This is a genomic window from Serratia bockelmannii (assembly GCF_008011855.1).
Taxonomy (GTDB): Bacteria; Pseudomonadota; Gammaproteobacteria; order Enterobacterales; family Enterobacteriaceae; genus Serratia; species Serratia bockelmannii.
The window spans coordinates 57,463-172,805 of the sequence record NZ_VOUX01000004.1; the positions used below are offsets into that span (position 1 = coordinate 57,463).

The 115,343-nt window shown below is 58.0% G+C and carries 101 protein-coding genes and 2 tRNA genes (2 of these 103 only partly in view); 53 read left to right on the plus strand and 50 right to left on the minus strand.

Annotated features, from left to right (window positions below; all coding sequences use genetic code 11):
- The 4 genes from pflA to ycaO form a co-directional block, all read right to left on the minus strand.
- Window positions 1-300: the beginning of a pyruvate formate lyase 1-activating protein gene (gene pflA, locus FOT55_RS07665; protein ID WP_016928325.1), read on the minus strand. It extends 441 nt beyond the left edge of the window; the window shows 300 of its 741 coding nt (coding positions 1-300); it begins with the start codon at window positions 298-300; its stop codon lies beyond the left edge, outside the window.
- A 280-nt stretch (window positions 301-580) separates the two neighbouring features.
- Complete coding sequence (pflB, locus tag FOT55_RS07670) at window positions 581-2,863, minus strand: formate C-acetyltransferase (protein WP_004928286.1); 2,283 nt, start codon at window positions 2,861-2,863, stop codon at window positions 581-583.
- Window positions 2,864-2,917: 54 nt separating this feature from the next.
- Window positions 2,918-3,778, minus strand: a complete 861-nt coding sequence (gene focA / locus FOT55_RS07675; RefSeq protein WP_060432816.1) for a formate transporter FocA — start codon at window positions 3,776-3,778, stop codon at window positions 2,918-2,920.
- A gap of 460 nt (window positions 3,779-4,238) precedes the next feature.
- A complete protein-coding gene (gene ycaO, locus FOT55_RS07680) occupies window positions 4,239-6,002 on the minus strand; it encodes a 30S ribosomal protein S12 methylthiotransferase accessory factor YcaO (protein WP_147823328.1) in 1,764 nt (587 codons plus the stop codon).
- A gap of 148 nt (window positions 6,003-6,150) precedes the next feature.
- On the opposite strand from ycaO, the gene ansB reads away from it, so the two are divergent.
- From ansB to lpxK, 9 genes are all read left to right on the plus strand, one after another.
- A complete protein-coding gene (gene ansB / locus FOT55_RS07685; protein ID WP_043137688.1) occupies window positions 6,151-7,197 on the plus strand; it encodes an L-asparaginase 2 in 1,047 nt (348 codons plus the stop codon).
- 302 nt (window positions 7,198-7,499) lie between these two features.
- Window positions 7,500-8,585 carry a 3-phosphoserine/phosphohydroxythreonine transaminase gene (gene serC, locus FOT55_RS07690; RefSeq protein WP_043137684.1) on the plus strand — a complete coding sequence of 362 codons (1,086 nt, stop codon included), beginning with the start codon at window positions 7,500-7,502 and terminating at the stop codon, window positions 8,583-8,585.
- A gap of 114 nt (window positions 8,586-8,699) precedes the next feature.
- Window positions 8,700-9,986 (plus strand): 3-phosphoshikimate 1-carboxyvinyltransferase, encoded by a 1,287-nt coding sequence (gene aroA / locus FOT55_RS07695; protein ID WP_043137680.1) that lies wholly within the window; start codon window positions 8,700-8,702, stop codon window positions 9,984-9,986.
- A gap of 262 nt (window positions 9,987-10,248) precedes the next feature.
- The gene (gene cmk, locus FOT55_RS07700) at window positions 10,249-10,938 is read left to right on the plus strand and encodes a (d)CMP kinase (protein WP_147823329.1); all 690 of its coding nucleotides are present in this window, start codon (window positions 10,249-10,251) and stop codon (window positions 10,936-10,938) included.
- 184 nt (window positions 10,939-11,122) lie between these two features.
- Window positions 11,123-12,796 (plus strand): 30S ribosomal protein S1, encoded by a 1,674-nt coding sequence (gene rpsA, locus FOT55_RS07705; RefSeq protein ID WP_004928267.1) that lies wholly within the window; start codon window positions 11,123-11,125, stop codon window positions 12,794-12,796.
- Window positions 12,797-12,858: 62 nt separating this feature from the next.
- The gene (gene ihfB, locus FOT55_RS07710) at window positions 12,859-13,143 is read left to right on the plus strand and encodes an integration host factor subunit beta (RefSeq protein ID WP_004928264.1); all 285 of its coding nucleotides are present in this window, start codon (window positions 12,859-12,861) and stop codon (window positions 13,141-13,143) included.
- A 282-nt stretch (window positions 13,144-13,425) separates the two neighbouring features.
- Window positions 13,426-15,690, plus strand: coding sequence for a ComEC family protein (locus FOT55_RS07715; RefSeq protein ID WP_187181935.1), 2,265 nt, complete (start codon window positions 13,426-13,428; stop codon window positions 15,688-15,690).
- A 35-nt stretch (window positions 15,691-15,725) separates the two neighbouring features.
- Window positions 15,726-17,474 carry a lipid A ABC transporter ATP-binding protein/permease MsbA gene (gene msbA / locus FOT55_RS07720; protein ID WP_025302279.1) on the plus strand — a complete coding sequence of 583 codons (1,749 nt, stop codon included), beginning with the start codon at window positions 15,726-15,728 and terminating at the stop codon, window positions 17,472-17,474.
- On the plus strand, window positions 17,474-18,454 hold the full coding sequence (gene lpxK / locus FOT55_RS07725; RefSeq protein ID WP_147823331.1) for a tetraacyldisaccharide 4'-kinase: 981 nt from the start codon (window positions 17,474-17,476) through the stop codon (window positions 18,452-18,454). Before msbA ends, lpxK begins: the two co-directional genes overlap by 1 nt.
- A 2-nt stretch (window positions 18,455-18,456) precedes the next feature.
- Here lpxK and hglS read toward each other — a convergent pair whose 3' ends face one another.
- Window positions 18,457-19,863: a 2-oxoadipate dioxygenase/decarboxylase HglS gene (hglS, locus tag FOT55_RS07730; protein WP_025302281.1), complete on the minus strand. Its 1,407-nt coding sequence runs from the start codon at window positions 19,861-19,863 to the stop codon at window positions 18,457-18,459.
- Between the two features lie 525 nt (window positions 19,864-20,388).
- Here hglS and cspE point away from each other — a divergent pair.
- The 6 genes from cspE (at window position 20,389) to FOT55_RS07760 (ending at window position 24,654) form a co-directional block, all read left to right on the plus strand.
- The gene (gene cspE, locus FOT55_RS07735; RefSeq protein ID WP_004928244.1) at window positions 20,389-20,598 is read left to right on the plus strand and encodes a transcription antiterminator/RNA stability regulator CspE; all 210 of its coding nucleotides are present in this window, start codon (window positions 20,389-20,391) and stop codon (window positions 20,596-20,598) included.
- Between the two features lie 222 nt (window positions 20,599-20,820).
- A complete protein-coding gene (locus FOT55_RS07740) occupies window positions 20,821-21,042 on the plus strand; it encodes a cold-shock protein (RefSeq protein ID WP_004928241.1) in 222 nt (73 codons plus the stop codon).
- Window positions 21,043-21,155: 113 nt separating this feature from the next.
- The gene (locus FOT55_RS07745) at window positions 21,156-22,382 is read left to right on the plus strand and encodes a winged helix-turn-helix domain-containing protein (protein WP_147823332.1); all 1,227 of its coding nucleotides are present in this window, start codon (window positions 21,156-21,158) and stop codon (window positions 22,380-22,382) included.
- A 296-nt stretch (window positions 22,383-22,678) separates the two neighbouring features.
- Window positions 22,679-22,861: a Trm112 family protein gene (locus FOT55_RS07750; RefSeq protein ID WP_004928237.1), complete on the plus strand. Its 183-nt coding sequence runs from the start codon at window positions 22,679-22,681 to the stop codon at window positions 22,859-22,861.
- Window positions 22,858-23,607: a 3-deoxy-manno-octulosonate cytidylyltransferase gene (gene kdsB / locus FOT55_RS07755; RefSeq protein WP_004928235.1), complete on the plus strand. Its 750-nt coding sequence runs from the start codon at window positions 22,858-22,860 to the stop codon at window positions 23,605-23,607. The genes FOT55_RS07750 and kdsB overlap by 4 nt, the downstream gene beginning before the upstream one ends.
- Window positions 23,608-23,757: 150 nt before the next feature.
- The gene (locus tag FOT55_RS07760) at window positions 23,758-24,654 is read left to right on the plus strand and encodes a YcbJ family phosphotransferase (RefSeq protein WP_025302284.1); all 897 of its coding nucleotides are present in this window, start codon (window positions 23,758-23,760) and stop codon (window positions 24,652-24,654) included.
- 7 nt (window positions 24,655-24,661) lie between these two features.
- Here the strand turns inward: FOT55_RS07760 and elyC are convergent, their stop codons facing one another.
- Entirely contained in the window at window positions 24,662-25,435 is a 774-nt protein-coding gene (gene elyC, locus FOT55_RS07765) for an envelope biogenesis factor ElyC (RefSeq protein ID WP_025302285.1), read from the minus strand.
- Between the two features lie 151 nt (window positions 25,436-25,586).
- On the opposite strand from elyC, the gene cmoM reads away from it, so the two are divergent.
- From cmoM to FOT55_RS07800, 7 genes are all read left to right on the plus strand, one after another.
- Window positions 25,587-26,372, plus strand: coding sequence for a tRNA uridine 5-oxyacetic acid(34) methyltransferase CmoM (gene cmoM / locus FOT55_RS07770; protein WP_025302286.1), 786 nt, complete (start codon window positions 25,587-25,589; stop codon window positions 26,370-26,372).
- Window positions 26,369-27,691, plus strand: a complete 1,323-nt coding sequence (gene mukF / locus FOT55_RS07775) for a chromosome partition protein MukF (RefSeq protein ID WP_004928228.1) — start codon at window positions 26,369-26,371, stop codon at window positions 27,689-27,691. Before cmoM ends, mukF begins: the two co-directional genes overlap by 4 nt.
- Window positions 27,672-28,400, plus strand: a complete 729-nt coding sequence (mukE, locus tag FOT55_RS07780; protein ID WP_004928226.1) for a chromosome partition protein MukE — start codon at window positions 27,672-27,674, stop codon at window positions 28,398-28,400. The genes mukF and mukE overlap by 20 nt, the downstream gene beginning before the upstream one ends.
- The gene (gene mukB / locus FOT55_RS07785) at window positions 28,397-32,845 is read left to right on the plus strand and encodes a chromosome partition protein MukB (protein WP_043137650.1); all 4,449 of its coding nucleotides are present in this window, start codon (window positions 28,397-28,399) and stop codon (window positions 32,843-32,845) included. The genes mukE and mukB overlap by 4 nt, the downstream gene beginning before the upstream one ends.
- Window positions 32,846-33,064: 219 nt before the next feature.
- Window positions 33,065-34,873 (plus strand): L,D-transpeptidase, encoded by a 1,809-nt coding sequence (ldtD, locus tag FOT55_RS07790; protein ID WP_147823333.1) that lies wholly within the window; start codon window positions 33,065-33,067, stop codon window positions 34,871-34,873.
- Window positions 34,874-35,053: 180 nt separating this feature from the next.
- On the plus strand, window positions 35,054-35,602 hold the full coding sequence (locus FOT55_RS07795; protein WP_025302289.1) for a YcbK family protein: 549 nt from the start codon (window positions 35,054-35,056) through the stop codon (window positions 35,600-35,602).
- 64 nt (window positions 35,603-35,666) lie between these two features.
- Window positions 35,667-36,314: an MBL fold metallo-hydrolase gene (locus FOT55_RS07800; RefSeq protein ID WP_025302290.1), complete on the plus strand. Its 648-nt coding sequence runs from the start codon at window positions 35,667-35,669 to the stop codon at window positions 36,312-36,314.
- A 77-nt stretch (window positions 36,315-36,391) separates the two neighbouring features.
- Here the strand turns inward: FOT55_RS07800 and FOT55_RS07805 are convergent, their stop codons facing one another.
- The 5 genes from FOT55_RS07805 to FOT55_RS07825 all read right to left on the minus strand — a co-directional run bounded on the left by FOT55_RS07805 (window position 36,392) and on the right by FOT55_RS07825 (window position 44,032).
- Window positions 36,392-37,582 carry an amino acid aminotransferase gene (locus FOT55_RS07805; RefSeq protein WP_049208028.1) on the minus strand — a complete coding sequence of 397 codons (1,191 nt, stop codon included), beginning with the start codon at window positions 37,580-37,582 and terminating at the stop codon, window positions 36,392-36,394.
- 245 nt (window positions 37,583-37,827) lie between these two features.
- Window positions 37,828-38,955, minus strand: a complete 1,128-nt coding sequence (gene ompC, locus FOT55_RS07810) for a porin OmpC (RefSeq protein ID WP_025302292.1) — start codon at window positions 38,953-38,955, stop codon at window positions 37,828-37,830.
- Between the two features lie 301 nt (window positions 38,956-39,256).
- A complete protein-coding gene (asnS, locus tag FOT55_RS07815) occupies window positions 39,257-40,657 on the minus strand; it encodes an asparagine--tRNA ligase (protein WP_004928205.1) in 1,401 nt (466 codons plus the stop codon).
- Window positions 40,658-40,870: 213 nt separating this feature from the next.
- Window positions 40,871-42,076, minus strand: coding sequence for a nicotinate phosphoribosyltransferase (pncB, locus tag FOT55_RS07820; protein WP_025302293.1), 1,206 nt, complete (start codon window positions 42,074-42,076; stop codon window positions 40,871-40,873).
- Window positions 42,077-42,331: 255 nt separating this feature from the next.
- Window positions 42,332-44,032: a GGDEF domain-containing protein gene (locus tag FOT55_RS07825; protein WP_025302294.1), complete on the minus strand. Its 1,701-nt coding sequence runs from the start codon at window positions 44,030-44,032 to the stop codon at window positions 42,332-42,334.
- 337 nt (window positions 44,033-44,369) lie between these two features.
- On the opposite strand from FOT55_RS07825, the gene pepN reads away from it, so the two are divergent.
- Window positions 44,370-46,988 (plus strand): aminopeptidase N, encoded by a 2,619-nt coding sequence (gene pepN, locus FOT55_RS07830; RefSeq protein ID WP_147823334.1) that lies wholly within the window; start codon window positions 44,370-44,372, stop codon window positions 46,986-46,988.
- A 56-nt stretch (window positions 46,989-47,044) separates the two neighbouring features.
- Here the strand turns inward: pepN and ssuB are convergent, their stop codons facing one another.
- From ssuB to ssuE, 5 genes are read right to left on the minus strand one after another with little or no spacing between them, the layout of a single operon-like run.
- Complete coding sequence (gene ssuB, locus FOT55_RS07835; protein ID WP_147823335.1) at window positions 47,045-47,818, minus strand: aliphatic sulfonates ABC transporter ATP-binding protein; 774 nt, start codon at window positions 47,816-47,818, stop codon at window positions 47,045-47,047.
- Complete coding sequence (ssuC, locus tag FOT55_RS07840) at window positions 47,815-48,609, minus strand: aliphatic sulfonate ABC transporter permease SsuC (protein ID WP_049204257.1); 795 nt, start codon at window positions 48,607-48,609, stop codon at window positions 47,815-47,817. Before ssuC ends, ssuB begins: the two co-directional genes overlap by 4 nt.
- A gap of 11 nt (window positions 48,610-48,620) precedes the next feature.
- Window positions 48,621-49,769: an FMNH2-dependent alkanesulfonate monooxygenase gene (gene ssuD, locus FOT55_RS07845; RefSeq protein WP_147823336.1), complete on the minus strand. Its 1,149-nt coding sequence runs from the start codon at window positions 49,767-49,769 to the stop codon at window positions 48,621-48,623.
- A 19-nt stretch (window positions 49,770-49,788) separates the two neighbouring features.
- Window positions 49,789-50,754, minus strand: a complete 966-nt coding sequence (locus FOT55_RS07850; protein WP_147823337.1) for a sulfonate ABC transporter substrate-binding protein — start codon at window positions 50,752-50,754, stop codon at window positions 49,789-49,791.
- Between the two features lie 24 nt (window positions 50,755-50,778).
- Window positions 50,779-51,357 carry an NADPH-dependent FMN reductase gene (gene ssuE / locus FOT55_RS07855; protein ID WP_043137622.1) on the minus strand — a complete coding sequence of 193 codons (579 nt, stop codon included), beginning with the start codon at window positions 51,355-51,357 and terminating at the stop codon, window positions 50,779-50,781.
- Window positions 51,358-51,615: 258 nt separating this feature from the next.
- Between ssuE and pyrD the strand changes: the two genes are divergently transcribed.
- Together pyrD and FOT55_RS07865 are read left to right on the plus strand one after the other, a co-directional pair.
- Complete coding sequence (gene pyrD / locus FOT55_RS07860) at window positions 51,616-52,626, plus strand: quinone-dependent dihydroorotate dehydrogenase (RefSeq protein ID WP_019454516.1); 1,011 nt, start codon at window positions 51,616-51,618, stop codon at window positions 52,624-52,626.
- A gap of 176 nt (window positions 52,627-52,802) precedes the next feature.
- Complete coding sequence (locus FOT55_RS07865; RefSeq protein WP_004928171.1) at window positions 52,803-53,351, plus strand: cell division protein ZapC; 549 nt, start codon at window positions 52,803-52,805, stop codon at window positions 53,349-53,351.
- 6 nt (window positions 53,352-53,357) lie between these two features.
- Here FOT55_RS07865 and FOT55_RS07870 read toward each other — a convergent pair whose 3' ends face one another.
- Complete coding sequence (locus FOT55_RS07870; RefSeq protein WP_016928298.1) at window positions 53,358-54,461, minus strand: YcbX family protein; 1,104 nt, start codon at window positions 54,459-54,461, stop codon at window positions 53,358-53,360.
- A gap of 103 nt (window positions 54,462-54,564) precedes the next feature.
- Between FOT55_RS07870 and rlmKL the strand changes: the two genes are divergently transcribed.
- The 6 genes from rlmKL to rmf all read left to right on the plus strand — a co-directional run bounded on the left by rlmKL (window position 54,565) and on the right by rmf (window position 62,622).
- The gene (rlmKL, locus tag FOT55_RS07875; protein ID WP_025302302.1) at window positions 54,565-56,691 is read left to right on the plus strand and encodes a bifunctional 23S rRNA (guanine(2069)-N(7))-methyltransferase RlmK/23S rRNA (guanine(2445)-N(2))-methyltransferase RlmL; all 2,127 of its coding nucleotides are present in this window, start codon (window positions 54,565-54,567) and stop codon (window positions 56,689-56,691) included.
- Between the two features lie 5 nt (window positions 56,692-56,696).
- The gene (locus FOT55_RS07880; RefSeq protein ID WP_147823338.1) at window positions 56,697-58,601 is read left to right on the plus strand and encodes an ABC transporter ATP-binding protein; all 1,905 of its coding nucleotides are present in this window, start codon (window positions 56,697-56,699) and stop codon (window positions 58,599-58,601) included.
- Window positions 58,602-58,674: 73 nt separating this feature from the next.
- On the plus strand, window positions 58,675-59,991 hold the full coding sequence (gene pqiA / locus FOT55_RS07885; protein ID WP_071826107.1) for a membrane integrity-associated transporter subunit PqiA: 1,317 nt from the start codon (window positions 58,675-58,677) through the stop codon (window positions 59,989-59,991).
- Complete coding sequence (pqiB, locus tag FOT55_RS07890) at window positions 59,978-61,624, plus strand: intermembrane transport protein PqiB (protein ID WP_025302305.1); 1,647 nt, start codon at window positions 59,978-59,980, stop codon at window positions 61,622-61,624. The genes pqiA and pqiB overlap by 14 nt, the downstream gene beginning before the upstream one ends.
- Entirely contained in the window at window positions 61,621-62,181 is a 561-nt protein-coding gene (gene pqiC, locus FOT55_RS07895) for a membrane integrity-associated transporter subunit PqiC (protein WP_043137613.1), read from the plus strand. The genes pqiB and pqiC overlap by 4 nt, the downstream gene beginning before the upstream one ends.
- A gap of 270 nt (window positions 62,182-62,451) precedes the next feature.
- A complete protein-coding gene (gene rmf, locus FOT55_RS07900; protein WP_004928150.1) occupies window positions 62,452-62,622 on the plus strand; it encodes a ribosome modulation factor in 171 nt (56 codons plus the stop codon).
- 64 nt (window positions 62,623-62,686) lie between these two features.
- Here the strand turns inward: rmf and fabF are convergent, their stop codons facing one another.
- The 4 genes from fabF to FOT55_RS07920 form a co-directional block, all read right to left on the minus strand.
- Window positions 62,687-63,964 carry a beta-ketoacyl-ACP synthase II gene (gene fabF, locus FOT55_RS07905; RefSeq protein WP_043137608.1) on the minus strand — a complete coding sequence of 426 codons (1,278 nt, stop codon included), beginning with the start codon at window positions 63,962-63,964 and terminating at the stop codon, window positions 62,687-62,689.
- On the minus strand, window positions 63,961-64,488 hold the full coding sequence (locus tag FOT55_RS07910) for a winged helix-turn-helix transcriptional regulator (protein ID WP_025302308.1): 528 nt from the start codon (window positions 64,486-64,488) through the stop codon (window positions 63,961-63,963). Before FOT55_RS07910 ends, fabF begins: the two co-directional genes overlap by 4 nt.
- A 400-nt stretch (window positions 64,489-64,888) precedes the next feature.
- The gene (gene fabA, locus FOT55_RS07915; protein ID WP_004928144.1) at window positions 64,889-65,407 is read right to left on the minus strand and encodes a bifunctional 3-hydroxydecanoyl-ACP dehydratase/trans-2-decenoyl-ACP isomerase; all 519 of its coding nucleotides are present in this window, start codon (window positions 65,405-65,407) and stop codon (window positions 64,889-64,891) included.
- Between the two features lie 68 nt (window positions 65,408-65,475).
- Window positions 65,476-67,224, minus strand: a complete 1,749-nt coding sequence (locus FOT55_RS07920; protein ID WP_025302309.1) for an AAA family ATPase — start codon at window positions 67,222-67,224, stop codon at window positions 65,476-65,478.
- Window positions 67,225-67,434: 210 nt separating this feature from the next.
- On the opposite strand from FOT55_RS07920, the gene matP reads away from it, so the two are divergent.
- On the plus strand, window positions 67,435-67,893 hold the full coding sequence (gene matP, locus FOT55_RS07925; RefSeq protein ID WP_004928138.1) for a macrodomain Ter protein MatP: 459 nt from the start codon (window positions 67,435-67,437) through the stop codon (window positions 67,891-67,893).
- 105 nt (window positions 67,894-67,998) lie between these two features.
- On the opposite strand, the gene ompA is transcribed toward matP, so the two are convergent.
- Window positions 67,999-69,078, minus strand: a complete 1,080-nt coding sequence (gene ompA, locus FOT55_RS07930) for a porin OmpA (RefSeq protein ID WP_015377358.1) — start codon at window positions 69,076-69,078, stop codon at window positions 67,999-68,001.
- Between the two features lie 356 nt (window positions 69,079-69,434).
- Window positions 69,435-69,941, minus strand: coding sequence for an SOS-induced cell division inhibitor SulA (gene sulA, locus FOT55_RS07935; protein WP_025302310.1), 507 nt, complete (start codon window positions 69,939-69,941; stop codon window positions 69,435-69,437).
- A 229-nt stretch (window positions 69,942-70,170) separates the two neighbouring features.
- Here sulA and FOT55_RS07940 point away from each other — a divergent pair, with 229 nt between their 5' ends.
- Window positions 70,171-70,827: a TfoX/Sxy family DNA transformation protein gene (locus FOT55_RS07940; protein ID WP_025302311.1), complete on the plus strand. Its 657-nt coding sequence runs from the start codon at window positions 70,171-70,173 to the stop codon at window positions 70,825-70,827.
- Between the two features lie 4 nt (window positions 70,828-70,831).
- Here the strand turns inward: FOT55_RS07940 and yccS are convergent, their stop codons facing one another.
- The gene (gene yccS / locus FOT55_RS07945; RefSeq protein WP_060432830.1) at window positions 70,832-72,967 is read right to left on the minus strand and encodes a YccS family putative transporter; all 2,136 of its coding nucleotides are present in this window, start codon (window positions 72,965-72,967) and stop codon (window positions 70,832-70,834) included.
- A gap of 26 nt (window positions 72,968-72,993) precedes the next feature.
- The gene (locus FOT55_RS07950; protein WP_049204263.1) at window positions 72,994-73,446 is read right to left on the minus strand and encodes a YccF domain-containing protein; all 453 of its coding nucleotides are present in this window, start codon (window positions 73,444-73,446) and stop codon (window positions 72,994-72,996) included.
- A 166-nt stretch (window positions 73,447-73,612) separates the two neighbouring features.
- Here FOT55_RS07950 and helD point away from each other — a divergent pair, with 166 nt between their 5' ends.
- Complete coding sequence (helD, locus tag FOT55_RS07955) at window positions 73,613-75,667, plus strand: DNA helicase IV (RefSeq protein ID WP_025302314.1); 2,055 nt, start codon at window positions 73,613-73,615, stop codon at window positions 75,665-75,667.
- A 33-nt stretch (window positions 75,668-75,700) separates the two neighbouring features.
- Here the strand turns inward: helD and FOT55_RS07960 are convergent, their stop codons facing one another.
- Window positions 75,701-76,159: a methylglyoxal synthase gene (locus tag FOT55_RS07960; RefSeq protein WP_016928284.1), complete on the minus strand. Its 459-nt coding sequence runs from the start codon at window positions 76,157-76,159 to the stop codon at window positions 75,701-75,703.
- A gap of 123 nt (window positions 76,160-76,282) precedes the next feature.
- The gene (locus tag FOT55_RS07965; protein WP_060432832.1) at window positions 76,283-76,948 is read right to left on the minus strand and encodes a DUF2057 family protein; all 666 of its coding nucleotides are present in this window, start codon (window positions 76,946-76,948) and stop codon (window positions 76,283-76,285) included.
- Between the two features lie 256 nt (window positions 76,949-77,204).
- Between FOT55_RS07965 and FOT55_RS07970 the strand changes: the two genes are divergently transcribed.
- On the plus strand, window positions 77,205-77,618 hold the full coding sequence (locus FOT55_RS07970) for a CoA-binding protein (protein WP_060432833.1): 414 nt from the start codon (window positions 77,205-77,207) through the stop codon (window positions 77,616-77,618).
- Between the two features lie 60 nt (window positions 77,619-77,678).
- Here the strand turns inward: FOT55_RS07970 and hspQ are convergent, their stop codons facing one another.
- Together hspQ and rlmI are read right to left on the minus strand one after the other, a co-directional pair.
- Window positions 77,679-77,996, minus strand: a complete 318-nt coding sequence (gene hspQ, locus FOT55_RS07975; protein WP_004928104.1) for a heat shock protein HspQ — start codon at window positions 77,994-77,996, stop codon at window positions 77,679-77,681.
- A 60-nt stretch (window positions 77,997-78,056) separates the two neighbouring features.
- Window positions 78,057-79,247 (minus strand): 23S rRNA (cytosine(1962)-C(5))-methyltransferase RlmI, encoded by a 1,191-nt coding sequence (rlmI, locus tag FOT55_RS07980; protein ID WP_060432834.1) that lies wholly within the window; start codon window positions 79,245-79,247, stop codon window positions 78,057-78,059.
- Between the two features lie 93 nt (window positions 79,248-79,340).
- Between rlmI and yccX the strand changes: the two genes are divergently transcribed.
- The gene (gene yccX, locus FOT55_RS07985; protein ID WP_025302318.1) at window positions 79,341-79,619 is read left to right on the plus strand and encodes an acylphosphatase; all 279 of its coding nucleotides are present in this window, start codon (window positions 79,341-79,343) and stop codon (window positions 79,617-79,619) included.
- 34 nt (window positions 79,620-79,653) lie between these two features.
- Here yccX and tusE read toward each other — a convergent pair whose 3' ends face one another.
- Together tusE and yccA are read right to left on the minus strand one after the other, a co-directional pair.
- A complete protein-coding gene (gene tusE, locus FOT55_RS07990) occupies window positions 79,654-79,983 on the minus strand; it encodes a sulfurtransferase TusE (RefSeq protein WP_004928095.1) in 330 nt (109 codons plus the stop codon).
- Window positions 79,984-80,094: 111 nt separating this feature from the next.
- Window positions 80,095-80,754 carry an FtsH protease modulator YccA gene (gene yccA, locus FOT55_RS07995; protein ID WP_004928091.1) on the minus strand — a complete coding sequence of 220 codons (660 nt, stop codon included), beginning with the start codon at window positions 80,752-80,754 and terminating at the stop codon, window positions 80,095-80,097.
- A gap of 228 nt (window positions 80,755-80,982) precedes the next feature.
- Here yccA and FOT55_RS08000 point away from each other — a divergent pair.
- From FOT55_RS08000 to FOT55_RS08035, 8 genes are all read left to right on the plus strand, one after another.
- A tRNA-Ser gene (locus FOT55_RS08000) sits at window positions 80,983-81,070 on the plus strand.
- Between the two features lie 216 nt (window positions 81,071-81,286).
- On the plus strand, window positions 81,287-81,499 hold the full coding sequence (locus FOT55_RS08005) for a hypothetical protein (RefSeq protein WP_025302319.1): 213 nt from the start codon (window positions 81,287-81,289) through the stop codon (window positions 81,497-81,499).
- Window positions 81,500-82,316: 817 nt separating this feature from the next.
- Window positions 82,317-82,913: a fimbrial protein gene (locus FOT55_RS08010; protein ID WP_406882978.1), complete on the plus strand. Its 597-nt coding sequence runs from the start codon at window positions 82,317-82,319 to the stop codon at window positions 82,911-82,913.
- Between the two features lie 54 nt (window positions 82,914-82,967).
- On the plus strand, window positions 82,968-83,663 hold the full coding sequence (locus FOT55_RS08015) for a fimbrial biogenesis chaperone (RefSeq protein WP_025302321.1): 696 nt from the start codon (window positions 82,968-82,970) through the stop codon (window positions 83,661-83,663).
- Between the two features lie 14 nt (window positions 83,664-83,677).
- Entirely contained in the window at window positions 83,678-86,173 is a 2,496-nt protein-coding gene (locus tag FOT55_RS08020) for a fimbria/pilus outer membrane usher protein (RefSeq protein ID WP_147823340.1), read from the plus strand.
- Between the two features lie 14 nt (window positions 86,174-86,187).
- The gene (locus FOT55_RS08025) at window positions 86,188-87,252 is read left to right on the plus strand and encodes a fimbrial protein (RefSeq protein ID WP_025302323.1); all 1,065 of its coding nucleotides are present in this window, start codon (window positions 86,188-86,190) and stop codon (window positions 87,250-87,252) included.
- 136 nt (window positions 87,253-87,388) lie between these two features.
- On the plus strand, window positions 87,389-87,913 hold the full coding sequence (locus FOT55_RS08030) for a hypothetical protein (protein WP_049204270.1): 525 nt from the start codon (window positions 87,389-87,391) through the stop codon (window positions 87,911-87,913).
- Window positions 87,914-88,004: 91 nt separating this feature from the next.
- A complete protein-coding gene (locus FOT55_RS08035) occupies window positions 88,005-88,520 on the plus strand; it encodes a response regulator transcription factor (protein WP_197538605.1) in 516 nt (171 codons plus the stop codon).
- Window positions 88,521-88,567: 47 nt separating this feature from the next.
- Here FOT55_RS08035 and soxR read toward each other — a convergent pair whose 3' ends face one another.
- Entirely contained in the window at window positions 88,568-89,041 is a 474-nt protein-coding gene (soxR, locus tag FOT55_RS08040) for a redox-sensitive transcriptional activator SoxR (RefSeq protein ID WP_025302326.1), read from the minus strand.
- A 145-nt stretch (window positions 89,042-89,186) separates the two neighbouring features.
- Between soxR and FOT55_RS08045 the strand changes: the two genes are divergently transcribed.
- Window positions 89,187-90,272 (plus strand): efflux RND transporter periplasmic adaptor subunit, encoded by a 1,086-nt coding sequence (locus FOT55_RS08045; protein ID WP_147823341.1) that lies wholly within the window; start codon window positions 89,187-89,189, stop codon window positions 90,270-90,272.
- Window positions 90,273-90,282: 10 nt separating this feature from the next.
- The gene (locus tag FOT55_RS08050; RefSeq protein ID WP_049295354.1) at window positions 90,283-93,363 is read left to right on the plus strand and encodes a MexW/MexI family multidrug efflux RND transporter permease subunit; all 3,081 of its coding nucleotides are present in this window, start codon (window positions 90,283-90,285) and stop codon (window positions 93,361-93,363) included.
- 49 nt (window positions 93,364-93,412) lie between these two features.
- Here FOT55_RS08050 and FOT55_RS08055 read toward each other — a convergent pair whose 3' ends face one another.
- The 4 genes from FOT55_RS08055 to FOT55_RS08070 all read right to left on the minus strand — a co-directional run bounded on the left by FOT55_RS08055 (window position 93,413) and on the right by FOT55_RS08070 (window position 96,251).
- The gene (locus tag FOT55_RS08055; RefSeq protein ID WP_015377376.1) at window positions 93,413-94,213 is read right to left on the minus strand and encodes a DNA/RNA non-specific endonuclease; all 801 of its coding nucleotides are present in this window, start codon (window positions 94,211-94,213) and stop codon (window positions 93,413-93,415) included.
- Window positions 94,214-94,404: 191 nt separating this feature from the next.
- Window positions 94,405-94,719 (minus strand): hypothetical protein, encoded by a 315-nt coding sequence (locus FOT55_RS08060; protein ID WP_016928271.1) that lies wholly within the window; start codon window positions 94,717-94,719, stop codon window positions 94,405-94,407.
- A gap of 236 nt (window positions 94,720-94,955) precedes the next feature.
- A complete protein-coding gene (gene wrbA / locus FOT55_RS08065) occupies window positions 94,956-95,555 on the minus strand; it encodes an NAD(P)H:quinone oxidoreductase (protein ID WP_025302329.1) in 600 nt (199 codons plus the stop codon).
- Between the two features lie 78 nt (window positions 95,556-95,633).
- Entirely contained in the window at window positions 95,634-96,251 is a 618-nt protein-coding gene (locus FOT55_RS08070) for a LysE family translocator (protein WP_043141841.1), read from the minus strand.
- A 68-nt stretch (window positions 96,252-96,319) separates the two neighbouring features.
- Here FOT55_RS08070 and FOT55_RS08075 point away from each other — a divergent pair, with 68 nt between their 5' ends.
- Window positions 96,320-97,243 (plus strand): LysR family transcriptional regulator, encoded by a 924-nt coding sequence (locus FOT55_RS08075; RefSeq protein ID WP_147823342.1) that lies wholly within the window; start codon window positions 96,320-96,322, stop codon window positions 97,241-97,243.
- On the opposite strand, the gene FOT55_RS08080 is transcribed toward FOT55_RS08075, so the two are convergent.
- Together FOT55_RS08080 and FOT55_RS08085 are read right to left on the minus strand one after the other, a co-directional pair.
- A complete protein-coding gene (locus FOT55_RS08080) occupies window positions 97,227-97,697 on the minus strand; it encodes a helix-turn-helix domain-containing protein (protein WP_147823343.1) in 471 nt (156 codons plus the stop codon). The genes FOT55_RS08075 and FOT55_RS08080 overlap by 17 nt on opposite strands.
- 117 nt (window positions 97,698-97,814) lie before the next feature.
- A complete protein-coding gene (locus FOT55_RS08085; protein WP_141969664.1) occupies window positions 97,815-98,390 on the minus strand; it encodes a helix-turn-helix domain-containing protein in 576 nt (191 codons plus the stop codon).
- A gap of 67 nt (window positions 98,391-98,457) precedes the next feature.
- Between FOT55_RS08085 and FOT55_RS08090 the strand changes: the two genes are divergently transcribed.
- Window positions 98,458-99,381 carry a DMT family transporter gene (locus tag FOT55_RS08090; protein ID WP_147823344.1) on the plus strand — a complete coding sequence of 308 codons (924 nt, stop codon included), beginning with the start codon at window positions 98,458-98,460 and terminating at the stop codon, window positions 99,379-99,381.
- 48 nt (window positions 99,382-99,429) lie between these two features.
- Here FOT55_RS08090 and cycA read toward each other — a convergent pair whose 3' ends face one another.
- Complete coding sequence (gene cycA / locus FOT55_RS08095) at window positions 99,430-100,830, minus strand: D-serine/D-alanine/glycine transporter (protein ID WP_043141829.1); 1,401 nt, start codon at window positions 100,828-100,830, stop codon at window positions 99,430-99,432.
- A 349-nt stretch (window positions 100,831-101,179) separates the two neighbouring features.
- On the opposite strand from cycA, the gene FOT55_RS08100 reads away from it, so the two are divergent.
- A tRNA-Lys gene (locus tag FOT55_RS08100) sits at window positions 101,180-101,255 on the plus strand.
- Between the two features lie 220 nt (window positions 101,256-101,475).
- Here FOT55_RS08100 and FOT55_RS08105 read toward each other — a convergent pair.
- Both FOT55_RS08105 and FOT55_RS08110 read right to left on the minus strand, forming a co-directional pair.
- Entirely contained in the window at window positions 101,476-101,979 is a 504-nt protein-coding gene (locus FOT55_RS08105; RefSeq protein ID WP_025302336.1) for a DedA family protein, read from the minus strand.
- A 74-nt stretch (window positions 101,980-102,053) separates the two neighbouring features.
- Window positions 102,054-103,367 carry an MFS transporter gene (locus FOT55_RS08110; protein ID WP_025302337.1) on the minus strand — a complete coding sequence of 438 codons (1,314 nt, stop codon included), beginning with the start codon at window positions 103,365-103,367 and terminating at the stop codon, window positions 102,054-102,056.
- Between the two features lie 384 nt (window positions 103,368-103,751).
- Here FOT55_RS08110 and FOT55_RS08115 point away from each other — a divergent pair, with 384 nt between their 5' ends.
- Entirely contained in the window at window positions 103,752-104,054 is a 303-nt protein-coding gene (locus FOT55_RS08115; RefSeq protein WP_147823345.1) for a putative quinol monooxygenase, read from the plus strand.
- A 111-nt stretch (window positions 104,055-104,165) separates the two neighbouring features.
- On the opposite strand, the gene FOT55_RS08120 is transcribed toward FOT55_RS08115, so the two are convergent.
- The 7 genes from FOT55_RS08120 to FOT55_RS08150 all read right to left on the minus strand — a co-directional run bounded on the left by FOT55_RS08120 (window position 104,166) and on the right by FOT55_RS08150 (window position 111,258).
- A complete protein-coding gene (locus tag FOT55_RS08120) occupies window positions 104,166-104,726 on the minus strand; it encodes a hypothetical protein (protein WP_147823346.1) in 561 nt (186 codons plus the stop codon).
- Window positions 104,710-105,276 (minus strand): GNAT family N-acetyltransferase, encoded by a 567-nt coding sequence (locus tag FOT55_RS08125; protein WP_043141821.1) that lies wholly within the window; start codon window positions 105,274-105,276, stop codon window positions 104,710-104,712. Before FOT55_RS08125 ends, FOT55_RS08120 begins: the two co-directional genes overlap by 17 nt.
- A 123-nt stretch (window positions 105,277-105,399) precedes the next feature.
- Window positions 105,400-106,119 (minus strand): enoyl-CoA hydratase-related protein, encoded by a 720-nt coding sequence (locus tag FOT55_RS08130; RefSeq protein ID WP_147823347.1) that lies wholly within the window; start codon window positions 106,117-106,119, stop codon window positions 105,400-105,402.
- A complete protein-coding gene (locus tag FOT55_RS08135) occupies window positions 106,112-107,284 on the minus strand; it encodes an MFS transporter (RefSeq protein ID WP_147823348.1) in 1,173 nt (390 codons plus the stop codon). The genes FOT55_RS08130 and FOT55_RS08135 overlap by 8 nt, the downstream gene beginning before the upstream one ends.
- Window positions 107,281-108,492, minus strand: coding sequence for a 5-aminolevulinate synthase (hemA, locus tag FOT55_RS08140; RefSeq protein WP_025302343.1), 1,212 nt, complete (start codon window positions 108,490-108,492; stop codon window positions 107,281-107,283). Before hemA ends, FOT55_RS08135 begins: the two co-directional genes overlap by 4 nt.
- Before the next feature lie 15 nt (window positions 108,493-108,507).
- Window positions 108,508-109,719 carry an acetyl-CoA C-acyltransferase gene (locus FOT55_RS08145; RefSeq protein ID WP_060432848.1) on the minus strand — a complete coding sequence of 404 codons (1,212 nt, stop codon included), beginning with the start codon at window positions 109,717-109,719 and terminating at the stop codon, window positions 108,508-108,510.
- Between the two features lie 9 nt (window positions 109,720-109,728).
- On the minus strand, window positions 109,729-111,258 hold the full coding sequence (locus tag FOT55_RS08150) for a 3-hydroxyacyl-CoA dehydrogenase NAD-binding domain-containing protein (protein ID WP_147823349.1): 1,530 nt from the start codon (window positions 111,256-111,258) through the stop codon (window positions 109,729-109,731).
- 334 nt (window positions 111,259-111,592) lie between these two features.
- Here FOT55_RS08150 and FOT55_RS08155 point away from each other — a divergent pair, with 334 nt between their 5' ends.
- From FOT55_RS08155 to FOT55_RS08165, 3 genes are all read left to right on the plus strand, one after another.
- Entirely contained in the window at window positions 111,593-112,309 is a 717-nt protein-coding gene (locus FOT55_RS08155) for a LuxR family transcriptional regulator (protein WP_025302346.1), read from the plus strand.
- A 180-nt stretch (window positions 112,310-112,489) separates the two neighbouring features.
- Entirely contained in the window at window positions 112,490-112,918 is a 429-nt protein-coding gene (locus FOT55_RS08160) for a universal stress protein (RefSeq protein ID WP_147823350.1), read from the plus strand.
- A 177-nt stretch (window positions 112,919-113,095) separates the two neighbouring features.
- Window positions 113,096-113,776, plus strand: coding sequence for a hypothetical protein (locus tag FOT55_RS08165; RefSeq protein ID WP_025302348.1), 681 nt, complete (start codon window positions 113,096-113,098; stop codon window positions 113,774-113,776).
- A 45-nt stretch (window positions 113,777-113,821) separates the two neighbouring features.
- Here the strand turns inward: FOT55_RS08165 and FOT55_RS08170 are convergent, their stop codons facing one another.
- Window positions 113,822-114,835 carry an Ldh family oxidoreductase gene (locus tag FOT55_RS08170; protein ID WP_089180756.1) on the minus strand — a complete coding sequence of 338 codons (1,014 nt, stop codon included), beginning with the start codon at window positions 114,833-114,835 and terminating at the stop codon, window positions 113,822-113,824.
- A gap of 20 nt (window positions 114,836-114,855) precedes the next feature.
- On the minus strand, window positions 114,856-115,343 hold the final stretch of the coding sequence (locus FOT55_RS08175) for an APC family permease (protein WP_025302350.1). Its footprint extends 1,078 nt past the window's final position; only the last 488 of its 1,566 coding nucleotides appear in the window; its start codon lies off the right edge, out of view — the gene reads right to left on this strand; its stop codon occupies window positions 114,856-114,858.

A 115,343-nucleotide genomic window follows, 5' to 3' on the forward strand; every position in this document is an offset into this window, starting at 1 on the left:
GATGCCTTCGGCATGGCAGGCGCGGAACCAGTCGCGCACGAATTCAGCCTGCAGGATCGCCTCGCCGCCGGACGCGGTCACGCCGCCACCGGAAGCGTTCATGAAGTGGCGGTAGGCCACCGCGTCTTTCATCAGCTCTTCGACGGTCACTTCTTTGCCGCCGTGGGTGTCCCAGGTGTCGCGGTTATGGCAATAGAGGCAGCGCATCAGGCAGCCCTGGAAGAAGACGATAAAGCGGATCCCGGGCCCATCGACGGTGCCGCAGGATTCGAAGGAGTGGATGCGACCAGTTACTGACATTGCGGGGTTTTCTCCAATATTGACTGTCAAACGCAGTCTAAAAATAGGCGCGTGGCCGCCGGCCAGGTATCTGCGATGCAGCAGCGGGTGGAGCCGCCACCGGGGGTAATGATGCCTGTCGGCCGGTCAGTTGCCGGATAACTGTTTTGCCGGCTATCCATTCAGTATAGATGTCCGGCAAAACAGACTCGCACAGAGTCAGGGGAGAGCGGTGGGAGAAAAGGGCCGGCAGAACCGGCCCTGTCGTTGGCACCGGGCGGTTTCCCGCCCGGTTGGCGTATTACATCGTTTGAGTGAAGGTACGAGTAATGACGTCCTGCTGTTGCTCTTTGGTCAGCGAGTTGAAGCGCACGGCGTAACCGGAGACGCGGATGGTCAGCTGAGGGTATTTCTCAGGGTTTTCCATCGCGTCCAGCAGCATTTCACGGTTCATTACGTTGACGTTCAGGTGCTGACCGCCTTCGATGGAGGCTTCATGATGGAAGTAACCATCCATCAGGCCCGCCAGGTTGGCTTTCCGCACATCGTCGTCTTTACCCAGCGCGTTAGGCACGATAGAGAAGGTGTAGGAGATCCCGTCTTTCGCGTAGGCAAACGGCAGTTTGGCTACCGAGGTCAGGGAGGCTACTGCGCCTTTCTGGTCACGGCCGTGCATCGGGTTGGCACCTGGGCCGAACGGTGCGCCGGCGCGGCGGCCATCCGGGGTGTTACCGGTTTTCTTACCGTATACCACGTTGGAGGTGATGGTCAGTACGGACTGGGTCGGTACCGCATTGCGGTAGGTGCGCAGTTTCTGAATTTTCTTCATGAAACGTTCCACCAGGTCGCAAGCGATGTCATCGACGCGGGCGTCGTTGTTACCGAACTGCGGATACTCGCCTTCCACTTTGAAGTCGATGGCCAGGCCGTCTTCGTCGCGAATGGTGGTGACTTTCGCGTACTTGATGGCAGACAGGGAGTCGGCCGCCACGGACAGACCGGCGATGCCGCAAGCCATGGTGCGATAAACGTCACGGTCATGCAGCGCCATCAGCGCAGCTTCGTAGCTGTACTTGTCGTGCATGTAGTGAATGATGTTCAGCGCGGTCACGTATTGCTTGGCCAGCCAATCCATAAAGTGGTCCATGCGCGCCATGACTTTGTCATAGTCCAGCACTTCGTCCATCATCGGCGCTTCTTTCGGGCCGACCTGCATTTTCAGTTTTTCGTCAACGCCGCCGTTGATGGCGTACAGCATGGTTTTCGCCAGGTTGGCGCGGGCGCCGAAGAACTGCATTTGTTTGCCGACGATCATTGGGCTGACGCAGCAAGCGATGGCGTAGTCATCGTTGTTGAAGTCAGGACGCATCAGGTCGTCGTTTTCGTACTGAACGGAAGAGGTGTCGATGGACACTTTCGCCGCGAATTTCTTGAAGTTCAGCGGCAGCTTCTCAGACCACAGGATGGTCATGTTCGGCTCCGGAGACGGCCCCATGGTGTACAGGGTGTTCAGGAAGCGGAAGCTGTTTTTGGTGACCAGGGTACGGCCGTCTACGCCCATACCGGCCAGGGATTCCGTTGCCCAGATTGGGTCGCCGGAGAACAGCTCATCGTACTCAGGGGTACGCAGGAAGCGCACCATACGCAGTTTCATCACCAGGTGGTCGATCAGTTCCTGCGCTTGTTCTTCGGTCAGTTTGCCCGCCTTGATGTCGCGCTCGATAAACACGTCGAGGAAGGTGGACACGCGGCCGAAGGACATGGCGGCGCCGTTCTGGGATTTCACCGCGGCCAGGTAGCCAAAGTAGGTCCACTGCACCGCTTCTTGCGCGCTGGTGGCCGGGCCGGAGATGTCGTAACCGTATTTGGCGGCCATCTCTTTGATCTGAGCCAGAGCGCGGTGCTGTTCAGCGATCTCTTCGCGCAGCTGGATGGTCATTTCCAGATCTTCGCCGTTTTCCAGTTTTTCCTGCAGCGATTTGAACTGGTTCAGCTTGTCGGCCATCAGGAAGTCGATACCGTACAGCGCCACGCGGCGGTAGTCGCCGATGATGCGGCCACGGCCGTAGGCATCTGGCAGACCGGTCAGCACGCCGGATTTACGGCAGTTCAGGATGTCTTTGGTGTAAACGTCGAATACGCCCTGGTTGTGGGTTTTACGGTATTCGGTGAACACTTTTTTCAGCTGCGGATCCAGTTCGCGGCCGTACACTTTGCACGAACCCTCGACCATTTTGATACCGCCGAACGGGATCAGCGCGCGTTTCAGAGGGGCGTCGGTCTGCAGCCCCACGATGGTTTCCAGCTCTTTGGCGATGTAACCCGCGTCGTGAGAAACGATGGTTGAAGCAACGTTGGTGTCGAAATCAACCGGCGCGTGAGTGCGGTTTTCCAGTTTGATCCCTTCCATAACCTTGTCCCACAAGGTGGTGGTGGCTTGAGTAGCGCCAGCCAGGAAGGATTCGTCACCCTCATAAGGCGTGTAGTTTTTCTGGATGAAGTCACGAACGTTGACTTCATTCTGCCAGTCACCCTTGCTGAAACCTTCCCAAGCGTTGGCTAATTTCTCGTTAAGTTCGGTCATTGTACACCTACCTTTGATTGTGGATTTCTAACTCTGCGCGTGGTAACTCACAGCTTAGTGCTGCTCGCGGCCCCCGCGCAGATAAATTACCCAGTAAGTCAACCCAACCAACAGGCCGCCGCCGATGATGTTGCCGATGGTGACCGGAATCAGGTTGTCGATGATGAAGTTGCTTACTGTCAGATGAGCGAATTGCTCAGGTACCGCCCCTACGGCTTGCCAGAACTCCGGCGTGGCGAAGTGTTTGACCACGATGCCCATAGGGATCATAAACATGTTGGCGATGCTGTGTTCGAAGCCGCTGGCGACAAACATACCGACCGGCAGCACCATGGCGAGCATCTTGTCTGTCAGGGTACGGCCGGAGTAGCTCATCCAGACCGCCAGGCAGACCATCAGGTTGGCCAGAATGCCGAGGCACACGGCTTCGATAAAGGTGTGATGCAGCTTATGGTCTGCGGTTTGCAGGACATTCAGGCCCCACTGGCCGTTGGCGACCATATACTCGCCGGAGAACCAGATCAGCGCCACGAAGAACAGCGCGCCGATCAGATTGCCGAGATAAACGTTCAGCCAGTTGGCGCCCAGCTGGCCCCAGCTGATACGGCCGCTGGCCTTGGCGATGACGATGAGCACGGTAGAGGTGAACAGGTCGGCGCCCGACACCACCACCAGCATTAACCCGAGAGAGAAGCAGATGCCACCAACCAGTTTCGCCAGCCCGAAAGGCACGCCGGCGGTACCGGTGGTCGCCGTGATGTAGAAGACGAAGGCGATGGAAATGAAGACACCGGCGGTGATCGCCAAATAAAACGTTTTCAGCGGATGTTTGGTGGCTTTATACACGCCGGCATCTTCAGCGATTTTCGCCGTGGCCGCAGGTAAAATCAGATCGAAGGGGCTGTCAGTTTTCAAACTAACTCTCGCTCTTAAGGGTTAAAACAACGCAATGAGATACTAGCAAAGCAGTATAGGGGAAAATTTGATTTGGATCATAAGGCGGGGAAGTAGAGCGGCAAAATGACGTGTTTTTTGTGTGGTTTTTATGGTTAATTTATTGATTTTTAAATGAAAACATTTTTTTAATGTTTGCAATTTTTTTTGAATTCACCGGATGGACGGCGTAGGGTAAAGTTAAATTTTTAGGCGTTTTGTCGCCGCGCAGCGCTGAAAGTTTAATTATCGGTTAATTATTATTTCACCGTCCGGCAACAATTGACGGTTTATTTATTTTTATGGTCGTTTAACCGCCAATTTTCCCGCGAGAAAATAAAAGCGAATGCGTTGAAATACACCGCAAAAATGAAAACGCCGCAGCGAAGTGCGGCGTTTGGCAGCAGGGGTACTCCCAAAGTGGCAGTACCCCTGATGATGCTTAGGCCTTGGCCCAGTGGCGGCGTTTGGCCGCCTGCAGCTTCTCGTAGGCCGCCAGCAGCGCCTGGTGGGCCGGCAGCGCCTTCAGATCGGCATCGACGGCGAACAGCCCGTTGAAGCGCGCTTCACCGCTGATGGCGGCGGAGGCGGCGTCGACCGCTTCCTGGCCGTACATCTTCACGAACGCGGTGTAGTACTGCGCCGCTTCGCGTTCAGGCTCCTGCGCCAGCAGCAGCAGCGTTTGCAGGCAGCGGTAGTAGTTGCTGCGCGCCGGGCTCAGCACCGAGGCATTGAAGTCCTGCGTCCATTCGGTCCAGATCAGCGCCTGATCCAGATCGCCGCCCGCCAGCGCCAGCATCGACTTCAGCTCGCCCACGCGCAGGGTATGCCAGGCATTGTCTTTGCCGCTGGCAATGCCCAGCAGTTCGCGTACGCGGGTGAAGTCGTCCAGCCCTTCGTCGTCCAACTGCTCGATCAGCGCCAGGTACTCTTCCGGCTCCCACTCGCTGCCCGGCAGCGCCAGCAGCGTATCGCGCAGGTGCGCGCCCATGCTGTTGTTGGCCAGCAGCAGGTCTTCTGCCGGGTAGATATCGGACATGCCCGGCACGATGATGCGGCAAGCGTAGACGCCCAGGTGCTCGTAGTCGGCGATGTACACTTCCGCGTCTTCTTTGTCGAAGATGCTCATCAGGGTGGCGAACTCTTCCTGCGTGCTGCCGCTGAAGCTCCAGTCAACGAACGGATAGTCCGCATCCTGCTTGAACAGATCCCAGGAGATCAGGCCGCTGGAGTCGATGAAGTGCGTTTCCAGGTTGGTGTGTTCCGCCACTTCTTCGTCATCGAAGGTCGGTGCGGTGAACACGTCGAGATCTTTCAGGCTGCGGCCCTGCAGCAGCTCGGTTACCGTGCGCTCCAGCGCCACGCCGAAGTCCGGGTGCGCGCCGAACGAGGCGAAGCAGGTGCCGTTGGTCGGGTTGAACAGCACCACGCAGATTACCGGGTAGTTGCCGCCCAGCGAGGCATCATAGGAGAGGATCGGGAAACCTTCCTCTTCCAGTTTGGCGATGGCTTCCACCACGCCCGGATAGCGATTCAGCACTTCGTCCGGGATCGCCGGCAGGCTGATGGATTCGGCGATGATGCGGTTTTTCACATAGCGCTCGAACACTTCCGACAGGCCCTGCACCCGCGCTTCGTTGGCGGTGTTGCCGGCGGACATGCCGTTGGAAACATACAGGTTGCCGATGATATTCATCGGGATGTACACGGTTTGCTGGTCGGACTGACGGGTAAACGGCAGCGCACACACGCCGCGATCGGCGTTACCGGATTGCAGATCGACAAGATCGCTGGCGCTCAGCTCTTGCTGCGGATCGTAGAAGGCGTGCAGACGCTCGTCGAGGATGCCGGCCGGTAGCGTATCGTCCGCCGGGATCGGGAACCATTTCTCATTCGGGTAGTGCACGAAGTCGCCTTCGGCGATCTGCCGGCCCAGATAGAAATCGGCGAAGAAGTAGTTGGTGGACAGGCGCTCGAAATATTCACCCAGCGCGGAGGCCAGCGCGGCTTTTTTGCTGGCGCCTTTGCCGTTGGTGAAGCACAGCGGGCAATCGCGATCGCGAATGTGCACCGACCACACGTGCGGCACTGGATTCAGCCAGGAGGCTTCTTCGATGTTGAAACCGAGGTCGCTCAGTTTCTGCTGGAAACGGGCGATGGAGTCTTCCAGAGCGGCGTCTTTACCGGGGATAAAAGTTTGCGTCATTGTCTTCACTTTTTGCGCGTACTAAAAACGCGCAATGATACGGGGTTTTACGCTGGAGCTCCACGTATTCCTAAAGCGGTGGCAAAGTCACAGTTTTTTTAAGGATAAAGGCCATAATTCAGCGAGTTATCTGTCACGGAGAAATCTAATGAAATCAGTGAAACTCAGCGTGTTAACCCTCTTGTTGACCGGCGTCAGCGCCTCGGCGCTGGCGCTGCCCAACATCACCCTGCTGGCGACAGGCGGCACCATCGCCGGTGGCGGCGATTCGGCGACGAAATCTAACTATACCGCGGGCAAGCTGGGTGTCGAGGCGCTGGTCGATGCGGTGCCGGCGCTGAAAGATATCGCCAACGTGCAGGGGGAGCAGGTGGTGAACATCGGCTCGCAGGACATGAACGATCAGGTCTGGCTGACGCTGGTGAAGAAAATTGACGCCGACTGCGGCAAAACCGACGGCTTCGTCATCACCCACGGCACCGATACGCTGGAAGAGACGGCCTATTTCCTCGATCTGACGGTGAAGTGCGACAAGCCGGTGGTGCTTGTCGGGGCGATGCGGCCGGCGACGGCGATGAGCGCCGATGGCCCGTTCAACCTGTATAATGCGGTGGTGACGGCGGCAGATCCGCAATCGGCCAACCGCGGGGTGCTGGTGGCGATGAACGACACCGTGCTGGACGCGCGCGACGTCACCAAGACCAATACCACCGCCGTGCAGACCTTCCAGTCGCCGAACTTTGGCCCGCTCGGGTATATCCACAACGGCAAGGTCGATTACCAGCGCTCACCGCAGCGCAAGCATACCCGTGATACGCCGTTCGACGTCAGCAAGCTGAACGAACTGCCGAAGGTCGGCATCGTCTACAACTACGCCAACGCCTCCGATGCGCCGGTCAAGGCGCTGATCGCCGAAGGGTATCAGGGCATCGTCAGCGCCGGGGTCGGCAACGGCAACCTGTATAAAACGGTGTTCGACACACTGGCGACGGCGGCACACAACGGCGTGGCGGTGGTGCGTTCTTCGCGCGTACCGACCGGCGCCACTACCGAAGATGCGGAAGTGGACGACGCCAAGTACGGCTTCGTGGCCGCCGGCACGCTGAATCCGCAAAAAGCGCGCATTTTGCTGCAGCTCGCGCTGACGCAAGCCAAAGACGCGAAGCAAATCCAGCAGATGTTCAATCAGTACTGATCGTTTTCTCTCCTGCGGGGGCCGACCGGGTTCCCGCAGCCATCTCGGCTGAATACAGCATAAAGCACCGCGTTAACCCGCTGAATTTCCCCATGTCGCAGGGTTTTATCGTCCAAACAATCGCGATGGCCGCAGAGCCTGTCATCACCCGGCGCGACCGTTTGCCGCCGGCGGGCGAATAAGCGTTGCAGCCATGGGGCGTGAGTGATAAAACCGATGGGTTGGTTAACGCGAGCGTTAACTTCGGGCATCTTTTCGACAGGTCGCTTTTCTGCGGCGAACAGTGAATGTGGTGAGGGGAAATGACTCAGGTTTATAATTTTAGCTCTGGCCCGGCGATGCTGCCGGTGGAAGTGTTGCGTCGTGCGGAACAGGAACTGTGCAACTGGCACGGCCTGGGCACGTCAGTGATGGAGATCAGTCACCGCAGCAAAGAATTCATCGCCGTTGCCGAGCAGGCGGAACAGGATCTGCGCGATCTGCTGAAAGTCCCCTCCAACTATAAGGTGCTGTTTTGCCACGGCGGCGCCCGCGCACAATTTGCCGCGCTGCCGCTGAACCTGCTGGGCGACAAGGCCTCCGCCGACTATATCGACGGCGGCTATTGGGCGCACAGCGCCATCAAGGAAGCGGAAAAGTATTGCACCCCGAACGTCATCGACGTGAAAACCCGCATCGACGGCCTGAGCGGCATCAAGCCGATGAAAGAGTGGCAACTCAGCGCCGACGCGGCTTATGTGCACTATTGCCCGAATGAGACCATCGACGGCGTGGCCATCGATGAAACGCCGGACTTCGGCGACAAAGTGGTGATCGGCGATTACTCCTCGACCATCCTGTCCCGCCCGCTCGACGTCAGCCGCTTCGGCGTGATTTACGCCGGCGCGCAGAAAAATATCGGCCCGGCCGGCCTGACGCTGGTGATCGTGCGTGACGATCTGCTGGGCAAGGCGCGCAAAGAAGTGCCGTCGATCCTCGACTACACCGTGCTGGCCGAGAACGATTCGATGTTCAACACCCCGCCGACCTTCGCCTGGTACCTGTCCGGGCTGGTGTTCAAATGGCTGAAAGAGCAGGGCGGCCTGGTGGAGATGCAAAAACGCAATCAGGCCAAGGCCGAGCTGCTGTACGCGACCATCGATAAATCCGACTTCTACCGCAGCCAGGTGGCCATCGCCAACCGCTCGTGGATGAACGTGCCGTTCCAACTGGCCGATGCGGCGCTGGACAAAGTGTTCCTCAGCGAAGCCGAGGCCATCGGCCTGCAGGCGCTGAAAGGCCACCGGGTAGTTGGCGGCATGCGCGCTTCTATTTACAATGCGATGCCGCTGGCCGGCGTGCAGGCGCTGACCGACTTCATGGCCGACTTCGAACGTCGTCACGGTTGATTCCGTCAGCCCGCCAGGCGCGGGCTGGCTCAGGCTGTTGTCCTTTTGCATTAAAGCGGCTCCGGCATTATTCCGGAGCCGTTTCGTTTATCAGAATTGGAGAGTTTTGTTCACATGGTGGATTCCCTGACGTTACAACCGGTCGCCCTGGTCAATGGCACCGTCAACTTACCCGGCTCGAAGAGCGTTTCTAACCGCGCTCTGCTGCTGGCGGCGCTGGCGAAAGGCACGACCCGGCTGACTAACCTGCTGGACAGCGACGACGTGCGTCATATGCTGAACGCGTTGCAGGCGTTGGGTGTAAACTATCAACTTTCCGCCGATCGCACCGTGTGCGAAGTGACCGGCGTGGCCGGGCCGCTGGTGGCCGGCCAGCCGCTGGAACTGTTCCTCGGCAACGCCGGTACGGCGATGCGCCCATTGGCGGCGGCGCTGTGCCTCGGCGAAGGCGACGTGGTGTTGACCGGTGAACCGCGCATGAAAGAGCGCCCGATCGGCCATCTGGTGGACGCGTTGCGCCAGGGCGGGGCGCAGATTGATTATCTCGAGCAGACCGATTACCCGCCGATTCGCCTGCGCGGCGGCTTCCTGGGCGGCGACGTCACCGTTGACGGCAGCGTCTCCAGCCAGTTCCTGACCGCGTTGCTGATGACCGCGCCGCTGGCGCCGCAGGATACGCAGATCCACATCAAGGGCGAGTTGGTTTCCAAGCCGTACATCGACATCACGCTGCATCTGATGCGTACCTTCGGCGTATCGGTGAGCCACGACAACTACCGGGTGTTCCATATCCAGGGGCGCCAGACGTATATCGCGCCGGGCGATTATCTGGTTGAGGGCGACGCTTCTTCCGCCTCCTACTTCCTGGCGGCGGCGGCGATCAAAGGCGGCACCGTGCGCGTGACCGGCATCGGCCGCAAAAGCGTGCAGGGCGACACCAAGTTCGCCGATGTTCTGGAGAAAATGGGCGCGCGCATCACCTGGGGCGACGATTTCATCGAGTGCAGCCGCGGTGAACTGCACGGCATCGACATGGACATGAACCACATTCCGGACGCGGCGATGACTATCGCCACCGCGGCGTTGTTCGCCGAGGGGCCGACCACCATCCGCAATATCTACAACTGGCGGGTGAAGGAGACCGACCGTCTGGCGGCGATGGCCACCGAGCTGCGTAAAGTGGGGGCGGAAGTGGACGAGGGCGAAGACTACATTCACGTCGTGCCGCCGGCCAAACTGCAGTTTGCCGAGATCGGTACCTACAACGATCACCGCATGGCGATGTGCTTCTCGCTGGTGGCGCTGTCGGATACCCCGGTCACCATTCTCGATCCGAAATGCACCGCGAAAACCTTCCCGGATTATTTCGAGCAGTTGGCGCGCATCAGCCAGCCGGCGTAGTAACCCGTCAAATCGTTTATTTTAAGGCCCCTTTGTGGGCCTTTATCGTTTTTAACCTTCGGCGACCGGCGTTTCTTCTATACTTTTTCGCGGTTGTGCGCTTATTTTCAACAACCGGACAGTTCCAGGGTAACAGATTGCCGTAGGGCAGCGTATAATACGCCACCGTATTTGCCCCTGATTGGGCAGGTGGCAGAGCGCACGGGCTTCGAGTCGAAGCGCGCCGTGTCTCTGTGAGGTTTTCTACCTGAAGGAGAGAGAAATGACGGCTACAGCCCCGGTGATAACCGTTGATGGACCAAGTGGCGCAGGTAAAGGCACGCTGTGTAAAGCGTTGGCCGAGTCCCTTGGTTGGCATTTGCTGGATTCCGGCGCGATCTATCGCGTGCTGGCGCTGGCGGCGTTGCATCATCAGGTGGATATCACTTCTGAGGAAGCGCTGGTTCCGCTGGCCGCACATCTCGATGTTCGCTTCGTTGCCCAGGACGGCAAGCTGCAGGTGATTTTGGAAGGTGAGGATGTCAGCAATGAGATCCGCACCGAAACCGTCGGCAACACCGCGTCGCAAGCGGCGGCGTTTCCTCGCGTGCGCGAGGCGTTGCTGCGCCGCCAGCGCGCATTCCGCGAAGCGCCCGGCCTGATTGCCGACGGTCGCGACATGGGCACGGTGGTGTTCCCGGACGCGCCGGTCAAGATTTTCCTCGACGCCAGCTCGGAGGAGCGCGCACACCGCCGCATGCTGCAGTTGCAGGAGAAGGGCTTTAATGTTAACTTTGAACGTCTTTTAGCCGAGATAAAGGAGCGGGACGACCGTGACCGTAATCGGCCTATCGCGCCTCTGGTGCCTGCTTCTGACGCCCTCGTGCTGGATTCTACCAGCATGTCGATCGAAGAAGTGATCCAGCAGGCGTTGACGTATGCACAGAAAGTGTTGGCGTTGCCGCAGCAATAAGCGCGGCGGCGCTATTGGCTTTTTGTCATATTTGTCATAGCGGTATCGCAATATATCGGGTAAAATTTTACCCCTGTAACCTTAAACCCTGTCGGCATGGAGCCAATGGCGGGGTATGTGAAACAACCCCATTCGGCGGGACGCTAAATGGACGTTAAACTAAAGAACCCTGAAGATTAACAACATGACTGAATCTTTCGCTCAACTCTTTGAAGAATCCTTAAAAGAAATCGAAACCCGCCCGGGTTCCATCGTTCGTGGCGTCGTTGTTGCTATTGACAAAGATATCGTACTGGTTGACGCCGGTCTGAAATCTGAGTCTGCCATCCCGGCTGAGCAATTCAAAAACGCCCAGGGCGAGCTGGAAATCCAGGTTGGTGACGAAGTTGACGTTGCTCTGGATGCTGTTGAAGACGGCTTCGGTGAAACCCTGCTGTCCCGTGAGAAAGCTAAGCGTCACGAAGCTTGGATCACGCTGGAAAAAGCCTACGAAGAAGCTGAGACTGTAACCGGTGTTATCAACGGCAAAGTGAAGGGTGGCTTCACCGTCGAGCTGAACGGCATCCGCGCGTTCCTGCCAGGTTCCCTGGTTGACGTGCGTCCGGTACGTGACACTCTGCACCTGGAAGGCAAAGAGCTTGAGTTCAAAGTCATCAAGCTGGATCAGAAGCGCAACAACGTTGTCGTTTCTCGCCGTGCGGTTATCGAATCCGAGAACAGCGCTGAGCGCGATCAACTGCTGGAAAACCTGCAGGAAGGCATGGAAGTCAAAGGTATCGTTAAGAACCTCACTGACTACGGTGCATTCGTTGATCTGGGCGGCGTAGACGGCCTGCTGCACATCACTGACATGGCTTGGAAACGCGTTAAGCACCCAAGCGAAATCGTCAACGTTGGCGATGAAATCACTGTTAAAGTGCTGAAGTTCGACCGCGAGCGTACTCGTGTCTCCCTGGGCCTGAAACAGCTGGGCGAAGATCCATGGGTTGCTATCGCGAAACGTTACCCAGAAGGCACCAAGCTGACTGGTCGTGTAACCAACCTGACTGATTACGGCTGCTTCGTAGAAATCGAAGAAGGCGTTGAAGGTCTGGTACACGTTTCTGAAATGGATTGGACCAACAAAAACATCCATCCGTCCAAAGTTGTTAACGTGGGCGACGTAGTGGAAGTGATGGTTCTGGACATCGATGAAGAACGTCGTCGTATCTCCCTGGGCCTGAAGCAGTGCAAATCCAACCCATGGCAGCAGTTCGCAGAGACCCACAACAAGGGCGACCGCGTTGAAGGTAAAATCAAGTCTATCACTGACTTCGGTATCTTCATCGGCCTGGACGGCGGCATCGACGGCCTGGTTCACCTGTCTGACATCTCCTGGAACGTTGCAGGCGAAGAAGCAGTACGTGAATACAAGAAAGGCGACGAAATCGCTGCGGTTGTTCTGCAAGTTGACGCAGAGCGCGAGCGTATCTCCCTGGGCGTGAAGCAGCTGGCTGAAGACCCGTTCAATAACTACCTGTCTATGAACAAGAAAGGTGCTATTGTTACTGGTAAAGTCACTGCAGTTGACGCCAAAGGTGCTACAGTTGAATTGGCAGGCGGCGTAGAAGGTTACCTGCGTGCATCTGAAGCCTCTCGCGACCGCATTGAAGATGCAACTCTGGTTCTGAACGTAGGTGACGAAGTTGAAGCTAAATTCACCGGCGTTGACCGTAAGAACCGCGTTGTAAGCCTGTCCGTACGTGCTAAGGACGAAGCTGACGAGAAAGACGCCATCGCAACTGTTAACAACAAACAGGAAGAAGGCAACTTCTCTAACGCAATGGCTGAAGCTTTCAAAGCGGCTAAAGGCGAGTAATGACGGGGGGCGGTTTCTGACCGCCCCGATACGGTAGTTTAGCTGCAAAGCTTGGAGGTACTATGACCAAGTCTGAACTTATTGAAAGACTTGCTGGCCAGCAATCTCATATTCCGGCGAAGGCCGTTGAGGATGCAGTGAAAGAGATGCTTGAGCACATGGCCGCTACGCTGGCCGAGGGCGAACGCATTGAGATCCGCGGATTCGGCAGTTTTTCTCTTCACTACCGTGCCCCGCGTGTAGGTCGCAACCCGAAAACCGGTGACAAAGTTGAGCTGGACGGCAAGTACGTTCCTCACTTCAAACCAGGTAAAGAGTTGCGTGACCGCGCCAATATCTATGGCTAGTCGCTGACTGCTCATAGCGTTGTTGCTTGAAAAGAATATAAAACGGTGCCTTTAAGGCGCCGTTTTTTTTCGCCTGCGGTTCTCCCTGCTCCGCTTAGGAATTGCGCACCGCGCCGCATTTACGATGTGGCTCCTGCATAGATCTCTCTTATCCTGCCATGTTCACCGCATCTTCATTAAAGCCCGCTGGCGGTGACATGTCGGCTGAATGATCCTGCTTGCTTGCCATGACGCGCTTTTGCTCATGGCGGAGCCGATGGGAGAAGAGCGATCAAAATTTCGCTGGATCTGGCGATATTCGCCGTTATCTGCGGCATCCTGCCGCTGCTGGTTTTACCGCAGTTGCCTGAGCAATGGCAGCTGTGGCCGATGCTGCTTGTTGCCGGTTTACTGCTGCGCATCCGTTGGCCGTTTTGCCGTTATTTGGCCTGCCTGGGATTGGGGTTCGCGTGGGCGGTTTTCAACGCCGGAAGCCTGATTGGGCAAGTGGAGCGCTTAAGCCGCGGATCGGATGTGACGGCGGTGGTGCAGGTTAGCAGCATCGCGCTGAAGCCCGCCGCCAGTAAACAGGCGCTGATGCGCATCGAGCGGATAGATGGTCATTGGTTGGTACCTGCATTGACGTTTACCACGCTATGGGCCCCTGAGCAGCAGCGCCTGTGCGCCGGGCAGCGTTGGCAATTGAAACTGCGTTTGCGGCCGGTGCATGGCAAACTCAATGAAGGCGGCTTCGACAGCCAACGTTGGGCGATCGCGCAGCGCCAGCCGTTAACTGGCCAGGTCAGGCAGGCTCGTTTGCTGGATGGCGATTGCGGCCTACGCCAGCGCATAATCAGCCATGCGGAAACCAATATCGGCGAGCTGCGTTACAAGGCAGTATTGCTGGCGTTAGCATTTGGGGAGCGAACCGCACTGGAGCAGGCTTTACGCATGCTGATGTTGAAAACCGGCATCGCGCACTTGATGGCAATCTCAGGGTTGCATGTGGCGATGGTCGCCATCTTGTTCTGGGTTACATTGCGTGCGCTGCAGCTTTTTCTTCCTTCTCATCTAATTGGCTATCGCTTTCCGCTGGTCGCGGGCTGGGTGGCGACGCTGATCTATGTCTGGTTGGTAGGCGCCCAGCCGCCGGCGGTGCGCACCGCGTTGGCGATGACGCTTTGGATGCTGCTGCGCTTGCGCGGCGTCCATTGTTCTTCTTGGCAAGTGTGGCTGTGGTGTGTCGGGCTTATTTTACTGTGCGATCCGCTGGCGGTCTTGTCAGACAGTTTCTGGCTGTCGGTACTGGCGGTGGGGTGCCTGATTTTTTGGTTCGAATGGGCACCGCTCGGCGAGCGATTCCGATCGGCCTGGTATTGGGCACCGGTGCGTTGGCTGCATATTCAGCTCGGTATGACGTTGCTGCTGGTGCCGATGCAGGCCGCGTTGTTTCTGGGCCTGACGCTGACCTCGCTGCCGGCCAATTTGTGGGCGGTACCGATTGTCTCATTGGTGACGGTGCCGCTGATTTTGCTGGCGGTGATGTTTGGCTTCTTTCCCTCGTTAAGCTACGGGCTATGGTGGCTGGCGGACTTCACGCTGCAGTGGGTATTTGTACCTCTGAATTACCTGCAACGTGGTTGGGTGGATTTGGGGGCGGCTTCGCTGTTGGCCAGCGCGGCGGGATGGCTCATCGTCGTCTGTTGGCGCTTTCATTGGTGGTGGCGTTATGCGTCGGGACTGGCGACGATAGCGATATGCTGCGTGCTGTGGCGGGAAAAAGAACCGACTTACCGCTGGCGAGTCGATATGCTTGATGTCGGGCACGGTTTGGCGGTGGTCATTGAACAAAACGGTAAGGGAGTACTGTATGATACCGGCGATCGTTGGCCGGGTGGCAGTGCCGCCGAGCGGCATATTTTGCCAATGCTGAACTGGCGGGGTATTGAACTGGAACAGATCATTATCAGCCATGACCACCTCGATCATACCGGTGGGGTGCCTGCTGTGCGGCGGGTGTTTCCACAGGCTATGGTGCGCAGCCCGATGCGCGGGGAGGGGCACTTGCCCTGCGTCGCCGGTGAGCGCTGGCGCTGGCAGGCGTTGCAATTCGAGGTGCTATGGCCGCCGAAAACGCGTAAAAAGCCGGGCAATGACGACTCTTGCGTGATCCGTATCGACGACGGGAAATACAGCCTGTTGCTCACCGGCGATGCGGAAAAAAAAGCGGAGGCGCAGCTGCTCCGGTTACGGCGCGATCGCTTGGCGGCGACGGTGTTGCAGGTGGGGCACCATGGCAGCAGAACCTCCTCCACGCCGCCGTTTCTGCGCGCGATCAATCCTCAGGCGGCATTGGCGTCAGCATCTCGTTACAACAAATGGCGTTTGCCGGCGCGCAAAGTGGTCGCCAGATACCGGGCAAATGGCATTATATGGCGCGATACGACGCGCTCCGGCCAGTTATCGGTACTTTTTTTCGACAATGATTGGCAAATTAAAGGCTTTCGCGAACAATTAATGCCCCGTTGGTACCATCAGCGGTTTGGCGTAGAGGGTGATAATGAGTAAAATAGGCCGCTATTTCTTCCGATGCTGGTATTTGCATGATGAATGATAAAGATCTCTCGACCTGGCAGACATTCCGTCGACTCTGGCCGATGATCACTCCTTTTAAGACCGGGCTGATTGTGGCCGCCATTGCGTTGATTATGAACGCAGCGGGGGACACGCTGATGCTGTCTCTGCTTAAACCGCTATTGGACGATGGGTTTGGAAAAACCGACAGCAGCGTGCTGGTGTGGATGCCGTTGGCCGTCATCGCGCTGATGCTGATGCGCGGCGTAACCAGCTTTGTTTCAAGCTACTGCATTTCCTGGGTTTCCGGCATGGTGGTGATGCAGATGCGCCGCCGCCTGTTTGGCCACATGATGAGAATGCCGGTGGCCTTCTTCGATCAGCAGTCCACCGGGACTTTGCTGTCGCGCATTACCTATGATTCTGAGCAGGTGGCTTCCTCCTCGTCCAGCGCGCTGGTGACCGTGGTGCGTGAAGGGGCTTCGATCATTGGCCTGTTCATCATGATGTTCTACTACAGCTGGCAGCTGTCGGTGATCCTGATCGTGCTGGCGCCGATCGTCTCCATCGCTATTCGCCTGGTCTCCAAGCGTTTCCGCAACATCAGCAAGAACATGCAGAACACGATGGGGCAGGTGACCACCAGCGCCGAACAGATGCTGAAAGGCCATAAAGAAGTGCTGATCTTCGGTGGCCAGCAGGTGGAAACCGAGCGCTTCAACTCGGTCAGCAACCGCATGCGTCAACAGGGCATGAAACTGGTTTCCGCGTCTTCGATTTCCGATCCGATCATTCAGCTGATCGCTTCGCTGGCGCTGGCGTTCGTGCTGTTTGCCGCCAGCTTCCCAAGCGTGATGGCAACCCTGACCGCCGGTACCATTACCGTGGTGTTCTCATCGATGATCGCGCTGATGCGCCCGCTGAAGTCGCTGACCAACGTCAATGCCCAGTTCCAACGCGGGATGGCGGCATGCCAGACGCTGTTCTCCATTTTGGATATGGAACAGGAAAAAGACACCGGCACCCGCGAAGTGAAGCGTGCGAAAGGCGATATCGAATTCCGCAACGTCACTTTCTACTACCCATCCAAGGAAACGCCGGCGCTGCGTGATATCAACCTGAAAATCGCCGAAGGCAAGACCGTCGCCTTGGTGGGCCGTTCCGGTTCGGGTAAATCCACTATCGCCAACCTGTTGACGCGTTTCTACGATATCCAAGAAGGCGAAATCCTGATGGATGGCCACGATTTGCGCGAATATACCCTGGCCTCGCTGCGCAATCAGGTAGCGCTGGTCTCGCAAAACGTACACCTGTTCAACGACACCATCGCCAACAACATTGCCTATGCACGCGAGAGTGAATATAGCCGCGAGCAGATTGAGAAAGCGGCCGAAATGGCGTACGCAATGGACTTCATCAACAAGATGGAGAACGGCCTGGATACGGTGATCGGTGAGAACGGCGTAATGCTGTCCGGCGGCCAACGTCAGCGTATCGCCATCGCGCGTGCGTTGCTGCGCGACTGCCCGATCCTGATCCTGGATGAGGCGACGTCTGCGCTGGATACCGAGTCCGAACGTGCCATCCAGGCTGCGCTGGACGAGTTGCAGAAAGACCGTACTTCGCTGGTGATCGCGCACCGTCTGTCGACGATTGAGAAGGCGGACGAGATCCTGGTGGTGGAAGATGGTCGCATTGTTGAACGCGGCGAACACACCGAGTTGCTTGAACGCCAGGGCGCCTATGCGCAACTGCACCGCATGCAGTTTGGTCAATAATGATTGAGCGCATCTGGTCCGGCGGTTCGCTGCTTTATCTGGCGCTGCTGCCGCTCTCCTGGCTGTATGGCCTGCTCAGTTGGCTGATTCGCCTAAGCTATCGCTGTGGCCTGCGCAAAAGCTGGCGTTCGCCGGTGCCGGTGGTGGTGGTGGGCAATCTCACTGCCGGCGGCAACGGCAAAACGCCGATGGTGATCTGGCTGGTGGAACACCTGCAGCAGCGGGGCTATCGCGTTGGCGTGGTCTCGCGCGGTTACGGCGGCAAGTCGGCGGTCTATCCCCTGGTGCTCAATCAGAGCACCTCGACCCGCGAGGCGGGGGATGAGCCGGTGCTGATTTATCAGCGCACCGGCGCGCCCGTGGCGATCGCGCCCAAGCGAGCTGAGGCGGTGCAGGCCTTGCTGCAACAACAGCCGCTGGATGCGATCATCACCGACGACGGCTTGCAGCACTATGCCTTACAGCGTGACTTCGAGCTGGTGGTCATCGACGGCGTACGCCGTTTCGGCAACGGCTGGTGGTTACCGGCTGGGCCGATGCGCGAGCGCGCCGCGCGGCTTGGCAGCGTCGATGCGCGCGTCGCCAATGGCGGCGTGGCGCAGGCCGGAGAAATTGCTATGCGTCTGCAGGCGCGTGACGCAGTAAACCTGCTAAGCGGTGAACGTCGCCCGGCAGCCGAGCTGCCGCGCGTGGTGGCGATGGCGGGTATCGGCCATCCGCCGCGTTTCTTCGCGACGTTGGAAAAGTTGAGCGTCGAAGTCGTGCAGGAAGTGGCGTTTGCCGATCATCAGGAATATCAGCAGGCGCAGCTGGCGGCGTTGGTTAATGCAGAGCAAACGCTGCTGATGACGGAGAAGGACGCGGTGAAATGCCGCGCCTTTGCCCAGCCTAATTGGTGGTATTTACCGGTTGATGCGGTGCTACCTTCCGCTCAGGCTGAGCAACTGCTGCAGGATATCGAGTCTCTACTGGCTAAGTAACCTCAGGACGCCAGCGTGACAAGCCCCAGGGCTTGCGCGCAGGCTTCCAGCGAACGCTGCTGGGTTTGTTGATACAGCGCCAGCTCGTCGATCACCTCACTACCCAACGCGTGTTCAAACGCTGCCCGGCTTGACGCCGCATTGTACTGTGTATGGCGGCTGTCCCCCAGATTCGATTGGAAAATCCCCGCCGCGCTGACCGGCAGAAAATCTTCATACACCAGTGGCTGGAAGCGAACGTGTTCTTTCTCGATCAGTTGCTCCAGGGTGCTGTGCTTATCCAGTGATTCTTTGGCCGCCAGGCCGCACTCGGTCGGGAAATAGCGGAACCAGGCCAGCTGTTGCTCGCGCAGCGTGGCGTAATCATCCGGAAACGCCCGGAAGTTTTCTTCCAGCAACTGATAATAGCGTTCGGCATTTTTCTCGCTCGGCGGCGCCTGCAGCGCATCGTTGGTGGCCTTCAGCAGACGGTCGTAGAGTTCGCGTCCTTTCGTCGTCAGCGCCACACCGCGCTGTTCGATCTCGCCGAACCGCGCGGTATGATGACCGGCGACGACGCGGCCGTCGCGCTCAACGAAATCGACGCGTTCTTCCAACGCCTTGAAGCTGGTCTGGCGCAGCAGGATCGCGCGACGGCGGCGCGGCGGGCCCTCGATGACCGCTTTGGGCGTAATACCGCGGGCGGGCATCGCCTGTTGAACGCGATCGATATCCAGCGTGCGCGGTGTCAGATGATTGATATGCGGCCCTTTAAACGCCACCACGTCGGCGATCAGTCGATGCTGATCGTGTAGCTGCCGGTATTCTTCTGCGCTGACCGTCGCCTGGTTGTGCCAGCGGAAGGTTTCCAGCGCTTGTTCGACAAATTCTTGCGCCTGTACTTCATTTAGCCCGCCTTGCGCTTCCTGCAACGCGATCAGTTCCAACGCGCGATCGGTAAAGATACGGCGGCGCGCCAGCAAGCGCTCAGCCAGCTCACGCAGCGCGGGATCTTCTATCAGCTCCAGGCGAAGCAAGGAGGTAAATACGCGGAACGGACTGACCTGCAGCGCGTCTTCGTGTACGGCGCGAAAGGCGGTCGAGTGCACGGGAACGCCCGCCACAGACAGATCATAGTAACCGACCGGCGCCATGCCCATCACCCGGAACAGACGGCGCAGGGTGGCCAGTTCGCCAGCAGTGCCGACCCGGATCGCGCCGTGGCGCTCCATCGCAAGGCGTTCGATCTCGCCGGTGATTTGCAGTTGATGAGCCAGTGCGGCATCTTCGCGCAGAACCTGTCGGTTGGTTTCCGCCACCAGCTCCAGCAGATCGCCGTACAGTGGTACCTCCTTTTGGTACATGTCCGACATCGCGTGAGAGAATCTGGCGCGGATTTCATTAGGTGAAACGAACTGCTGGGCGGTCATGCGCATAGCTCCTTGATTCAGCATAATCTGAAAAATCGTGTTTTTAGCGGCAAAAGTGCTGGCGAAAAAGCCGTCTGCCTTGTTTTCCCCTCAAGTTTAGCCATCTGATTTGGGATTTGTTATAGACGTGGCAAGCATATTAGAGTTTTATGCGTTAGCTCTCATTTGCAGCGCACGGACGGACAAATGATGCCCCGGTGAGCAGAGGAACGCGGTGGATCGGCCGCGGCGAGCGTTAAATTAAGTCATGCATATTCAGGGGGATAAAAATAAATTCGGCGTATTTATGAATTTAATGCAATAAACCCCTTGTGCATCCACCATTTTTATGAGTAAATGCAAGTCGGCCTGTAATCCAGACCTATTTATGTTCGAGTTTAGAGTTAAGCAGTTCCTCCAAAAACGTTATCATCCGATTCCGCTTCAAAGACGAACCTTCTAAGTACCTCCCATAAGTAATGTTTCTGACATGGCCACAATTGCCTCTTATGGCAGGTTTTGTAAATATATTTAAAGGTAAAAGTAATGTCTAAGAAGACGGGTCAAGTTAAGTGGTTCAACGAAAGCAAAGGTTTTGGTTTCATTGAGCAGCACGATGGCGGCAAAGATGTATTCGTACACTTCTCCGCTATCATGACCGACGGTTTCAAGACCCTGGCTGAAGGCCAGCGCGTCGAGTACACCATTCAGGACAGCCCGCGCGGGCCGGCTGCCGCTAACGTAGTTGCTCTGTAAGAAGACAGGGAACGCGTATAAGAGATCTTAATACAACCATGGTGATGCCTCAGCGCTGAATCATGCGGAAGATATTAAGTTCAACAAGCCCGCCTTCGTGCGGGTTTTTTAATTTTTTGCTCACGAGAGGTTTGTTACGAAAAACTTTAGGATGGGCTGGTAGCGTCCAGACAATATAAAAAATGACGTTGTCAAGGATGCTCAAGTAAAAGGATATAAGTTATGTTTAAAAATACTGTGTTAAAAATGGGCCGTGTGAAATGGTTTAATCAGGCCGAAGGCTATGGTTTTATTTCACCGGTAGATGGCAGCGACGAAATCTATGTCAATCGCAACGCTATCGCCAACACCAAAAATAAGTCGTTGAACGAAGGTCAGAACGTTGAGTTCTCGATCTATCGCAGCTCGCATGGGCTGTCCGCGGCAGACGTTATCGCGTTCTGATCGCACCCACCTTCCTCGCCAGTGCCGGTGTCGCCACCCGCAAGCACTGGCGAAGATAAATCCCGCGATATCCACTATTATCAGGCCATTGCCTACTCGCCACGGATATCAGGATGACCATCCCGACCCTTTCCCTTACCGCCGCTCGCGCGCTGCACCTTGCCGCCCAGGGGCTGCTTTCTCCGCTTAAACGCCAGGCTCGGCCCGATGACGTCTTGAGTGCGATCCAGCGCATGGGGTTGTTACAAATCGATACCATTAGCGTCGTTGCTCGCAGCCCGTATCTGGTGCTGTTCAGCCGTTTGGGAGCCTATCAGCCGGAGTGGCTTGAGCAGGCGCTCGCCGGCCGCAAGCTGTTCGAGTATTGGGCGCACGAGGCCTGTTTCCTGCCGATCGAAGATTTTGGCCTGCTGCGCCACCGCATGCTGGCGCCGCATGATATGGGCTGGAAATACTCCGCCGACTGGGTGCAGCAGCACCAGGCCGCGATGGACAACCTGCTGCGGCACATCGAACAACAGGGGCCGGTGCGCTCCGCCGATTTCAGCGCCGAGAAGAAGGGCAACAGCGGGTGGTGGGACTGGAAACCGGAGAAACGTCATCTGGAAATCCTATTTACCGCCGGCAAGCTGATGGTGGCCGAACGTCGCAACTTCCACCGGGTTTACGATCTGACCGAAAGGCTGCTGCCGGCCTGGGACGATGCGCGCCATACGCTGCCTGTGGAGCAGGCGCGCCGGCAGATGCTGTGCCGCACCTGCCGCTATCTGGGCATTTTCCGCGCCGAGTGGTTGGCTGACTACTATCGGCTGAAGCGCGTGGCGCCAAAAGCCTTGCTGGCAGCGCTGCAGGAACAGGGCGAGATTACGCCGGTGCAGGTAGAGGGGCTGGAAGGACAATTCTATGTGCATGAATCACTGGCGGAATTGCTGCCGCTGGCGGAGCAGGGCAAACTCAAATCGACGGTCACCAGCCTGCTTTCGCCTTTTGATCCGGTGGTGTGGGATCGCCGTCGGGCGCTCGAGCTGTTCAACTTTGACTATCGGCTAGAGTGTTACACGCCGAAAGAAAAACGTCGCTATGGCTACTTCACTTTGCCGGTGCTGCATCGTGGCGAGCTGGTGGGGCGGATTGACGCCAAGGCGCACCGTCGCCAGGGCATCTTCGAGATCATCAGTTTCCATGCGGAGCCGCAGGTGCGCTTCGGCAAACAGCGAATGCAAGATATCCGACAGGCCATCGCGCGCACGGCAAAATGGCACGGTGCACAACGCGTCGCGCTGGGCGACATTCCGGCGGTGTTGGCCGCTGAATGGGGTGCCGGCTGGGAAGTGGGATAACGAGCGACGCCGTCGGTGGGGTAAAACGAAGTTAAGCGTCGCTCGTTACAAAGGGGCTCAGTGGCTGAAGTTAGCGAACAGAGCGATGATTTTATGCAGACGTTTGATCACGTATTACTACCTTTTTGTGATTTGTATCACAAAATTCTACGCCGGGATGCGCCGCAGTTCAAGCTGTTGCGCCGGCGCGGTGAGGAAATATCGGCGGGTTGGTGCCGCCGATGATTAACCTGAGGCCGGGCGTTATGCTATCCTCACTGCCTTTCCCAGATGACCAATCCCCTTGCGGAGGATGCATGGACCACCGTTTACTCGAAATCGTTGCCTGCCCGGTATGCAACGGCAAACTCTATTTCAATAAAGAAAACCAGGAGCTGGTGTGCAAAGCGGACGGGTTGGCTTACCCGCTGCGCGACGGCATCCCGGTGCTGTTGGAAAATGAAGCGCGTGCGCTGTCGCTGGATGAGAAGCACGCATGAGTTTTATCGCTATTATTCCCGCCCGCTACGCCTCAACCCGTTTGCCGGGCAAACCGCTGGCCGATATTCACGGCAAGCCGATGGTGGTGCACGTGATGGAGCGTGCCCGTGAGTCCGGCGCCAGCCGCGTCATCGTGGCGACCGATCATCCTGAAGTCGCCAAAGCGGTGGAAGCCGCCGGCGGCGAAGTGTGCATGACCAGCCCGGATCACCATTCCGGCACCGAGCGTCTGGCGGAAGTGATCGCGCACTACGGCTTTGCCGACGACCAGATCATCGTTAACGTGCAGGGCGACGAACCGCTGATCCCACCGGTGATCGTGCGTCAGGTCGCAGAGAATCTGGCGGGCAGCCAGGCCGGCATGGCGACGTTGGCAGTGCCGATCGAGAGCGCGGAAGAGGCTTTCAACCCCAACGCGGTGAAGGTCGTAATGGACGCACAGGGCTACGCACTCTATTTCTCACGCGCCACCATTCCGTGGGATCGCGAACGTTTCGCTGCGTCGAAAGAGAGCATCGGCGACAGCCTGCTGCGTCACATCGGCATCTATGCGTACCGTGCCGGTTTCGTGCGCCGCTACGTCAGCTGGGCGCCGAGCCAACTGGAACAGATCGAGCTGTTGGAACAGCTGCGCGTGCTGTGGTACGGTGAAAAAATCCACGTGGCGGTCGCGAAAGCGATCCCGAGCGTGGGGGTCGATACGCCGGAAGATCTCCAGCGCGTGCGCGACAGCATTCAACCCTGAGCCTGATTTCGTCGGCGCGGCGCGCAACGCGCCGACGATGTAATACCTCCCCTATTGATCCCCGTTTTGTTGATCTGCGTTGAAGAATTTTTCCGCTCACCGTTCGATGATGTTACGCATCCCCCCATATTAGCCTGAGGTGAATGCCTTATGGAGCAGTTACGCGCAGAACTGAGCATTGTGCTGGGTGAGTCCATCAGCCGGCTGGAGCGGGTGAGCGAGCAGCCTTATGCGCATATGTATTCGCTGTACGATCGGCAGGGCAACGCCATCCCGCTGATGGCGAAAAGTTTTATCTGTCAGGGTATTGCCCAACAGGAGGCGTATAAGTTGTCGATGTTGGCGCGCGACGGGGATATTCGCCTGCCGACGGTGTACGGCGTAGTGTGCACCCACCAGGCGCCGTATACGGAAATCCTGCTGATCGAACGCCTGCGCGGCGTGTCGGCCGAAGCGCCGACGCGTTCGCCGGATCGCTGGAACATGCTGATGGAGCAGATCGTTGACGGGGTATTGGCCTGGCACCGCATCGACAGTCACGGCAGCGTCGGCAGCGTTGACAGCACGCAGGAGAACGACTGGTTTTGTTGGTATCAACAGCGGGTTGAAGTGTTGTGGGCGACGGTGGTCAATCTTACTACCCCGCAGTTGACCATGGCGGATCGGCGTTTGCTGTATCGCACGCGCGAAGCGCTGACTCATTTCTTCGTCGGCTTCGACGATCCCTGCGTCCTGGTGCACGGCAACCTGTCGCTGCGCAGTATGCTGAAAGATCCCAAAAGCGATCAACTGCTGGCGATGCTCAATCCCGGTGTGGTGCTGTGGGCGCCGCGCGAATACGATCTTTTCCGCCTTTGCGAGCCGGGCATGCCCAGCCAACTGCTGTTCAGCTATCTGCAGCGGGCGCCGGTCGCCGACGCTTTCCTTGCGCGGCGCTGGCTATACGTGGTGTGGGAAGCGGTAGGGCGTTTGATCCATACCGGCAAGCTGGAGCGGCGGCCGTTCGACTATGCGTCGCAACAGCTGCTGCCCTGGCTGGCCGGTTGAACGGGTTTTACTCGGCGCCGGCGCTATCCGCGCCTTTCAGCCACTGCCACAGGCTGCCGAGCGTTTCATACCAGGCACGTTCGGTATGGCCGAGGAACATCGACGACGGTGTGGCGCGATCCCAGATATTCAGCGGCGAGTCGATCGCCAACTGGTTGGCCGGTGCTGGGATCGGGTGCAGGCCTTTAGCCTTGAAAAAACGCATGGCACGCGGCAGATGGTTGGCGGAGGTCACCAGAATGAACGGTTGCTCGCCGACCAACTTGGCGACCTGAGCGGCTTCTTCTTCGGTATCGCGCGGTTCCCTCAAAATCACCATATCGCTGCGCGGCACGCCCAGGCTTTCGGCTACCAGCGCCGCCGTGGCGGCGTTGCTTTGCATGCGTCCGGCGGACGCGCCGGTAAACACCATCCTGGCGCCGGGATGCGCAAGGTAGAGCCGCACGCCTTCCGTCACGCGCGGCAGACTGTTGCCGAGCAGGTTCGAGCTAGGTGCCCAGTCGGGATTGTAGGTATAGCCCCCGCCCAACACCACGATGTAGCTGACCGGATCGTTGCCGCGATAAGTCTGGTATTCGGCTTCGATCGGCCGCAGCAGTCGGTCGGCCACCGGTTGCAGGCTGAAAAGCAGTAAAAACAGCCAGCTCAGCGTGAAAATCGTCTTACCGCTTTTTTGCCAACGGGTGAACCACAGCAGTAACAGCGCCAGCCCCATCAGCAGCATCAACAGCGGTAGCGGCATCAGCAGGGCGCCAAAGAACTTTTTCAGGTTGAACAGCATCGAAAATCAGATCCTTTTGGGTGAAAAAGCGGCATCCAGGCATAAACAGGCCGCAAGAAGATACATTCTAAGCCAGTCTGTGCCAAAATAGCAGGTTTGAATGGGCGTGCGCTTTGCCGCCGCAAGAATGAGATCAGCGGAGCCGTTGTCCATGCAGGATCGCAATTTTGACGATATTGCTGAAAAATTTGCGCGTAATATTTACGGCACCACGAAAGGAAAAATCCGCCAGGCGGTGGTTTGGCAGGATCTGACCGGGCTGCTGGCGCAGTTGCCGCAGCGGCCGCTGCGCATCCTTGACGCCGGGGGCGGGGAAGGCCATATGGCCTGCCAACTGGCAGAATTAGGACATCAGGTGTTGTTGTGCGATCTTTCTGGTGAGATGATCCAGCGCGCCGCGCAGCTGGCGGAGCAGAAAGGTGTGAGCCAGAACATGCAATTCGTACAAAGTTCTGCGCAGGATATCGCTCAACATTTGGAACAGCCGGTTGATCTGATATTGTTTCATGCAGTGCTTGAATGGATCGCCGAACCCGAAGCGGCACTGCAGGCATTGTGCGACTGTCTGACGCCGGGTGGCGCGCTGTCGCTGATGTTCTTCAACGCTAACGGTCTCTTGATGCGTAACGTGGTGTTGGGTAATTTCCAACTGGTGGATCCCGAAGTCAGACGGCGCCGCAAGCGTTCGCTGTCGCCACAATATCCGCACGATCCGCTATTGGTCTACGGCTGGCTGGAACAGCTGGGCATGCGCATCAGCGGCAAAACCGGCGTGCGGGTGTTTCACGACTACCTGCAGAGCAGACAGCTGCAAACACAAAAATTTGAAGAGTTACTGGCGCTTGAACAGCACTATTGCCGGCAGGAGCCGTACGTGAGTTTGGGGCGCTATATTCACGTCATGGCGCATAAACCAAACCTGAAGGACGAACTATGAGTGAATTTTCCCAGACAGTACCCGAACTGGTCGCCTGGGCACGGAAAAATGATTTCTCTATTTCGCTCCCTACGGAGCGTCTCGCATTTCTGCTCGCCATCGCCACCCTGAACGGCGAACGGCTGGACGGCGAGATGAGCGAAGGTGAGCTGGTTGATGCATTTCGCCATGTCAGCAAGGGTTTTGAACAGACGCATGAAACGGTGGCGATGCGCGCCAACAATGCGATCAACGACATGGTGCGCCAGCGCCTGTTGAACCGCTTTACCAGCGAATTGGCGGACGGCAACGCGATTTACCGCCTGACGCCGTTGGGTATCGGCATTACCGATTACTATATTCGCCAACGCGAATTCTCCACGCTGCGCCTGTCGATGCAGCTGTCGATCGTGGCGCAGGAACTCAAACGCGCCGCCGATGCCGCCGACGAGGGCGGCGACGATTTCCATTGGCATCGCAACGTGTTCGCGCCGTTGAAATATTCGGTGGCGGAAATCTTCGACAGCATCGACATGACGCAACGTGTGATGGACGAGCAGCAGCAGAGCGTGAAAAACGACATCGCGGCGCTGCTGAGCAAAGACTGGCGGGCGGCGATCTCCAGCTGCGAAATGCTGCTGTCGGAAACCTCGGGCACCCTGCGCGAACTGCAGGATACGCTGGATGCGGCGGGCGACAAGCTGCAGGCCAATCTGCTGCGCATCCAGGACGCAACCCTCGGCAACGTGGAGCTCGGCTTCGTCGACAAGCTGGTGTTCGATCTGCAGAGCAAGCTGGATCGCATCATCAGCTGGGGTCAGCAGGCGATCGACCTGTGGATCGGCTACGATCGCCACGTACATAAATTTATCCGTACCGCTATCGATATGGATAAAAACCGCGTGTTCGCCCAACGCTTGCGCCAGTCGGTGCAAACCTATTTCGACCACCCTTGGGCGCTGACCCATGCCAATGCCGATCGTCTGCTGGACATGCGCGACGAAGAACTGGCGCTGCGCAGCGAGGAAGTGACCGGGGAACTGCCGCCGGATCTGGAGTTCGAAGAGTTCAGCGAAATTCGCGAACAGCTGGCGGCGATGATCGAAGAGGCGCTGAAGGTGTACCAGGAACAGCAGATGCCGCTCAATCTTGCAGCGGTGATGCGCGATTACCTGGCGCAATATCCGCGTGCGCGTCATTTCGACGTGGCACGTTTAGTGGTCGACCAGGCAGTGCGCCTCGGTGTGGCTGAAGCAGATTTCTCAGGGTTGCCGGCGGAATGGCAGGCAATCAATGATTACGGAGCCAAGGTCCAGGCCCATGTCATCGACAAATATTGAACAAGTAATGCCAGTCAAGCTGGCCAAGGCGCTGTCCAACTCGCTGTTCCCGGCGCTGGATAGCCAACTGCGCGCGGGTCGTCACATCGGTATCGATGAACTGGACAACCACGCCTTTTTAATGGATTTCCAGGATGAGCTGGAAGAATTTTACAACCGTTACAGCGTCGAGCTGATTCGGGCGCCGGAAGGTTTCTTCTATTTGCGCCCGCGCTCCACCACGCTGATCCCGCGTTCGGTGCTGTCCGAGCTGGATATGATGGTCGGCAAGATCTTGTGCTACCTGTATCTCAGCCCCGAGCGCCTGGCGCACGAAGGCATTTTCAGCCATCAGGAGCTGTACGACGAGCTGCTGAGCCTGGCGGATGAGAACAAGCTGCTGAAGTTCGTCAACCAGCGCTCCACCGGTTCGGATCTCGATCGGCAGAAGCTGCACGAGAAGGTGCGCACCTCGCTGAACCGCCTGCGCCGCCTCGGCATGGTCTATTTCATGGGCAATGACAGCAGCAAGTTCCGCATTACCGAGGCGGTGTTCCGCTTCGGCGCCGACGTGCGCAGCGGCGACGATCCGCGTGAAGCGCAGCTGCGCATGATTCGCGACGGCGAGGCGATGCCGGTTGAAACCAGCCTGTCGCTGAACGATGAGAATGACGCTGAGGATCAGCAGGTTGATAACGCTCCTGACGGTGCAGAGGATGAACAGGAATGATTGAACGCGGTAAATTTCGCTCGCTGACGCTGGTTAACTGGAACGGTTTCTTCGCCCGTACCTTTGATCTGGATGAGCTGGTGACCACGCTGTCCGGCGGTAACGGGGCGGGGAAGTCCACCACAATGGCGGCCTTCGTCACCGCACTGATCCCCGACCTGACGCTGCTGCACTTCCGTAACACCACCGAAGCGGGCGCCACCAGCGGTTCGCGCGACAAAGGCTTGCACGGCAAGCTGCGTGCCGGCGTGTGTTACTCCACCCTCGACGTCGTCAACTCGCGCCACCAGCGCGTGGTGGTCGGTGTGCGCCTGCAGCAGGTGGCAGGGCGCGATCGTAAGGTCGACATCAAACCTTTCACCATCCAGGGCCTGCCGACCGCGGTACAGCCGACCGAACTGCTGACCCAGACCGTGGGCGATCGCCAGGCGCGCGTGCTGTCGCTGCAAGAGCTGAAAGAGCGCGTGGAAGAGATGGAGGGCGTGCAGTTCAAGCAGTTCAACTCCATCACCGATTACCACTCGCTGATGTTCGATCTGGGCGTGATCCCGAAACGCCTGCGTTCGTCCGCCGATCGCAGCAAATTCTACCGTCTGATTGAAGCGTCGCTGTACGGTGGTATCTCCAGCGCCATCACCCGCTCGCTGCGCGATTACCTGCTGCCGGAAAACAGCGGCGTGCGCAAGGCGTTCCAGGACATGGAAGCGGCGCTGCGCGAAAACCGCATGACGCTGGAAGCGATCCGCGTCACCCAGTCGGATCGCGACCTGTTCAAGCATTTGATCTCCGAGGCCACCTCCTATGTGGCGGCGGACTATATGCGCCACGCCAACGAACGCCGCATCCATCTGGACGGCGCGCTGGCGCTGCGCAGCGATCTGTTGGGCAGCCGCAAGCAGCTGGCCGCCGAACAGTATCGCCATGTGGAAATGGCGCGCGAGCTGAGCGAACAGAGCGGCGCCGAATCCGATCTGGAAACCGATTACCAGGCCGCCAGCGACCACCTGAATCTGGTGCAGACGGCGATGCGTCAGCAGGAGAAGATCGAACGCTATGAAGCCGATCTGGAAGAGCTGACCTACCGTCTGGAAGAGCAGAACGAAGTGGTGGCCGAGGCGAGCGAGCAGCAGGCCGAAAACGAGGCGCGCGCCGAAGCGGCCGAGCTGGAAGTGGACGAACTGAAGAGCCAGTTGGCCGACTACCAGCAGGCGCTCGACGTGCAGCAGACCCGTGCCATTCAGTACCAACAGGCGCTGCAGGCATTGGAGCGCGCGCGCGCGCTGTGCCAACTGCCGGATCTGACCGCCGACAACGCCGAACAGTGGCTAGACACCTTCCAGGCCCGCGAGCAGGAAGCGACCGAAGCGTTGCTGATGCTGGAACAGAAGCTGAGCGTGGCCGACGCCGCGCACGGCCAGTTCGAGCAGGCCTATCAGCTGGTGGGTAAAATCGCCGGCCAGGTCAGCCGCAGCGAAGCCTGGCAGTGCGCGCGCGAATTGCTGCGCGACTGGCCTTCGCAGCAACACCTCGCCGAGCGCGTTCAGCCGCTGCGTTTGCGCCTGAGCGAACTGGAACAGCGCCTGCGCTCGCAGCAGGACGCCGAACGCCTGCTGAACGAATTTTGCAAACGCCATGGCCAAGAGTACCAGCCGGACGATCTCGACATGCTGCAGCAGGAGCTGGAAGAGCGCCTGGAAGCGCTGTCGCAGAATGTCAGCGAAGCCGGTGAACGCCGTATGGAGATGCGCCAGGAACTGGAGCAGATCCAGCAGCGCATCCGTGAGCTGACGGCGCGTGCCCCGGTGTGGCTGGCGGCGCAGGACGCCCTGGGCCAGCTCAGCGATCAGAGCGGAGAGCCGCTGGAAAACAGCCAGCAGGTGACCGAATACATGCAGCAGCTGCTGGAGCGCGAGCGTGAAACCACCGTCGAGCGCGACGAAGTGGCGGCCCGCAAACGTGAAGTGGAAGCGCAGATCGAACGTCTCAGCCAGCCGGGCGGCGCGGAAGATCAACGCCTGGTCACGCTGGCCGAACGTTTCGGCGGCGTGCTGCTGTCGGAAATTTACGATGATGTCACCATCGACGACGCGCCTTACTTCTCGGCGCTGTACGGCCCTTCGCGCCACGCCATCGTGGTGCCGGATCTGTCGCTGGTGCGCGAAATGCTGGAAGGGCTGGAAGATTGCCCGGAAGATCTTTACCTGATCGAAGGGGATCCGCAGTCGTTCGATGACAGCGTGTTCGCCGTCGAAGAGCAGGACAAAGCGGTGGTGGTGAAGATCGCCGATCGCCAGTGGCGTTATTCTCGTTATCCGGAAGTGCCGTTGTTCGGCCGCGCGGCGCGCGAAAACCGTCTGGAAGTGCTGCATGCCGAGCGTGAAACGCTGGCGGAGCGTTACGCCACGTTGTCGTTCGACGTGCAGAAAACCCAGCGTTCACACCAGGCCTTCAGCCGCTTTATCGGCACTCATCTGGCGGTGGCGTTCGACGCTGACCCGGAAGCGGAGATCCGCGGTTTGAGCGCCCGCCGTGGCGAAATCGAACGCGCGCTGAACAATCACGAAGCGCAGAACCAGCAGCAGCGTCAGCAGTACGATCAGGCCAAAGAGGGCATTTCCGCGCTCAACCGCCTGATGCCGCTGGTATCGTTGCTGAACGATGAAACGCTGCAGGATCGCGTCGACGAGATCCGCGAAGAGCTGGAAGAGGCGCAGGACGCCGCGCGTCATATTCAGCAGCACGGCGTGTCGCTGACCAAGCTGGAGCCGCTGCTGTCGGTGCTGCAGAGCGATCCGCAGCAGCATGAACAGCTGCAACAGGACTACGCGCAGGCGCAAAGCGTGCAGCGCCAGGCCAAACAGCAGGCGTTCGCGCTGACGGAAGTGGTGCAGCGCCGCGCGCATTTCAGCTATACCGACTCCGCCGGCATGCAGAATGCCAACAACGATCTCAACGACAAACTGCGTCAGCGCCTGGAGCAGGCGGAAGCCGAACGCGCCCGTGCCCGTGAACAGCTGCGTCAGTATCAAACCCAGTTCACCCAGTACAGCCAGGTGCTGGCCTCGCTGAAAAGTTCGTATGACGCCAAGCGCGACATGCTGAAAGAGCTGAGCCAGGAGCTGGTGGATATCGGCGTGCAGGCCGACGCCAACGCCGAAGCGCGTGCGCGCCAGCGCCGCGACGAGCTGCATACGGCGTTGAGCAACAACCGTGCTCGTCGCAATCAGTTGGAGAAACAGCTGACCTTCTGCGAAGCCGAAATGGATGGCCTGCAGAAGAAACTGCGCAAGCTGGAACGCGACTATCATCAGCTGCGCGAGCAGGTGGTGACCGCCAAGGCGGGCTGGTGCGCGGTGATGCGTCTGGTGAAAGACAATGGCGTGGAACGCCGCCTGCATCGCCGCGAGCTGGCGTATATGGATGGCGACGAGCTGCGTTCGATGTCGGATAAGGCGCTCGGTGCGCTGCGTCTGGCCGTGGCGGACAACGAACACCTGCGAGACGTGCTGCGCCTGTCGGAAGATCCGAAGCGGCCGGAGCGCAAGATTCAGTTCTATATCGCGGTGTACCAACACCTGCGCGAGCGTATCCGCCAGGACATCATTCGCACCGACGATCCGGTCGAGGCCATCGAGCAGATGGAGATCGAGCTGGGCCGTCTAACCGAAGAGCTGACCGCGCGCGAGCAGAAGCTGGCGATCAGTTCGAAAAGCGTGGCCAACATCATTCGCAAAACCATTCAGCGCGAACAGAACCGTATTCGCATGCTGAACCAGGGGCTGCAGGCCGTTTCCTTCGGCCAGGTGAAGAGCGTGCGCCTGAACGTCAATGTGCGAGAAGCGCACGCCACCCTGTTGGACGTGCTCTCTGAGCAACAGGAACAACATCAGGATCTGTTTAACAGTAACCGCCTGACCTTCTCCGAAGCGTTGGCCAAGCTTTACCAGCGCCTGAATCCGCAGATCGACATGGGGCAGCGCACGCCACAGACCATCGGCGAGGAGTTGCTGGACTACCGCAACTATCTGGAGATGGAAGTGGAAGTGTACCGTGGCTCCGACGGCTGGCTGCGTGCGGAAAGCGGCGCGTTGTCGACCGGTGAAGCCATCGGTACCGGGATGTCAATTCTGGTGATGGTGGTACAGAGCTGGGAAGAAGAGTCCCGCCGTCTGCGCGGCAAAGACATCTCGCCGTGTCGCCTGCTGTTCCTCGATGAAGCGGCGCGTCTGGATGCCAAGTCGATCGCCACGCTGTTCGAACTGTGCGACCGTTTGGAGATGCAGCTTATCATTGCGGCGCCGGAAAACATCAGTCCAGAGAAGGGCACCACCTATAAACTGGTGCGTAAGGTGTTCCAGAACCACGAGCATGTGCACGTGGTGGGGTTGCGCGGTTTTGCCGGCGAGCCGCCGGCGCTGGGCACTGCGTCGGTTGAAACGCAGTAAGGTAGAAAAACGCCCTAAAAATCCGAAAATAGCCGCCGTAGGGTGGCTATTTTTTTGTACGCGTGGATGATAGTCCTGCTTTTTTATCCGTTGAAAAGCGGTTAGTTTAATCAGATAAACAGTAATTCGACGCCCGCAGGGCGAAACGGCCTTTCTGTTTGTATACTGAAACTATATGCAGTTTTTGACGTTTTTTTGTGAGCATACAGGGGGCAAGGGATGTTGCTTAAAAAGGGAAACTCTCTACGACGTTTGGCGCTGAGTGGCGCTATCGCCTGTAGTCTTGTGTCGTCGTTTTCCGCATCGGCCACCGTAGCGGCGTTACCAGTGGCATCAGCAGGCATGTCCGTTGCGCAGAGCCGTTCTGAACTGCTGGCCGCGTTGCCGCGCGGCATGGATTTGCACTACCTGTCCACGCTGGCGCCGCTGTATGCGGCGAACCATATGCAGCCGATGTGGCAGGATCGCGAAGCCGTTCAGCAGTTTCAGCAGCAGCTGGCCGAGCTGGCGATGTCCGGCGTGCAGCCGCAGTTCACCCAGTGGGTGAAGATGTTGACCGATCCGGCGCTCAATGAAGCGGGCCGCGATGTGGTGTTGTCCGATGCGATGCTGGGCTATTTGCAGTTCGTGTCCGCGATCGGCGCCAACGGCAACAACTGGCTGTACAGCAATATTCCCTACAAGCTTGGCTTGCCGCCCACCGCAGTGATTAATCAGTGGCAGCTGGCGGTGCGCCAGGCGCGTACCCTGAGCTACGTGAATTCGCTCGCGCCGCAACATCCGCAATACGCCAAGATGCATCAGGCGCTGCGCGACTTGCTGGCGGACAATCGCCCTTGGCCCCAGGTGGGCAGTGGCCCGAGCCTGCGCCCAGGCCAAATGAGCAATGATATCCCGGCGCTGCGTGAGATCCTGACGCGCACCGGTATGCTGGCCACCTCGGCGCCGGAAGCGGAAGCGGAACCGGCGGTGGTCTCGGCGAAGAGCAATGAGCCCGACGACGGCGGGCTGACGGTAGACGAAGAGAAAAGCCGCGTGACGGTCAGCCCATCGGCGGCGCCGGTGACGGAGCTGACCGCGGAACAGACGCCGCCGCAGATCGGCAGCGTGGTGAGCGACAATCTCTATACCGACGAGCTGGCGGAGGGCGTCAAGCGCTTCCAGAAATGGCAGGGGCTGACGGCGGACGGCGTGATCGGCGTACGCACTCGCGAGTGGCTCAACGTGTCACCGAAAACCCGTGCCGCGCTGTTGGCGTTGAATATCCAACGTCTGCGAATTTTACCGGGGCATGTCGGCACTGGCATTATGGTGAACATTCCCAATTACTCGCTGACCTACTATCAGAACGGCAACGAAGTGTTGTCCTCCCGCGTTATCGTCGGGCGGCCGAGCCGCAAGACGCCGCTGATGAGCAGCGCGTTGAACAACGTGGTGGTCAACCCGCCTTGGAACGTGCCGACCACGCTGGTGCGTGAGGATATCGTGCCGAAGGCGATGCGCGACGGTAACTATTTCCAGAAACACGGCTACACCGTGCTGTCGGGCTGGAGCAACGATGCAGAAGTGATCAACCCGTCTATGATCGACTGGAGCATGGTCTCTGCGCGTAACTTCCCGTATCGCGTCCGTCAGGCGCCGGGAGCGACCAACTCGCTGGGGCGCTTCAAGTTCAATATGCCGAGCTCGGACGCTATCTATTTGCACGATACCCCGAACCACAGCCTGTTCCAGAAAGATATCCGCGCGCTCAGCTCCGGCTGCGTGAGGGTGAATAAGGCGTCCGATTTGGCGAATATGCTGCTGCAGGACGCCGGCTGGAACAACAGCCGCGTGTCTTCCACGCTGAAAGAGGGGAATACCACTTATGTGAATATTCGCCAGCGTATTCCCGTAAAACTGTATTATCTTACCGCCTGGGTTTCGGATGACGGCCAACCGCAATTCCGTACAGATATTTACAATTATGATAATACGGTGCGATCGGGCGCACAAATTTTGGCTCAGGCCAAAAAATTAATGCAGTAAATGCAGTAATTATAAATAAATAACGGTCAGAATGTTTGGCTATACCGCAGGCCCCCGTAGCCGGGGGCCTGTAAACCTAGGCGTATCGCGGGTTGACTCAGCATACGCAGGCGGTTATGGTTCGGACAGTGCGCTGCTTTGTGCATTTATTTTGACATTCTTGCCGGGTTTAACAGAGTCATGGACAAAATTGATCATCACCGCCGTAAATGGCTGGCGCTAGGTGGCGCTGCTATGGGCATAGCGCTGCTTCCAGGGCAGGCGTTTGCCAGTCTTTCCACCGCTCGACCGCGTATTTTAGTGCTGAATAACCTGAATACCGGTGAATCTATTAAAGCCGAGTTCTTTGACGGCAAAGGTTACAATAAAGAAGAGTTGGTGCGGTTAAATCATCTGTTCCGCGATTATCGCGCCAACAAGGTTAAATCGATCGATCCCCGTTTGTTTGATCACCTTTATCGTCTGCAGGGGCTGCTGGGCACCAGCAAGCCGGTGCAGCTGATCTCCGGATACCGTTCCGTAGATACCAACAACGAATTGCGCGCACACAGCCGCGGCGTGGCCAAGCACAGCTACCACACCAAGGGCCAGGCGATGGATTTCCACATCGAAGGTATCCAATTGAGTAATATCCGTAAAGCGGCGTTAAAAATGCGCGCCGGTGGTGTAGGATATTACCCACGTAGCAACTTCGTACACATCGATACCGGCCCGGTTCGGACCTGGTAACCGCTGTGCCGTCAGTGAATAACGCCGCCCCTTGCGGAAGCGGCGTTATTGTCGTTGGAGCCTTATGAAATACCATCTTATTCCCGTTACCGCTTTTAGCCAGAACTGCAGCCTGATTTGGTGTGAAAACACGCAGCAAGCGGCGTTGGTCGATCCCGGCGGTGAAGCGGAAAAAATCAAAGCGGAAGTCGCGCAGCAGGGGGTGATGATCACTCAGATCTTGCTGACCCACGGCCATTTGGATCATGTTGGTGCGGCGGCGGAGCTGGCGGACCATTATCAGGTGCCGATTTACGGCCCGGATAAAGAAGACGCTTTTTGGCTGGATGGTTTGCCGGCGCAGAGCCGGATGTTCGGGCTGGAAGAGTGTGCGCCGCTGACGCCGACTCGCTGGCTGTCAGAAGGTGATGAGATGCAGGTGGGCGAAATGACGCTCAAGGTGCTGCACTGCCCCGGGCATACGCCGGGCCACATCGTCTTTATCAATGAGCAAGCGCGTTTGGCGCTGGTGGGCGACGTGCTGTTTAACGGTGGCGTAGGGCGCAGCGACTTCCCGCGTGGAGACCATCAGGCGCTGATCGCCTCTATTCGCACCAAGCTGCTGCCATTGGGCGACGATATGCGCTTTATTCCTGGCCACGGCCCGATGTCGACCTTTGGCCACGAGCGCCAGACCAACCCGTTCCTGCGCGAAGAGCCGGCAGTGTGGTAGCGATTATTTCCCGGCAGAAATAATCAAGGGCGCATAGAGCGCCCTTTTTTTATGATTTATGACCTGTGTCGATGCATTTAGAGCACGGCGACGATGGCTTCACACAGCGGTGCCATGTTGTCCGGCGTCATGCCGGCCACGTTCACCCGGCCTGAGTTCACGGCGTAGACGCCAAACTCTTCGCGCAGACGCAGCACCTGTTCTTTGGTCAGACCGCTGAAGGAGAACATGCCATTCTGCTGGATGATGAAGCTGAAGTCCTGTTGGGCGCCTTTTTCCTGCAGGGTGTTCACGAACAGCTGACGCATGCGGTGAATGCGCTGGCGCATGTCGGTCAGCTCCTGCTCCCACATCGCGCGCAGCGCATCGTTACCCAAAATGGTGGCGACAACGGCGGCGCCGTGTGACGGCGGGTTGGAGTAGTTGGCGCGAATAGCCGCTTTTACCTGGCTGAAGGCGCGCTCGGCGGTTTCGGCATCGGCAGCTACAATGGTGCAAGCGCCGACGCGCTCATTGTACAGACCGAAGTTTTTTGAGTAGGAGCTGGCGACAATCAGCTCTTGATGTTTGGCGGCGAAAATACGCAGGCCCTGCGCATCCTCTTCCAGACCCTTGGCGAAGCCCTGGTAGGCGAAGTCGAACAGAGGCAGCCAGCCATTGGCCACGGAAAGCTCAGCCAGCTGTGCCCACTGTTCCGCCGTTGGATCGATACCGGTCGGGTTATGGCAGCAGCCGTGAAACAGCACCACATCACCGGCCTGGGCCTGTTTCAGGCTGTTCAGCAGGCCGTCGAAATCCAATGCGTGGTTGGCGGCGTCGTAGTAGGCGTACTCCAGGACTTCCAGGCCCACGGCGCTAAAGACGTTCTTGTGGTTCGGCCAGCTTGGGTTGCTGATCCAGATGCGCTTGGCGCTGGTCTGGTTGGCGATAAAGTCTGCCGCCACGCGCAGGCCACCGGTGCCACCTGGCGTCTGTGCGGTACGTGCGCGACGATCGGCGACGATCGGGCTCTCTTTACCGAACAGCAGCACTTGCGTGCAGCTGGCAAACGCCGGGATGCCTTCAATGCCGAGATAGTTTTTGGTGATCTCATTTTCCAGCAGATACTGTTCAGCTTTCTTTACGCTGGTTAACACCGGGGTTTTACCGGTTTCGTCTTTATAAACGCCAATCCCTAAATTGATTTTATTCGGGCGGGCGTCGGCGCGGAAAATGTCGGTCAGGCCCAGGATCGGGTCGGCGGGTGCGGCGGTGATTTTTTCAAACATGTCAGGTGCTTCCAAATCTCGGAGTTAAGCAGACAGAAGCATCAGGGTAGCGCCAGTTATCGGCTTTGCCAACCGTTTGCGATAAAAACACCGCGATCTTGTGAACGGGAAGGATTCGACAGAAAAAATGATGGGGAAGGGGAAATCTGCAGGATAAAACGTTACCGGAAGACACAAATAAAAACAGGGCCGAAGCCCTGTTTTTTTAACTTAGCCGACGGTAAACCACCGTTAAGCGAGACAACTTAGAACTGGTACACCAGACCAACAGCTACGATATCGTCGGTAGCGGTGCCGGTTGCTTTGGTGAACTCGTTGTCATCCAGCAGGTTGATTTTGTAATCAACGTAGGTGGACATGTTTTTGTTGAAGTAGTAAGTGGTACCAACAGAAACATATTTAACCAGATCCTGGTCAGAACCTACGCCTGGGACGTTCAGGTTTTTACCTTTAGACTGCAGGTAAGACACTTCTGGACGCAGACCGAAGTCGAACTGGTACTGAGCAGTCACTTCGAAGTTCTGAGTTTTGCTCGCGAAGCCACCGCACTTGTCATCGGTAGCTGCACAGCCTGGACCGAAGTTACCGCCGCCGAACGGGGTCATGTTACGGGTTTCTGCGTACATCGCCGCCAGGTAAACGTTGTTGGCGTCGTATTTCGCACCCACGGTCCATGCATCAGCCTTGTCGCCACGCTCGTTGGAACGCAGTTTCTGATCGTCGGTACGGTTGGAGGAAGCGTATGCAGCGCCGAAGCTTACGCCTTCGCCGATGTCATAAGTAGAGGAGATACCCCAGCCGTCGCCGTTTTGTTTCTTGACGTTACGACCGTCGTTCTGGTTTTTGCCCTGGTATTGCAGAGCGAAGTTCAGACCGTCAACCAGACCGAAGAAGTTGTTGTTACGATAGGTCGCAACGCCGTTGGTACGGCCGGTCATGAAGTTGTCGGTGTAGGTGTAGGTGTCGCCACCGAACTCTGGCAGCATATCGGTCCAGCCTTCCACGTCGTACAGTACGCCGTAGTTACGGCCGTAGTCGAAGGAGCCGTAGTCAGCGAATTTCAGACCGGCGAAGCCCAGACGGGTTTTGGTGCCTTCGGTGCCCTGAGATTCGGAGTGGTTAGCCTGGACGTTGTATTCCCACTGGCCGTAACCGGTCAGTTGGTCAGTAATCTGAGTTTCACCTTTGAAGCCGAAACGAACATAGGTCTGATCGCCGTCGTTACCTTTGTCGTCGGAGAAGTAGTGCAGACCGTCAACTTTGCCGTACAGATCCAGCTTGTTGCCGTCTTTGTTGTAGATTTCAGCTGCGTTTGCTGCACCAGCAGCCAACAGAGCCGGGATAACCACTGCAAGAATGTTGCGCTTCATCATTATTACCCTCATTGGTGTTATTCGGACACCTTTGCCACTGCCGCCAATAATTCTTTGGGAACTATTGTTGATAGATTGGTGTCGTCCTGTGTCTGAACGCAGTGTTCCATTCACAGGCGGGTTAATCTAGGACGAAAATGATACCAATGTCCCAATCAGGTTGCAAAAGGAAAGTATGTGTAACCAAATGTAATTTTTCGGGAACTTTGTGACGTGCGTCAATATTAAAAAATGCGAAAGGCCAGCGAGGCTGGCCTTTGTTTTGTAACGAAATCGTTTAAAAAACGAGTGATCGTATAAATTAGAAGCTTGCGTTACGTGGCGTGCGTGGGAATGGAATCACATCGCGCACGTTTTGCACGCCGGTGACATAGGCGATTAAACGTTCAAAGCCCAGGCCGAAACCGGAATGCGGCACGGTGCCGTAGCGGCGCAGATCGCGATACCACCAGTAGTCTTCTTTATTCAGACCCATCTCTTCCAGACGCTGATCGAGCACGTCGAGGCGTTCTTCACGCTGCGAGCCGCCGATGATTTCGCCGATGCCCGGTGCCAGCACGTCCATGGCTGCAACGGTTTTGCCGTCTTCGTTCATGCGCATATAGAACGCTTTGATGTCTTTCGGGTAGTTTTTCACCACCACCGGCGCTTGGAAGTGTTTCTCCGCCAGGTAACGTTCATGTTCGGAAGAGAGATCGATACCCCAGGAAACCGGGTTTTCGAAGGTTTGGCCCGAGGCCAGCAGGATCTCAATGGCGTCGGTGTAGTCCACCTGGGCGAAATCGGAAGAAACGAAACGCTCCAGACGAGCGATAGCGTCTTTATCCACGCGCTCGGCGAAGAATTTCAGATCGTCGGCGCGTTCATCCAGCACCGCCTGGAACACATACTTCAGCATGCTTTCGGCCAGGCCGGCAACGTCGTCCAGCGTCGCGAAGGCCACTTCCGGCTCGATCATCCAGAATTCCGCCAGGTGGCGGCTGGTGTTGGAGTTTTCGGCGCGGAAGGTTGGGCCGAAGGTGTAAACCTTCGACAGCGCGCAAGCGTAGGTTTCGCCGTTCAGCTGGCCGGAAACGGTAAGGAAGGCTTCCTTACCGAAGAAGTCTTCGCTGAAGTCGACGGCGCCCTTGTCGGTGCGCGGCAGGTTTTCCAGGTCCAGCGTGGACACGCGGAACATCTCGCCGGCGCCTTCGGTATCGGAGGCGGTGATCAGCGGGGTGGACACCCAGAAATAGCCATTTTCATGGAAGAAGCGGTGAATCGCCTGCGCCAGCGTATGACGCACGCGCGCCACGGCGCCGATCAGGTTGGTACGCGGGCGCAGGTGAGCCACTTCGCGCAGGTATTCGATGCTGTGACGTTTGGCCGCCATCGGGTAAGTGTCCGGATCGTCGACCCAGCCGACCACTTTGATCGCGGTAGCCTGCAGTTCGAAGCTCTGGCCTTCGCCCGGTGAAGCGACGACTTTGCCGGTGACTTCAACCGAACAGCCGGTAGTCAGATGCAGCACTTCATCCTGATAATTCGGCAGAGAATTATTAACGACGGCCTGTAACGGATCAAAGCAGGAACCGTCATAGACGGCCAGGAAGGAGATACCAGCTTTTGAATCTCTCCGGGTACGTACCCAGCCGCGTACGGTGACTTCACTGTCAACCGCAGCACGACCTTGCAGTACGTCGACTACAGGCACTACGCTCATAGATTTCTCTCTTTAATAATTTGGTTTAGAAATAGCTTACAACCCAAGAATATGGGGGTAATGGCTATGTTACTTGCCGCGGTGCAGAGCACAAGCAGAAATCATCGGATTGGCGCAACATTTATTGCGGCTGACTGAAAAGAGGGCGGTCGGGATAAAAACAAAAAAGCCGGCGCGTGAACCAGGCCGGCTTTCTTTCTATATAGAGGCGGTTCAGCTGGCTTTCTTCACCAGCGGCAGATCGAAGGCTTTGCGCAGGGCCCTGACGAAGGCCTGGTCCTGGCAGATGGTCTTGCCGGGGCTGTCGGAGAGTTTAGCCACCGGCTTGCCTTTGCATTCGACCAGCTTAATCACGATATTCAATGGCTTAACGCCCGGAATATCGCAGGTCAGGCGCGTGCCGATACCGAAGCTGAGATTGATGCGCTGATAGAAGTGGCGATAGAGCGCCAGCGCTTTTTCCAGATCCAGGTTGTCCGAGAACACCAGCGTTTTGCTCATCGGATCGATGCCCAGTTTTTCGTAGTGGGCAATGGCTTTTTCACCCCACTCGACGGGATCGCCCGAATCGTGGCGCAGACCCTGATAACGCTCGGCGAACTGCGGGCCGAAGTCGCGCAGGAAGGCATCCATGGTAATGCAGTCGGTGAGCGCGATGCCGAGCTGATCCGGGTATTCATCCAGCCAGGCCTGCAATGCGGCGCGCTGGCTGTTGGCCAGCACCGGGCTTATCTGCTGATGCGCCTGGAACCATTCATGCGCCTGCGTGCCGACCGGCGCCAGGCCGAGCTGATGAGCCAGATCGTAATTGCTGGTGCCCGACAGGTACGGGAATTCGGCCTGCAAGGTGCTGACGATGGCCTGCTGCACGCCCTGAGAGAAACGGCGACGGGTACCGAAGTCCATCAGCTTGAAGCGCGAAAGGTCCAGATCGCCCGCCAGCGCCTTGAACTGCGCTAGCTTGGTTTGCAGATGTGCCACCGCCTGTTCCGGCGTCGCCAGCGGCGAGCGCCGGCGGTGCACCACTTCACTGATCACCGCCAGCAACGGCACTTCCCACATGATCACTTCACGCCAGGGGCCGGCGATGCGGATGTGCAGTTTTCCGTCGCGGTTGTCGATGGTGACCTGCTGCGGATCGTAGCGGAACGTGCGCAGCCAGTTCAGGTAATCCTGACGGAAGAAGGGCAGACCCGAAAGATAAGCGAATTCGGCGTCGGTCAGCGCCAGCCGGCTCATCAGCGCCACCTGCGCGCGGATCTCGTCGGCATATTCGCCCAACAGTTCGTCGCCGCGGCAGCGGAATTCCGCCGCCACGCTGATCGCGGGATAGCGATGGAACACTGCTTGCTGCATATGAAGCTTATAAGCATCGGTATCAAGCAGTGATGTCAAAATCGGGGAAGCGTATTGAGTCATAGCGCGTTACAGCATCCTCGTCAGGCGCGTGTCCAAATCCGGATAATCATAAAAGTGGGGGTGGAGTATACCCGGATTATCCTGTTATTGAAGCTGCATCACACCATAAATCACCAAAGCGGGTCGAGGATTAAACGTGCCTTTATGACGGCCTGGCGGCGACGGGGAGAAAAAAAAGCCAGATATGCCTGTAAGGTGAATGACTTAGCCTAATTAGTCATAAAAATTATAATGTTAATTATTTTAAACAGCGAATCAGATAAAGCCGGCTTCGGTATGCACGCTGACCCGATCCTTGCCGCTCTTTTTGCAAAAATAGAGCGCTTCGTCCGCCTGTTTGATCGCCGCCTGCAGTGCGGTGAACGCGTTGACCGGCGCGATGCCGCAGCTGGTGGTGAAATGCACTTGCCGTCCGTCGGCCAGGTGTAGCGTCAGGCGATGAGTGCGGGCGCGCAATTGCTCCATGATGTCCCGCGCGTTGTCCAACGAACAGTTACCCAGCAGCACCGCAAACTCTTCGCCGCCGTAGCGGCAGAAAATGTCGCTGGCACGGAACGCGCGTTGCAGCAGGTGTCCGAATGCCACCAGCGCCCGGTCGCCCACGTCGTGGCCGTAGCTGTCGTTGAGCTGTTTGAAGTTGTCGATATCGATCAGGCAAAAGGCCTGCGGGTAGCTGCCGTCGCCCAGCAGCTGAGATTCAAGGAAGAATTTACGACGGTTGTAGATATTGGTGAGCGGATCGAGGAAGGAAGAGGCCTCGAGCTCTTTAATCAGCAGTTGTTTCTCGCTCTCCAGCGAGACCTTGTCCAACTGGTATTGCCTGAGCTGCTGAATGGCGTCGCTGATGGCGATCAGTTCCTGGCTGTAGAAGGCGTCGTTGCGATCGATATTCATCTCACCGCGCGACAGCCGTACGATATTGTTGTGGGTCTTGGTCAGCCAACGGTTGATGCTGGTGCAGAACACCAGCGCCGGCAAAATGAACAGCAATACCACCAGGCCGGCAAGTGCGATCATGCCGTAAATGGTCGTCTGGCTGTCGTAAATCTTGTGGCGCGAGGCGAGGGTTTCCAATTCGAAGCTGCGCTGATACAGCGCCTGCGAAAGCCCGCTCACATCGTCGACATAGCGCGAAATAAGCGCTGTGGGATAGGGCTTGTGGGTATCGATAGCGGTGTACAGCCCATCGGTAATCTGTTGAAGGCGTTCAGCGGACACCTGGGCGAGCAACGCATTGACGATGTCGGTGATTTGTCCATCGTCGTAGTTGATCTTCATGAAGATCAATCGGGTGCTCAGGGCGTTCAGCACGCCGGTCAGTTGAATGGACTTCAGATAGGCGTCTTTGCGAACCAGCGGGCTTACATTGACGTCGATAATCTGGTCGCTCAATTCCGTCAGTGACATATTCAGCCGGTTATTGAGACGGATGGCCTCGAGAAACATAAAGGAGTCGGTATCCACCATCCGGGTATCGTAGGTATAACGGTAATAGCTCTTGCTGGTTTGCGAGATGTAATAGGCGCTGTTGATGTTGAACAGATTAGCGTTGGTGTTATTGATCTGCGAAAGCTGCAGGTTGTCATTATCCAGCAACTGTTCCATCAGGCCGATCATCGACAGCGCGGCAATTTTTTGCCGAACCCCGAGCTGTCTGGCGACCTCATCGTCCAGATGTTCGCGGATCCGGGTGATTCTCTCGCGCGCCACCCGATCGGCGGCCAAACATTGCGCGCGGGTGATCTGAGGATCGATCAGGCTCAATCGTTTGAGACGGTGAGCCTGCAGCGCCGCCTGGAAGGCTTCGGAGATTTCTTTGGCGCGATCAATTTTGTACAGGTTGAGTTGGTTGTCGCGGTAATCGGTATGGGCTTCAAGCAGCTCATCGACGATGAACAGAGAGAAGGAGGTCATCAGGCACAGGGTAAAAAAATAGATTGCGTATTTGATTTTCATAGTGCGAGTCATCCCTGGGCCTGATGCCACAATTATACCACCATGCCGCCTGAGCCGCCTCAACTATGCCGGCGCCCCCCGATGGTGGTTTTTTAGCATTAAATGCTGATTTTTATTTGGCCATTGGTCACCCGCGCTGCCGCCAGACGGACGATTTATGATTTGCCTCTGATTTCTCTATCGTGGTCGCCCGGCGGCTCTGGGCTTTTCGGCCAGCTGTGATACAGTTTATTCACAATTCAGGCCCGCCGCGCGCTGCCGGGAAACACACCGGCTGCGGTACGAAGGGGAAGAGCGGCCTGGCACCTATAACTCACTGAGATGTTTAAGGGTTTTTATGACACAACAGCCACAGGCAAAATACCGCCACGACTATCGCGCGCCCGATTACACCACGACCGATATCGATTTGGACTTCAGTCTGGACGCGGAAACCACGCGCGTGACCGCCGTCAGTAAAATCAAACGTCAGGGCACGGCCGGTGCACCGCTGGTGCTGGATGGTGAAGATCTGACGCTGGTGAGCATTCAGGTCGACGGCCAACCGTGGAGCGCCTACCGTCAGCAGGATAACCAGCTGATCATCGATGAGTTGCCGGCACAATTCACTCTTACCATCGTCAACGACATTCACCCGGCGAAAAACACCGCGCTGGAAGGGCTGTACCTGTCCGGCGATGCGCTGTGCACGCAATGCGAAGCCGAAGGCTTCCACCACATTACCTATTACCAGGATCGCCCGGACGTGCTGGCGCGCTTTACCACTCGCATCGTGGCCGACAAGGCGCGCTATCCGTTCCTGCTGTCAAACGGCAACCGCATTGGCCAGGGTGAATTGGCCGATGGCCGCCACTGGGTGCAATGGCAGGATCCGTTCCCGAAACCTTGCTACCTGTTCGCGCTGGTGGCGGGGGACTTCGACGTGCTGCGCGACAGCTTCACCACCCGTTCCGGCCGTAAGGTCGCACTGGAGCTGTTCGTCGATCGCGGCAATCTGGATCGCGCTGACTGGGCGATGACGTCGCTGAAGAACTCGATGAAGTGGGACGAGACCCGCTTCGGTCTGGAATACGATCTCGACATTTATATGATCGTGGCGGTCGATTTCTTTAATATGGGCGCGATGGAGAACAAAGGGTTAAATATCTTTAACTCCAAATATGTGCTGGCGAAGGCGGAAACCGCCACCGACAAGGATTACCTGAACATCGAAGCGGTGATTGGCCACGAATACTTCCACAACTGGACCGGTAACCGCGTGACCTGCCGAGACTGGTTCCAGCTCAGCCTGAAAGAGGGGCTGACGGTGTTCCGCGATCAGGAGTTCAGTTCCGATCTGGGATCGCGCTCGGTCAACCGCATCGATAACGTGCGCGTAATGCGCGGCGCGCAGTTCGCCGAAGACGCCAGCCCGATGGCGCACGCCATCCGCCCGGACAAAGTGATCGAGATGAACAACTTCTACACCCTGACGGTGTATGAAAAAGGTTCTGAAGTGATCCGCATGATGCACACCCTGCTGGGGGAAGAGAACTTCCAGAAAGGGATGCAGCTCTATTTCGAACGCCACGACGGCAGCGCCGCCACCTGCGATGACTTCGTACAGGCGATGGAGGACGCGTCCAACGTGGATCTGTCGCGCTTCCGCCGTTGGTATAGTCAGTCCGGCACGCCGCTGTTGACGGTGCGCGACGAGTACGATGCGGAAACTCAGCAATATCGCCTGCATGTCAGCCAGAAAACCGCGCCGACCGCCGATCAGCCTGAGAAGTTGCCGCTGCATATCCCGCTGGATATCGAGCTGTACGACAGCGAAGGCAACGTCATCGCGCTGCAGAAGGGCGGCCTGCCGGTCAACAACGTGCTGAACGTCACCGAAGCGGAGCAGACCTTCGTGTTCGACGGCGTGGCGCACAAGCCGGTGCCGTCGCTGCTGCGTGAATTCTCTGCGCCGGTGAAACTGGATTATCCGTACAGCGATCAGCAACTGACCTTCCTGATGCAGCACGCGCGCAATGAGTTTGCGCGTTGGGATGCGGCGCAGAGCCTGCTTGCGACCTACATCAAACTGAACGTGGCGCGGCACCAGCAGAAGCAGCCGTTGTCGCTGCCGCTGCACGTGGCCGATGCGTTCCGCGCGGTGCTGTTGGACGAAAAACTGGATCCGGCGCTGGCGGCGCAGATCCTGACCTTGCCGTCGGAGAACGAAATCGCCGAGCTGTTCGCCACTATCGATCCAGAAGCGATCGCCGCGGTGCACGAAGCGATCGTACGCTGCCTGGCGCGGGAGTTGGCCGATGAGTGGCTGGCGGTGTATCACGCCAACAAGACCGACGGCTACCGCGTGGAGCATGGCGAGATCGCCAAGCGCGCCTTGCGTAATGTGTGCCTGGGCTATCTGGCGTTCGGCGAAGATGTGGTGCTGGCGGACCAGCTGGTGAGCGAACAGTATCGCCAGGCGGACAACATGACCGACTCGCTGGCGGCGCTGTCTGCTGCGGTCGCGGCCCAGCTGCCGTGCCGCGATGCGCTGCTGGCGGCGTTCGACGAGCGCTGGCATCAGGATGGCCTGGTGATGGACAAATGGTTCGTGTTGCAGGGCAGCAGCCCGGCGGCAGACGTGTTGAGCAAGGTGCGCGCGCTGTTGCAACACCGTTCGTTCAGCCTGAGTAACCCGAACCGCACCCGTTCGCTGATCGGCGGCTTCGCTTCCGGCAACCCGGCGGCGTTCCATGCGGCGGATGGCAGCGGCTATCAGTTCCTGGCGGAGATCCTCAGCGATCTCAACCAACGCAACCCGCAGATCGCCGCACGCCTGATTGAACCGCTGATTCGTTTGAAGCGTTACGACGCAGGCCGCCAGGCGCTGATGCGCAAGGCGCTGGAACAGTTGAAAGGGTTGGAAAACCTGTCCGGCGATCTGTACGAGAAGATCAGCAAGGCGCTCGACGCCTGATCTTTTCGCGATGAAGACATCAAGGGACGGCCTGCGCCGTCCCTTTTTTTATCCGTTCAATTCGCTGCCTGACGAGGGCTGGCCGCGGTGACCGGCGGCGATAACACCCGTTCCAGCACTTCGGCCTCCAGTTCCGCCAGCCGGGCCGAGCCTTTGCGGCGTGGCCGCGGCAGATCGATGGTGAGATCCAGCCCGATATGTCCCTCTTCGATCAGGATCACCCGATCCGCCAGCGCGATGGCCTCGCTGACGTCATGCGTGACCAGCAGTACGGTAAAACCGTGTTGTTGCCACAGCGTCTCTATCAGCCCTTGCATCTCGATGCGCGTCAGGGCGTCCAGCGCCCCGAGCGGTTCGTCCAGCAGCAGCAGGCGAGGGCGGTGGATCAGCGCGCGCGCCAGGGCGACCCGCTGCTTTTGTCCGCCGGACAGCGCCGCCGGCCAGTCGCGGGCGCGATCCGCCAAACCGACCGCGTCCAGTGCCTGCAGCGCCGCGTCGTGCCAGTGGCCGCGCAGCCCCAGGCCCACGTTGTCGATCACCGTTTTCCACGGCAGCAGGCGCGCATCCTGAAACATCAACCGGGTATCCTCTTTGGCGGCGGCAAGCGGCGCGTTGCCGCTGAGCAGCGCGCCGCTGCTGGCCTGTTCCAGGCCGGCTAACAGGCGCAGCAGGGTGCTCTTGCCGCAGCCGCTGCGGCCGACCACCGCCACGAACTGCCCGGCGGAAATGCGCAGCTGAATATTGTCCAGCACGGTGCGGTTGCCGTAACGTTTGCCGATGGATTCCAGCGTCACCGGCGTGCCTTGGGCAAGGCGAGCGGGAAGGGTCATAGCGCTTCTCCCTGTTTCAGTTGATAGGCCGGATGCCAGCGTAACCAGACGCGCTCTAGCAGCTGCGCGCCCACGTCCGCCAGCTTGCCGAGCAGGGCGTACAGCACGATCGCCACTACCACCACGTCGGTTTGCAGAAATTCACGCGCGTTCATCGCCAGGTAGCCGATGCCCGAATTGGCCGAGATGGTTTCGGCGACGATCAGCGTCAGCCACATGAAGCCGAGAGCGAAACGCACGCCGACCATAATCGACGGCAGCGCGCCTGGCAGCACCACCTGTGTAAACAGGCGGAAACCGCTCAGACCGTAGCTGCGGGCCATCTCCAGCAGGCCGCGATCGATGTTTTTGATGCCGTGATAGGTATTGAGATAAATCGGGAACAGCGTACCGAGCGCCACCAAAAAGATCTTGGCGGACTCATCGATGCCGAACCACAGGATCACCAGCGGGATCAGCGCCAGGTGCGGCACGTTGCGGATCATTTGCACCGAGCTGTCCAACAGACGTTCGCCCCAGTGCGACAACCCGGTAATAAAACCGAGGATCAGTCCGATGCTGCCGCCGATGGCAAAGCCGATCAACGCGCGCTGGCTACTGATGCTCAGGTGCTGCCACAGCTCGCCGCTTTGGCTCAGGCGCCAGAAGGCGGCGAGCACCGCGCTCGGCGCCGGCAAAATGCGGTTGGACAGCCAGCCAGTTTCGACGGCGATTTGCCAGAGGATCACCAGCGCCAACGGCAGCGCCCAGGGAGCCAGCCGATACAGGATGCGTTGTACGTTATTTGCCATCGGGGCGCTCCTCAGCTCTGCGACACTTTTTGCGGAACATAAATGTTGGCCACCACTTCGCCCTGCGGGCGCACCGGCTGAAGGCGCGCAGGCGTTTCTTCCTGCGCCAGATCGAGGTGAGGGAACAGCAGTTCGCCGACGCGGTAGGCCTCTTCCAGATGCGGATAGCCGGAGAGAATAAAGGTGTCGATGCCCAGATCGGCGTATTCCTGCATGCGTGCGGCGACCGTCGGGCCATCGCCCACCAGTGCGGTGCCGGCGCCGCCGCGCACCAGGCCGATGCCGGCCCACAGGTTCGGGCTGATCTCCAGGTTGTCCTTCTTGCCGCCGTGCAGCGCCGCCATGCGCCGTTGGCCGACGGAGTCGAAGCGCGCAAAGGCTTGCTGCGCGTTGGCGATGGTTTCCTCATCGAGGTGGGCGATCAGCCGATCGGCGGCGCGCCAGGCCTCTTCGGTGGTTTCCCGCACGATGACATGCAGACGGATGCCGAAACGCACCTGTCGGCCCTTCGCCGCCGCTTTGGCGCGTACTTCCTCGATCTTCTCTTTGACCTGCGCCGGCGGCTCTCCCCAGGTGAGGTACATTTCTACCTGTTCGGCGGCCAGATCCTGCGCGGCGGTGGAGGATCCGCCGAAATAGAGCGGCGGGCGCGGTTGCTGCACCGGCGGGAACAGCAGCTTGGCCCCTTTCACCTGAATATGCTTGCCGTCGAAATCGACGGTTTCGCCTTCCAGTACCCGGCGCCAGATATGAGTGAACTCGGTCGAGGCCTCGTAACGCTCTTCATGACTGAGATGTAACCCCTCCGCCGCCAGCTCTTCCGGATCGCCGCCGGTGACCAGATTGAACAGCGCGCGCCCGTTGGACAGGCGATCCAGCGTCGCCGCCTGACGCGCCGCCAGCGTAGGGGAGATGATGCCCGGCCGCAACGCGACCAAAAATTTCAGCCGCTGGGTGACCGGGATCAGCGAGGCGGCCACCAGCCAAGAGTCTTCGCAAGAGCGACCGGTGGGGATCAGCACACCGCCGAATCCCAGCCGATCCGCCGCCTGGGCGATCTGCTGCAAGTAACCGTGATCGACGCTGCGAGCGCCCTGCGCGCTGCCAAGATAGTGGCCGTCGCCATGGGTGGGTAAAAACCAGAAAACGTTCAGGCTCATCGTCAATGTTCCCCCGTATTTATTGCGCGCTTGGGCGCCAGATGCGTTGCGAGATGTCGACCTTCACCGGCACCAACCGGTTGGCGTAAAACAGGTCGGCGGTTTGCTGCTGCGCGGCGATCGTATGCGCATCTAGCGGTGTGATGGCGGTCGGGGGGCGGTGATCCAGATAGCTGGCGATCACCGGTTCCGGCAGCCCCATGGCGTTGGCCAGCAGGGTCACGCTTTGCGCCCGGTCGCTGCGGGTGAGCGCATCGGCCTGGGTCAGCACCGTCAAGACCTGGCTGATAAAGGCGCCATTAGCTTCGACATAGGGGCGCGCCGCCAGATAGAAGGAACCGGTCTGATTCAGATCGGTGCCGTCGCCGAGCACCCGCACGCCGCCCTGCAGCAGCGCGGCGGAATAATAAGGATCCCAGATAGCCCAGGCATCGACGTTGCCCTGCTGGAATGCGGCGCGCGCATCGGCGGGCGTCAAATAGGCGGGCTGGATATCCGTAAATTTCAGTCCGGCCTTTTGCAGCGATCGTAGCAGCAGGTTATGTGAGCTGGATCCTTTCTGGAACGCGACCTTATGGCCTTTCAGATCGGCGACGGTTTTGATCGGGCTATTTTCCGGCACCAGGATCACTTCGGCCTTCGGTTTGGGCGGCTCAACGCCGACATACAGCAGATCCGCGCCGGCGGCCTGCGCAAAGATCGGCGGAATATCACCGGTGCTGCCCAGATCGATGCTGCCGACGTTCAAGGCCTCCAGCATCTGCGGGCCGGCGGGAAATTCAATCCAACTGATGCGGGTGGCGGGGAAGCGTTCCTCCAGCAGCCGGTGGCTTTTCGCCAGCACCAGACTCACCGATCCTTTCTGGTAACCGATGCGAAATTGCGCCGGATCCTGCGCGACGGCGGCGTTGGCCCAGACCAGCGACAGCAGGCCGGTGAAGGCCGCGGTGCTCAGCCAACGTCGCAAAGCGTTGCGTTGTTTCATTCAGGCCCTCCTTTTCCAGGCATGTCAGGCGGTTTGACGCGCCGTCAGCGGCGAGGCGACGCGCAGCGCGGGCGGTTTGCGGCGGCCAAGCGCCAAATAGAAACTGGCGAGCGCCTCTTCCAACCGGGCGGCCACGGCGTCGGTGAGCGTGGCGCTTTCGCCGGTCAGTTGGATCTGGCTGTCGTCGGCGAACACGCCGTGCAGCACCTCTTGCGCTTTCAGCGCCGCCAGCACAGGTTTCAGCGCATAGTCCACCGCCAGCATGTGGCCGACGGAACCGCCGGTCGCCAGCGGCAGCACCACCTTATGATCCAGCGCGCGTTCCGGCAGCAGGTCCAGCAGAGTTTTCAGCGCGCCGGAGAACGACGCTTTATAAACCGGCGTGGAAATCAGCAGGCCGTCGGCCTGCGCCAGCTGCTCGGCAAACGCCTTGATCGCCGGACTGTTGAAGTTGGCGTACAGCAGATCTTCGGCGTCAAAGTCGTGCAGGGTATAGGCCGTCACTTCCACCCCTTGCTGCCGCAGCCAGTTCTGACTCAGCGAGAGCAGCGCGGCGGAACGTGATGGGATACGTGGGCTACCGGCCAGTGATATAACGCGCATTGCCACTCCTTATAACTAAAAGTTAGGTTTAATTAGAAAATCAATGGGAAGTGTTTTAAACCTACCAGCAACCGGGCGCGTTGTTTAAATCTCATTTTTTGATTTGGATATGCGCAAAAGCGGATTGGCGCCGATTTGGCGGTGAAGTGGGAAAACGATTGCGTAAAAACGGCTTTTTTTGCCTTTAATCAATTCCAATTAGGCGGGGGATACCGGATAATACGCCCCCGGTTTGCAACCGGGAAATCAGGAGAGTCCATGTACTACCCCCTCATCAGGAAAGCGTTGTTCCAGCTCGATCCGGAGCGCGCGCACGAAGTGACCTTTCGTCAGCTCAGCCGTATTACCGGCACCCCATTAGCGTTTCTTGTCCGTCAGTCCGTGCCGACCAAACCGGTCAGCTGCATGGGGCTGTCGTTTAAAAACCCGCTGGGATTGGCCGCCGGTCTGGATAAAAACGGCGAATGCATCGATGCGTTCGGCGCGATGGGCTTCGGCCATGTGGAAGTCGGCACCGTGACGCCGCGTCCGCAACCGGGCAACGACAAGCCGCGCTTGTTCCGCGTGGTTGAGGCGGAAGGCCTGATTAACCGCATGGGGTTCAATAACCATGGCGTGGACAATCTGGTTGAAAACGTTAAGAAATCCCATTTCGGCGGCATTCTTGGGATCAATATCGGCAAGAATAAAGACACGCCGGTCGAGCAGGGAAAAGACGATTATTTGATCTGCATGGATAAAGTTTATCCGTATGCCGGATATATCGCGATTAACATCTCTTCACCGAATACGCCGGGGTTACGATCCTTACAGTATGGCGAAGCGCTGGACGATCTTTTGGCTGCGATTAAAAATAAGCAGCAGGAATTACATGCGCGGCATCACAAATATGTGCCGGTGGCGGTAAAGATCGCGCCGGATCTTTCAGAAGAAGAATTGATCCAAATTGCCGATAGCCTGGTGCGGCATAATATCGATGGCGTGATCGCCACCAATACCACGTTGGATCGAAAATTGATCCAGGGGTTGAATTACTGCGAACAAGCGGGCGGGTTAAGCGGGCGTCCGTTGCAATCACGCAGCACCGAAGTGATCCGTCGTCTCTCCACCGAACTGCAGGGGCGCCTGCCGATTATCGGCGTAGGCGGCATTGATTCGCTGACGGCGGCGCGCGAAAAAATGGAGGCCGGCGCGAGCCTGCTGCAAATTTATTCCGGATTTATCTATCACGGCCCGCGTTTGATTAAAGATATCGTTACCCATATCTAATATTTTTCCTCTCATTTTATTCCGGGGGTTTATTTCTGCCCCCGGCTCGTCTATATTTTGTTCGTTAGCATAAATATCGTTCGCGGAATTATCCGATGTTTAAGCTATTTTATCGGTGATAAAATCGCCTTTTAGGGTGAGTGCGGCATTGGCATAGGCAGCGAGAAGGATACGAAATGAAGATAAAACCTGACGATAATTGGCGTTGGTATTTTGATGCCGAACACGATCGGCTAATGCTGGATTTAGCTAATGGTATGATCTTTCGTTCACGTTTCCCGGCCAAAATGTTAACGCCGGACGCCTTTGATGAATGCGCTTTTTGCGTGGATGACGCCGCCCTTTATTTCACCTATGAAGAACAGTGCAAGCAGGTCAAGCTGAGCCATGAACAGCGCGCCGAGCTGGTGTTGAATGCGCTGGTCGCCTATCGCTTCCTGAAACCGCTGATGCCAAAGAGCTGGCATTTCTCGCAGCAGCATTACCCGCTGCAGCCGAAAAATGGCGAGCTGGCGGCGGTGAAAGTGATGGAGAGCGGCGCGGAAGCGCGCTTGCTGGTGGTGGAGGCCGGGGATAACGCCAGCCTGTGCCTGCTTGCGCAAAATCAGCTGACGGTCGCTGGCCGTACCATGGTATTGGGTGACGCCATCAAGGTGATGCACGATCGGCTGAAACCCTGCGCGCAGGATGAAAGCGCCGCCCCGGCTTACGACAGGGCGGTATAAGGCGGATTACGCCAACGTCAAATCACTTTTCGGGATGCAGCTGCAGCACAGGATGGTGCCGTTGTCGCCCAGCGCGCTTTTCTTCAGGGGCGCGACTTCACCGCTCAACAACGTAATGCGGCAGCTGCCGCAAATCCCGGCGCGGCAGGAGTAAGGTACGCGGATGCCTTGCTGTTCCAACTGCTCGAGCAGGATCTGCTGGTTATTGCCGGTAAACACCTTGCCTTCATATTCGATCGTGACGCTGTGCGCGCTGTCTTGTGGCGCCTGCACGCTCTCCACCACTTTCCCGGCGCCATAAGGGCGCGGCGGCTTGGTCGACAGCACTTCCACCGTATCGCCCACGCGAATGATGCCGCTGTTGCGCGCGATCATATTCTGGCCAAAATCGATGTCGCCGTTGTCGGCGGAGCGGAATTTTTGCAGCGTGCTGAGCGGTTCGCCGCTCGGGTGCTTGCGGCCACGCTCGGTGCTGACGGTGGTAAGCACGCAGCGGCTGCAGGGTTTCACCAGATCGAACATCACGTCACCGACGCGGATCACCTGCCAGCCGTCTTCGGCCCAGGCGGTGGCGCCGCTCACCACCAGATTGGGGCGGAACTGCTCTAGCTTGATGCTGCCGGGGCAGCGCTGTTGCAGATCGTTGAACGAAGCCTGGTTAATCAGCAGATAAGGGTAGCCGTCGGCAAACGTCAGCGGGATTTCAGGGTGTTTCTTGACCCGGCGGGTCAGCTCCGGCCCCAGCCAGCGCAGCTGCACGTCGCGCTGGAAATAGCCGCTCAGCCAGCGGTTGATCTCATCTGGCGCAGTCAGCGCGGTGAAATGGTTGCCCCATACCTCGGTCGGCTGCGGCGCGGCGGCGAAGTCGCTGAAGCGAATGGCGGCGCTTTCACCGTCCGGCGCGGTCAGAAACAGCCCATCCGGCAACAGCGCCGGCGTGAACAACACCATCTGCGGATATTGGCGCGCGGTAATAAAGGTGCCGTCCGGCTCGGTGATCATAAAGTTGCGGTCGAAGGCCAGACCGCTGCTGCCGACCTGGGCGTAAGAAAGCTGCAGGCCGCGCAGTGATTTAACCGGATGGACGTAGAGTTTGGAAAGCGTGATCACCCTTATCTCCGTGCGATGATTAAATAGAAGGGAGCAACTTTATGACAAGCGGTGCGGATTAGCTATAATGCGCAACAATTTTCTTTTTGGTGATAAGTACGATATGAACTCTCTGTTTGCCAGCACGGCGCGTGGATTGGAAGAACTGTTAAAAAGCGAGCTGGAAGCGCTTGGCGCTCACGACTGCAAAGTGGTGCAGGGCGGGGTACATTTTCAGGGTGACGATCGTCTTCTGTACCAAAGCCTGCTGTGGAGCCGCCTGGCTTCGCGCATTCTGTTGCCGCTGAACGAATTCCGCGTGCACAGCGACCTGGATCTGTACCTTGGGGTGCAGGCGATCGACTGGCCGAGCATTTTTGGCGTGGATAAAACTTTTGCCGTGCATTTCAGCGGCGTGAACGAAGAGATCCGCAACAGCCAATATGGCGCGCTGAAGGTGAAAGACGCCATCGTCGACAGCTTCACCCGTAAACTTGACCAACGCCCGACGGTTGCCAAGCAGCAGCCGGATATTCGCGTTAACGTCTTCCTGCAACGCGATATGGCCAGCGTGGCGCTCGATCTGAGCGGCGAAGGCCTGCACCAGCGCGGCTACCGCGATCTCACCGGCCAGGCGCCGCTGAAGGAAAACCTGGCGGCCGCCATCGTGCTGCGCTCCGGCTGGCAGCCGGGCACGCCGATGCTCGATCCGATGTGCGGTTCCGGCACGCTGTTGATCGAAGCGGCGATGATCGCCGCCGATCGCGCGCCGGGTCTTCACCGTCAACACTGGGGCTTCAGCGCCTGGAATGGCCACAACGCCGAACTGTGGCGTGAAGTCACCACCGAAGCACAGGTTCGTGCCCGCCGCGGTCTGCAGGAAACCGCCTCTCGCTTCTTCGGTTCCGATATCGATCGCCGGGTGATTGAGATGGCGCGCGGCAACGCCCGTCGCGCCGGCGTCGCCGAACTGATCACCTTCAACGTCGGCGACGTCGCGCGGTTGACCAACCCGCTGCCGGAAGGCCCGCACGGTACCGTGATCAGCAACCCGCCGTATGGCGAGCGTCTGGAAAGCGAACCGGCGCTGATCGCGCTGCACAACATGCTGGGCCGCGTGATGAAAAGCGCCTTCGGCGGTTGGCAGCTGTCGCTGTTCAGCGCCTCGCCGGAGCTGTTGAGCTGCCTGCAGCTGCGCGCCGAGCGCCAGTTTAAGGCGAAGAACGGCCCGCTGGAGTGCGTGCAGAAAAATTATCAGCTGGCGGCAAGCCCGGCCGGTGCCGCTACCGGCGGCGTGCAGGTGGCGGAAGATTTCGCCAACCGTCTGCGCAAGAATTTGAAGAAGCTCGACAAGTGGGCGAAGCAACAAGGCATTGAATGCTACCGCCTGTACGATGCCGATCTGCCAGAATACAACGTCGCGGTGGACCGCTACGGCAGCAAGGTGGTGGTGCAGGAGTATGCGCCGCCGAAAACCGTCGATGCACAGAAAGCGCGTCAGCGCCTGTTCGATGTGATCAACGCGACGCTGGCGGTGCTGGAGCTGCCGTCGAATCAGCTGATCCTGAAAACGCGCGAGCGGCAGAAGGGCAAAAACCAGTACGAGAAACTGGCGCAGAAGGGCGAGTTCCTGCTGGTGGAAGAGTATAACGCCAAGCTGTGGGTCAACCTGACAGACTATCTCGATACCGGCTTGTTCCTCGATCACCGCATCGCGCGCCGTATGCTGGGCGAGATGAGCAATGGCAAGGACTTCCTCAACCTGTTCGCCTATACCGGCACCGCCAGCGTGCATGCCGGGCTGGGCGGCGCGCGCAGCACCACCACGGTGGACATGTCGCGCACTTATCTGGAATGGGCGGAGAAGAACCTGCGCGCCAACGGCCTGACCGGCCGTCAGCATCGATTGATCCAGGCCGACTGCCTGTCGTGGTTGAGCAACGCCAACGAACAGTTCGACGTGATCTTCATCGATCCGCCGACCTTCTCCAACTCCAAGCGGATGGAGAACACCTTTGACGTGCAGCGCGATCACCTGGCGCTGATGAAAGATTTGAAACGGTTGCTGCGCCGCAACGGGACCATCATGTTCTCGAACAACAAGCGCGGTTTCCAAATGGATATGGCAGGGCTGAGTGCGCTGGGCCTGGAGGCGAAAGAGATCACCGCCAAGACGCTGTCGCAGGACTTTGCCCGTAACCGTCAGATCCACAACTGCTGGCTGGTGACTCACGCCGGCGAAGGAAAATAATTACTATGTCGTTAATCAGCATGTCCGGCGCCTGGCTTTCTTTCAGCGATGCGCCACTGTTAGACAACACCGAAATTCATATCGAAGACAACGAGCGCGTGTGTCTGGTCGGGCGCAACGGCGCCGGTAAATCTACGCTGCTGAAGATCCTCGGCAAAGAGATCCCGCTGGATGACGGCCGGGTGATCTACGAACAGGATCTGATCGTGGCGCGTCTGCAACAGGATCCGCCGCGCAATATCGGCGGCAGCGTGTTCGACTTCGTGGCGGAAGGCGTTGCGGAGCAGGCAGAACACCTGAAGGCGTATCATGCGATTTCCCACCTGGTGGAAAGCGATCCGAGCGAGAAAAACCTGGCGCGCATGGCGCAAATCATGGAGATCCTCGATCACCAGGGACTCTGGCAGCTCGACAGTCGCATCAGCGAAGTGCTGCTGCAGCTGGGGTTGAACGGCGACGCAGAACTTTCCTCGCTGTCCGGCGGCTGGCTGCGTAAAGCGGCGCTGGGCCGTGCTCTGGTGAGCTCGCCGCGCGTATTGTTGCTCGACGAACCGACCAACCACCTGGATATCGAAACCATCGACTGGCTGGAAGGTTTCCTGAAAGAGTTCGACGGCAGCATCGTCTTCATCTCGCACGACCGTTCGTTTATCCGCAACATGGCGACGCGCATCGTCGATCTGGATCGCGGTAAGCTAGTTTCCTGGCCGGGCAACTACGATCTGTACCTGCAGAGCAAAGAAGAAGCGCTGCGGGTGGAAGAGCTGCAAAACGCCGAGTTCGATCGCAAGCTGGCGCAGGAAGAGGTCTGGATCCGTCAGGGCATCAAAGCGCGCCGTACCCGTAACGAGGGCCGCGTGCGTGCGCTGAAGGCGCTGCGCGTCGAGCGTTCAGAGCGCCGTGAAGTGATGGGCACCGCCAAGATGCAGGTGGAAGAGGCGACTCGCTCCGGCAAAATCGTATTTGAGCTGGAAGACGTCAATTATCAGGTTGGCGAAAAAGTGCTGGTGCGCGGTTTCTCCGTTCAGGTGCAGCGCGGCGACAAGATTGCGCTGGTGGGGCCGAACGGCTGTGGCAAAACCACGCTGCTGAAACTGATGCTCGGTCAGCTGAAAGCCGACAGCGGCCGCGTGCACTGCGGCACCAAGCTGGAAGTGGCTTATTTCGACCAGCACCGCGCCGATCTCGATCCGGAGCGCACGGTGATGGACAACCTGGCGGAAGGTAAACAGGAAGTAATGGTCAACGGCCGCCCTCGCCACGTCTTGGGCTACCTGCAGGACTTCCTGTTCCACCCGAAGCGTGCGATGACGCCGGTGAAGGCGCTGTCGGGCGGTGAGCGTAACCGCCTGCTGTTGGCTAAGCTGTTTCTGAAACCGAGCAATCTGCTGATCCTCGATGAACCAACCAACGATCTCGACGTCGAAACGCTGGAGCTGCTGGAAGAGCTGATCGACGGCTATCAGGGCACCGTGCTGCTGGTCAGCCACGATCGTCAGTTCGTCGACAACTCGGTGACCGAGTGCTGGATTTTCGAAGGCAATGGCGTGATCAAGGCCTTCGTCGGCGGTTACTACGATGCGCATCATCAGCGCGCGACGGCGAAACCGATTCGTCAGGCGGCGCCGAGCGCGAGCAAACCGGCGGCGGAGAAAAAGGCCGAACAGCCGAAGAAAGCGGCGGCCAAGCTGAGTTACAACCTGCTGCGTGAGCTGGAACAGCTGCCGCAGCGGCTCGAACAGCTGGAAGCGGAAATCGAAGCGCTGCAGGCGCAGATGAGCGATGCCGACTTCTTCACGCGGCCGCACAGCGAAACGCAAGAAGTGCTGACGGCGTTGGCTAACGCCGAGCAGGCGCTCGAGCAGGCCTTCGCCCGTTGGGAAGAGCTGGAAGCGATGAAAAACGGCTGACCGTTGCGATACCGCCCGCGCGCTGCTGCGGGCGGTATCGACGTGCCGGTGAGCAACGTTATTGAGGAGGAATATGGTGTGTTCCCACAACAATCATCAGCAGCATAGTCATTCCGCACCTTCGGCGGCGCAGCAGGATAACCTGATGCTGTGCCCGCAGTGCGACATGTTGGTGGCGCTACCGCCGCTGGCCTATGGCAGCAAAGCGGTATGCCCGCGCTGCAAAACCACGCTCAGCGCCCGCTGGGACGAACCGCGCAAGCGGCCGATCGGTTACGCGCTCAGCGCCTTGTTCATGCTGGTGCTGGCCAACATTTTCCCGTTTATCAACATGCGCGTCGCCGGCCTCGGCAACGAAATCCGGCTGATTCAAATCCCGGAAGTCATGGTGGCGGAAGACTACGCCAGCATGGCCACCTTGTTTATGGTGTTCGTGCAGCTGATCCCGGCATTTTGCATGGTGGCGATCATCCTGTTGTGCGCCAAAGTGCGTTTGCCGCTGGGACTGAAAGAGTGGATGGCCCGGGTGCTGTTCCAGTTCAAAACCTGGTGCATGGTGGAGATTTTCCTCGCCGGGGTGCTGGTCAGCTTCGTCAAGCTGATGGCCTATGGCGATATCGGTATCGGCAGTAGCTTCGTGCCTTACTGTCTGTTCTGCCTGCTGCAGGTGCGCGCTTTCCAATGCGTGGATCGGCGCTGGCTGTGGCAGGACATCGAACCGGCACCGCGTCTCGATCGCCCGCTGACGGTAGGACGCACCGGCATGCGCCAGGGCGTGCGCTCCTGCGCGTGCTGCACGGCGATCCTGCCGGCCGATCAGGTGAGCTGCCCGCGCTGCCACACCAAGGGCTACGTGCGTCGCCGCCACAGCCTGCAGTGGACGCTGGCGCTGCTGGTGACCTCCATCATGCTGTATATTCCGGCCAACCTGATGCCCATCATGGTGACCGAGGCGCTGGGTAACAAAATGAACTCCACCATCATGGCGGGGGTGATCCTGCTGTGGGGGGACGGCTCTTATCCGGTAGCGATGGTGATTTTCATCGCCAGTATCATGGTGCCGTCGCTGAAAATGTTGGCGATCGGTTGGCTGTGTTGGGACGCCAACGGCAGGAAGAAACCGCGCGCCGACAGCGAGCGCATGCACCTGATTTATGAAGTGGTCGAGTTCGTTGGCCGCTGGTCAATGATCGACGTGTTTGTGATCGCCGTGTTGTCGGCGTTGGTGCGAATGGGGCAGTTGATGAGCATTTATCCCGCGACGGGCGCCGTGCTGTTCGCGCTGGTGGTGATCCTCACCATGTTCGCCGCCATGACATTTGATCCCCGGCTGACCTGGGATCGCGCAAGTGAAACAATCAACAAGGAGCCGCAAGGTGACGGAAAATAATCATAGCGTCGCGGACGTCGAGAAGATCAAACGCTGGTCGCCGGTGTGGATCATTCCCATCGTGACCGCGCTGATCGGCGCCTGGATCCTGTTTTACCACTTTAGCCATCAGGGGCCGGTAGTGACGCTGGTGACTACGACGGCGGAAGGGCTGGAAGCGGGTAAAACCAAAATCAAAAGCCGCAGCGTTGACGTCGGCGTGGTGGAAACCGTCACGTTGAGCGATGACCTGAGCAAGGTGATGGTGCAGGCGCGTCTTAATTCCGGCATGGAGAAATTGCTGCGCCAGGATTCCGCCTTCTGGGTGGTGAAGCCGCAGATCGGCCGTGAAGGCGTTTCCGGGTTGGGGACGCTGCTCTCCGGCGCCTATATCGAACTGCAGCCGGGCAACAAGGGCAAAGACGGTAAAGACAACTACCAGCTGCTCGACGCGCCGCCGCTGGCCTCTCCGGATGCCAAAGGGCTGCGTATCGTGCTGGACAGCGAGAAATCAGGCCAGCTTAACGCCGGCGATCCGGTGCTGTTCCGCGGTTATCGCGTCGGGTCGGTGGAAACCAGCTATTTCGATCCTAAAGCGCGCGCCATGCGCTATCAGCTGTTCATCACCGCGCCTTACGATCAGTTGGTCACCACCAACGTGCGCTTCTGGAAAGACAGCGGCGTGGCGTTTGACATGTCGGCGCAGGGCATGCGGGTAGAGATGGGATCATTGACCACGCTGTTCAGCGGCGGCGTCAGCTTCGACGTGCCGGACGGCTGGGATCGCGGCGAACTGGCGAAAGAGAAGGCGGAGTACCAGCTGTTCGACAACCAGCGCAGCACGCAGGATTCGCTGTATACCGTACATAAGGATTACCTGCTGTTCTTCTCCGACTCGGTACGCGGCCTGCAGCCGGGCGCGCCAGTCGAGTTCCGCGGCATCCGTCTGGGTACGGTGGCGCAGGTGCCGTTCTATAAAGACGGCATGGCGCAGCGTCTGGATAATGATTACCGCATTCCGGTGCTGATCCGCATCGAGCCGGATCGCTTCCAGAAACAGCTGGGCGGCAACTTCGATATCGAAGGGCACTTGAAAGACGCCGAGTCCCGCGGCATGCGCGCCTCGATGAAGTCCGCCAACCTGCTGACCGGTTCGCTGTATATCGATCTCGACTTCTATCCGCAGGAGAAACCGTGGAAAGGGCCGCGCGAGCTGTTTGGTTATCCGCTGATGCCAACCACCAGCGGCGGTCTGGCGCAGATCCAGCAGAAACTGATGCAGACGCTGGACAAGATCAACGCGATGCCGATCAATCCGATGATCAACGAGGCGACCAAGACGCTGGCGGAAAGTCAGAAAACCATGAAGTCGACGCAGCAGACCATGAAGTCGTTGAACGACATCATCGCCAGCAAAGAGATGCAGGCGCTGCCGCAGGACATGCAGAAAACGCTGCTGGAGTTGAACCGCAGCATGAAAGGGTTCCAGCCAGGTTCGCCGGCTTACAACAAGATGGTGGGCGACATGCAGCGCCTCGATCAGGTCTTGCGTGAGCTGCAACCGGTGTTGCGCACCCTGAATGAGAAGAGCAACGCGCTGGTGTTTGAAGCCGCCGGCAGTAATGACCCTCAGCCGAAGAAGGCCACGAAATGATGAAATGGATCCCGGTAGCCCTGGCGCTGTTGCTCAGCGCCTGCAGCAGTTCGCCACAGAAGACTTACTATCAGTTGCCGGCGCTGGGCGCGCCGGCCGCGGCCAGCAGCAGCGGCGCCTCCACGCGCCAGCTGTGGCTGGAGCACGTGAGCGTGGCGGATTATCTGGCGCAGAGCGGCGTGGTGTATCAGACCAACGACGTGCAGTATGTGATAGCCCAGAACAACCTGTGGGCCAGCCCGCTCGACCAGCAGCTGCAGCAAACGCTGGTCACCAACCTGAGCAGCGCGCTGCCGGGTTGGGTGGTCTCTTCGCAGCCGATGAGCAGCGATCAGGATGTGCTGAACGTGACCATCAGCGGCTTCCACGGCCGTTTTGACGGCAAGGCGATCATTCGCGGCGAGTGGGTGCTGAACCGCCAGGGGCGCTTGATCAAACGGCCTTTCAGCCTGGAGCTGAAACAGGGTGAAGACGGCTATGATGCCCTGGTGCGCACTCTGGCGCAGGGGTGGCAGCAGGAAGCCCAGGCTATCGCCGCACAGATGGGCGGCATTTAGTCATAATTTGGTCTAAAATCGTCTAATCCCTGTCGCCGTGGAAATTCGTTTTTTCTCGCTGGCAGGGATTTCTATTTCATTTCAACTGGTTAACTCCTTCCCCGGCAGATCAGCCACTTAGCACTTTCCTCGGGCGTAGCTCACAAATATGACATTGGCGTGAATTTTGCGCATTGATCTTCTCTTCTTTTAGCGCTATTGATTACTCGTGGCTGCGCAAAAAGCAGCCATTGTTTTCTTTCCACCAGACCAAAATGAGGGAAACGAGGCATGAAGAGACAGAAACGCGATCGTCTGGAAAGGGCGCATTCGAGAGGGTATCAGGCAGGTATTTTAGGGCGTTCCAGGGAACATTGTCCCTACCAATCATCGGTGGACGCCCGGTCTCAATGGCTGGGAGGTTGGCGAGAAGCCATGGAAGACAGGGCTGTGACCGCTTAAGCGGCTCCCTGTCAAATAAAAGGAATAACCTCCGCCCTTTGGCGGAGGTTTTTGTTTCAGGCGTTTATTTATCCTGCCAGCGCTTCAGCAAAATACTCGCATTCACGCCGCCAAAGCCGAAGCCGTTTGATAAGGCGTAGGTCATATTCATCGATTCCGCCTGTTTCGCGACCAGATGCAAGCCTGCCGCCGCCGGATCGGGGTTATCCAGATTTAGCGTGGCAGGGGCTATCTGATCGCGCAGAGCCAAGGCGGTAAAGATGGTTTCCAGCCCGCCGGCGGCGCCCAGCAGGTGCCCCGTCGCTGATTTTGTTGAGGTCACGGCGACAGTCCCGGCCGTGCCAAACAGGTGTTTGATGGCGTTGATTTCGCCCAAATCCCCTACGGGTGTCGATGTCGCGTGCGCATTTAAATGCTGTACCTCCTCGGGAACGACGTTCGCCTGCTTCAACGCGATTTTCATCGCCCGATAGGCGCCGTTGCCGTCTTCAGCGCCGGATGTCATGTGGTAGGCGTCGGCGCTGGTGCCATAGCCGACGATTTCCGCGAGCGGGGTGGCGCCGCGCGCCAGCGCGTGTTCCAGCGTTTCAATCACCAGCATGCCGGCGCCTTCCCCCATGACAAATCCGTCCCGGGCGCTGTCGAAGGGCCGAGAGGCCTGTTGCGCCAATTCGGCCGGAGCGGTGGACATGGCGCGCGCGGCGGCGAACCCGCCCAGGCTGACGGTATCTATAGCGGCTTCGGTACCGCCGCACACGGCGATATCGGCTTCATCATTGCGGATCATACGCACTGCGTCGCCAATGGCTTGCACGCCGGCGGCACAGGCGGTGACCGGCGCGCCAATCGGCCCCTTGAAGTGGTGTTTGATTGAAACGTGGCCGGCCGCCAGATTGACCAGGAATGAGGGGATGGTGAACGGCGACAGCCGTTTGGCGCCGCGGCTGTCGGTTGTGCGCACCGCCTGGGCAATCGCCGGGAAACCGCCAATACCCGAGGCAATGACGGTGGCTGTGCGCTCTTGTTTTTCGTCCGTATCGGCTATCCAGCCGGCCTGACGAATGGCTTCATCCGCCGCCGCCATAGCAAACAGGATAAAGCGGTCCATTTTCTTTTGGTCCTTGGGGGCGACGGAGGCGTCGGGGTTGAAGCCCGCTTCAGCATCTTGCGCCAGCGCCGGGACTTGTCCTCCGACCTTGACCGGTAAATCTGCAACGATCTCGTCAGGCAACGCTCGAATGCCGGATTCTCCTTTTAACAAACGTTGCCAGATGGCTTCAACACCGCACCCTAGCGGTGAAACGGCGCCCATGCCGGTAATGACGATACGACAATTGCTCATGATGGCTCCTTGGTAAATTCGGGTAAATCGGCGAGGCGCCGCTGCCGCATCAGTTCGGCGCGTTGATATATGCCATCGCTTGCCGCCGGCCCTGGCGCCAGCGTAATGAACTGCGGCGGCACCGGCTGTTGGGTATCACGATTGACCAACTGGACTTGGATCGGCCGATCGTTGCGTCCGTCGACCAACAGGGCGCTGACGTCCCCGTCGGTCAGATGATTGTTGCCCCATTGTGAGAGCGCCGCCAACACCGGGAGAAAATCGTTGCCGCGCTCAGTAAGCAGGTAGTGATAGCGCACCGGCCGCGTTTGATAACGTTCTTTATACAGAATGCCGTGGGCCACTAAATCCTTCAGGCGACGCGCCAGTAGCGTGGGTGACATCCCCAGACTTTGTTGGAATTCGTCGAATTTGGACAACCCCTGAAAGGCATCACGCAGGATCAGAATGCTCCACCATTCCCCGACGCGATCTAATGAACGCGCGACGGGGCAAGGTGCATCGCTAAAGCGGGTTTTTTGCATACCTTTCTCACTAAGTACAATAATTGTAGTTACTATGCTAGTCATGTTAGAGGATCTTGAGGGGCAAGAGAATAACCGGATGCAAAAAAAGCGCTATTGCACTGATGCGGGGAGTGAGGGAGGCCGCCTTTCAGGCTGCCTATTGCTTTGGCCGCTTCGGGTAAGAATAGGGTAAAGACCTATGGGGGAAGACATTTCGGTGAAGGGCGATGAAATAAGGTACACCCAGCATCAATGCCAACGTGATGAGATATTCCATAACGCCGACGGCGGCTAAAAGAAGATGCGGATGGTCTTTGAAAGTCGGGAAGTAAGAGAAAGAAATGCCATCACGTTTCGACGTGATGGCATGCGAAGAGCGTTAGAAGAGAAGGCAGTGGCCGCCTTCCCGCCAGCGTGATTAGAACGCGGTGGTATCTTTGAACAGGCCCACTTTCAGATCGGTGGCGGTATAGATCACTTCACCGTCAACCAGCACTTCGCCATCGGCGACGCCCATGATCAGTTTGCGGGTAATGACGCGTTTGAAGTTAATACGATAGGTTACCTTCTTCGCGGTTGGCAGCACCTGGCCGGTGAACTTGACTTCACCGACGCCCAGCGCGCGGCCTTTGCCTTCGCCACCCAGCCAACCGAGGTAGAAACCGACCAGCTGCCACATCGCATCCAGGCCCAGGCAGCCAGGCATGACCGGATCGCCGATAAAGTGGCAACCGAAGAACCATAGGTCCGGATTAATATCCAGTTCCGCTTCCACATAACCTTTGTTGTGAGTCCCGCCGTCTTCGGTCATTTTGACCACGCGGTCCATCATCAACATGTTACCCGCCGGCAACGGTGGGCCACCGGCGCCGAACAGCTCGCCACGGCCGGATGCTTCGAGGTCTTCTTTCGTATAGGAATCGCGTTTATCTACCATGTTCTCAGTAAGCCTTATTTTAATGAAGGACGCAGGTTAGCTAACACGTGTACGCTGAACAAGTCCGATCAGCCGTGGTTGAACCAGTTGAGCCAGCGTAGCGGCCACGGACGGCGGCGTTCCTGCAGGCTCACCTGCGCAATCCGTTCCTGAATGGCCGCCAACAAATTCGGCTGTTGTTCGTCAGAGTAGAGGCAACCTGTGAGCAAAGGCAAGGCTTCCGCCGCGCTCTCTACCGCCCACAGATGGAATTGCCCTTCGCGTACCGCGTCGACGATATCCTGGCGCAAGCACAGGTGGCGCACGTTGGTTGCGGGCAAGACGACACCCTGTTTGCCCGTCAGGCCGCGGCGTAAACAAACCTCGAAGAAACCTTCGATCTTTTCGTTAACGCCACCTATCGGCTGTACGTTGCCAAATTGGTCGACGGAGCCGGTGACGGCGATCTGCTGGGTGATCGGTTGCTGTGACAGGGCGCTGATCAATGCGCACAGCTCAGCCAGCGAGGCGCTGTCACCGTCCACTTCACCATACGATTGCTCAAAGACGATGGAAGCGGAGAAGGGCAGTTGCTGATCAAGATCCAGTTCGGCGATCAGGAACGCCTGCATGATCATCATGCCTTTAGCATGCAGGTTGCCGCCCAGTTCGGCTTTGCGCTCGACGTCGGTGAACTCGCCGTCGCCGAGATGCACAACGCAACTGATGCGCGACGGTTCACCAAAGCTGCGTGGATGGCCCGGATAATCCAGGACTGACAGACCGTTGATCTGCCCCACCACTTCGCCCTCGGTCTCAATCAGGATCTGACCCAGCTCGATCTCATCCTGCATACGCTCGGCCAGATAGCTTTCACGCCATTCGCGGGCATTTAACGCCGCTTCAAGCGCTTTGGCCGTAATGCGGTCCTCTTCGGCATACAGTGCGGCTTCGGACAGTTGCTGGCCAAGCCAAACCGGCGAAAGTGGCAGGATGCCCTGGTCGCCACTGTAACGCACTGCCTGGACGAGCAGCGGCGGCCAGGCGTCGGTCGCCAGCATCGGCAACTGCTGGTCGGCAATCACGCCGTTGACGTAGCCGCACCACTGCGTCATATCATCAATTTCAGTCAGCTGCAGGTCGTCTTCGAATTCACCGTAGATCGCTTGTTCACTCAGCTCAGGCTCGATATCGTGAAAATCGGCCAGGCCGTGACGATCGCCGACCACAATCAGCCGAAGATCCAGCGGCATCGGTGGAATGGCTACCGGCAGCGGGCGGGTTTCGTCTGGCGAAACCCAATGGAACTCACGCTGGCCGATCATCTGCTTCAGCCGCAGCCACAGTAACGGCTGAGCAAGCAGCGCACGTGCCGACAGAATCAGAATGCCGCCGTTGGCCTGGTGCACCAGACCCGGCTGTAGGGTAATGTCGCCATTGTGGATCCGTACGCAGCCAAACAGCTGTTCCGGTTCAATCCACTCCTGGAACAGGCAAGCACCGCCGGCGGCGAAAGGTTCATCGCCACGGCTGGCCGGTTCTACGCTGACCTTGCCATCGTGAATGACATAGTGGCTGCCGCAGCATGCCGTGTTTTTCGGCAGCAGGGGTTTGACGGCGTTAGCAACCAGTTCCAGATACTCTCGCGTTTCTTGCGCTTTCAACAGCATGAAACGCGGTGGCGATTGAGGGTGGCAAAATAGCGTCAGGGCATTTTCCAGCCGAGGCTGAATGGCGGAAAAGGGCACGGGTGCCAACTGAGCGGCGGTATCAAATATCGCCTGATAAGGCGTTACGTCCGGCAATAAAGATTGCCATTCAAGTCGGTTATTGGTCAAAGTGTTAGATGCAATCGTTAAAAAGGGAAAGGGCGATTATACAAGAATAACGGCAGCTTGATACATGTGGAGTGCCAGTTGGCATCAGGGAGTTTGACATCACGCGGTGACTGTGCAAAAAACAGTCTAAAAGACGGCTTAATTGCCGGGGAAATTCGGCGCAAAGCTGTTATGCTTATTTGAAGTTACGCGGTCACTGAAGAGCTCAAGATGAAATATCAGCAACTGGAAAATCTAGAGAGCGGTTGGAAATGGAAGTACCTGGTGAAGAAGCACCGGGAAGGGGAGCTTATTACCCGCTACATTGAAAACAGCGCTGCTCAGGAAGCGGTTAACGAGCTGCTGAAGCTGGAAAATGAGCCGGTAAAGGTACTTGCATGGATTGCCGCTCATATGAATCCGGAACTGGATAACCGGATGAAGCAAACAATCCGCGCCCGCCGCAAACGTCATTTTAACGCAGAACATCAGCATACGCGTAAAAAATCTATCGATCTGGAGTTTTTGGTTTGGCAACGATTAGCTGCCCTGGCGCGCCGCCGTGGCGTTACGCTTTCGGAAACCGTCGTGCAACTTATCGAAGACGCTGAACGCAAAGAAAAGTATGCAAACCAGATGTCATCGTTGAAAGAAGACTTGAAGGCGATTCTTGGCAAAGATCCCAAGTAAGTGCGTGAGAGCGCCTTTGTGGCGTTTGGCCTTGAAGGGTTGTGGCAACAACAATAGGACGAAAAAAAACCCCGCTAGGCGGGGTTTTTTATTAGGCGAGTAAACTTAGCCCTGAGGCTGAGTTACAACGTCTTTGATACCTTTAACTTCGATCTCTACGCGACGATCTGGTGCCAGGCAAGCGATCTGAGCTTTGGTAGCGCGGCCAGATTTGTAGCCACAGGTGTTGCCAGTAACTGCATCTGCTTCACCCATACCACGTGCAGAGATTTTGTCTGACGGGATGCCTTTGGAGACCAGGTAGTCAACAACGCTTTGTGCGCGCTGTTCGGACAGTTTCTGGTTGTACTGGTCAGAACCAACGGCGTCGGTGTAACCCAGAACAACTACAGAACCGTCTTTAGGATCCATGGAGCTCAGCTGGGTGTACAGCTGATCCAGAGCCTGCTGGCCTTCTGCTTTCAGAGTAGACTTGTTGAAGTTGAACAGCACGTCAGACTTCAGAGTGAAACGCTTGGTTTCAACAACTGGAGCCGGAGCTGGAGCTGGTGCTGGAGCAACTACGTCATCCTGACCGAAGCGGTAAGAAACGCCCAGGCTCAGCATGGTGTTGTCTGGACGTGCGCCAACGGTACCTGCGTCACCGATGTTGCTTACGAACTGGTAATCCAGGCGAGTAGCCCAGTTTTTGGTCAGTGCGTATTCAACACCAACAGCAGCCAGCGGAGAAACGCCGGTGTCGTGGTCGCTCAGGCGCTGGCCAGTACGGCCGTAGTTAGCTTTGGAGTCTGCACGCCATACCATACCACCCAGACGAGTGTAGATGTCCAGATCGTCAGCAATTGGGTAGCTCAGTTTAGCGGCCAGTTGAACGCCCTGCGCTTTGAAAGCACCGTTGTTCACGCTGCCTTTGTAAGGCATGCGGCCGAGCCAGTCATAGCCCAGCTCGAAGCCCAGGTATTGGTTTGCCTGGTAGCCCAGGAACGCGCCGGCACCCAGCTGATCTTTGTGGGTTGGGCCGTTGCCGATACCGTTCTGGTAACCGTTACCGTAGAAACCAGTGTCGTGGTACTGGGACCAGCCCAGTTTAGCACCGGTGTACCAGGTGTTATCTTTTGGAGCGGCTTGCGCTACGGTAGCGAAACCTGCCAGTGCCACTGCTAATGCGATAGCTGTCTTTTTCATTTTGCGCCTCGTTATCATCCAAATAGGCAATGAGCTTTAAAGCTGTTTAAGCCCTTGGTTAAATTCCTTCGCCAAGGTTTAAGCCCTCGTTTGTTACTCGCCAGTTTTTCTGACGTTATAGAGCAACCTTGGCGATGTAAAGTCTACAACGTGGCGCGAAAGTTACAAGTGTGATGTGATAAGGCTCTAAAAAAAAACGCGGAATCGTACATATTTGCTAACATTCTTTGCCTAAAAAAACGGCGATTCATCGAGCATTATTGCTTGCCAAACCGCAGCCGGACTAGCTTTGTGCCTTCCCACGCAAAGGTTCCGCTTAGGGGGTGCGAAAATGATGGGAAAAATCCTAAATTTACTTAATGATACAAAGAAGAGTGAATTTTTAGGGTGGAACAGTGTCCGTGAGTCGGGTTAATGTCACGTTGAGGCCGCATGATAAACCCATAGGCATTACCCAATTCTGCCGCACGTCTTAATTTTAGACGATCCTCCTCCGTTAGCTCAGGCAACCAGCCGAGAACCACGCTGTAATTTCCCGTTTGCAGCGCTTTTTCCATTGCCTCGACCGTATTCACCGGGCTGATCTGGCTCAATTGCATCATCTTATCTACAGGCAGGCCGGATTGCTGCAGCCATTGTTTGCTTAATTTTTGCTGCGGCGTCAGCCACAGAAGCCAGCGAGACTGTTTGCCCAGTTGTTGCAGCAGGGGCAACAGCAATTGGGCCACTGCGGGCTGGCGCTCGTTGTAAACAAGTTCACTGATCAAGCCATTTTCTTTGCCGACATCTGTGTTCTTCGCAACATTGCGCGCTGTATAAGAGCCATGGCCGAAATGAGGTTGGTAGAGTGATTGAGTACGCATAAAGTTCCCGCCCGTCGTGTTACTGTATGTTTATACAGTACCCCTGATTTAGGATAAGATCAACCCAAATTTTCGTAGCGGCTCGCATAATTGCGATCATTTTTTGTACCGATGATTTTTGTGATTGGCAGGCGGGCGGATAGTGCGTATTTTTCTAATTAGTTGTTCACGTTACTTTTTTCATTGATGAGAGAAATAATACGGCCAGAACCTAAAAAGGAGGAACGCTATGAAAAGGATGTCGACGAGAAGAATCGCGCAGGCTAAAAATTGCTTTGCGGCGCTGGGAGCCATCACAACACGGTCACAGTTTGGTGGCTACGGCCTGCTGGCCGAGGGGGTAATGTTTGCGGTGATAGCGGACGGCGAGCTGTACTTGCGGGCTACGGCGAGCATGGAACCGGCCTTTCGTGCCAGAGGGATGGTCAATATGGTCTACTCCAAGCGTGGAGCGCCCATCACTTTGCGTTATTACTGGGTTGACGAGTCGCTGTGGCGGGAACGCAACGAGCTGGTGGGGCTGGCCTGGCAGGCTGTCAGGGAGGCGCGCCGGGAGCAGCGGCTTAAGGCTGGCGATCACGGCCGACTGAAGGCATTGCCGAATATTGACGTTAATATGGAACGTCTGCTGTGGCGAGCGGGCATTCGCAACGCTTATGACCTGCGGCTGCATGGCGCCAAACGCAGCTATCTCCGTTTATTGAAACAGCAGACTAATTTGGGGCTACGAGTGCTGCTGTCGCTGGGCGGGGCGATAGCCGGTTATCATCAGGCGGCGTTGCCGGCCGAATTACGCAGCGAGCTAGTGCGTTGGTTCGATCATACGATGGCGATGCGCCGCCATGGGCATGAGCCGGTTATTCAGGGCCCATCGAACGGGCCCTGAATAGTTAGGCTGCCTTATTGATTTGGGCATGCAGCGCGGTGAGCTCTGGCAGCAGCTCGAGCACCAATCCCACCTGCTGCAAGACCAATTGTTCTTTGCTTTCAGGTTCCGGAACGGCTTTGCTGATGCGCTCCGCCAGCTGTTCCAACGCCTGCGCAATGCGCTGGCTGTTCCGTTCTTCCTGATGCAAGGCGCCGTCCACGTAACACACGGCGTCATTGAGCAGATCGAGCGTGGCCGGGGTATTCAGCCGCTCGCGGTGCGCCCCCAATGCGGAGATATAGCTCAGGAGCGTGTGGTTCAGACAGAGCAAGCGGAAGGCGGCTTCCTGCAGCGCTTTGTCGGCTTTGGGATCGGCGGACATGTTGGAGATGACCGAAGCCAGTTCGGCATCGCTGTTGTGGGCATCACGTCGCGCGATGCGGTAAGCGAGGCCGTTATCCTTACCCTGGTGGTATTGCACCAGAATGGCGTCCAGATAACGGCAGTTGGCATTCAGCGTTTTATCCACCACCGCCGGCAGTTGGCGGAACTTCCAGTCCGGCCAGATAAAGCTGACTGCCGCCCAGGCGATGGCACAGCCCAGCAAGGTATCGTAAACGCGCGGGGCTGCCACTTCGAATCCTTCGCCCAACAGGTTAAAACACAACAGCACCAGCAGCGTGATGAACATCGTCGCGTGGGCATATTGTACGGTGCGGAAAGCGAAGAACAGAACGCCGGTGATGACGATCAACACCTGTTGCCCTTCCAATGACGGCACGAAATAGAGGATTGGCAGGCCGATCAGGATACCGGCCAGGGTACCGATGATGCGTAGCGCCAGGCGTCGGCGGGTAGCGTTGTAGTTCGGTTGACAGACGAACAGGCTGGTCAACAGGATCCAGTAACCGTGCTGCATACCCGTGAACTGGATGAAGGCATAACCCACGCACAGTACCACCGACATGCGGATCGCGTGGCGGAACAGGGCCGACTGCGGCGTCAAATGGCGGCTGATGCGCAGCTGAATATCGCTCCAGCCGGTTAAGCGGTCGTCGGCCAGGCTGTTCTCTTCCGCTTGCCCGCTGGCCAGCGTCTGCTCTGATTCGATATTGGCCAGCTGCGCATCGATCGCATGCAGGTTTTTCAACAGATGCGCCAGCGCCTTGGTCTGCTCGTTATTGCCCTGGGTTTCGGCGATGCGCGCCAACGCCTCCTGAATGCGGCTGAAAGCCGGTTCAAAGCGCGGGTTGTGCTGGTACTTTTGCCGCAGCAGGATCGATTGTGCCAATTGGCGGCAGGCGCGTGCCTGCATGCTCAGCAGACGCTGGAAGCGGAACAAAATGTCGCTGTGACGAAATTGCCGGCTGAGCGCGTGGTACTGAACGTGGGAAGAGCTGGCACGCTCGTGGATATCCTGCGCGACAAAATAGTAGTGCAAGGTGCGGCGGGTCCCGCGCTGGCCACGATCGCCTTTCAGGCGCGTCAGCAGCGAGGCTTTGGTTTGGTTAAGCAACGCGACCAAGGCGCTGTTGGCCATTGCGACTTCCATCCATGGCAGGTCGGCGTCGCGTTCGGCGTCGGGATCGAACAGATTGGCTTTGGCATCCAGATAGTTGGCCAGTTGATCGTAACAGCGCGCCAGGTTCTCTTGCAGCGGCCGGATCGGGAACAGCAGGTGGCCTGCCAACGTCAGCAGGTTGTACCACAGCGCGCCGATCACCAGCAGCAGCGGTTGCTGATACCAGGCATCGTACATCGAGGTGCCGAGCATGGTGTAAACCGCGATCAGCAGCGCGCCGAAGGCGATGGTGGCATAACGCTGCCCCAAGGCACCGAGCAGGATAAAACCGTAGGTCGACGTGGTTAAGCCAAGGGCGAACAACCAGGGATAAGGGAACAGCAGCTCGATCGAGGCGGAGGCAACAAAGAAGCACACCAGCGTGATAAGCAGGTTGCGTAACCTGCCGGCCAGGCGGTCATCCAAATCGGTCAGTGCCGCCGCCACCACGCCCAGCGTTAGCGGGATGGTCAGCTTGGGAATGCCGAGCCACCAGGGAACGGCGGTGGTGCCGATCAGCGCAATGAGGATGCGCAAGTGATACAGCAGGTTGCTGTTGTAAGTATAACGACGAACTGCGGGTGCAAAAGAGAGCACGAAAAACTCCTCAAACGGAGAAAAAATTAACGCTGTTGATAGTGGCGGCGAGCATTCTCAATACGGGCTTGCTGAGCCATTTCTACCGAGACGACGCGGCGTCCCACCGGCCACAGCGCGATGGCGGCTATTTTGAAATTGGCGATACCGACCGGAATGCCGATGATTGAAACGCATTGCACGATACCGGCGGCGATGTGTGACAGGCACAGCCACCAGCCAAACAGCACCAGCCAAATAATGTTGAGCAGCGAGCCGCCGGCGGAGAGCAGCGCATTGCTTTTTTCCGGATACAGTTCATCGACGTGCATCGCTTCGTTGCCGAACGGCACCAGCGACAGCTTGGTGATTTCCCAACAGGAGCGGGTAAGCGGCAGTGTGATGACAAGCAGCACGCTGAACACCGTAGCAATAAGCCAGCCTAGCGTGGTGAAGAAACCGCCCAACACAAAATTAAGAATATTCAGTACAGTACGCATAGACGTCATTCTGCTCTAATGATAGCCAAACCGCGATGCGGGCGTATTCACGATAAAAACGCAAAATCTATTCTACCCTTTTTTTAGCGCTAGAGTGCCACTGCTTATCGCAGGTAAACTGGCAGATATCCGTTATTTAATCTCAACATAGTCATGGCGCGACGATATGGAACTTAAAGCGACATCGCTGGGGAAACACCTGGCTCAGCACCCTTATAACCGCGTGCGGTTGCTGCACGCCGGCGTTGAGGTGAGCGGGGAAAAACATGAATACCTGATCCCCTTCAATCAACTGATTCAGGTCAGGTGCAAGCGCGGCATCGTCTGGGGCGAGCTGGAATTTGAATTGCCGGACGAAAAAGTGGTGCGGCTGCACGGCACCGAATGGCAGGAAACGCAACGTTTTTATCACTATCTGCAGCAGGCGTGGCAGCAGTGGAGCGCCGAAATGAGTGAGGTCAGTGCCGGCGTGTTGCAACAGCAGGTGGCACAGATTCAGCGCATAGAGCAGCAAGATAAATGGTTCAAAAAGTCTGAGCTGGGCAAGCTGCAACAGCAAATCCGTGAAGCTTTCTCCGCGTTGCCGATGCCGGTGACGCGTCTGGAGGAATTCGATAACTGCCGGGCCGATTACCAACTGTGTCTGCAATGGCTGCAGCAGGGGCTACACAGCGTCGAACAACGCAACCGGCAGTGGACCGATCGCATGCTGGAGCAACATCACGACTTCTTCCAGACCGTCGAAAGCTCACCGCTCAATGACTCCCAGAGCCGCGCGGTGGTCAACGGCGAGGATTCCGTTCTGGTATTGGCGGGGGCCGGCAGCGGCAAAACGTCGGTGCTGGTGGCGCGCGCCGGCTGGCTGCTGCGCCGTCAGGAGGCGGAGCCGGGCCAAATCTTGCTGTTGGCTTTCGGCCGCCAGGCCGCCGGTGAGATGAACGACCGCATCAAAGAACGTTTGGGCGATGTCGGCATTCAGGCCAAGACCTTCCATGCCTTGGCGCTGCAAATCATTCAACAAGGCAGCCGCAAAGCGCCGGCCATCAGCCGGTTGGAAACCGATGCCAAAGCGCGCAAAGAGCTGCTGATTACCCATTGGCGCCAACAGTGCGCGGAGAAGAAAGCGCAGGCCAAGGGGTGGCGTCAATGGTTGACCGAAGAGCTGGAATGGGAAGTGCCGGAAGGCGACTTCTGGCAGGATAAGCGCCTGGCGGATCGCCTGGCAAGCCGGTTGGAACGCTGGTTGGGGCTGATGCGCATGCACGGCGGCAGCCAAGCGGAAATGATTGAGCAGGCGGATGAAGAAATACGCGATCTGTTTTCAAAACGCATACGGCTGATGGCTCCGCTGCTGAAAGCCTGGAAAAGCGCCTTGAAAGAGGAAGGGGCGGTGGACTTCTCCGGCCTTATCCATCAGGCGGTCAACATTCTCGACAAGGGGCGCTTCGTCAGCCCGTGGAAACATATTCTGGTCGACGAGTTTCAGGATATCTCACCGCAGCGTGCGCTGTTGCTGGCGGCATTGCGCCGACAGAACAAGCAGACCTGCCTGTTTGCGGTGGGGGATGACTGGCAGGCGATTTATCGCTTCAGCGGCGCAGAATTGACGTTAACCACGGCCTTTGCCACGAACTTCGGCGAAGGCGCGCAGTGCGCGCTGGATACCACCTATCGCTTCAATGAACGTATCGGCGAGGTGGCCAACCGGTTCGTGCAGCAAAACCCGCACCAGCTGAAAAAACCGCTCAACAGCTTGAGCAAGGGCAATAAAAAGTCGGTGGCGATCCTGCCGCACGAGCAGCTGGAGCCCTTGCTGGATAAACTGAGCGGCTACGCCAAGCCGGATGAGCGCATCCTGGTGCTGGCGCGTTACCATCATCTGAAACCGGAAGCGCTGGCGAAGGCGGGCACCCGCTGGCCCAAGCTGGATCTGGAGTTTATGACCATCCACGCCAGCAAAGGGCAGCAGGCGGAATACGTCATCATTGCCGGTTTACATGAGGGGCGTGACGGCTTCCCCGCCGTGGCGCGCGAGTCGGTGTTGGAAGAGGTGCTACTGCCGCAGCCGGAGGATTTCCCGGATGCCGAAGAGCGCCGTCTATTGTATGTCGCGTTGACGCGCGCCAAACATCAGGTATGGCTGTTGCAGGATCGTGAACGCCCTTCGGTGTTCGTCGAACACCTGCAGGATCTTGGCGTACCGGTGCAGAAAAAACCGTAGGCATCAGGCCTGGCGCCAGCCAGGCCGTGAGGATTATTTCAGGCGGTCTTGCAGGTAGCGCTGATAGTCGGGGATGGCGATCTCCACCTCGTTTTTGAACAGCGGAGAGTCGATCAGAAAATCGGCGGTCGAGCGGTTGGTGGCCACCGGAATATTCCATACTGTCGCCAGCCGCAGTAGCGCCTTCACGTCCGGATCGTGCGGCACCGCGTTCAGCGGGTCCCAGAAGAAGATCAGCATGTCTATCTTGCCTTCCGCAATCAGTGCGCCAACCTGCTGATCGCCGCCCATCGGGCCACTCAGCATGCTGGTGACGGGAATGCCGCTGGCGCGCTGGATCAGATTACCGGTGGTGCCGGTGGCGTACAGCTGGTGCTGCGCCAGAATAGTCTTGTGGCTTTCTACCCACTCCAATAGGGCCTGTTTGCGGTGATCGTGCGCCACCAGTGCAATGTGTTTGCGTGCGGCGATAGTGCGGGTAGTCAATTCCATCTCGGTGTCCTTCGCTCATCGGGGGATGTGCGACAGATTACTGAAACTGTTTTTCACTGCCTAGCGTTTGCGCCTGAAAATGCGAAGAAAAGGCGCCTTTACGGGGAAAGACGCCGGAAGGGATCAGCGAATCGGTTGTTTATTGGCCCAGCGCAGAAAACGTTTCTGTGTTTCCTTGTCGGCCTGTTGGAACCAGTATTGCAACATCTGTTCCGACACGTTTTCACCTTTCAACGTTACCGTCGGGGCGTTCAGCGGCGCGCCGGCCAACGCGAGGGCTGAGGGATTGCCTGCGTTCGCCTGAACAAAGGTCGGAACGGAGGCCGGGCGGTTCTGGCGGTTGTAATCGGTCATCACCTTTTCCAAATCGGTATTGAAGGTGACGCTGTCGGGATGCAGCGCATCATGTCGGAAAGGCAGGGCGTTGCCGTCTTTATCGACCACCAGATAATTCAACGTTCTGTCAAAGCGTTGCGCATCACGATCGTTCTCGATGCGCGGCAGTTCGATCGCCACTTGGCTAATCTTTTGCGTATTGAAGGTGGCAACCAGCGGCAGGGACGTATAGGCCTGTGTATGCTGGCCGGAACGTACGGTTTTGGTCACTTTAAACAGCAGCTGGTGCTGCCCGCCGTCCAGTTCAAGGCTGTCGGCGCCTTTTAACAACGAACCTGTCATTTTCTTGCCGTCGACCACCAGCAGGTCGATGTCCGGGGAGAGTTTCAGGGTCGTAGCCGCGGCAGGCATACTGATGCTGAGCAACGCCGCAACCACCAGACCAAATTTCATCATTATCTCCTTATAAAGTGACGTAGCTCTAAGTGTTGAACACGGCATAGGTTGTGTCAAAATTTTTCAATCGGGTATTTTGTTTACACTTTTACATATTTTATCGCGTTTAGACACGACCGTGCGCAGCTGAACCGCGACAGCCTCTGACCATAAGATTACGGTGAAGTTTCCTTCGCATTAGCGTTTAACCGAGCGAATGCCGATCGGTTACACTCGAAATGGAAAGTGACGCAGTGATAAACGGGAGTTGAAGATGCAAGATCAAGAGATTGCCCTGCTGTTGCAGCAGGTGAAAACCATCGCGCTGGTGGGCGCCAGCGATAACCCGTCGCGGCCCAGCTATGGGGTGATGGCGTATCTGTTGGCGCAAGGGTATCAAGTGATCCCGGTCAGCCCAAAACTGGCGGGGCAGACGCTGCTGGGGCAGCCGGTTTATGCCACGCTGGCCGCTATCCCACAGCCGGTGGATATGGTTGATGTGTTTCGCAATTCGGAGGCGGCTTACGGCGTGGCGCAAGAGGCGATAGCGATCGGCGCCAAGGCGCTGTGGCTACAGATCGGCGTGATTAACGATCAGGCGGCGGAGCTGGCGCAACAGGCCGGGCTGCAGGTGGTGATGGATCGCTGCCCGAAAATCGAAATCCCGCGTTTAGGGCTGGAGCGCTAAATAAAAAAAGGGCCTGGCGCGATGCCGGGCCCTCTCGGGGTTTCTCAGGTCTTGGCGCGGTCAATTGCGCAAACGTGGCGCCTGTAACTGGTGACGGATGGATTCCGCCAGTTCATCCAGCGATGGTTGCTCGGGGTGCGCTTCCTGGGGCTCGCCATCCAGCTGCGCTTCCGCCAGATAGGTATGCACCGGTTGGCCTTCCTCGTCCTCCATCACCACGTGGTACCAAGGGGCGGAACGCAGTTCGTCGTTCGCCGCTATCTCGTCAGCTTTGGGTTGTTCTAAAGAGTATTCCGGGTCGATATCGATCACGACGCCCAAATACCCCAGCAGTTTATGCCTAACCTGTTGTCCGATACCGAATTTGCTGGCAATCATGATGACCTCCTGAGAAACAATGCCTTGCTCATATATGGGGGCAAGGCAGCGCATTTCAAGTTACATCACCCGACAAGCGAAGCCTTTCAGATACAGCCCCTCAGGATACGTGGCGATCACCGGGTGATCGGCAGCCTGGCGGAACTGTTCTATAAATTGTACATCACGTCCGGCATCTACAGCGGCATCGGCCAAAATTTTCTGGAACAGGTCGGTCGGCATCAGGCCGGAGCAGGAGAAGCTGAGCAGAATGCCGCCTGGATTCAGCAACTGCAGCGCCAGCATGTTGATGTCCTTGTAACCGCGGCAGGCGCTGGCCAGCTGATTCTTGTTCTCGACGAATTTAGGCGGATCCATGATGATCAGATCGAATTTTTCGCCTTGAGCGCGGTAGTTGCGCAGCAGTTGGAACACGTCATCACGAACGAACTCCGCCTTGTTCAGATCGAGCTTGTTGAGCTCGACGTTTTGTTTGGCGATGTCCAGCGCTGCCTGTGAGGTATCCACGCTGATCACTTGCTCGCAGCCGCCCATCAGAGCGGAAACGGCGAAGGCGCCGGTGTAGGAGAAGCAGTTCAGCACCCGGCGGCCGGCGGAGTAGTTACGTGCCGCCAGGCGGCTGTCGCGCTGATCGAGGTAGAAGCCGGTTTTGTGCCCTTGCTGAATGTCCACCAGCAGTTTCATGCCGTGCTCGGTAATAGGCAGCAGCTCCGGCGGCAGATCGCCCAGCACCGGGCCCTGCGCCAGCGGCAGGCCTTCTTTTTTGCGCACCGCAACATCGGAGCGATCGTAAATCGAGCATTCCGGGTAGCAATGCTGCAGGGCGGAAAGCAGGGCTGGGCGCTGGTATTCGGCACCGGCGGACAGCAGCTGCAGTACCAGGAAATTCTGGAAGCGATCGATAGTGATGCCCGGCAGGCCGTCGGATTCGCCGGCGATCAGACGGTATCCGTCCAGACCGTCGCGCTGTGCGACCCAATCACGCCAGCTTTGCGCTTGCTGCAGGCGGCGAATGAAGAAATCGATGTTAATCTCTTCATCCTGCTGGAAGGTCCAGACGCGTGCGCGGATCTGCGACTCGGGCGAATAGGCGCCGCGAGCCAGCCATTTGCCCTGGCTGTCGAGAATATCGATGGTTTCACCGGAGAGAGCTTTGCCCTCGACGCGTTGAACGGCGCCGGAGAACACCCAAGGGTGGCGACGGAGTAAGGACTTTTCACGTCCTTTGGCGAGAAACAGGCGTACGGTCATAATTAATAATGCTGCCAGCTAGGATAGAAAGAGTGACACGGCGGTGCAAAGGCACGGCAATGCCATAACGAAAACTTAATTAAGGGGGCGATTATGACACAAGTTTGCATTGCTGCGTATGTGTATGGCGTGGTGCAGGGGGTGGGGTTTCGCTATTCCACTCAGCGGCAGGCCGAGGCGTTGGGGGTGGCCGGCTATGCGCGCAACCTTGATGACGGCAGTGTCCAGGTGGTGGCCTGCGGCACACAGGCGCAGGTGGATAGGCTGGTGGAGTGGTTGAAACAGGGCGGCCCGCGCAGCGCGCGCGTCGAACGCGTGCTGGTGGAGCCACACGGCGTGGCTGACTACGATGGGTTCGGCATTCGCTATTAAACGCTCGCCTGCAGCGGCGCTGCGGGCGGAGCGGTCAGATGCATTTTACCGGTTTGGGCAACCCGGCGATCTTGGTGGCTTGTTTGGCCGGTCCTTTCGGGAACAGGCGATACAGATAGCGGCTGTTGCCTTTTTCTTCGCCGTATTTCTGTGCCATCGCTTTGACCAGCATGCGAATAGCCGGTGAGGTATTAAATTCCTGATAGAAGTCGCGCACGAAGCGCACCACTTCCCAGTGTGCTTCGGTGAGCACGATCTCTTCCTGCGCGGCCAGCAGCGGCGCCAGGCCTTCATGCCAGTCGGCGCTGTTTTTCAGATAGCCCTGCGCGTCAGTGTCAATAACCTGACCTTCAAACTCCAACATACTGCCTCGATAACGGATAATTCGGAACGGCCGCCAGTTTAGCAAATTTTTTCGGCCGCAAAAAACAAAGCCCCGCCGGAGCGGGGCCTGGAAGGCAAGCGTAACGTGCGATCAGTTGCTGCGGGCGAAGCCCAGAATGCTCAACAGGCTGATGAACATGTTGTAGAGCGACACGTACAGACTAACGGTGGCGCGAATGTAGTTGGTTTCGCCGCCGTGAATGATGTTACTGGTTTCCCACAGGATCGCGCCGGCGGAGAACAGGATGAACAGCGCGCTGATAGCCAGGTGCAGGGCAGGGATCTGCAGGAACAGGTTGGCGATCACCGCCACCAGCAGCACCACAAAACCTGCCATCATCATGCCGGACAGGAACGACATGTCTTTACGGGTGGTCAGCACATACGCCGAGCAGCAGAAGAACACGGCTGCGGTGCCGCCCAGCGCCAGCATGATCAGGTCGCCCGCACCGGCGTTCAGGAACGAGCTGAGGATTGGGCCGAGGGCATATCCCATGAAACCGGTCAGCGCGAACGCCGCCAAGATGCCCGCTGGGCTGTTGGCCAGTTTATGGGTCAGGAACATCAGGCCGTAGAAGCCAACCAGCATCAGCAGCAAGCCCGGCGCCGGCAGCCCCAGCATCGTGCTGGCGGTGGCGGTCAGGGCTGAGAAGGCCAGGGTCAGGGATAACAGGAAATAGGTGTTGCGCAGGACTTTATGCGTGCTGAGCAGCGAGTCGCGCGAAGAAGATGAGACGACAATGCGGTCCATAATGCTCTCTCTTATCAAGCCATAACAAAATAATCCCGATAATAGGCAGCGCAAGCGGTTGATTAAAGTTTGTTTACCAATCTTTACCCTTAGTTATCATTACGGCAACAGCGGGGATGCGGACGCGTGTTTGTTCGCCGTTTGCCGCGCCTTCGCTGATTTTTCGCGCGGTTGAACGCGCCCGGGCTTTACAAGCGAATAAGGTCTGTTTATAGTGCGCGTCGTTGCGGAGGGGTGGCCGAGTGGCTGAAGGCAACGGTCTTGAAAACCGTCGACGGGAAACCGTTCCAGAGTTCGAATCTCTGCTCCTCCGCCATACATTCTGACCCCGTGCTCTCTGAGCACGGGGTTTTTTGCTTTTGCGTGCGGAGAAAACGGCAAGCCTTTCCAGGAAACGCGATCGGCTATTGATAAGGGCCACGCATCGGTGAGATTATGCGTTTATCAAGGTCGGCTGCTCGTGTCAGGCGTGACCGGCGCGATAATCAACGCCGCCTTATCTATTTTCGCTTAATGCTCTATGGAGACAGAGATGAACTGGTATCAAGTCGCCTTATGGACCATGATCTTTCTGAAGTCCGGCGCTTTCCTGGTATTCGTGTGGTGGTGGATGTTCAAACGTGCGACCAAACCTTATGTGCGTCCGCAAGACGTCGTGGTGGATGAGACGCCGTATGACGATAGCCTTACGATGGAAGAAGTGATGAAGAATCACGGCATTGTACGGACTGAAAAGCCGCTCTGATCGTCAAATGTGTGTTTTGCTATAAACCCGAGCCTGTGGCGCTCGGGTTTTTTATTCCTGCCGTTACTTGAGATGCAGCCCTTTTCCCCTATCTTGCTTTACCCTTACGGCGATTTATTTAAATGAATTACCTTTCGGTATATTTTAAAATCTACTTTAAAAGTGGGATTTATATTTATATGGGAGGGTATATTTTTCTCTGAAAGAATTCAGCCTTATCGACTGAACGAAGAAAAGTGTGGGCGCTGTTTTTTGTGTATCTGGATATTGATATGCAAAGAGTGTCGAATTTTCGGGCTGCTCCTATAGCGGTGGGTCGGAAAATTTTTAAGGTAGAGGAAAACTAAACTTTACGTGGGAGGAGAAGGGGGGAAGGAATCTAAGATTTTTCTTTATGTGTTTTTTTCTTTTTATTTCAATGGTTTTTTGTTTTTATGCCACAAGCGCTTTATGAGGAAACGGCGACATTTATTTAACCTGCGCAGCAAGTATCCTGTCGTACTCACTCTTTTAAGGCGCGTATCTTTCCGCTCATTGCGCGATTCGTTTTTTTATGGTCATGAAAATTATTTGATTCGATGTTGCATTTTTTTTGTCTTTGGAATTAATATGTTCTGCATCTGGCGGTGAATGAGATTTTTCCCATTGCCGGATATCTTTTAGAATACACTTGGATATATATAAATATATACCGCCACATATAAACTTTTAGATGGCAGGATGCTGTCAATACTCTGCTATTGCCTAAGCTTCGTTAGCCTCTAAACGGTTTAATGGTGTAGGTCATTTTATATATGCTCTCTCAGCGAAGAAAGTAATGGGGTTTATTATGATTAAGCAAGGCATCTCTTTGGCGGTATTGGCTGCCGCGTTAACATCTGTGGGCGCAATGGCGGCAGATAATTCCGCCGGTGGCGTTATTTCGTTTAGCGGTGCCGTTACGGATACCACTTGTACCATCAATGGCGGGAAAAGCGCCGATTTTACCGTTGCGCTCAGCCCGATTTCCGTGACGGATGCGGGCACCGTTGTCGGCCCCATCACCAAAAACAAGAAATCTTTCTCGCTGACGTTCTCCGGCTGCACGCCGGCGGCGGGAACGGCCGGTACGCCGCTGAAGATCTACTTCTCTTCGGCGAATAATATCTCTACCGACGGAAAATATCTGCTGAACAGCTCCGTGAATGAAAGCGACGCCGCCGTAGCGAAAAACGTCGGTTTTTCTCTGGCCGAGCCGGGTTCATCCACGCCGATTCCGTTGAACGTGCCTTATGTCACCAAGATCAAAGGCGATAAAACGGCGCCAGATGCCGAAACGCTGACGCTGGATGCCTATTACTACAAGACCAATGCGTTGGAAGCAAAAGTGGGGGAATTGAGTTCCAACGTGACGTACACCATTTCTTACCTGTAATTGCAATTAAGCCAGGCCTGTGCCCAAGGCAAAGGCCTGGCATCTGGGGTGACTATGAAACAGTGCTTAATCTTTGCTGGATTGTTTCTCAGCAGCTTTTGCGCCGATGCCAATATTGTAATTAATGGAACGCGCGTTATTTATCCGGAAAAAAACAAGGATGTTATCGTTCAGTTAGTCAACAATGGTGACGATCCGGCACTGGTGCAGGCATGGATTGATGATGGTGATATCAACTCGACGCCTGAAACGGCAAACGTGCCGTTCTTGTTATCCCCGCCGGTTGTAAAAGTTGCCGGAAATAATGGCCAGCAATTACGCATACAAAAAATGGGCGCGGCGCTCCCCGGCGGTCGTGAGTCGGTATTTTATTTGAATGTGCTGGATATCCCGCCTACGCCGGAAAATTTGCAAGGGGTCAATACGCTGCAATTAGCCATCAAATCGCGCATCAAGCTATTTTATCGCCCGGCAGGGTTAACCGGCAGCGCAAATAACATCACCGACTTCATTGAACTCCAGGCGGCAGGGAAGGGATTTAAGGTTATCAACAAAGGTCCTTACTTTTTTACGTTGGCCAATGTTGATCAGAAAGGCAAAAAGAATCTGTTGATTGACTCAGTGATGGTCGGGCCATATTCCAGCCTCTTTGTTCCGACCAAAGTTGGTGTGAGCCGGAACATTCCCTACACCCTGCTCTATATCGACGACCTGGGGGCTTATAAATCTAAAGCCATTACAGCCCGCTAACGTGAAGAACGGCCATGAAGCTTAAACTAAAATTGCTTTCGATACTGACCGCATCTGTATTCATTCCGTTAAATAAAGCCTCGGCGATGAAATTCGACACTTCTCTATTGGCCGGCGCGTCCAGCGAATCCGACCTGTCGCGTTTTTACCTCAATAATGACATGCCGGCAGGCACGCAAACGGTCGACGTGTATGTCAACCAGAGTTGGAAAGGGCGGTTCTCGTTGCAGTTCGGCGAACATAAAGGCGATATTCGCATCGCCCATCGTGACGCCGCCCTGTTGGGCATCGATATGAGTAGTTTGTCCATCGGGGGGGACAAGGAACCGATCCCCGTCCAAACGTTGGTGCAAGGAGGAAGGGCCGACTTCGACGTGGGGACGTTGAGCCTTAAGCTGACGGTGCCTCAGTCGCGAGTGATTCGCGCAGAGGCCGGCTATGTTGACGCCAAATTTTGGGATCGCGGCGTGCCTGCGCTGCTGCTGGCCTATAACGCCACCTATTACCACGTGCAGTCGTTGCAGGGGGACAAGGCGTCAAACGACGATTTCTATACCGGTTTGGAATCGGGGATCAATCTGGCGGGTTGGCAATTCAGAGACAGCAGCAATTTCCGCAGCAGTTCGCGACAGGGTAGCGATTGGCAAAATAATACTCGCTATGTGCAGCGTGGCTTCGCCGCCATCAAATCGAACCTGACGATGGGCGATTTCTATTCGCCGGGGGACTTGTTCGACTCGATTCGGGTGCGGGGCGGCGCTTTAGCCTCGGATATCAACATGCGGCCCAATTCGCAGCAGGGTTTTTCGCCGATAGTACGGGGCGTGGCGCAGAGCAATGCCCTGGTGAAAGTATTGCAAAACGGCAACCTCATCTATCAGGAGAACGTGCCGCCGGGCTCCTTTACGCTGGATAACATATTGCCGACTGGCTCTGCGGGGGATCTGTTGGTCGTGGTCAAGGAAGCCGACGGGCGGGAACAATCCTTTACCGTACCGTTTTCCGCCGTTCCCAACATGTTGAAGCAGGGTGTCAGCAAATACGGCCTGGTGGCCGGTAAGGTCAATCAGGCGGATACCGACTATGCGCCTGCTTTCGCGCAGGGCACGCTGCAGTATGGCTTCAATAACCTGGTCACCGGTTACGTCGGTACGATCCTCAGCGAGGACTATCGCGCCTGGCTGCTGGGCAGTGGCTGGAATCTGCCGTTCGGCGCGGTATCCGTCGATGTGACTCAGGCCTCGACGCATTTGCAGGATCGCAATGAAAATGGGCAAAGTTTTCGGATCGCCTACAGCAAGTTTTTGGACGCTACCGCAACAAACTTCACGCTGGCGGCATACCGTTATTCGACCAAAGGTTATTACAGCTTTAACGATGCCATCTACACCCATCAAGGTTACCGCGAGCGTGACAAGCGTTTTCACGATTATTGGAACGATCGGGATGACAATGAGCTTGCCCCGTTGGATTTGAATACCTGGGACGCCGTTCGCGCCGCTCGTCCACGCAATACCTTCAATTTGAACCTGAACCAGAGGCTCGCAGACGGGTGGGGCACGCTCTATTTCTCCGGCACCCAACGCGATTATTGGTCGGATACGAATAAAAGCCGGGAATACCAGCTCGGGTATTCAAACGCCTTCTCGCGCGTCAGTTACAACATTTCCGCGAGTCGCGTGAGAAATTCCGATCGCAAAGAAGAGACGCGGTTTTATCTCTCTCTGAGCGTGCCGCTGTCGATGTTCGACAACAATGCCTATCTCAGCACCAGCTTATCCGCCACCGATTCGCACTATCAGCAAAGCTCGCTGAGCCTGAGCGGCAATGCGCTGGAATCAAACCGTCTGAGTTATGCGCTTGCCGGCAGCAATCAAAGCGGCGGCAACAGCATGGCGAGCGTGAATGCCGCCTATCGCGCCAACGCGACGACTGTCGGCGGCTCCTACAGTGAATCATCAGACTATCGACAGTTGGGCATGAGCGCCCGCGGCAGCCTGGTGGCGATCCCTTGGCATTTGCTGGCGTCCAACGAAATGGGCAACACCATGATGGTGGTGGACGCGCCCAAGGCCAAAGGGCTGATGGTGAACGGCGACGAGAGCATCGTCACTAACGACGAAGGGCTGGCTTTGGTGCCTTACGCCACGCCTTACCGGCAAAACTCCGTGACATTGTCGGATACCGGCAACAGCTCCGGCGCCGAGATCGTCGGCAATATCGCCAACAGTGTGCCCTATGCCGGCGCCGTCAACTATTTGAGATTTGAAACCGATCGGCGTCGGCCTTATACGCTGCGCGCCTTTAAGCGCGGCAATAAACCCCTGCCATTTGGTGCGGAGGTGGCGGATCAAAGTGGGAATGCCATTGGCTTCGTCGGGCAGGCCAGCGTCCTGTATCTACGGGTTGAACAGCAGCCAACGTCGCTGGAAGTCAGGCTGAATGACGGTGTCTGCAAGATTGAACGCCCGAAAATATCGATGGGCAGCGCAGCCAACACATGTCGATAAAGGATAATTACACCATGCTCAGGATACTCGCACTGACGCTGTCCCTATTGTTCAGCGGTTACAGTTACGCTTCATGCTACGGCAATGGCATCCAATATGCGCCGCCGATCTACGTCGATTTGTCGGATAAGCTCAGCGATAAGACACCGGTCTGGGAAGGCAGTTTTTATACGCAATACAGCGGTTCATTTAGCTGTTCAACCTCGAGCAGCGAATTCGGCTATACGCGTATCCTGTCAACCGACAGCACGAAGGCGACCATTCTGGGATTCAACAGCGGTAAATATTGGATACGCGCGGAAATAACCAACGACATCGCCAACAAAAAGCTTAGCGGTTGGGGATCGCACTCCGCTTCGGAATTGAATCAGCCGATGAATATCCGTTTCAGTCTGGTCAGCAAGACGGGCACATCGATACCCGGCGACACGGTTAGCCTTAAGGACGTGATGTTCGTGACCGATCTGAGCGGGATGTCTTTGCTGGAGATCATTTTGTGGCCCGCCAAGCAGTTGGTGAAGATCTTGACCTGGCTGCTCAACGGCTTCAATTGGCCTTACGATCAGCGCGACATGTACGGACAGCCGATGACCATCAAGTATGCGCCCAAGATGACGACCTGCACTTTCGACAATGCTGGCCTGGCAGTGAAGTTGCCGACGTTGGGGATATCGCAGATTACTCAGGGGGCGCAAAATGGCCTGACGCCCTTTACACTGAATTTCAGCTGTCAGAATCGGCAAAGCGGCGGCACGGCCGATCGGGATATCAATATGTTTTTATCCAGCAATAATCTGTTGGCTTCGGATAATACGGTTTTGATAGATAAAAGCCCTGAGGCGGCAAAAGGCATTGGCATCCGGCTGGTCAAGACGGCTTCGCCGAATAATCCCGTCACGCTTTCGCTTTCCAGCGTGGCACCAGGTGCGGCGACTTCATTATTTCATGTGGGAACCGGCAATGCCTTGGATGCGCAATTTTCCATCGGTATGGCGGCCTATTATTATCCTTACAGCCCCACCACAATGAGCAGTGGGGGAATTAATACATCGGCCATGCTTAACATTATATATAAATGATTCTTTTGTTATTTTTAATAATAAAAAACAGGTTGCCACATATAAGAAAAATCTTAACATGGTAATTGGTGGCGAATATTATTTACTTGAATAATATTGGTGTTTAATCCGGATCTCTATGTTGAGGATGAATTGTATGACGGAACAAATCCAGATCGGTGTCAAAGTTGAAAAATCGCTAAAAGATGAGGTTGACGTCATTCTTCGCGGTTTGGATATTAAGCCGACGACGGCGATAAATGGGCTTTATCAATATATTTCACAGCATGGAGAGCTCCCTTTTGTCATATCAACCAGCGTGAAAACACCGAAGGATATCGCCGGCGGGTTGTTCAAGAGCCTGTTTTCCTTACAAAGCACGCTCAGCGTTTTCTTGGATAAAGTGCAAATGAAGCGGTGTGTCAGCAGGGAGGAAGTATTGATTGTGCTCGATATACTGCGCGATTTTATCGTTGCTTTTCGCCAAAGCGCGCAATATCTCGGCGCTTCACCTTTCGGGCGGCGTGTAGTTTGGAAGGATGCCGTATGCGCCGTCGAGAGTATTCATGAAATTCTAGATAATAACGTAAAATACAGTGAAGATGGCATTATGAATTTGGATGAAAAATATCTTTCATCGCTGTCTGCATTGCTGATCTCATTATGTTCTTCACTTAAGTAAGTCGAACCAATAAAGTTAATTGGCATGACTGCCATGGGGGCGTTGTTAAAAACGCGCCCATGACAAATAGCAATGGGGTGATCCTGTGCGAGTGGCTATATTTTCTGATGATTACTATTTATTCTATGGCATATCGCAGATCTTGAAGTCGTTGGAGGGCGTTGAAGTTATTGGTCTGCATTCATCTGCACGCCGTGGATTACATGCCATGTCTTGTCATGCAGAAGTGGTCATCGTCTCTTTCTCGTCTATCTGTCGGGTTATGAATTTCTTATCGCATATTATCGACAGGCCTGACAATACGATCGTCTTAACCGGCGTGGAAACGCCGCGCCTGGCGAATTTTAACTGTCTGAAAAAAAACATCGGTCTTACGACGTTCGTTGAGGCGATAAAAATGTTCACCGCGAGCTGTAAAGGGCAGAGTCTGTCGCCGCGCGAGCTTTCGGTGTTGGCCATGCTGCTGGCGGGAAAGCCGAATACCGGCGTCGCTAAGGCGTTGGGCATTTCCGAGAAAACCGTCAGCCAGCATAAAATGAACGCCATGCGTAAGCTGGAGATTCAACGTTTTCATCAGTTCATTTTGGCAGCGGATGAGCGAGTGTAATCGCTATTCCACAGGCGGGTGCGTTGGCCCGCAGGGAGAGCATCTGCTCACCCATGATCGGCCGGGCGTTCGAAAATATGCGCACCGGCACCCTGTTGGCCCCAAATATCGTTTGGGTTGCGCAGCGGGCAGTCGGCGAGGGACAGGCAGCCGCAGCCGATACAGCTGTCGAGATGATCGCGCAGCACCGTCAGCCGCTGTATGCGTTCATCCAGCGTTTTGCGCCAGGAGGAGGACAAAATTCCCCATTGTTCGGCGGTTAGCTTGCTGCCGGTGGGAAAACGCCCCAGCGTTGCGCGGATCTCCTCCAGCGGAATGCCCGCGCTTTGCGCGATCTTGATCACCGCGATGTAGCGCAACACCACCGGCGTGTAGCGGCGCTGGTTACCGGCGTTGCGCATCGCCTGAATTAGCCCCTTGCTTTCGTAAAAGTGCAGCGCGGATACCGCCACGCCGCTGCGTTTCGCCACTTCCCCAACGGTCAATAGCCGATTGGCGTCAATCGGTTCATTTCTTGCCATTTTGTCTTCCTCAACTTGACCTCAAGTTAACCTGAGGTTTTATAGTGCAGCCAGCCGGGCTTGGCAACCGGTATCTCTCGTCACCTCCCTGCGCTGCGTCGGGGGAAGGATGGCTTTGGCTGTAAAATCAGGAAGAAACCGTTACATGATGAAACGATACCTCATTATTGCCGCGCTGCTGGCGGCACTCGCCGTCGCCGCCGTTGCGATGCGTTCCACCGCGCGACAAAGCGAAGGCGCACCGGTCTATCCACCGGTGAAAGTGGCACTGGCGCCCGCACTGCGTGAACAGGCGGCGCGCAGCTATGCCGGCGTGGGCGAGCTGGAGGCGGCCAGCCAGGTGGAAGTGGCGGCAGAGACCAGCGGCCGCATCACACGCATTCTGTTCGAATCCGGCCAAACGGTGCGGCAGGGGCAACTGCTGGTGCAGCTTAACGATGCGGTTGAACAGGCTGAGCTGGTGCGCCTGCAGGCGCAATTGCGCAATGCCGATCTCCTGCTGGCGCGCATGCGCAAGCTGATGAACCTCAACGCTACCGCGCGGCAACAGCTGGACGATGCGCTGGCCGAGCGGGATATGGCGTTCGGTACGGTGCAGGAAACGCAGGCCAAAATTGCGCAAAAGGCGGTCCGAGCGCCGTTCTCCGGCACCATCGGCATTCGCCGCGTGCATGAAGGGCAATACCTCAACGCCTCCGAGGCGGTGGCGAACCTGGTGGACGCCGATACGCTGCGCGTCAATTTCTCGCTGGACGAACAAAGCAGCGCCGGGCTGGCGTTGGGGCAGGCGGTGTCGGTGCAGGTTGGGGCGTATCCCGATCGCGCTTTCCCCGCCGCCATTACCGCTATCGACCCGATGATCGGCAAATCCCGCACCGTGCAGGTACAGGCGACGTTGAGCAACAGTGAGGGATTGCTGAAGGCGGGCATGTACGCGGGCATTCGCGTCACGCAGCGGCAACGCGTGGCGGTGCTGACGGTGCCGGAAACGGCGCTGACCTATACGGCGTACGGCGATACCGTGTTTCTGGCGCAGCAGGGTGAAAAGGGCATGACGGTCAAGCGCGCCTCGGTCACCGTGGGGGAGCGCAACGACGGGCGCGTCGAGATAGTCAGCGGCCTGCAGGAAGGCGATCGGGTGGTGACTTCGGGCCAGCTCAAGCTGAGCGACGGCATGGCGGCCGAGCCGGTGGCGCAGGATACCCTGAACGCCGCCCCGGCCGGTTCCTGAGGAGAGACCGATGACATTTACCGATCTGTTCGTGCGCCGGCCGGTGCTGGCGCTGGTGGTCAGCACCCTGATCCTGCTGTTCGGCGCGCTGGCGCTCAGCAAACTGCCGATCCGCCAATACCCGCTGCTGGAAAACTCTACCATTACCATCAGCACCGACTATCCCGGCGCGTCGTCCGAGCTGATGCAGGGCTTTGTCACGCAGCCAATCGCCCAGGCGGTGTCGTCCGTCGAGGGCGTTGACTACCTTTCTTCCTCGTCGGTTCAGGGGCGCAGCGTGGTGACGGTGCGTATGGCGCTGAACCGCGACTCCACCCAGGCGCTGACCGAAGTGATGGCCAAGGTCAACCAGGTGCGCTACAAGCTGCCGGAGCAGGCTTACGATCCGGTGATTGAGCGGTCCGCCGGTGAAGCTACTGCCGTGGCCTATGTCGGTTTCTCCAGTAAAACGCTGTCCACACCGGCGCTGAGCGAATACCTGACGCGGGTGGTGGAGCCGATGTTCACCACCATCGACGGCGTCGCCAAGGTGGAAGTGTTTGGCGGGCAAAAAATGGCGATGCGCCTGTGGCTGGACAGCGATCGGCTGGCCGGCCGCGGCCTGACTGCCGCCGACGTGGCCGACGCGGTGCGGCGCAACAACTACCAGGCGGCGCCGGGCAAGGTAAAAGGGCAGTACGTGGTTGCCAACGTGCGGGTGAATACCGATCTCACCAGCGTGGAAGAGTTCCGCAATCTGGTGGTGCGCAACGACGGCAACGGCCTGGTGCGCTTGAAAGACGTTGGCACCGTGGAGCTAGGCGCCGCGGCCACCGAAACCAGTGCCCTGATGGATGGCGAACCAGCGGTGTTCCTCGGCGTCTTCCCTACGCCGACCGGCAACCCGCTGGTGATCGTCGACGGCATTCGTCACCTGATGCCGGCGATCGACAAGATGCAGCCGCCGGGCGTGAAGATGGCGCTGGCGTTCGAGACCGCGCGCTTTATTCAGGCCTCGATCGATGAAGTGGTGCATACCCTGCTCGAAGCGCTGGCGATCGTGGTGGCGGTGATCTATCTGTGTCTGGGGTCGCTGCGCACCGTGTTGATCCCGGTGGTGACCATTCCTCTGTCGATCCTTGGCGCTGCAGGGCTGATGCTGGCCTTCGGCTTCAGCGTCAATTTGCTGACGCTGCTGGCGATGGTTCTGGCGATCGGTTTGGTGGTGGACGACGCCATTGTGGTGGTGGAGAACGTACATCGCCATATCGAAGAGGGGAAAACGCCGCTGGCGGCGGCGATGATCGGCGCACGCGAGGTGGCGGGGCCGGTGATCGCCATGACGCTGACGCTGGCGGCGGTCTATGCGCCGATCGGCCTGATGGGCGGGCTGACCGGCGCGCTGTTTCGCGAGTTCGCGCTGACGCTGGCCGGTGCGGTGGTGGTGTCCGGCGTGGTGGCGCTGACGCTGTCGCCGGTGATGAGCTCGCTCCTGCTGCCGGCCAAACAGAGCGAAGGGCGCGTGGCGCACGCCGCCGAGTGGTTCTTCGGCGGCCTGACGCGGCGCTATGCGCGCGCGCTGGACTTCTCGCTGCACCACCGTTGGTTGACTGGGACGCTGGCGCTGTTGGTGATGATCAGCCTGCCGCTGTTGTACCTGATGCCGCAGCGCGAGCTGGCGCCGACCGAGGATCAGGCCATCGTACTGACCGCCATCAAGGCGCCGCAGCACGCCAACCTGAACTATGTCGAACGCTTCGCCTACAAGCTGGATGAGGTCTACAACCGCATGCCGGAAACCGAAAGCCGCTGGATCATCAACGGCAGCGACGGCACGGCGTCCGGCATTGGCGGTATCAACCTGACGCTGTGGCAGGCGCGCCAGCGCTCGGCGTCGGTGGTGCAGGCCGATCTGCAACGGGCGGTGAACGATGTCGAAGGCACCAGCATTTTCGCCTTCCAACTGCCCGCCTTGCCGGGTTCCACTGGAGGGCTGCCGGTGCAGATGGTACTGCGTACGCCGCAGGACTACCCGCAGCTGTACCGCACCCTGGAAGAGGTGAAGCAGAACGCTAGAAACAGCGGCCTGTTTATGGTGGTGGACAGCGATCTGGACTACAACAACCCGCTGGCGGAGGTGCATATCGACCGCGCCAAGGCCAACAGTCTGGGGATCCGCATGAGCGACATCGGCGAATCGCTGGCGGTGCTGGTGGGGGAGAACTACCTCAATCGCTTCGGCATGGACGGGCGCGCCTATGACGTCATCCCGCAAAGCCTGCGCGAACAGCGGCTGACGCCGCAGGCGCTGGCGCGGCAGTACGTCCGCACCCAGGACAATACGCTGGTGCCGCTCTCCACCGTAGTATCGGTGGCCGTTAAGGTCGAACCGAACAAGCTGACTCAGTTTAACCAGCAGAACGCCGCCACCCTGCAGGCCATTCCCGCCCCCGGCGTTTCGATGGGCGAAGCGGTGGCCTTCCTCGAACGGCAGGCGAATGCGTTGCCGGCCGACTTTAGCCATGACTGGCAAGGGGATTCGCGCCAATATACCCAGGAAGGCAGCGCGCTGGCGTTCGCGTTCCTGGCGGCGTTGGTGATCATTTACCTGGTACTGGCGGCGCAGTACGAGAGCCTGAAAGATCCGCTGATCATCCTCATCACCGTGCCGCTGTCGATCTGCGGCGCCTTGCTGCCGCTGGCGTTGGGCTACGCCACGATGAATATCTATACCCAGGTCGGGCTGGTGACCCTGATCGGGCTGATTAGCAAGCACGGTATTTTGATGGTGGAGTTCGCCAACGAACTGCAGATGCATCAGGGGCTGACGCGGCGCGACGCGATTTTGCAGGCGGCGCAAATTCGCCTGCGGCCGGTGCTGATGACCACCGGGGCGATGGTGTTCGGTTTGATCCCGCTGCTGTTCGCCAGCGGTGCCGGTGCCGCCAGCCGCTTCGGGCTGGGGCTGGTGATCGTCTCCGGCATGCTGGTGGGCACGCTGTTTACCCTGTTCGTGCTGCCGACGGTGTACACGCTGTTGGCGCGCGATCATGCGGTGGCGTCGCCCCGGCAGCGTGAGTTGGCCGCCGCGCAAAAGGCGCTGACGGAATAAACCGCCGGCGCCCGTATGAAAAATAAACCCGCCTCGGCGGGTTTTTTCGTCAGTTTTTGCAGCCCATCAACTCCGGCAGGACGCCGGGCTTGCTCTTCAGCGAAGCCTGCACGTCGTCCGGCAGACCGGCCCAGATGATCAGGCCGGTGCGTTTCTCGATCTCGTCCACCGTCACGCGGAATTGGCAGAAATCGGCGCCCTTCGGCGTGTTCTGATCGAACAGGAAGGCGGCATAGTGGTTCACCGCCGGGCTGTTGTTGATGAAAATCACCTTCCAGTAGGCGCTGGGGATGGTATGCGCTTTCTGGGTGCCCGGCAGTTTGCCCATATCGCGTTCATACAGCGGCCCGGTCACGGTATAGACCGAGGAGATATCGGCGCGATCGATCAGCTTGCGTTCCTGATCTTCCAGCCGCGCCCAGGCGCCCTGGTTAAGATCGGACTTTTGCGGCGTGATGTTGGACAGGTAGTTCAGCGATTCCCAGTCGGAAACGCCCGCCAGCGAAGCCAGCGGCGCCTGATGACCGCGATCGACCTTCAGCGCCGCATTGGCGCCGGTGTAATCGGCGGGCGCTAACGTGTCCGCCGGGTTGAGCGCCGGATCGGTTTTCCAGTTGCGCGTCTTGCCGCTGGCCGGTGTGTCTTTGGTGATGTGATAGGCCACCCAGTTGGCGAACTTGGTGGTGCTGTTGTTGTTCAACGTATAAGCATGACGCACGATAGACACGTTGCTGCTGCCACCAGTCGGGCAGCCGACCGCGCAGTTGTCGATGGATTCGAGCGTGTCGGCCGACGCCTGAGCGGCGAACAGCAGGGCGGCCAGGGCCAACATCTTGTTGTTAAAGCGCATATTCATATCCTCAATAAGTTAAAAAGTACTGTATGTATTTACAGTAAAATAAACTTATCGCAGTGAAACGAATACAACAATGCAACATATTCATGTTGCGAATGTGTCAGTCATGGTACAGCCAAGCCGCACGTGAAATGCGGCAGAAATGAAAACGGCGTCCAACAGACGCCGTTCCAAAGGGGGGAGGATTACTCCAGCAGGTCGTTGACCGTGCGGCGAACGTAATGCGTCATCTGCGCCAGATCGTCCGGTGATACCGGGCCGCCGCCGGCGCGCACCACCTGCTGTTCGATCTGCGCGATTTCCTGCTCGACCTTGTTGGCGATCTGTACTTTGACTATCTTGTCCACCGAAGACAGCAGCACCTTCAAGACGACTTTTAGCGCGATGTTTTCGCAGAACGAGTCGTAGTGATGAACCGGCGGCGGCGGGGCCGGAGCCGGCTCGGGCGCGCGCGGAGCCAGAGCCTTGAAGCTGTCTACATTTTCAATAATAAGATCCATGTCTCTTATTAGTTCATCAAAATCTTTAGACACTGACTTATTCCCTTCGCTGTGCGCAAAAAACAGAACGCCCGTCCTCGGGCTGAAAGCGGATGAGCGACGGGCAGAACGAATTCGGGCCTGGCCTTCAGACGCTGAATGGCCGGGGGAGGGGCATTCTAACCTTGCGGCGGGTTGGCAACAAGATGGGGCCGTGCGAATGCGCGGCCCTTTGGATCACGGGGGCTGGAGGGTGCTTAACTTTTCAGCTTGGCGGTGATTTTAGCCACGTGTTCGCCCTGATAACGGGCAATGGTCAGCTCTTCGTTACTCGGCTGCCGCGAACCGTCGGCGCCGGCGATGGTGGTGGCGCCATATGGAGTGCCGCCTCGCACCTGCGAAACGTCAAACAGCTCCTGCGTCGCATAGCCGATCGGTACGATGATGAAACCGTGGTGCGCCAGCGTGGTCCAGGTCGAACTGATGGTGTGTTCCTGGCCGCCGCCGGTGCCGGTGGAGGAGAAGACGCTGCCTACCTTGCCGTACAGCGCGCCGGAAGCCCACAGCCCGCCGGTTTGATCGAGGAAGGTGCGCATTTGCCCGGCCATATTGCCGAAGCGGGTTGGCGTGCCGAAGATAATGCCGTCATAGTCCGCCAGTTCTTGCGGGCTGGCGACCGGCGCCTGCTGGTGTTGCTTGCCCCCGGCTTTGGCGAAGGCCTCCGGCGTCATGGTTTCCGGCACGCGTTTAATCGTCACGTCCACGTCGTTGACACGGTTCGCCCCTTCAGCCACCGCCTGCGCCAGGCGTTCGATGTGGCCGTACATTGAGTAATAAAGCACCAACAGTTTCGTCATGTTTCGTACTCCCGCTCAGATGATTAACAAAAACCCCTGATAAGCATAGAAGCGAATGACGAACTTGGCGTCGTGGCGTTACCTGATGCCGGCGATCGCCAACAGGGCGCCAAAGACAATCAGCAGCCCGCCAAAGGTGCGGTCGATGCCGCGGCGTAAACGCAAAAAGCGCGCATTGACGCCAGGCGCGGAAAACAGCAACGCAACGGCAGCGAACCAGAACACATGGACGGCGGCAATAAAGAGGCCATAGCCAATTTGTACACCGAGCGGGGTGTGCGGAGAGACGACCTGCATGAATAGGCTGACGATGAAAATGGTGGTTTTCGGGTTTAACGCGTTGGTGAAAAAGCCGGTTTTCAGCGCGCCGAAATCGCTGATGGCGGCCGGCGCGGTGCTGGGCGTGGCATCCTGATGCGCCGCGTTGCGCAGCAGCGTAAAGCCAAGATAGATCAGATAAGCGGCGCCGATGCCTTTGAGCAGGTTAAACAACCAGGGCGATTGTTGAATCAACACGCCGACGCCAATCAGCGTATAGCTGACATGAACCAGTACGCCGGCGCCGATGCCACAGGCGGTCAATATGCCGGCGCGGCGTGAGAGCAGCAGACTGTTGCGCGAGACCATGGCGAAGTCCGGCCCTGGGCTTATCACGGCGAGTAAAGTAATGGTGACGACAGCGATGAGTTCAGTCATAGTTATCCTTGCGATGTTTAACAATAGAGTGACTGATTTATAAGAGTAATTTTTCTCGGTGACAAACGATGAATAGTGACAATATCGGTGAGAAAAACTCACGCAAAATCGGCAGGCCGTTGCCGTTGGGCGGACTGCGCTGCTTCGAGACCGCCGCGCGGCTGGAAAGTTTTACGCAGGCGGCGCAGGGGCTGAATTTGACGCATGGCGCCGTCAGCCGGGCGGTGCGGGCGCTGGAAGAGGAACTGGGCGTGGCGTTGTTTGAGCGCCGCCATCGGCGAGTTCTGCTCACGGCGGCGGGGCGCAAGCTGTTTCATGCGACGCAGCAGGCCTTCGGCATTCTGGATCATACCGCGCTGGAACTGCGTCAGCAGGCGCTCGACGCGCCGCTGGTCTTGTCTTGTGAACCGACCTTATTGATGCGTTGGCTGATCCCGCGCCTGCCGGCTTTTCAACAGGCGCACCCGGATATCAACTTACAGCTGGTGGCCGGCGGCGGGCCGTTTTCGTTCCATGACGGCATAACGGCGGCGATCAGGCGCAATGACTTCGATTGGGGAAAGCAGGTGCATAGCCTGGCGCTGTTCAGTGAAAAGGTTGGGCCGGTGTGCCAACCTGCGGCATTGGCAAGGATGACGATCGCTGAGGGCAGCCTGCGGAGTTTGCGGCCCGGCGCGAAGCTGCTGCATGCCGCCACCCGGCCGGATGCCTGGTGGCATTGGGCGCAGCAACAGGGGATGGCCTTGGTGGGGCATACAGAGCAGCGCTTTGATCATTTCTATTTCAGCCTGCAGGCGGCGGTCGCCGGTCTTGGCATCGCGATGGGCCCGTGGCTGCAAGTGCGAGACGATCTGGCCGCCGGCTTGTTGAGCGCACCCTTTGGCTTTACGCCTGACGGCAGCGGTTATTACCTGCTGTCGCCGCAGCCGATCGTACCGGGCAGCGCGCTGGCCCGGCTGGCCGAGTGGTTGAGGCTCACGGCAGACGCCTGAGTTTTTGCGCCAGCCGCTGTTCCTGCCAGCGGCTGAAGACGTTACGAAGCAGTAGAGTGCGCACCGCCCGCATGACCAGCGCGAGGCTCATGCCGCCGATCGCCCACAGCGACCAGAGATATTGCGGGTGGGTAAACCAGTTGATGACGAACAACATCACGCCAATCACGGCGAAACGCAGCGCCATGCTCAGCAGTTTGCCTTCTGCCGCGACCTGGCGACGAAGGCGCTGTTCGTCAGGCGTCTCTTCCTCCATTGCCTGTTGCGGCTGCGCATTGAGATCGCTGACCTGCACGCCCAGCGCGGCAGCGATCGCGGTCAAGGTTTCCAGGCTGGCCTGTTCACCGTTTTCAATCCGCTGGACGGTGCGGGTGCTGAGGCCGGCGATCGTCGCCAGCTGCTCCTGCGACCAGCCTTTTTCCAGACGTAATGGCCTGATGCGGTACTTTTGCATGGTGCACTCCTGAGTTCGCTGTCACTGTCATTCAGTGTAGGGCGAGCGGGATGGCGGCGCCACGACAGCGGCACGACAGCGACACGACATCCGCCGCCGGTGCGGGTCGGCGGGCGGTCAGAAGGCGACGTTGCGGATAAAACGCAGGGGCAGGTCGCCGTGGTTGGCGTAAGCGTAGCGTTGATCGCTGTTGAAGGTTTGCGCGGCGCCGGCGCTGAGCGTCAGCGTATCTTGTTCCAGCTCCAGCGTCAGGGTACCGGCAATCACGTAGATCATTTCGCTCCAGCCTTCGGCGTCCGGCGCAGAGTCATAGCGCTCGCCCGGCATCAGCGTCCATTCCCACAGCTCAGCCCGCTGCCGCGCCGGCACGCTGGCGGCGAACAGCGCCTGGCTGCCCGGCTGCGCGCCTTGCCAGGCCAATTCCCCGACCATATGGCTGCCGCGCGCCTCCGGCGCCTGGATCAGATCGGTGAAGGAAATCGCCAGGGCGGCGGCGATCTTGTCGAGCACCGCCAGGCTGACGTTGCGATCGCCGGCCTCGATGCCCGCCAGCATGCGGCGGCTGACGCCGGAAAGCTCGGCCAGCGCCATCTGGCTCAGGCCCGCCTGTTGGCGGTAGCCGCGCAGATTGCTGCTCAGGTACTGCAGCACCTTGGGGGGATCGGTTTTTGCGTTATGCGCCGTATTGCTCATCGCCGGACTTTATCTCATACTGGCAGGATCTGTGCATTATATTGCACTCAGCAGGAAGGGCAAGCCGGTGTCAGCAGCAAAAAAATCCTTTATTTCCGCCGTGGTTCCGCAAATCAGGCTGCCGGAAGCGGTGTTGATTTTCATCACCATGATCTGGGGCGGCACCTTTTTGGCGGTGCATCACGCGATGCAGGTCAGCGGGCCGTTCTTTTTCGTCGGCCTGCGTTTCGCCACCGCCACGCTGGCGCTGACCCTGTTTTCGCTGCGCGTCCTGCGCGGCCTGACCCTGTATGAACTGAAGGCGGGCGGGCTGATCGGGTTGGCGATTATGTTTGGTTACAGCATGCAAACCGTCGGTCTGCAGACGATTACCAGCAGCCAATCGGCGTTTATCACCGCCATGTACGTGCCGATCGTGCCACTGTTGCAGTGGCTGGTGCTGGGGCGGTTCCCCGGCATCATGTCGTGGATCGGTATTCTGTTGGCCTTTACCGGCCTGATGCTGCTGGCGGCGCCGAGCAGCACCGACATGACGCTGAGCCTCGGCGAAATGCTGACGCTGGCCGGTACCCTGGGGATGGCGGCAGAGATCATTCTGATCGGCGCCTTCGCCGGTAAGGTGAATATCCGCCGGGTGACCATCGTGCAGCTGGCGACCGCCTCGCTGACCTCATTTTTAATGATGGCGCCGACCGGCGAGTCGCCGCCGCCGTACTCGGATTACCTGCTGTACAGCGCCATTGGGCTGGGGCTGGCCAGCGCTTTGATTCAGCTGACCATGAACTGGGCGCAGCGCAGCGTTTCGCCGACGCGGGCCACGGTGATTTACGCCGGCGAACCGGTCTGGGCGGGCATTGTCGGGCGGCTCGCCGGTGAACGTTTACCGGGCGTGGCGTTGTTGGGGGGCGCGTTGATCGTGATTGGGGTGGTAGTCAGCGAGCTGCGCATACGGCGCAAGGGGAAAGCAGCGGTGGCGACGGAAGCGGATTAGCGCAGAGGCGTAGAAAGAAAGGGGCGGAGAGATCCGCCCCTTTTTGCATCACGCGGTTTTCTTCTTGCGCAGGAACACGTAAGACAGGCCGAGCACGATGAACCACAGCGGGGTGACGATCAGTGCCTGGCGGGTGTCTTCGCGCAGCGACAGCAGCACCAGCACGAACACGAAGAACGCCATGCATACCCAGCACATCAGCTTGCCGGCAGGCATCTTGTAGATCGATTTCTGGTGCAGCGCCGGGCGCTGTTTGCGGTAAACCAGATACGAGCACAGGATGATGGTCCAGACGAACATGAACAGAATCGCCGATACGGTGGTCACCAGGGTGAAGACCGTCATCACGTTCGGGATCAGGTAAATCAGCACCACGCCGCCCAGCAGGCAGATGCAGGAGAAGGTGAGGCCGTTGGCCGGCACCGCGCGCTTGGACAGGTTGGCGAACGATTTCGGCGCGTCGCCTTCCTGCGCCAGCCCGAACAGCATGCGGCTGGTGGAGAACACCCCACTGTTGGCGGAGGAGGCGGCGGAGGTTAGCACCACGAAGTTGATCACGCTGGCCGCGGCCGGCAGGCCAATCAGCACGAACAGTTCAACGAACGGGCTCTTGTCCGGCACCACGGAGTTCCACGGCGTCACCGACATGATGACGATCAGGGCGAACACGTAGAACATGATGATGCGGATCGGAATCGAGTTGATGGCGCGCGGCAATGACTTCTCCGGATCCTTGGTTTCCGCGGCGGTAGTGCCCACCAGCTCAATGCCGACGAAGGCGAATACTGCGATCTGGAAGCCGGCGAAGAAACCGCTGATGCCTTTCGGGAACATGCCGCCGTCATTCCACAGATGGGTGAATGAGGCCACGGTGCCGGTCGGCGATTGGAACTGCATGGCGATCATCACCAGCCCGGCGACGATCAACCCGACGATGGCGACGATTTTGATCATCGCAAACCAAAACTCCATTTCGCCGAACATTTTCACCGTCGCCAGATTAAGGCCGAGCAGCAACAGCACGCACAGCAGTGAAGCAATCCACTGTGACAGTCCGGGGAACCAGAACTGGGCGTAGGCGGTGATCGCCACAACGTCGGCGATGCCAGTGACCACCCAGCAGAACCAGTAGGTCCAGCCGGTGAAGAAACCCGCCCACGGGCCGAGCAGATCCGCGGCGAAATCGCTGAACGATTTGTATTCCAGGTTAGACAGCAGCAGCTCACCCATGGCGCGCATCACGAAGAACAGCATAAAGCCGATGATCATGTACACGAAGATGATCGAAGGGCCGGCCAGGCTGATGGTTTTACCGGAGCCCATAAACAGACCGGTGCCGATGGCGCCGCCGATGGCGATCAGTTGAATATGTCGGTTAGTAAGGTTTCGCCGTAGATGATCTTCTGAAGCGGGCGTCGCGTCAGTCGCTATTTTAGAGTGATCTACCATCTGATGATGTCCTGTTTTACCTGTCATTAGTGAAGTCGTGAGCTCTGAAGTGGCTCTTTTTTATACATTTATCCGGTTGGTCCGGCTTTAGTAAGGTAGTGCAATAACGCCACCTTTGTGCAACATGTTTACAACATTTATACGTGGGATAAAAGTCGATCAATCTTTACACGGAGGAGGCAAATCGGACGTTCAGGGAGCGGAAGATTACTCTTCAAAAGGTGGGATTAACAGACCTTATGCGGCTTATCTCGTTGATTAAACAAAGAGTTGTAAAAATCGCATGAGAAAAAGTAATGAGTGGAAGCGTTTGACAGCGGCACTGGCGAGGAGGACAATTTATCGCGTTGGGTCGTTAGCTCAGTCGGTAGAGCAGTTGACTCTTAATCAATTGGTCACAGGTTCGAACCCTGTACGACCCACCAACCAAATCAGCGTGTTACGCACAGACTTTTCTCTGTTTTTTCCCTCATGGCGCCGTTTTAAGCGCGCATTCTGCAAAAAAATTCGCATTTTTCGACTGATGTTCAGAAAGGTGATCTGGCGCAAACTGCGATGTTGCACCGTACTTTATACGGCAAGGGAGGCTGTGCGCTGGCGCAACGTCGGCGCAGGGATGGGGCATTTGCCCAAGAATCTTTCAGGTCAAGAAGCGGGGAATAAATGCGCGGCCGACATCAAGAGGAGTGCCCAAACGGCGGCTGAGAGCGCGGCGGTGGCATAGACGTGCCTCGCCGGCAGTTGCAGCATGCCGGCCATCAGCGGCACGGTGTAGCGCATCACCGCCAGGAAACGCGAGGCGAACAGCAGCGGTAGCCCGCGCTTTTGCAAGGAACGTTGCGCTTTGTGCAGCGGAGTGTGAAAGCGTGCCGGCAGCCGGCGGCCAAGATCGTGGCGGCACAGCAGCGCGCCGCCGTGGAACGACAAGATCGATCCCAACGTGGCGCCGAGGGCGATGGCCGCCCAAACGGCACCGAGGGGCAGCGTGTGTTTGCCTGCAAGGATGCCTACCAGCAGCGTCACCGAGGCGGGCGGCAAGGCGGAAGACACCACGATCACGGATTTTCCCAGCGCGAACAGGAAAATCAGCAGCAGCAACATCTCCGGTTCCGGGCTGTATTTAGCGATAATGTGCGTCAATTCATCCATTTCATACCTGCGGGGGAGAGGGCTGAGTGCCAGTGTCCCACCCGCAGGTTCAATAATGGCTAAATAACGCGCCGCTATCCGGCAATCTCTGCGTCTTGCTTGCTCACGTCGGCGCGCCGGTTTCTGAGCGCCCACAACAGCGTGGCGCACAGCAGTGAAAAGGCGGCCAGCACCAGCGGCCCGGCATGCGGGCTGTGAAAACGCTGTTCCGCCTCCGTGCGGATCAGCGGGGCTAAGAAGCTGAATGCGGCGCCGAGCGTGGTGCAAAAACCGATGCCGGCCGCCAGCGCCGGGCCGGTGAGCACCTGCGCGGGAAACGTCCAGAAAATCGGCTGTACCGCCAGGAAACTGACTGCGCAGCAGCTCAGGGCGACGATAGCGAGCAGAGGGCCGGCATAGGAAGAAACGACCAACCCCAGCGCTGCCGCGACCATGCACCCCACGGCGATCGGTAATCTTCTGGCGGTTTTTCTGTCGGCATAGCGCGGCAGGAAATAGACGCCCAGCGCGGAGAACGCCCAGGGAATGGCGGCCACCAGCGAGGCCTTGAAACCGAGATGGGTGCCCATCAGCGAGGCGACCTGCGACGGCAGGAAAAACATCAGGCCGTACACGCCGATTTGCAGGGTGCCGTAGATCAACGCCAGATGCCAAACGGTGCCGCTTCTCATTGCCGCTTTGACGCTGCTGGTTTCGGTCTGCTGCTGTTCGTCAGCCAACTGTGTGACCAATGCCGTGCGTTCTTCCTCGGTCAAAAAGCGAGCCTGCCGAGGGTTATCGTCGAGATAGAAAAAGGCGAAGACGCCGAGGGCGACGGCCGGCAGCCCTTCCAGCACGAACATCCAGAACCAGCCGGGTTTACCCAACACGCCGTGCATCTCCAGCAATGCCCCCGACAGCGGTGAGCCGAGCGTCAGGGCCGCCGGCACGCCGAGCACGAAAATGCCAATGACCGAGGCGCGCACCTTATTGGGAAAATAGATCGACGCCAGCAACAGGATGCCAGGGTAAAAGCCGGCTTCGGCGATCCCCAGCAGAAACCGCAGGATGATAAATTGCTGTTCGTTGGTCACCAGCCCGGTACAGGCCGACAGCGCCCCCCACAGTGCGGTGGTGGCGCTAAGCCAGCGTTTGGCGCCCCAGCGGTTCATCAGCAGATTGGCCGGGATGCCGAACAGCGCATAGGCGGCAAAAAATATCCCGGCGCCCAATGCGAAGGCGGATTGCGACAGCGCGATGTCGATAGCCATCGCGTCCTTGGCAAAGCCGACGTTAACCCTGTCGATAAACGCGATGAAGTACATGGCGAACATCAAGGGCACCAGTCTGCGCCAGGTTTTGCGGATGGCGGCGTTGAGCGCTGGAACGGCATAGGTGGCGTGATTCACTGGCGATAACCTCTCTTCTGAGAATGACAAGCGTCGGTCATAAGGACCGTCCTGGCGCCGTTGCCCTCAACACGACGGTCACAGCGGATTTTCTTCGTGAGATATAAAGGTCTAAAGGACTAATGGTCAGGCCTTTAAGGGCGAAAAAAATGCCGCGTATCGGGTCGGCAGGTTGATGCAGACATCACCATAGTGAATGGTGTGTTGCTTTTTTGTTAATCAAACGTTCACACAGGGCTATGGCGCGTTCAAGCGTTTTGATCGAGATCTGTGTGCGTTATCACCGAATTGGCAACCCGGTGATAGACCTGGAGTAGGGCGCTTTCATCTCGGGAGTGAGGACGATAAGGTGAAGCACGGCAAAACAGAATGCAGGAGCGCAACATGCTGAAGGTCATCGCTGAAGATTTTATCCATCCGGAACACATTGACACCGTTATGCCATGGTATCGCGAGCTGGTGGCGAAAACCCGTCAAGAGCCGCTGTGCATCAGTTATGAACTGTGCATCGACCAGCAGGATCCCGGGCACTTTATTTTTATCGAAAGCTGGCCGGACCGCGCCGCCCTGGACGTGCATTGTCAGACCGAGCATTTCACCCGGCTGGTGCCGCAGATCAATCAGTATCAGCGCAAGCCTTGCACCTTCCTGTTTATGCAGGCGTTTCCTGAAACAGGCGATAAATAGGCGAAAAAATCCCCGCAGGGGGCGGGGTCAATGGCTTCTCACTACTATCTTGTTGTGATTAAAAAATAGGCTGATAATGATTTTCATTCTCTAAGAATGCTCTTAAATGAATCAGCTTGGTGAATGATTCACTACCCGCTTTTCGCTGGCGGTTTTAATGGCGCGCAGCATGCGGCGTCTTATCAACCCGCTCACCAGGCGAATAGCATACCAATACGGGGTAAACCGCCGCCGGCTGGCGTCGTCGGGGCAGAAGATGCGCGTTTCCGTCACCAGACGGCAGCGCCCACCCTCGAGGGGACTCACGACATACCCCAGCGCCAGTTTGGCGACGCCGGGCTGAGCGAAGGCCAGAAAGCCCGCTCCGTCAGCGACCTGCTCCAGACCGTACTCAGCCTGCCAAAAGCGGCCGATCAGGCCATAGACCAACGCGCTGTCATCCTGCTCAAGCAGGCAAAAATTATGCAGGCCAAACGGCGGCGGGCTGGGCTTATCGCGTGGCATCAGCCGCGCGGGCAATTCGCGCAGCGCTATCATGCTGCGGAAGAAACGATCGTGCTTGGGATCGTAGGCGGCCACGGCCGCCAGGATCCGAGCCTGCGGCGCGGCGATGGCGATCGCATGCCGTTCCGAGAACTGGTATTGCCCAAGGTATTTATTCAGCAGCGTCATGCCTTGCATTCTCCCGCCATTCGCTTTGCAGCAGGGCAAAGCCGAATTCGTCGCCCCATGCGCCTTTGAAAAACACGTTTTGCCGCCAATAGGCCTCGCGGCGAAAACCCAACTTGCCGAACAGCGTGGCGGCGCCAAGATTACGCGTGTCCACCACCGCAGTAATACGGTGCTTCGCCAACGGCCCGAACAGCAGAGCGATGACGGCGCTCAGCGCCTCGCGCGCCAGCCCTTGCCGCTGGTGGCTGGGCGCGAAGGTCACGCCCAGTTCAGCCTGGCGCCCCTCATCGAAGAAATGCACCGCGACATCGCCGAGCAACGCGCCGTCCTCACGGCGCTCGACCGCCAGCTGGAACCAGCTGTCGTCACGGTTGAACGCGAGCTGCCGTTGCCGTTCGAAAAAGGCCTGCGCATCGGTGGCGCTGTAGTCGCTCCAGCTTTGATAGCGCGCCACGTCAGGGTGACTGCGGTAGGCGGTAAAGTGGGGCAGATCGTCGGCCGTGAACGGGCGCAGGATCAGTCTGGGGGTCTGCAGAGGCAAAAGGCGCATTATTTTTCCTTATCAGCGCATTAGGACTACCGGCAGTGTAACCCAGCGCCGAGAGGCGGGCTGCGTAAAATGAGCGGTGGAGGACAAACGGGAAATGCCGGTTCAGACGAACCGGCAGGGGCATTATCGGCGGGCGGCGGCCTGACGCAGGCGCTCGACCGGGCCTTGTTGAAAATCGAATGAGGGGGCTTCTTGCCGTGCCAGCCCCTGGCGCACGATGGCCTTCACCGCTTGGCTGGCAGCAAGATCTTTTCCGGCGATCTGTTCGGCGATGCGCAGCGCTTCTTCCCGGGCCGTCCCCTCGCTGATACGGGAAATGGCGCCGTGTGACAGCGCCTCCTGTGCGCCGACGGTTCTGCCGGTCAGCAGCCAGTCGAGCGCGACATAGGGGGAGATACGCGTCGGCAAGCGCGCGCACCCACCTTGTGCGGCGACTAACCCGAGCCCGGTTTCGGGGAAGCTGAAGCGTGCGTTCTGGCCGGCGACGATCAGATCGCACGCCAGCGCCAGCTCAAATCCGCCTCCGTACGCGATGCCGTCAACGGCGGCGATGATCACCTTGGCAATCTGTGCATGGATCAGCCCGCCAAACCCCTCCGGCGTGACGATGGGCAGTTCACCCTGATGAAAGGCGTTGATATCCATGCCGGCGGAAAATACCGCCGGTTGGCCGGCCAGCACGATCGCTCGCACCGAGTCATCGTTATCCGCCTGCCGCAGGTAGGTGCGGATCAACTCGGCCATCTGCAGGTTGATGGCGTTCTTTTTTTCCGGCCGATTAAGGGTGATGACCGCAACCTGCGCGCCATGGCGCTCATAAAGCACCGGAAGAACTTCACTCATCGCTGGCTTCTCCCCGGAAAAACAACAGCGTCAGCAGCAGGGCGATGGCGCCGAGCGGCAGCGAAAACAGCGGCAGGTAATAGGCCGGCAGCGCGTAGAGCGTCAGGCCGCCCAGCATCCCGCCCGCCGCGATGCCGGCGTACAACACCGAGCTGTTGAGCGACACGGTCAGCGCGCCAAAGCGTTTCGATAGCGACAACAGGTGATGCTGGATCGGTACTAGGTACATCCAGCCGGTAATGCCCCAGACGAGGAAGATGGCCAGTACCCACCAGGGCGAGGTGACATAAAAGGCCAGCAAAAACAGAGACAGCGTCTGGATCGCCACGGAAAACAGCAGCACGAACTTGCTGCCGAGGGCATCGGTTAACGCGCCGGAAGCAAAATTGCCGATCACCGCGCCAATGCCGAACACCAGCAGCGCGAGGGGCAGGATCGCCTCAGGGCCGAACTGGGTGTTTTTCAGCAACACGCTGACGTAGCTGTAGACGATGTGTTCCGAGCAAACGGCAAAAAAGGTGATCAGTAGCGTAGTCAGCACCGCCTTTTGCCGCAGCGGAGCGAGCCGCTCTTTCAGCGAATGCTTGCCCGGTGGCGCAATGGCGCGCAGCGCCAGCGAAAGGCCCAGCAGCGCAATCGCCCCCAGCAGGGCGATGAACAGAAAGATTTCACGCCAGCCGATCAGTTTGGCGAGAAAGGTACCGAACGGAATGCCGAGCGCAATAGCCAACGTCATACCGCCATAGACGATGGAAATAGCCAGGCCGCGGCGTTTTTCCGCCACCAGCCCCACCGCAGCGGCGGCGGCCTGCGGCGTGTAACAGGCCGCCCCCAATGCCGCCAGCACTCTGCCGAACGCGATCTGCAGATAGCTGGTGGCCCAGGCGCAGGCCAGGTTGCCGGCGATGAACAGCACCAACGCCAACTGCAGGATATGCTTGCGGTTGACATTACCCAGCAGCCAGGCGGTGAGGGGGGCGAACAGCATATAAGCCAGCGCGAATATCGATATCAACTGCCCCGCTTGCGCGGGGCTGACGGCAAAGGTGTCGGAAATGTCGCTGAGCACGCCGGCGACGATAAAGGCGTCGGTGCCGATGGCGAACGTCCCGGTCGCCATCAGACAAAGCGTGACCAGATGGCCGTTATAATCCGCTAACTTCATCCTGCCCTCCGCAGATCGTTCGCTGCCCAGACCCGGCCTAGTGCCGCCAGGAAGGTCTCCACGTCGGCATGGGAATGTGCCGAGGTCGGCGTTACCCGTAGTCGCTCGCTGCCTGCGGGCACCGTCGGGGCATTGACCGGTTGCACGTAAATATCATGCTCATCGAGCAGCACTTTACTGATGTGTTTGTTGCGGTGCGGATCGCCGACCAGCAGCGGCAGGATATGGCTGTCTGCCGACACCAGCGGAATGCCGGCGGCGCGCAGGCCGGTTTTCAGGTGATCGACGATCGCCAGCAGGTGCTTGCGCTGGGTGTCATGCTCGAGGTTGTATCTAAAACTGGCCAACGCGGCGGCTACCACCGGCGCCGGTGACGAGGTGCTGAAGACGAATGCCGGCGCCCAGCTGCGCACCGCTTCCACCACCGAGCGGGGCGCGGCGATATAGCCACCCGCCGCACCGTAAGACTTGCCGAATCCGCCTTGGATAATAGTGATTTTATCCAACAGGCCCAGCTGTTCGGCATAGCCCAATCCCCGTTCGCCATACACGCCGGCCGAATGAATTTCGTCGAGATAGGTCAGCGCCTGATACTGTTCCGCCAGCGCCACGATCTGCGCCAGGGGAGCAAAGTCACCGTCCATGGAATACAGCGATTCGAAGGCAATCAGCTTTGGCCGCGCCGGATCGGCGGCCTGCAGCAGCTCGGCGAGGTGTGCTACATCATTGTGGCGGAAGATTTTTTTCTCCGCTTTACTGTAGCGAATCCCGTAAATCATCGAGGCGTGATTCAGTTCGTCGGAGAACACGATCAGATCGGGAATGGCGTCGCACAGGGTGGATAAGGTGGCGTCGTTGGCGCCGAAACCGGTGGTGAACAGCAGCGCCGACTCTTTGCCGTAGGCGCTGGCCAGCAGCGTTTCCAGCTCGCTGTGGTAGACCGAGGTGCCGGAAATGCTGCGGGCGCCGCAGGTGCCCAGCCCGACCCGGTTAACCGCGTCGGTGGTGGCCAGCAGCACTTTGGGGTGGTGGCTCATTGCCAGATAGTCGTTCGAGCACCAGACGTTGAGACGGCGCTCGCCGTGGTGCCCGTGGCTGGTGGCCCAGGGTTTGTCCTGCACGCCGCGTTCAAGGTTGAGAAACTCGCGAAAACGCCCCTGTTTTTTGGTTTCCGCCAGCTTTTCTTCAAGAATGTTCAGTACGCTCATCGTATGTTCCTTGTGTTAAACGGCTTTAAGGTTTAATGACAGGCCCTGACCGACGCCGACGCACATCGTCACCAATGCGTTGCTTGCCTGTCGGTCGCGTAATTCCAGCGCCGCCGACAGCACCAGGCGCGCACCGGACATCCCCAGCGGATGACCGAGCGCGATGGCGCCGCCGTTCGGGTTGACCCGCGCGTCGTTGGCGTCGATGCGCCAGTGTTTCAGCGCCGCCAGAACCTGTGAGGCGAACGCTTCGTTAATCTCGATGATGTCGAAGTCGTTCAAGGTGAACCCGCCGCGCTGCAGTAAGCGCTCGGTGGAGGCGATCGGCCCCAGCCCCATCAGCGCCGGTTCAACGCCGGCGGCCGCGCTGTCGCCGATCTCCGCCAGCGGTTGCCAGCCCTGGCGTTTCACGTAGCGACCGGAAGCCAATAGCAGCGCGGCGGCGCCGTCGTTGATGCCGGAAGCATTGCCCGCCGTGACCGAACCGCCGGCGGAGAACGCCGGTTTCAGCGCCTGCAGCTGTTGCAACGTGCTGAGCCGGGGAAATTCATCCTGCGCGAATGTGCGGGTGTTTTTACGATCCGCCGGCACGTCCACGGGCGTGATTTCCCGCGCCAGCCGGCCGCTGTCGATCGCCCGGCGGGCCTTTTGCTGCGAGGCCAGCGCGAACAGGTCCTGTTCCTCGCGTGAGATATGTTGCCGTTGGGCCACGTTTTCCGCCGTGATGCCCAGCGGGTCGCTGCCGTAGCGCTCCGCCAGCCGCGGATTGACGAAGCGCCATCCCAACGTGGTGTCATACAGCTTCACGCCTTTGTCGAACGGCGTTTCGCCCTTGCTCAGCACATAGGGTGCGCGGCTCATGCTTTCCACACCGCCGGCCAAAACCAGTTCGCTAAGACCGCTGCGGATTTTCGCCGCGGCGTAGATCACCGCATCCAACCCGGATGCGCAAAGGCGGTTGAGGGTGATGGCCGGCACCGACGGGTCCAACCCGGAAAGCAGCGTTGCCATGCGGGCGACGTTGCGGTTGTCTTCGCCGGACTGATTGGCGCAGCCCAGAACCACTTCGTCCAGATTCGCTTCCGCCGCCGGATGGCGCTGCAGCAGGCCGCGAATGATCGTCGCCGCCATGTCGTCGGGGCGGGTATGCGCCAGGCTGCCGCCATAGGCGCCGATCGCCGTGCGCGTGCCGTCGATCAGATAAACGCCGTCATCGTTAATGTTCATCATGGCTCCTCAAGGCGTGGTCGTCAGCGCCGGTTGCGCGGCGTGCAGAAGGGTGTAATGCGGCGCATAGCGCGCTGCGTGCAGCAGCTGCGCCAGATTGCTCAGCGTCGTCCTGACGTTTTTCTCCCCCAGTTTACCGAGCCAGTCGAAAATGCCGCCGGCGTAGTTAACGCCCGCGACGGCGGCGACATCAATGTCTTCCCGGCTGCAAACGCCGCTTTCCACCATGATCACCGACTCATTGATCAGGCTGCTGAGGACGCGAGCGACGATCAGCGCCGGGGAATCTTTGATAAATTCAACCTGCGGGATCGCAGTGTGCAGCAGGCGTAAAAACAGCGCCTTATTGGCCGCAGAGGCATAGCGATTGTGCGCCGCAACCAGATACGCCGTGTCGGCGTAGTTCAGGGCGATGTCGACCACAAAAGCGTCAGCCGTCGTCTGCTCGGCTAACTGGCTCGCCGTGCGGCCATCGGTGATGCTGACGGTGAATGCGTCATTGATCTGGACGGCCGGCCCCAGGCTCGGTAAGGCCGGCCGTTGTTCCACGCGCAGCTGTGGCCACTGACGTGCGGCTCGCTGTTGCAACAGGGTAAAAAAAGGGTGTTCGCCGTAAACGCGCAGCGTCTCGACGTCTGCATCGATGGCGGCCGTCACTGGCGGGGCGGTTTCTTCGGCGGCAAAATAGGAGCGGCCGTTCTTTTTCCCCAACAGACCGGCATCGACCAGCGAACGCTGCAGATGGCCGGGGGTATAGCGCGGGTCGTATTGCATGTCCTGCCAGATTTGCCGGCTGACCTGATAGTTGATGTCCTGGCCGATAAAATCGGTCAGCTCGAGCGGCCCCATGCGGAAGTGTCCGCCGGCCTTGAGGGCACGGTCGATCTGCGGCGCGCGCGCCACGTGTTCTTCCAACAGGCGGAACCCTTCCAGGTAGTAGGGGCGGGCCATGCGGTTAACGATAAACCCCGGCGTGGCCTGGCAGACGACATCGCGTTTCCCCAACGCGGCCACCAGTTGACGGCAACGTTCCGTGGTGGCGTGTGCGGTAAAGTAGGCCGGGATGATTTCAATCAGTTTCATCAGCGGCGCAGGGTTGAAAAAGTGCAAACCGATAAACCGCTCGCTGTGCGTCACCGCGGTTGCCAGCTTGTTAAGTGACAGTGAGGAGGTATTGGTGGCGATCAGCGTATCGGGCTTGACCACTGCGGCGATGGCCGCCAACACCTCAAGTTTGGTTTGTTCATGCTCGGCGATGGTTTCTATCACCAACTCGCTGTCGGCGATAGCCTCAAGCGCCGTCGAGAACACCAGATTGGCCAGCACTGAGCTTTTATCCTGCAGCGCGATCTTGCCCTGTTCGACTTTCTTGTTCAGGTCTTGCGCGATATATTCGCGAGCCTGATTGAGGGTATTGCCGTTGCGATTATAAAGCACCGTACGAATGCCTTTGTGCGCGAAAAGATAAGCGATGCCTCTGCCCATCGTTCCCGCGCCGATAATCGCAGCCGATTGAATTGCCGCATTACTTTCTGCCATAGAAAATCCCCGTCACTGTATGCCATGCGAAATTCGCAAATGCTTATTATCTCTTTGGATTTACGGCGGCACCGGGTGCCTGTTTGGAAAGTAATTGGCGGTGTCCTGGCTGTCTAACGGTAGAAATGACAGGTTTACGTCCTGAAGGGATTATGCTATTCGCGTAGTTTTCCTGTTCGGCGCAATAAAAAGGCTTATTTTAAGGGGAATAGCTGTTTTCGTTATAGCGTTGGTATTTTTTATTATATGAAACGGCTACTGGCGCCGGGCGGCGATATTCTATAGTGAGTCTGACCTATCGATAATCGGCATCGCTATCTGGAGAACCTGCGTTATGGATACCCGCACTCAACGGCTCATGGCGGAGGTGATTGGCAGCCTGGCCGATCGCGAATGCTTTCTGACGCAACTGGGGCCCTGCGCCGAGGCGTTGGGGTTTGATTATTTCTCCTACATCGTGTTTTCCTGTTATCCGGCCAGCCGCCCCAAGATGCTGATCGAAGGTAATTTTTCAGCAGAGTATCTCGAAGATTATCGGCGGCAGCGGGTGTATTTGCAGGATCCGGTCATTGAGCGCGCTCACCATTCCACGCTGCAGTTCCAGTGGGACGAACGTTTTTATCACGATCGGCCGACGCTTTGGCGACGTATGGCGCAGTTTGGCCTGTGCGCCGGTTGGTCGCAGTCGGTCAAGGATTGCTATGGCAGGCTGGGGATCCTGACGTTTGCCGGCACAGCGCTACCGGAGCAAACGCCACAAGCGCGTGCGGCAAATGAAACCTTTTTCCTTTGGCTGGCGCAAACCGCCCATAAAACGCTGCGTGAAGCCTTGATATCGGTGAACGACGACGCGATAAAAGACGTGCTGACGCTGCGCGAAAAAGACATTTTACGCTGGTGCAGCGAAGGGAAAACGGCGGAAGAGATCGCGCTGTTGATGGGGGTGAGCGAGCGCACGATCAATTTCCACATAGGCAACTCGATTAAAAAACTTTCTGTCGCCAATAAGACCGCCGCCACCGCCAAAGCGGTTTATTTACAGCTGATTTAATCTCGAGAAATAAATAATTAATCGCCTATCCGTTATCGGTGTGATGTTTATATTTTGTTAAATTAAAAGCTATCCTTATCAGTATTTACCCCCCGATCACAAAAGCGTGATAAAGCGATTCACCGCGCCCGTACGCGGCAGTATTCTGTTGGCACCCGGTTTACATAGAAAGGATGTGATATGTACAAGACTATTTTAGTGCCGATCGATATTGAAGAGGATATGTTGACCGAGCATGCGCTGAAGCATGTGGAATATTTGGCGAAGATGTCCGGCGCTAAAGTGCATTTCTTCCATGCGCTACCGGATGCCTCGGCTTTTGTTACTGCCTATTCGTTCGGTCTCAAGGAATTTGAGAATCAGGCGGAGGTGAAGGCGGTGGACAAACTGAAGAAAATCATGTCGGAAATCGATCTGCCGTTGGATCGCCTTAATTACACCGTCAGCTTCGGTTCTGCGCGCGATCAGGTGTTGGAACTGGCGGAAGAGATCGACGCCGACCTGATCATTATCGGTTCACGGCGCCCGAGCGTGAAAACCTATCTGCTGGGATCTAACGCCGCCGCCATCGTTCGCCATGCCAATATTTCGGTGATGGTGGTCAGATAATCCCTCTTAAGCCCACCGTTTTCGGGCGCGCTCTGCGGTTGCCGGTCTGCGGCAGAGCGTGCCTTGCGTTTTATTGCCATCTCAGTGTGAGCTGCTACGATTTTAGCTGACGTTTTTATGCCACCCGGGTCACCGGCCTTGCGCATATTCTTCATCTCAGCCAGAAGAGGGGCAGCTATGCCATTAGAAGTCGATGGGATCATTAGAGGCGATCGGGGCAGTGAACCGAGCCGTTGGCAACATGCGTCAACCAAACCGCTTATCACGCTGACCTGGCATCACACCATTCCTTGGAACTGTTTGCGTAATGTCTGGAATGGTCTGGTGGCGGGGCAGCATTGGAACGCGCTGGACGAGTTTATGAACCTGATCGGTGTGCCAAACCGTGCCGAGGTGATCACACAGATCAAGAATAAAAACCTGCAGGATCGCGATGGATTACACACTCTGGTGACCTGGCAAGGATGGAACATCGTCGAGGGGCCTGGTAATGAGTATCGTGCGCAGGGGGACGATCCCGGTGAAAACTTCGACGGTTGGTCGGGTAAGGGGATGAGCACTAATCAGCAAGCGACGCTGCAGCAGGTCAACGTGTTGTATCAGGTGATGGCGCCGCTGGGAAGCCGTGCGCTGGACGCCGCCAGACAGGCGCCGAACATTTCTGCGGAAGAAGCGAGCGTCTTGCAACGGACGATTAAACAGACCCGTCCAACGTTGCGAGGAAAGGAACCGATCCGGTGGCAAGAAGACATGTGGCATCAGGTGCAGCCGGGTAAAGAGGCGAAACACTTCGCCCGTTGGGACACCAAACCGGTGTGGCGCAAGCGCCTGCACAGCGATCTGGCTCAGGCTGGATAAGCCTTTCCCCGCGCCGGGTTGCCGGCGCGGGGCATCAATCCGGCGCTAATCGCACAGCGCCATTATTTCGTCGTACAATGTCCTGGGAATTTCCACGCCGTATTGCTCGCTCTGCCGCCGTTGTCGATAACGCCGCTCGCCGGGGATGCGTGCGCCTTGCGCCTGCATATCGGCAAACATCGCTTCTGCTCCGGCGAAATATTTCGCCTTATCCGCACCGAGAAAACGCTTGGGATCCAACGCGATGATCAACTCACCGCCGTAAGGCGACGAACCGGTGCCGTTGTCATAGGCCAGCGATTCCTTGCTGGTCATATCGCCGATCAGCGGCCCTGCCAGCAATTCAACCATCGCCGCCAGCGCCGAGCCCTTATGCCCACCGAAGGTCAGCATCGCGCCCTCCAACACGCTGGCGGCATCGGTGGACGGATTGCCTGCCTTATCAATGCCCCAGCCTTCAGGCAGCGGGGTGCCAGCGCGGCGGTGCAGTTCGATTTCGCCGCGCGCCGCCGCGCTGGTGGCCATATCGAATAAAAACGGCGGCCGATCCGGGCGTGGCCAGCCGAAGGCGATGGGGTTGGTGCCAAACAGCGGACGCGAACCGCCGGCCGGCGTCACCCACGCGTGGCTGGGTGTGCAGGCTAAGGCCACCAACCCCTGTTCGGTCAGCGGTTCTATGTCGGCCCACAGCGCGGAGAAATGCACGCAGCGGTTGATCGCCAGCGCGGCGATGCCATTGGCGCGCACCTTACCGATAAAGGCCGGCAGAGCGGTGCGGTAGGCCAGCAGGGAAAACGCGCCGCCGGCGTCGGCACGCAAGATGGCCGGCGCCTGGTCGAACAACTTGGGTACCGCATCGGCAGAGACCTTGCCTACCCGCAGCGATCGCACGCAGCCCAACAGCCGGTATAAGCCGTGAGAAGCGCAGCCGTCGCGTTCGCCCTGGGTGACATTTTGCGCCACCGCTTCGGCATGTGCCTGATTGAAACCGTTGCTGCGCAGCGTACGCAGCGCCAGTTGATAAGCCTGTTCCAACGACAGAACGTGCATGGATGTCATCTCGATGTCCCCCCCTGGGTTCATTCTTCTTCATCGCCGATAAAATTGGCCTGGGGTAAACAGGTATAGGCGCCCCAGTAGTAAATCGCCAGCGCAATCACCGCCATGGTGAAGGTGTCCCACGGATGGGCAATGGCACCGATGCCGCCGAAGCTGCTGAGGTAGGAAAGCCCGATCACCAGCGCATAGAAGACGATCAGCCACAACGAGGACCAAATTTGCTGCCGAAGGCTAACGGCGTGGGTCGGCACCTGATTTTTGAACAGGATATAGATGAAGAACATCAGGATCTGCAAGCCGAGCAGCCAGGAGACGGTGTCCCAGCCGGACCAGAAGACGATCAACGCCGAAATGATAAACGACAGCGGGCCGAGCACGCAGAAAGCGCGCACCCGGAACGGACGCGGCATATCGGGCGCATTGCGCCGCAGCCCGGCGGCGGTGACCGGGGCGATGGCGTAGCTCAACACCAGTGCGGCGGACACCACGCCGATCAGCTTTTCCCAGG

Bases quoted from the DNA above. Each gene is read 5' to 3' on its own strand.
- pflB (WP_004928286.1), bottom strand. From the start codon at position 2,863: ATGACCGAACTTAACGAGAAATTAGCCAACGCTTGGGAAGGTTTCAGC.
- ycaO (WP_147823328.1), bottom strand. From the start codon at position 6,002: ATGACGCAAACTTTTATCCCCGGTAAAGACGCCGCTCTGGAAGACTCC.
- ansB (WP_043137688.1), top strand. From the start codon at position 6,151: ATGAAATCAGTGAAACTCAGCGTGTTAACCCTCTTGTTGACCGGCGTC.
- serC (WP_043137684.1), top strand. From the start codon at position 7,500: ATGACTCAGGTTTATAATTTTAGCTCTGGCCCGGCGATGCTGCCGGTG.
- aroA (WP_043137680.1), top strand. From the start codon at position 8,700: ATGGTGGATTCCCTGACGTTACAACCGGTCGCCCTGGTCAATGGCACC.
- cmk (WP_147823329.1), top strand. From the start codon at position 10,249: ATGACGGCTACAGCCCCGGTGATAACCGTTGATGGACCAAGTGGCGCA.
- rpsA (WP_004928267.1), top strand. From the start codon at position 11,123: ATGACTGAATCTTTCGCTCAACTCTTTGAAGAATCCTTAAAAGAAATC.
- ihfB (WP_004928264.1), top strand. From the start codon at position 12,859: ATGACCAAGTCTGAACTTATTGAAAGACTTGCTGGCCAGCAATCTCAT.
- msbA (WP_025302279.1), top strand. From the start codon at position 15,726: ATGATGAATGATAAAGATCTCTCGACCTGGCAGACATTCCGTCGACTC.
- lpxK (WP_147823331.1), top strand. From the start codon at position 17,474: ATGATTGAGCGCATCTGGTCCGGCGGTTCGCTGCTTTATCTGGCGCTG.
- hglS (WP_025302281.1), bottom strand. From the start codon at position 19,863: ATGACCGCCCAGCAGTTCGTTTCACCTAATGAAATCCGCGCCAGATTC.
- cspE (WP_004928244.1), top strand. From the start codon at position 20,389: ATGTCTAAGAAGACGGGTCAAGTTAAGTGGTTCAACGAAAGCAAAGGT.
- FOT55_RS07740 (WP_004928241.1), top strand. From the start codon at position 20,821: ATGTTTAAAAATACTGTGTTAAAAATGGGCCGTGTGAAATGGTTTAAT.
- FOT55_RS07745 (WP_147823332.1), top strand. From the start codon at position 21,156: ATGACCATCCCGACCCTTTCCCTTACCGCCGCTCGCGCGCTGCACCTT.
- FOT55_RS07750 (WP_004928237.1), top strand. From the start codon at position 22,679: ATGGACCACCGTTTACTCGAAATCGTTGCCTGCCCGGTATGCAACGGC.
- kdsB (WP_004928235.1), top strand. From the start codon at position 22,858: ATGAGTTTTATCGCTATTATTCCCGCCCGCTACGCCTCAACCCGTTTG.
- FOT55_RS07760 (WP_025302284.1), top strand. From the start codon at position 23,758: ATGGAGCAGTTACGCGCAGAACTGAGCATTGTGCTGGGTGAGTCCATC.
- elyC (WP_025302285.1), bottom strand. From the start codon at position 25,435: ATGCTGTTCAACCTGAAAAAGTTCTTTGGCGCCCTGCTGATGCCGCTA.
- cmoM (WP_025302286.1), top strand. From the start codon at position 25,587: ATGCAGGATCGCAATTTTGACGATATTGCTGAAAAATTTGCGCGTAAT.
- mukF (WP_004928228.1), top strand. From the start codon at position 26,369: ATGAGTGAATTTTCCCAGACAGTACCCGAACTGGTCGCCTGGGCACGG.
- mukE (WP_004928226.1), top strand. From the start codon at position 27,672: ATGTCATCGACAAATATTGAACAAGTAATGCCAGTCAAGCTGGCCAAG.
- mukB (WP_043137650.1), top strand. From the start codon at position 28,397: ATGATTGAACGCGGTAAATTTCGCTCGCTGACGCTGGTTAACTGGAAC.
- ldtD (WP_147823333.1), top strand. From the start codon at position 33,065: ATGTTGCTTAAAAAGGGAAACTCTCTACGACGTTTGGCGCTGAGTGGC.
- FOT55_RS07795 (WP_025302289.1), top strand. From the start codon at position 35,054: ATGGACAAAATTGATCATCACCGCCGTAAATGGCTGGCGCTAGGTGGC.
- FOT55_RS07800 (WP_025302290.1), top strand. From the start codon at position 35,667: ATGAAATACCATCTTATTCCCGTTACCGCTTTTAGCCAGAACTGCAGC.
- FOT55_RS07805 (WP_049208028.1), bottom strand. From the start codon at position 37,582: ATGTTTGAAAAAATCACCGCCGCACCCGCCGACCCGATCCTGGGCCTG.
- ompC (WP_025302292.1), bottom strand. From the start codon at position 38,955: ATGATGAAGCGCAACATTCTTGCAGTGGTTATCCCGGCTCTGTTGGCT.
- asnS (WP_004928205.1), bottom strand. From the start codon at position 40,657: ATGAGCGTAGTGCCTGTAGTCGACGTACTGCAAGGTCGTGCTGCGGTT.
- pncB (WP_025302293.1), bottom strand. From the start codon at position 42,076: ATGACTCAATACGCTTCCCCGATTTTGACATCACTGCTTGATACCGAT.
- FOT55_RS07825 (WP_025302294.1), bottom strand. From the start codon at position 44,032: ATGAAAATCAAATACGCAATCTATTTTTTTACCCTGTGCCTGATGACC.
- pepN (WP_147823334.1), top strand. From the start codon at position 44,370: ATGACACAACAGCCACAGGCAAAATACCGCCACGACTATCGCGCGCCC.
- ssuB (WP_147823335.1), bottom strand. From the start codon at position 47,818: ATGACCCTTCCCGCTCGCCTTGCCCAAGGCACGCCGGTGACGCTGGAA.
- ssuC (WP_049204257.1), bottom strand. From the start codon at position 48,609: ATGGCAAATAACGTACAACGCATCCTGTATCGGCTGGCTCCCTGGGCG.
- ssuD (WP_147823336.1), bottom strand. From the start codon at position 49,769: ATGAGCCTGAACGTTTTCTGGTTTTTACCCACCCATGGCGACGGCCAC.
- FOT55_RS07850 (WP_147823337.1), bottom strand. From the start codon at position 50,754: ATGAAACAACGCAACGCTTTGCGACGTTGGCTGAGCACCGCGGCCTTC.
- ssuE (WP_043137622.1), bottom strand. From the start codon at position 51,357: ATGCGCGTTATATCACTGGCCGGTAGCCCACGTATCCCATCACGTTCC.
- pyrD (WP_019454516.1), top strand. From the start codon at position 51,616: ATGTACTACCCCCTCATCAGGAAAGCGTTGTTCCAGCTCGATCCGGAG.
- FOT55_RS07865 (WP_004928171.1), top strand. From the start codon at position 52,803: ATGAAGATAAAACCTGACGATAATTGGCGTTGGTATTTTGATGCCGAA.
- rlmKL (WP_025302302.1), top strand. From the start codon at position 54,565: ATGAACTCTCTGTTTGCCAGCACGGCGCGTGGATTGGAAGAACTGTTA.
- FOT55_RS07880 (WP_147823338.1), top strand. From the start codon at position 56,697: ATGTCGTTAATCAGCATGTCCGGCGCCTGGCTTTCTTTCAGCGATGCG.
- pqiA (WP_071826107.1), top strand. From the start codon at position 58,675: ATGGTGTGTTCCCACAACAATCATCAGCAGCATAGTCATTCCGCACCT.
- pqiC (WP_043137613.1), top strand. From the start codon at position 61,621: ATGATGAAATGGATCCCGGTAGCCCTGGCGCTGTTGCTCAGCGCCTGC.
- rmf (WP_004928150.1), top strand. From the start codon at position 62,452: ATGAAGAGACAGAAACGCGATCGTCTGGAAAGGGCGCATTCGAGAGGG.
- fabF (WP_043137608.1), bottom strand. From the start codon at position 63,964: ATGAGCAATTGTCGTATCGTCATTACCGGCATGGGCGCCGTTTCACCG.
- FOT55_RS07910 (WP_025302308.1), bottom strand. From the start codon at position 64,488: ATGCAAAAAACCCGCTTTAGCGATGCACCTTGCCCCGTCGCGCGTTCA.
- fabA (WP_004928144.1), bottom strand. From the start codon at position 65,407: ATGGTAGATAAACGCGATTCCTATACGAAAGAAGACCTCGAAGCATCC.
- matP (WP_004928138.1), top strand. From the start codon at position 67,435: ATGAAATATCAGCAACTGGAAAATCTAGAGAGCGGTTGGAAATGGAAG.
- ompA (WP_015377358.1), bottom strand. From the start codon at position 69,078: ATGAAAAAGACAGCTATCGCATTAGCAGTGGCACTGGCAGGTTTCGCT.
- sulA (WP_025302310.1), bottom strand. From the start codon at position 69,941: ATGCGTACTCAATCACTCTACCAACCTCATTTCGGCCATGGCTCTTAT.
- FOT55_RS07940 (WP_025302311.1), top strand. From the start codon at position 70,171: ATGAAAAGGATGTCGACGAGAAGAATCGCGCAGGCTAAAAATTGCTTT.
- FOT55_RS07950 (WP_049204263.1), bottom strand. From the start codon at position 73,446: ATGCGTACTGTACTGAATATTCTTAATTTTGTGTTGGGCGGTTTCTTC.
- helD (WP_025302314.1), top strand. From the start codon at position 73,613: ATGGAACTTAAAGCGACATCGCTGGGGAAACACCTGGCTCAGCACCCT.
- FOT55_RS07960 (WP_016928284.1), bottom strand. From the start codon at position 76,159: ATGGAATTGACTACCCGCACTATCGCCGCACGCAAACACATTGCACTG.
- FOT55_RS07965 (WP_060432832.1), bottom strand. From the start codon at position 76,948: ATGAAATTTGGTCTGGTGGTTGCGGCGTTGCTCAGCATCAGTATGCCT.
- FOT55_RS07970 (WP_060432833.1), top strand. From the start codon at position 77,205: ATGCAAGATCAAGAGATTGCCCTGCTGTTGCAGCAGGTGAAAACCATC.
- hspQ (WP_004928104.1), bottom strand. From the start codon at position 77,996: ATGATTGCCAGCAAATTCGGTATCGGACAACAGGTTAGGCATAAACTG.
- rlmI (WP_060432834.1), bottom strand. From the start codon at position 79,247: ATGACCGTACGCCTGTTTCTCGCCAAAGGACGTGAAAAGTCCTTACTC.
- yccX (WP_025302318.1), top strand. From the start codon at position 79,341: ATGACACAAGTTTGCATTGCTGCGTATGTGTATGGCGTGGTGCAGGGG.
- tusE (WP_004928095.1), bottom strand. From the start codon at position 79,983: ATGTTGGAGTTTGAAGGTCAGGTTATTGACACTGACGCGCAGGGCTAT.
- yccA (WP_004928091.1), bottom strand. From the start codon at position 80,754: ATGGACCGCATTGTCGTCTCATCTTCTTCGCGCGACTCGCTGCTCAGC.
- FOT55_RS08005 (WP_025302319.1), top strand. From the start codon at position 81,287: ATGAACTGGTATCAAGTCGCCTTATGGACCATGATCTTTCTGAAGTCC.
- FOT55_RS08010 (WP_406882978.1), top strand. From the start codon at position 82,317: ATGGGGTTTATTATGATTAAGCAAGGCATCTCTTTGGCGGTATTGGCT.
- FOT55_RS08015 (WP_025302321.1), top strand. From the start codon at position 82,968: ATGAAACAGTGCTTAATCTTTGCTGGATTGTTTCTCAGCAGCTTTTGC.
- FOT55_RS08020 (WP_147823340.1), top strand. From the start codon at position 83,678: ATGAAGCTTAAACTAAAATTGCTTTCGATACTGACCGCATCTGTATTC.
- FOT55_RS08025 (WP_025302323.1), top strand. From the start codon at position 86,188: ATGCTCAGGATACTCGCACTGACGCTGTCCCTATTGTTCAGCGGTTAC.
- FOT55_RS08030 (WP_049204270.1), top strand. From the start codon at position 87,389: ATGACGGAACAAATCCAGATCGGTGTCAAAGTTGAAAAATCGCTAAAA.
- soxR (WP_025302326.1), bottom strand. From the start codon at position 89,041: ATGGCAAGAAATGAACCGATTGACGCCAATCGGCTATTGACCGTTGGG.
- FOT55_RS08045 (WP_147823341.1), top strand. From the start codon at position 89,187: ATGATGAAACGATACCTCATTATTGCCGCGCTGCTGGCGGCACTCGCC.
- FOT55_RS08050 (WP_049295354.1), top strand. From the start codon at position 90,283: ATGACATTTACCGATCTGTTCGTGCGCCGGCCGGTGCTGGCGCTGGTG.
- FOT55_RS08055 (WP_015377376.1), bottom strand. From the start codon at position 94,213: ATGCGCTTTAACAACAAGATGTTGGCCCTGGCCGCCCTGCTGTTCGCC.
- FOT55_RS08060 (WP_016928271.1), bottom strand. From the start codon at position 94,719: ATGGATCTTATTATTGAAAATGTAGACAGCTTCAAGGCTCTGGCTCCG.
- wrbA (WP_025302329.1), bottom strand. From the start codon at position 95,555: ATGACGAAACTGTTGGTGCTTTATTACTCAATGTACGGCCACATCGAA.
- FOT55_RS08070 (WP_043141841.1), bottom strand. From the start codon at position 96,251: ATGACTGAACTCATCGCTGTCGTCACCATTACTTTACTCGCCGTGATA.
- FOT55_RS08075 (WP_147823342.1), top strand. From the start codon at position 96,320: ATGAATAGTGACAATATCGGTGAGAAAAACTCACGCAAAATCGGCAGG.
- FOT55_RS08080 (WP_147823343.1), bottom strand. From the start codon at position 97,697: ATGCAAAAGTACCGCATCAGGCCATTACGTCTGGAAAAAGGCTGGTCG.
- FOT55_RS08085 (WP_141969664.1), bottom strand. From the start codon at position 98,390: ATGAGCAATACGGCGCATAACGCAAAAACCGATCCCCCCAAGGTGCTG.
- cycA (WP_043141829.1), bottom strand. From the start codon at position 100,830: ATGGTAGATCACTCTAAAATAGCGACTGACGCGACGCCCGCTTCAGAA.
- FOT55_RS08105 (WP_025302336.1), bottom strand. From the start codon at position 101,979: ATGGATGAATTGACGCACATTATCGCTAAATACAGCCCGGAACCGGAG.
- FOT55_RS08115 (WP_147823345.1), top strand. From the start codon at position 103,752: ATGCTGAAGGTCATCGCTGAAGATTTTATCCATCCGGAACACATTGAC.
- FOT55_RS08120 (WP_147823346.1), bottom strand. From the start codon at position 104,726: ATGACGCTGCTGAATAAATACCTTGGGCAATACCAGTTCTCGGAACGG.
- FOT55_RS08125 (WP_043141821.1), bottom strand. From the start codon at position 105,276: ATGCGCCTTTTGCCTCTGCAGACCCCCAGACTGATCCTGCGCCCGTTC.
- FOT55_RS08130 (WP_147823347.1), bottom strand. From the start codon at position 106,119: ATGAGTGAAGTTCTTCCGGTGCTTTATGAGCGCCATGGCGCGCAGGTT.
- FOT55_RS08135 (WP_147823348.1), bottom strand. From the start codon at position 107,284: ATGAAGTTAGCGGATTATAACGGCCATCTGGTCACGCTTTGTCTGATG.
- hemA (WP_025302343.1), bottom strand. From the start codon at position 108,492: ATGAGCGTACTGAACATTCTTGAAGAAAAGCTGGCGGAAACCAAAAAA.
- FOT55_RS08145 (WP_060432848.1), bottom strand. From the start codon at position 109,719: ATGAACATTAACGATGACGGCGTTTATCTGATCGACGGCACGCGCACG.
- FOT55_RS08150 (WP_147823349.1), bottom strand. From the start codon at position 111,258: ATGGCAGAAAGTAATGCGGCAATTCAATCGGCTGCGATTATCGGCGCG.
- FOT55_RS08155 (WP_025302346.1), top strand. From the start codon at position 111,593: ATGGATACCCGCACTCAACGGCTCATGGCGGAGGTGATTGGCAGCCTG.
- FOT55_RS08160 (WP_147823350.1), top strand. From the start codon at position 112,490: ATGTACAAGACTATTTTAGTGCCGATCGATATTGAAGAGGATATGTTG.
- FOT55_RS08165 (WP_025302348.1), top strand. From the start codon at position 113,096: ATGCCATTAGAAGTCGATGGGATCATTAGAGGCGATCGGGGCAGTGAA.
- FOT55_RS08170 (WP_089180756.1), bottom strand. From the start codon at position 114,835: ATGACATCCATGCACGTTCTGTCGTTGGAACAGGCTTATCAACTGGCG.